Below are 114,227 nucleotides of genomic sequence, written 5' to 3'. Positions count from 1 at the left end.
GGCGAGACCTCGCCCGTCACTTCTGCCATCATCGGCGCGAGCTCGGTCGAGCAGCTCGAGCAGAATGTTGCTGCCCTCGCTGCGCCCGAGCTCGACACTGAGGAGATCGGAGCGGTAGGAGCGGCGCTCGCCGGCTGAGGAGGGGTAGCCGCTCCGAGGGCTGGAACTGCAGCGTGAGTCTTCTTTGGGCATGCGCCGTAATGGATTGACCTCTAGAGACTCTCTCTGGTGGAACGCATAGTGCGTCCGCCGTCGAAAGTCTGTGATGAAACCCGCTCCTTCCCCCAGTCACTCTCCTGCCCGAATACGACCTCTCGCTCGTGCCATCATCGGCACCGCGTTCGTTTGTTCAGCCATCGTCGCTTTCGCACCACTGGCATTCGCGAGCCCGCATTCGGACTATTACGTTCCTCGCAACGTCTGGGAGAACTCGGGCCCCTCGCTTGTCGAATCCGGCACTACGGTGTCTGTCTCGGGCGATGGCACGTTCACGGTGTTCGAATCCACCGCAAAGCTCACCCCGGACGCGGAGGGCGACGACCGACACGTCTACCGCAAGAACACCGTGACGGGCGCGGTCGATCTTGTGTCCACGCGCGCGCGCGATTCAACCCACACAGGTTCGTCGTTCTCTGCATCCATCTCTGGCGACGGCCGCTTCGTCACGTTCATGACCACCGATCGGGATGTTTTCGCAACCGACCCAGGTCCGACTGAAGGCGCACAGATCGCGTATCGCGACATGAACGAGACCGTTGCTCGACTTGTGACCTCGCGACATGCGCCGGAGGTCGAGACGCTGGCCGCACCGTCCAACGTCGAACCTGGCGAGAACGCGTCGCCTGTGATCACTGCAGACGGTCGCCATGTCGCATTCGTGTCCACCGTGCCGGGTGTCAACAACCGTGGGGCCGACTTCACCGGAGCGCCAACGATCGAGATCTACGACGCCGAATCTGGCGACGTAACCAGCGTGCACGAGGGCCGCCAGCCGTCGATTTCCGCAGACGGTCGGTACATCGCTTTCACCTCTGGTTCGGGTACGGCAACTGCCGAAAGTGGCAAGACCGGCGTCCCGGGAAGTGACAAGCCCAAGCCATCACAGGTCTTTCGATACGATCGCGTTGCCGCAACGGCAGCACTGGTCTCAAATGCAGCAGGCGCGGCGACACCCGCTGACGGCGACTCATCACGCCCAAGCATCTCGGCAGACGGCTCTCGGGTTGCGTTCATGTCAGGTGCGTTCGACCTGGTCGAGTCGGGAGATATTCCGAAGACCAGTCAGATGCTCGACGCCTACGTGCGCGACCTGACGTCCGGCCACACGCATCGCGTATCGCTCCTCCTCGATGACTCAGCGTCTCCGTCGGACGACGAGATAGCAGCTAAGGCTCAATCGACGCACCGAACGCGGCAATGGAAGGAGGCTTTCGGAGGGTCGATCGCGGCATCGATCGCTGGTAACGGCGCGAGTGTGGTTGTGACGTCGATCAACCCGCTCCTTTCCATCACGGGCGACTGCAGCGGGTGTCAGACCTTCGCGGATGACAATGACGCTCTCGATGTCTATTCGGTGGGGTTGTCGCCCGAGGGGCGGCCGCAGTCGGTCCAGCCCGTGTCGATGCGCAAGAACCTTGACGACTTCAGTACCGACGGTTTGGGCGTCGCTTATGCCTTGCATTCAGATACGGGGGCCGGCGATTCCATCGCCGACGGCACCACGCCTGTCACAGCAGACGGGCAGACTGTCGTCTTCGGCTCCATCGCGGATGATCTCCGTGGTTGGGATTCCACACGCAAAGTTCTCGCGGGTGATCTCGATTTCAACCCAGCACCAAAGCCTCGCTGGAAGGATGACGTTGCGGCCGCCGGAGCCATGTGGGTGCCACATTATCTCGACGGGGGATTCCCCGGTTCGACGCCGACCACGGTCCGCTTGTTCAAGACGGATATCAACAGCTTCGCCTCGCACCTCCACCCAGGCGCGGCTGCCACTGAGTCCCTGGCTGCCAGACAGACCGAACCGGTCGACTACAACACTCGTACCAAGCCATTGCCCTCGCTCAAGGAGAAGCCTTCACTCCTCTCAACGGCCGGTCGGTTCTCGACAGAGTCCGTTCGCGCAGGCACCAGCGGAACGACGTATCAGCTCACCGTCACTGCACACACTTCGGGGTCGGCCGTCGTCGAATTGGACGTGGATCACCTCTCGATCGATGCTGTGCCGAGCATCCCTTCCGGCTGGGCTCGCGCGAATGATGACGTTGCCGGCACGCTGACTTTCACGAATGCGCATGTGTCGGCTGGCGACGTTGCCGAGTTCGCGTTGACCACCACTGAAGTGGACACGGGCGCGCCGACAAAGGCGAGAGTCACAGCGGAGGCGAACGGTGCGACCGGGTTCACGAATCTCATCGTGCGGCCGAGTGCGCCCGTCTGCGCTGGCATCACCGATCAACCCCCTGTAGTCATCGCTGGCCTGGTAACCGCGCTCCGCGGAGTGCAATGCCTGTCGGAGTCGGCGACCATCAGCGCGGTCGCGCCTCACGGAGTCGTCTCTGCGACGGCAAGTGGCGTCCTGACCTACACTCCGGATTCCTCTTACCGTGGGCACGAGACGCTCGAAGTCACGGCAGCAGATGCCGCTGGGCGCGCAAGCCTTCCTACCTTCATCGCCGTCACTGTCGGCTCGCCTGCGCTCGCGCTCGACGATGCCTACGCTGCTCGGGCTGGCGAGGACTTCGTTGTGGATGCTGCGCACGGGCTTCTATCGAACGACATCTTCCCGACAAAGAACTCCGAATGGCACCTCGATGAGGGAAACCCACCGGACCACGGCACGGTGAAGATCGATGACCGAACGGGATCTTTCGTCTATTCACCGCCTCCGGGATTCACCGGGGATGCAATTTTCCGTTACAGGGCGTACGGGCCTGATGCCCATTCGGAGTCAAATATCGGAACGGTGACGATTCATGTTCAGTAGGAAAACTGTTGTGGCAGCTGACAATTCGCGTTGGTCACGGAGGCGGAGGCGTGCGGTGTCGCGGTGGTTGTGCTCTGCGGTATTGCTTGGGCGCAGCCTGCTTTCGCGGGCTTTCATGAAGACACCGAGTGTGATCCGAAGGCCTCACAGATGCTTCAGGGAGCCGGTACCGACACGCAAGTGATTGTGCAGGTCTGTACTGACAGCGGTCGGTGGGAGACCACAGCGACCTACTATTCCTATGCCGAACACACGGTCATCTCCGAGCCGCGGGTGGTCAGCTTCGACTATTCGGGCTACGGCTCGTTGAATCCTTATGCCGCTGACGGGTACGCGTATCGGAAGGCTCGCGAACTGTACACCGACCCGGTCAGCTGGAGGCCTTTGGTCGACTACGCCCAGAAATCGTTGAGTGCGAAACCCCGGGCCGTAGCGGCGAGGGATTCGGTCATTTCCACCGATGCCTGCCCGGTGCACCCGGTTCGTTGGACCGAAGACGACAACCGGAGTTCGACCTATTACTATTGGCTCCCTCCGATTCCCAAGCCTGACGGGGCGACGGGTACCATCACCTACTCGCTGAAAGAGGGATTGACGGCGGAACAGCGAACCACGGTCATCGGCGGTCTGCTTGCGTACGATGAGGCCAGGGTGGGCACCACTCTTCCGAAGATCGAGCTCGCCACCGGAACCGACAAGCCAACGATCTCCTTCGAAGATGGAACAGCACGGATGGGAGACACGCAAGCGGGAGAGGCGGTTCCGCGCGAATTCGATGTTACGCCCGACGGGCTAAGGCACTTCAAGTACGGCGAGGTTTGGGTGACGACGCGTCCGGGAGACTTGTCAGAGCGTCTTGTGGTACACGAGATCCTTCACGTTTTGGGCTTCGGGCACCTACCATTCGACGACCGGGAAAACTCGGTGATGTCCAGCACCTTGGACTTTCCTTGGGGAGTCAAGGATGTGAACTTGATCGATCTCAACCCAGGTGACCCACCGATCAAACCAGCAATCGATGCATGTACGAAACTTGGAATGCAGCTCGCCAAATAGCAGCTTCTAGCTGGCCTGCATAACGGCGAGCACGTTGCCTGCCGGGTCGCGGAACCACGCAATGTCGGGGCCGTAGCCGTTGCCGCGGGCGATGCCCTTGGAGTCGGTCGGGAACTCGTCGTCGGAATAGATCTTCGTTTCGACACCGCGAGAGATCAGGTCATCCACAGCGGAGTCGATGTCGTCGACGGGGAAGTTCAGGATCGTGAACGAGGCGGGGGAGTGATTCGGCTTTCCGTACGCGAGCACCTTGGCGCCGCTGGCGAGGTTCAATTCGAGGAATCCCATCGAGTTGAGACTCACGTCGAGCCCGAGCGTCTCGCCGTAGAAGGTGTGGGCGGCGGCGACGTCAGTGACGGAGAATCCGCTGAATGCGTGTGCTGCGGTGAACATGGGGGCTCCTGATCTTGGTGGTGCGGGGTGGTGCTGGTTGGTGCGTGAAGTACAGGGAGCTGGAGTGAGACCGCTCGGCTCCCGGCATTCAGCGGCGCGGAGACGTTCCCGCGGTAATGTGTACGATGTTCACATCAGCGCCACTCTTCACGATCACACGTGCGCGGCCTGAAGTCCAGAGGGAGCGTGCAGAAAGATGAGCCTGCCCCCTTCAGCTGCATCAGCGAGGTCGACCTACCGACATGGAGACCTCCGCGAGGCGCTCGTCGAAGCGGGGATCGCCATGGCACGCTCCGGTGGCCCCGATGCCGTCGTGCTGCGTGAGGCCACCCGGCGCGCCGGAGTCTCGCCGAACGCGGCGTACCGGCACTTCGCCGATCGCCAGGCACTGCTGCGAGTGGTCTCAGATGCCGCACAGGGCATGGCCGCCGACTGCATGGAGGCGGAGATCGCGGCAATGCAGCCCTCAACCGGCACGCGGGAGCCCGACGCGGTCGCGCCGGCGGCCCACGCCCAACCCGCCCAGCCCGCGCCCGATCCAGCCGCCGCACCTGCCGCAGCAGCCCGATTGCTGCTGCGCGCCGTCGGCACCGGCTACCTGCGGTTCGCCCGCGAGGAGCCAGGTCTCTTTCGCACGGCGTTCTCGGTGCCCGACCACCTCGCCAACAGTGGCGACCCCGCGAAAGCAGGTGCCGCCGGCCGCACTCCGTTCCAGATCCTCGGTGCGGCTCTCGATGCCTGGTCGGCCGCGGGCATCCTGCCACCGGAGCGCCGCGCATATGCCGAGCTGTACGCGTGGTCTGCCGTGCACGGGCTCGGGATGCTCGTGATCGACGGGCCGCTGCGCGGCCTTAGCGACGACCTCGTAGACCAGGCCTCCGTGCGCCTGCTCGACATGGTCGAACGCGGCCTCTGACGCGCCCGTCCAATCCGCGAGCTGACGAGACACGCCCTCTGCCCCGCTCGAACAGGGCGTGTCGCGTCAGTTCGAGCGGAGTCGAGCTCGCCTCAGGCGCGGGACCCGGCAACCCGCCCCTGCACGGGCCACCCGGGGCCGAGCGGTAGAATTATCGACAGTATGTCAACCTCAGAGCTCCCCCCGTTCTCCACCGCAACCGGCACCGACGTTCGTGTTCGTTTCTGTCCGTCGCCCACCGGCACGCCGCACGTCGGCCTCATCAGAACTGCGCTGTTCAACTGGGCGTACGCGCGCCATACCGGCGGCAAGCTGATCTTCCGCATCGAAGACACCGATGCCGCCCGCGACTCCGAAGAGAGCTACGAGCAGTTGCTCGACGCGCTCACGTGGCTCCGCATCGACTGGGACGAGGGTGTCGTCACGGGCGGCCCGCACGCGCCCTACCGGCAGTCGCAGCGCACCAGCATCTACGAGGAGATCATCGAGAAGCTGAAGGCCAGCGGTCACCTCTACGAGAGCTTCTCCACCGCCGAGGAGATCGACGCCCGCAACGAGGCGAACGGCCGCGCGAAGCAGCTCGGCTACGACAACTTCGACCGCACCCTGACAGAGGCCGATCGCGAGGCCTTCCGCGCCGAGGGCCGCGCGCCCGCGCTCCGCCTGCGCGTGCCAGACACCGACCTCAGCTTCGATGACCTCGTGCGCGGCGAGATCACCTTCCCCGCCGGCAGCTTCGTCGACTTTGTCGTCGTTCGTCCCAACGGTGCCCCGCTCTACACCTTCGTGAACCCTGTCGACGACGCGCTCATGGGCATCACCCACGTGCTGCGCGGCGAAGACCTGCTGAGCTCGACCCCGCGGCAGATCGCCCTGTACGACGCTCTCGTCGACATCGGCGTGACCACGTTCATCCCGCGCTTCGGTCACCTGCCCTACGTCATGGGCGAGGGCAACAAGAAGCTGAGCAAACGCGACCCCGAGGCGAACCTCTTTCACCACCGCGACCGCGGCTTCATTCCCGAGGGTCTCATCAACTACCTGGCCCTGCTCGGCTGGTCGCTCACGCACGACCGCGACGTGTTCTCGATCGAGGAGATGGTGGCCGCGTTCGACGTGGTCGACGTCAACCCGAACCCCGCGCGCTTCGACCTGAAGAAGGCCGAGTCGATCAACGGCGACCACATCCGCCTGCTCGCGGTCGACGACTTCGCCGCACGCACGGTTCCGTACCTGGTGGGTGCGGGCATCCTGACCGAACCGCTGAAGGATGCCCAGGCCACCGTTCTCGCCAAAGCAGCCCCCCTCGTGCAGGAGCGCATGGCCCTCCTCGGCGAGGCACCCGCCATGCTCGGCTTCCTGTTCCAGCAGGCCGCCGACCTCGAGTACCAGCCGGACGCCCTGGCCACCCTCCCCGAGAACACCGGCGTCATTCTGGCCGCTGCCGTCGGAGCTCTCGAACTCATTCCCCTCGAGGAGTTCACGCACGATCGCATCAAGGACGACCTCGCGATCGCCCTGATCGAGGGGCTCGGGCTCAAACCGCGAATCGCTTACGGGCCTCTTCGCGTCGCCCTGAGTGGGCGCAAGATCTCGCCGCCTCTCTTCGAGTCGATGCAGATCCTCGGAAAGCACGAGTCGATCGCGCGCCTCGTGCGCCTCTCCCGGGAGCGCTGACGTGACGGCATCGGCCGACGAGGTGTTCGACGTCATCATCATCGGCGCGGGCCCGGCTGGGCTCAGCGCCGGGCTCAACCTCGTGCGTGCACGGCGCCGCGTGCTGATGCTCGACAGCAATCGGCCGCGGCACTCGGCCACCCTCCTGTCGCACGGGTTCCTGACCCGCGACGGCGTGCCCCCGCTGATGCTTCGAAAGCTCGGCCGCGAAGAGTTCGAGAAATACCCCGAGGCCAGTTTTCACCAGGCCATGGTCACCTCGATCGAACGCATCGAGGAGCCCGGCCCTGATGGCGAGCCCGTCGGCGAGCTGATCGTGGTGCACTCGAAGGGCATCCGGGGTTCGGGCGACCGAACGGCGACGGCCCGCACCCTGCTCATTGCGACCGGGTTGCTCGAGACGCTACCTGCCCTGCCGAGCATCCGTGCCTACTACGGCACCAGCATGCACAGCTGCACCGAGTGCGACGGCTATGAGAAGTCGGATGCCCCGCTCGCCCTCATCGGTGAGACAGGCGACCTCGCCGAACGTGCGCTGCTGCTCTCGCAGTGGTCGAACGACCTCATCGTGTTCACCAATGGAGCCGACGTGCTCACTCCCGAAGAAGAGGCCTCCCTCGACGCGCGCGGCATCGGCATCGAACGCCGCCCGATCGCCGATATCGAAGGCGACCGCAGCGGGATGACCGGCATCTCCCTCACAGACGGCACCGTCATTGCGCGAAGCGGCGGTTTCGTGCGCCCCGCGTGGACAACCGCCCTCGACTACACGGCGATGCTGGGGCTCGAATCAGACGATGAGAACCTCATTGTGGTCGACGACATGGGCCGCACCTCGGCTCCCGGTGTGTTCGCGGCCGGTGACTCGACACCCCCGGGAGCCCAGCAGCTCATCGTGGCGGCCGGTGAGGGCGCGAACGTCGCGGCGGCGATCAACCGGCACCTGATCGGGTTGCTCTAGCAACCAACTGGGTGCGGCAGATCCTCGCGGCGTGACTCGGCTCGGTTTGGGACTATGGCCGCCATGAGCTAGAGTCGGTAGCTGGTGCCTGAGCTTCGGTTCTGGCCCTTGGGGTATGGTGTAATTGGCAACACGGAAGATTCTGATTCTTTTGTTCTTGGTTCGAGTCCAGGTACCCCAGCTTCACAGCCCCGGAATCCCGGGGCTTTTTGCTTGTAGCGCCGGATTCTTCCCAGGGGTCCCCGCGGCGCCCCGCAGGTCATCTCTGCTGCTGGCCAGGGGAGCCGAAAGAAGTCTTTCAACGGCGAGAAGCGCCGCACCGAGGGCCACGGCGTTCTGCCCTGTGCCCGCAGGCACGAGGTCGAATTGTTCCCCCGGTCTTACCAGGGCCGCGGACCGCGTCGCGGAGGCGACGTCGGCCAGGTGATCCTGCGCGAGACTGAGCCCGGCCCAGCCGCCAAGCACTATGCGCTCAGGGTTGAACATGTTGACCAGGTTCCCGAGGCCGATGCCCATGATCTCGATTGTCTCGTCGAGCACACGTTTTGCGACGGTGTCGCCGTGGGCCGCCGCGGCCACTAGCTCCCGCAGGGCCGTCTCGGCGTCAGCCGACGGCTCGGCTCCCGCTTCACGCCAGCGGCGTGCGATGGCACCGCCGCCCACGTAGGCCTCGAGACAGCCCCGATTACCACAATTGCACACCGGGCCACCGATCGAGATCTTGGTGTGTCCCCACTCGCTGGCGCTCGACGCTGTCCCTCTCAGGATGCGCCCGTCGTTGATGACTCCCAGGCCGACGCCCCGGCCGAAGAGTGCCACGACTCCGTTGGCGATATCGCGAACTGCTCCGAACCAGCTCTCTGCGGTGGCGAGGGTCTTTGCTCCGTTGTCGGCGAAGACCGGGATGTCGTCGCGCCCGTAGATCGATTCGAGGCTGGTGGGCGGCCAGTTGAGGCTCTGGGCGAAAAGGGTGATCGTGCGCCGGGCAGCCCCGACGGGCAGCTCGCGAGGAGCTTCGACGATACCCGGCAGGCCCAGGCCGATGCCGTAGATGTTGTTCGGGGACCCTGCGGCGATGATGGCCTCGTCGATGGCGGAGGCGAGGGCGGCCGACACACCAGCGGCGTCGATTGCGCGCGAGGAAACCTCGCGGAAGACCGCCGAACGGGGGGCCAGGGCGAGGTCGAAGACCTCGACGGTGACCCCGTCCTCTCCGACATCGGCCCCGATGAAATGCGCGCCATCCGGGCGAACTGACAGCAAGGTCACCGGTCGGCCAACCTCGGAGGGCAGGCTGCCCGTCTCGTGGATCAGTCCCTCTGTGACCAGATCGGTGACGATGTTGGCGACGGTGGCGGGCGACAGGTGCAGGAGCGGGGCGAGTTGGCCGCGTGTGGTCTCGCCGTCGCGCACGAGCGCCTTGAGCACGGCGGCGCGGTTGCGGCGGCGAAGGTGCCGCGTGGTGAGTTCAGGTGTCATGACCGTGTCCCGTTCCGGCTGATCAGCGGTCAGTTCCAACACGACTTACGTTAAGCCCTGGGCGGGGGGCGCACAAGCAATTAATGTCGTTCGGAACGATCAGTGGCCCCCGCGCATCTGCGCGAGGGCCACCGATTCATCCCGTCGTCAGTACGACGAGTACACCGTGACGTCGTCGACGGTCCACCACTGCGGCGCTACGCCGGTCTGGGTGACGCGAATGTAGCGCGCCGTGGTCGGCGTGATCGAGATCGGGCGTTTCCACCCGTACGCGATGCCGGTACTGACCGTCACCCAGGTCGTGCCGTTGGTCGACACGTCGAGGGTGTAGCCGCGGGGGTAGTCCCAGGTCGACGCAGCGGGAGTCTGGACGGTGACTATGGCCACTGTCTTCGACGTACCCATATCGATCTTGAACCACTCTCCTCCAGCCATCGCTTGGCCGCTGCTCCACGCTGTGGCGTTCGCGCCGTCGATCCCGCCTGCGGTCGTCGAGCCCGCTGCCGTCGTCGATGCTGTGGCGATCCAGCCCGTGTGGCTCACCGCCACCGGCGCGTAGCTCGCCAGGCCGGCTGTGGCGTACTTCTGAACCGTCGACACGAGCCCAGTGTTCTTGGTGAAGTTGGCTGTGCCGAACCTGCCCAGCTTCGCAAGATAGGTCGCTGAATCGTCACTGTTGATGATCGGAACAGGGTTCTGGTTGTTGAAGTACATTCCCCAATAGGCGAACCCGTCTGTCTGGGTTCCCCGTACCTTGTAGGCCCAGTTCGACCACGAGACGTTCTGCGCATTCAGTCCGGCCATGAAACGCGCCCAGACGTCATCGTTGTAGTACAGCGAATACTCGCCGAACAGGATCGGCACACCGAGGCTCGCGAACTTGGCCGGCACCGCCCCGAGTTCCGTACTCACGAGCTGGTTCTGGGAGGTCCAGTCCTTGGAGTTGGGCATGTCGTACGGGTGGTATTCGTAGACCACGTTCGTCCAGCCGTAGACCGACGGGGCCGCGAGGTTTCCAGAACCGAAGAACGCACCGAGGTAGATGACGTGGTTGGGGTCGATCGCTCTCACGGCGTCGTAGAGACGGTCGTAGTATGCACTCTTCTGGGTCACGTCGTCGGCATCCTCCCCGTAGTCGATCAGCGGCTCGTTGATGAGGTCATAGCCGGCCACAGCGGGGTTGCCCACGTATCGCGTCGCGATGGCCTTCCAGATATCCTCCGTCCAGTTCTGGTACGTCGCCGAACCCCAGAACCCGTTCGGGTTCGGGCCGATCCGGCCGCAGCTGCCCCAGGGGCAGCCACCCCCTGGAACTGTGTGGAGGTCGACGAGGACATAGATCCCCCGCGCAGCGGCCTCACTGATCACCCAGTCGATCTTGGTCCACGGGTTCGCCTTCCACGTGCCATCGAGGTTCAGGAAGGTGTTCCAGCCGATCGGGACTCTGATGAAATTGAGCCCGGCGGCCTGCATGTTGTCGAGATCTGTCGTCGTCAGCCAGGTGTCCTGGTGTTTGTTGATGACAGTCTGCGCTCCCGCGGCCCCGAATCGGGTGGTGAGGGTGTTGTTGAGCGAGTAGTCATCGTTGTACAAGCCTGCCGACAGCTCGCCGATCGACCACCACGCGGTCGAGGTTGCCGTCTGGTTGATTCTGAAGTACCGTGCGGCCTGCGCCGGGAACGGAATTGTGGACGCCTTGACAGTGCCGACACCGGTCGCCACTGTCGTCCACGTCGTGCCGTTCTTCGACAGTTGAACCTGGTAGCCGCGCGGGTAATCCTGCTCATCGGTCGTGTTCTTCGCGGTGTCGGTGGTCACGTTGTTCAGCGTTATCAGCGCGCCCATGTCGACCGTCAGGGACTGGCCGGGTGCCTGGGGTACGCCCGTCGTCCAGCGGGTGGCAGTGTCGGCGTCCTTCACGTTGGCAGGAGTGGCTCCCGTCGAGGCGGAGACATTCCAGCCGCCCCGGTCGAGGTTGTTGCCGCTGGAGATGGCGATCTCTGCGATCGACCACCATTGCGCAGCAGTCCCGTTGGATTCGATTCTCAGGTATCTGCCCGATTTACCGCCCTGGAAGTCGGCCACGACGACCCGGTTCGCACCGTAACCGCTGGCCGCCTTCACGAAGGTCACGTTGTCAGACGATGTGAAGACGTCCCAGGTGCGAGGGAAGTCGTTCGGGGCTGCTCCGCCCGAATCGAAGAGCACCTTGTCCATGTCGACGCTGTGACCCAGGTCGATCGTGTAGCTCTGCCCGGGAGTCTGCGGCACTCCGGACTGCCAGGCTGTGCTTGCGTTGCCGTCGAGCGCCATGCCAGGAAATGTGCCTCCAGCGGTGGAGGATGCCGTCGCAGTGTAGGTGCCGTTGAACAGCACGGGGTCGTTGAACAGGTTGATCTCGCCGACCGACCAGAGCGCTGCAGCGGTTGCCGTCTGACTGAGCCGCACATACCGGGCGACCTGGGGAGTGAATCTCGCGGTGGTGACACCGGCAACCCCGGGCAGGTTCGCCACGCTCGCCCAGGTGACGCCGTCGGTCGAGGTCGTCACGTCGATGTTCCGTGGGTAGGTGCCCGCGAAATTGGTGTTATCGACGGAGAGCCGGCTGAAGAGTGTGTTTGCCCCCAGGTCCAGCTGGAGCCACTCGGCTCCTGTCTGGTTCGCGCCCGTCGTCCACCGTGTGTTGGCAGAGCCGTCCAGTGCCCCGGCCGTCGCTCCCGACGAGGCGGTGGCCGTCCAGCCCGTTCGATCGGCCGCGAACTCGCCCAAGGGTGACATCCAGTCCTCCTGGGTCAACCATCCGCCGACGTTCGTGCCTCGCAGGTTGACCGTCGTGCCGGTGCCCGAATTCTTCTTCAGTACAGTGCCGCTGGCCTTCAGGAAATCGGCCGCGACGATGGCCGCGGCTTCGGCTTGCAGGGGAGGTGTCACAGTCGTGGCCACCACAGTGGCGGCAATGATCGCTGCCACCAATACCGATCTCTTCATGATCCTCCTCGATCACCGCACACGCGCTGGCGCCCAGCGCAGACTCGGGCCCACGCCCAGTGAGCCAAGCGTCGCACAGGCACCGGGCTTTGTATAGGCTTTATATTAAGTAATAGTATTAATCGAATCCGCCCTTCGATCCAGGCGAGGCCTGTCCGGAACCGAGCATGAGGAGCCACACTGTGAGCGTCGTCGTCACGCCCTTCGACCGATATCTCGACCCGGCTGCTCCTCTTGACGCCCGGGTGGCTGACCTTCTGGCCCGCATGAGTGTCGAAGAGAAGGTCGGCCAGATGATGCAACTGGATGCCCGTGACGACATCGATGACCATGTTCTGCACACGCACGTCGGCTCGATACTGCATGCCTCGCCCGAGCGGCTGGCCCAGGCTCAGGAACTCACTGCCAGAACCCGGCTGCGGATCCCGCTCATCGTGGGGGAGGACTGCATCCACGGACACTCATTCTGGCTGGGCGCCACGATCTTTCCCACCCAGCTCGGCATGGCTGCGTCCTGGGACCCCGCACTGGTGGAGAGGGTGGCACGAGCCACGGCGGTCGAGGTCGCCTCGACCGGCATCCATTGGACCTTCTCACCCGTGCTCTGCATCGCCCGAGACCTGCGTTGGGGGCGCACCGGCGAGACCTTCGGTGAAGATCCGTTCCTGATCGGAGAGCTGGCGTCGGCGATGGTGCGCGGCTACCAAGGGCGCGGCCTGGTCGACCCCACCGCCATCCTGGCCACCGCGAAGCATTTCGCGGGCTACTCCGAGACTCAGGGCGGGCGCGATGCCAGCGAAGCCGATCTCTCGGAGCGCAAGCTGCGGTCGTGGTTTCTTCCACCCTTCGAACGGGTGGCACGGGAGGGCTGCCGCACCTTCATGCTCGGCTACCAATCGATCGACGGGGTGCCGATCACCATGAACGACTGGTTGCTCAACGATGTGTTGCGGGGAGAGTGGGGGTACACCGGCACGCTGGTGACCGACTGGGACAATGTGGGCCGCATGGTGTGGGAGCAGCAGGTGCAGCCCGACTACGCGCACGCGGCAGCGGCGGCCGTACGGGCAGGTAATGACATGGTGATGACCACGCCTGGCTTCTTCGCCGGCACCCTCGAAGCCATCGACCTCGGCCTGCTGAAGGAGTCCGACCTCGACGCGGCGGTGTCGCGCATCCTCACCCTCAAGTTCGAACTCGGCCTGTTCGAAAACCCGCGCCTGCCCGACCGGGCTATACAGGAGGTGGTCATCGCCTCCGTCGAACACTCTGACCTGAACCTGGAAGTCGCACGGCGCTCGGTGGTGCTGCTCCAGAACAACGGCGTGCTGCCCCTACCCATCGACGTGCCTGTTGCGAGGAGTGTCGCCATCGTGGGGCCCCTGATCGACGACGCGCAGACCCAGCTCGGTGACTGGGCGGGGTCCTCCGGCCAGGCTGGCTGGCTGCCAGACGGCCATCCACGCCACCTGATCACGACGGTGCTCGACGGGATGAGCGAATTGCTCCCCCCTGCCTGGCAACTCCGTGACGCACTCGGCGCAGAGATCCTGCGCCTGGTACCCGATCCGGCAGGCGCCAACTTTCCCGACGGGCAGCCCCGGCCCCCTCTGGTGATCCCCAGCGACACGGATGATCGCCTGATCGCGGAGGCCGTCGAAGCCGCCCACGGCGCAGACTACGTCGTGGCCGTCGTCGGCGACCGCATCGAACTCGTCGGCGAGGGGCGCTCGACAGCCACGCTCGAGTTGATCGGCGGCCAGATCGCCCTGCTCGATGCCCTGGCGGCAACCGGCACGCCGTTGATCGTTGTGCTCCTGGCCTCCAAGCCCCTCGTGCTTCCCGAGTCAGCCATGAACGCTGCCGCGGTGCTCTGGGTGGCGAGCCCCGGAATGCAGGGAGGCCGCGCGATCGCCGAGATCCTCCTGGGCCTCGTCGAGCCCTCAGGGCGACTGCCCATCTCGTTCGCGCGGCACGTGGGCCAGCAGCCGACGTACTACAACCAGATCCGTGGCCAGCACGGCGACCGGTACGCCGACCTCACCCAGAGCCCTGCCTTCCAGTTCGGCGACGGCCTCTCATACACCCACGTCGAGTACTCGGAACTTCGGCTGCACCAGGCGGAGCTCACGAGTACCCAGACTCTGACCGCCGAGATCACCCTGCACAACACTGGCTCCAGGCCGGCGCTCGAGACTGTTCAGGCCTATGTGAGCGATCTGGTCACATCGGTGAGCTGGGCAGACAGGGAACTGAAGTCCTTCACCCAGGTGCCCCTCGACCCGGGTGAGAAGGCTACCGTCACCCTCTCTGTGCCCGTCGCCGAATGCAGCATTGTGGATGCCCGGGGGAGACGTCTGGTGGAGGCGGGGGAGTTCCTGCTGCACGTCGGCCCATCATCCCGTGCAGCGACGCTCTCGAGCGTGCCCTTCCGGGTCATCGACTGAGTAGGGATCGGCGCTGTGGAGGGTTCGGCACTCTGGAAGAATCGATGCTGGACGCCCGGCCCTGTTCTGGCAGGCGCGGTTCGACCCGGGCCGAACTTCACGGCACGGTAGCTGCTGAACGTTCTGATGCCGGGAGAACGGGACGTGTGCCGCGGGGTTCGTTCAGCAAGGAATCGAGCGGCATCATTGCGGCCCCGAGCGCTACGGTGTCACCGCCGAAGTGGCAGGCCACGAGTTCGAACTGGCTGCCCGGCCGGTCGAGCGCCTCGGCACGCGTGGCCGCGGAGATGCGTTCTGCCAGCGTCTCCATCAGCCGCAGGCCCACCCAGCCGCCGATGATGACCCGCTGCGGGTTCGTCAGGTTGACGAGGCCGCCAAGCGCAGATCCGAGTGTGCTGACCAGATCCTCCACAACGGCAGCCGCGATGGGGTCACCCGCTTGCTCGGCGTCGAGGAGTTCGCCAATCGCTCGCCATCCTGAACCCTCCACACTGGCACCGGCGCCCCGCCAGTCGTTCAGGATCGCGTCAGCACCGAGGTAGGCCTCGACGCAGCCATGGCCGCCGCAGCGGCAGGGGCGACCGTTGCGGGCGATCTTCAGGTGCCCCCATTCGCCGGCGCTGCTCATGAAGCCGTGTGCGAGTTCTCCTCCGCTGACGATCCCCAGCCCGACACCCCGGCCCAGGAGCACGACGAGGGCTTCGTCGATGCCGTTTGCCGCTCCATTCCACAGCTCGGCCATTGCCAGGGTCTTGGCCCCATTCTCGGCGAACACCGGGATGTCGTGCGAGATGAGTTGCTCGACGGGGACCGGTGGCCAGCCGAGGCTCTGGGCGTAGAGCACCTGGTGGCCTTGCGCATCTGTCTCGACGACTCCGGGAAGGCCGAGACCGATGCCGACCATATGATCCCAGGCGCCCGGGTTCCGCAGCTTGAGGGCGTCGAGGGCATCGTCGAGATCACGGGCGATCGCCTCCACCGGCTCGCCCGCTGTGCCGCCGGTGAACTCCCGGTCGATGCGGGTCATCGACAGGTCGAAGAGTTCCACGGCGACGCCGCGCTCGCCCACGTCGGCGCCGAGCATGAAGGCGCCGGCGGGGTTCGGGGCGATCAGGGTGACAGGGCGCCCGCCTGTCGACGCGATGAGGCCGGCTTCGATCACGAGCCCTTCGTTGATGAGTTCGGAGACCAGGTTCGTCACCGATGCCACAGACAACCCGCACTCCTGGGCGATCGCTGCTCGGGTCGTCTGACCCGAGAGGATGATGCTCCGCAAGGCGTGCCGACGGTTGCGTTGTCGCACATCGCCCACCGTCGCCGGTGCAGACCCGGCCATTCCGCCACGGGCGGAAGCGGGTCGCGTGGCCTTGTGTTCTGAACCTCTCACGTGGTGGGCTCCATTACGATCTGCGCGATGGTTGTCACAGCGGTGGCTGTGACCCGCAATCCGCGGCCGGTGATCTCCATCGTGACTGTGGCGTCGTTGCCGAATGCGTCAAGCACCCGGCACGATTCGGCACCGGCTGCAAGTTCGAACTCCAGCCAGTCGTCGGTTGCAAGGTGAACGACCAGTTGTTCGCTGGGGTGGTACTGGCGGCCATCCGATTGTTCGAAGGGATTCTGCGGATTTCCGCCGGGCCGCGCCCATACTAGCGTGACCCCGTCATCCTCGCGGATACCGGGGGTGGGCTGCGCATCGGCCACGCCGTACGACTCGCCGGGGCCACGATAGCCGAAGCCCCAGCCGGGAATGACTGCCGGCCGCTCGGCGAGCAGCGCGGCGACGACATCAGCTCGCCAGATACAGTTCTCCATCTTCATCGCGCTCAGCAGATTGTCGAAGATGAGCTGCGCCTGGGCCGGGTCGAGCACCGAAGAGTCATGGATGCTCGTGATGACCTTGTCCCAGCCGTTGGGCGCGACGATCGAGGCGGGCGAGGTGAGCGTCTCGATCTTCTTCCACGGCCAGAAGTTCCAGCCGATGTCGTGGGTCTCGTAGAGCCGGAAGGCGGCGTAGATCCACTCCAGGGTGTTCTCACCACCTTCGCCCATGTAGATCGGCAGGCCGAGCCGGTCCCTGACCGCCAGGAAGGGAGCGATGCTGGCGCGGTCGGGTGACGACCAGTACTTGTGGAACTGGAGGAGGGAATTGTCATCCCACACCTCGGTGAAGATCTCCCAGTTGGTCGCCCAGTGAGACCCTTCGTAGACGATGAGGTGATGACGGTCGACGAGACGGATCTCGGCGGTCAGGTCTCGGTACAGGGTGGCGAGGTCGTCGGCGTAGACGTGCTGCCACTCGTTCGGCAGCGGTTCGTTGAGCAGGTCGTAGCCCAGCACTACGGTCTCGTCGGCGTACCGCGTGGCCAGCTGTCTCCAGAGCTGGATGGTCCGCTCGCGGTAGACCGGTTCCATGAAGAGCTCAGGCAGGTTGTTGGGTGAATCGTCGATGTTCGTGCCCGTCTGGCCACCGGGGGCTCCGTGCAGGTCGAGGAGAACCCACAACTCGTGGGTGCGGCACCACGAGATCAACTCGTCGATCAACGCGTACCCCGCCTCGACCGGTGAACCGTCTTCGTTCTGGATCAGCCGTGAATTGATCGGTAGGCGCACATGATCGAAGCCGCTCCGGGCGATCTGCGCGATGTCCGCTTCGGTGATGAAGGAGGCCCTGAACGAGGTCCAGAACTCGGATGCCCGGGCCGGGCCGATGAGCCGATCGACGAGTGCCTCGATCTCTCTCGGCGATTCGGCTCCTGGGCCGAACTTCCACATGTAGCCCTCTGGCAGCATCCAGTTGCCGAGACCGACGCCCCGCAACAGCACCTCGCGGCCCAGCCCATCAACCAGGCGGGCATCCCTGGCGTGCACGAAGCCTTCGAACGTGGCTGGACGCGGTTCGAAGACGCGGCCGGGATCGAGAAAGGTGGTGTCAGTCACAGTGCACTCCATCGGTTATTTGAGGCCGGACAGCGCAAAGCCCTGGACGACATAGCGCTGGAAGATGATGAAGACGATCAGGATCGGCACGACCATGATCGACGCGGCGGCCATCTGCAGGGACGGGTTTCGGGCGATCTGCTCGTTGAGCAGGGCCAGCCCCACCGAGAGTGTGTAGCTCTGCTGGTCGCTCGCGATGACCAGGGGCCAGAGAAAGCTGTTCCACCCCGCGATGAAGGTCAGAACCACCTGCACGGCGAGGATCGGCCCGGACATCGGGAGCACGACCTGCCAGAAGGTGCGGAACTCGCCTGCGCCGTCGAGTCGCGCAGCTTCGAGCAGCTCGGTCGGAATAGTGCTCATGAACTGCCGGAACAGAAAGACACTGAAGCCGCTCACGAGGGTGGGTAGGGCGATGCCGACCAGAGTGTTGGTCAGTTTCATCCCGTTGAGCATGAGGTAGGTCGGGATCATCGTGACCTGGATGGGGATCATCATCGTGGCCAGCACAAAGAAGAACAGCACCTTGCGACCCCGGAAATCGAACTTCGCGAACGCATACCCGGCCATGGCCATCAGGAGCAGGCCGACGAACCCGATGAACACGACGATGATGGTGTTCACGAAATACCGGCCGAAATCCAGCTCGGTGAACAGGCGCACGAAGTACTCCATGGTGGGCGCCTGCGGAAGCAATGACGGCGGATACTGCACGGCTTCTCGTTGCGGCTTGAACGACGAGGCGATCATCCAGAAGAACGGGAAGGCCGTGATCAGGGCTCCAGCAGCAAGGGCGATGCCGATCGCCACGGGCAGCGTGCGCCCGCGCGACGCAGAGACGGAGCGGCGGGCGGTGCGGGGTCGTGCCGGCGGGGTGTTCCTGGTGCTCCCTGCGTCGGGTTCTGCTGGGAGCTGTGTGCGTGGAGCAATGCGCACCTCTGTGCGCCCGCTGAGCCGGCTAGTCATCGTCGTTTCCTTTCACACGGAGCTGCACCAGGGTGACCACCGCGATGATCGCGAACAGCACGATCGAACCGGCGCTGGCGTACCCGAACTGGTTGAGCCGGAAGCCCTCTTTGTAGAGGAAGATCGAGGCCGATGTCGTGGCGCCGAGAGGACCGCCGTCGGTGAGAACGAATGGTTCGTCGAAGAACTGCAACCAGGAGATCGTGGTGGTGACTCCGACGAAGAAGATCGCGAAGCGCAGAAGTGGAATGGTGATCGAGACGATCTTCTTCCACCCGGAGGCGCCATCCAGCGCCGCGGCCTCGAGATACTCCTTCGGCACTGCCTGGAGTGCGGCAAGGAAGATGATGATGTTCAGGCCCGTGCCTCGCCACACGGCGACGAGCCCGACCGAGAACTTTGCCAACGTGGGGTCAGAGAGCCACTGCACCGGCCCGATGCCAACAAACGAGAGCAGATAGTTGAACACGCCGAACTGGGTGTTGTACAGGTAGCCCCACACCAGGGACACGGCCACGATGGCGGTGATTGCGGGAATGAAGTAGAACGAGCGCAGAACCTGGAAGAACCGGTTCTGGCTGTGATTGAGCAGAAGCGCGACGGCCAGCGACAGCACGAGGATTGCGGGAACTCCCACGACGGCGAAGAGGGCCGTGTTGCCGATCGAGTTCCAGAAGGCCGGGTCGGCAAAGAGCTTTGTGTAGTTGTCGATGCCGATGAACTTGACGTTGCCCCAGTTCATGAAGGCCGAGATATTCATGTTTGTGGTGCTGATGACAGCGGCGATGAGAATGGGCACGATGCCGAACGCGATCAGCAGGATCATGGCCGGAGAAACGAAGAGGTAGGGGGTGAGGCGAGTTCGCACGAGAGCCTTTCCTCGGGCCGGATGGAAGTGGAGGGGTGAATGGGGTCGCTCCGCGCTGACGCGGGGCGACCCCATCCTGCTGGTGGATGCTCGGCTAATGGATGCTGAGGCTACCGGTCTTCTCGAAGAAGGTCTTCAGGCTCGAATCGCGGTCTGCGCCCTGCAACACGATCCCGTTGAGTGCTGTGAGCAGTTCGGTTCCGACCAGGCCGTCCCAGTTGGAGACGAGCGGGAGAACCTTGGCCGTGTCGAGCTGCTTCGTGTAGACCTTGACGTTCGGGTCTTCGTTGAGAGTGGGGTCGGTCAGTGCGGCCTTCACGCTTGGGAGTTCGCCAGAAGCGGCGTACCACGCGAGTTGCGTCTCCGGCTGGGCCAGGAAGTTGAGCAGCTTCAGCGAGCCGTCCTTGTTCGAGGTGTTGGCCCAGACGCCCAGATTCGATCCGGCGAACAACGATGTCGATGACGCAGATCCCGCGGGCAGGGGAGCGGCGGCCCACTTGCCGTCGAGCTCGGGCGCGGTGTCCGCGACGGCCTTGCCCAGGTACGGGCCACTGAAGACCATGGGTGCGGCCCCCGTGATGAACCCCTGGATCTCATCGAAGTCGCTGTTGGTAGGCACGCTCTTATCTGCATACAGGCCGGTGTAGGTGTCGACTGCTGCGGCGAACTCGGGGGTGTTGAAGTCCACGTTCCCGTCAGGCGTGATCACTTCACCACCGTTGCTCCACGTCATGACGACGGGGAGCGGTGCTGCCCACTGCGGCACGTAGAACCCGTACTGGCCTTCGCCGCGACCGGCCAGGATCTTCGCGTCGGCCCGGAGTTCATCCCACGTGGCCGGTGGAGTGGTGATGCCGCTTGCCGTCAGGATGTCGGAGCGGTAGAAGAGCACGCGCGTGTCACTCACCCACGGGATGCTCACAATATTCCCGTTGACCGCCGTGGCGTCGCCTGCAACACCGTCGGCGAAGTTCGACGCCGCCAGGGCCGGATAACCGGCGAGGGATGACTCATCCAGTGGCAGCAGCGCACCGGCATCTGCGAAGGCCCTCAACTTGGACAAGCCGATCTGCAGAACGTCGGGCCCCTTGCCCGAGGCCACAGCAGTGGTCAGTTTCTCGTCGATGCTGTCCCAGGGAATGGCCACCACCTTCACTTCCACGCCGGTTTCTGCAGTGAACGGCTTGACGAGGGTCTGGAACTTCTCGCCGGAGTCACCCATCACCCACACGGTGAGTGGGCCGGATGCAGCGGCCGTCGGGCTCGACGACGACGCTGCGCACGCGCCCAGACCCAGGGCCAACCCCGCTACGACGACGGGTGCAAGCACCCTGCTGACTATTTTCTTCATTGAAAATCCTTCGTTCTGAGAGACATTGAGGAACGGTATGCACACATTCCGCGTGCTGCCGGAGTGCGATGAACTACTGCGGTGAGTCGGGAAGACAGATCGACGCCTGGGCTCAATGCTCGCTGCTGGGTCGACCTTCCCCAGTGTAGGCATTTGTCATGAATTAATTCAAGTCTTATTTTTATCAATATTCAAAGCCGCTGTGCCTGCGCCGTGAGTCAGCGGTAGCGTACCTCCGATGACCACGTATGGGGTTCACTGCTCAACGACGCAGGCATCAACCGTCAACGATGTGGTTCCAGCTCTCCGTCTAGATGGAGGCCGTGCGTTGTCAGCTCACGACGAGGACCGCGCTGACGCTCGACGAGAGCGAGGGAGAACTGGCCGTCAGCGTATACGTGCCGGGCCGATCGATGGCGCAGCCGCTGAACTCAGCTACTCCTGCGTCGGTGAGCCGAGGGTTCACGATGCAGAAGAGGTGTGCTCCTCCCGCCGGAGAGGTTATCGACAGTGTGACCAGCGCCAGCGCCGTGACTGTGTTTCCGGCGGAGTCCTCAACGGTGACGACGGGGTCGATCGGGAAGAACGCCCCGTGAGTCGAACCCACCGGTGAGGTGGTGAACACCAACTGTGTGGCAGCGCCCGCGGTGATCGAAAAGCTGCTGCTCACTGCCGAGGCGAGCCCGTTCGAGGTCGCCGTCAGCGTGTATCTGCCCGCCCGATCGATGCGGCACCCGGAGAATGCCGCGAGGCCCGCGACCGAGGTCTTGGGGTTGGTGGTGCAGGTGAGCGTCGCGCTTGCTGGCGTCGTGATTACGACGGTGACGGGCGCTGTGCTGGCTGTGATGTTGCCGAAGGCGTCGATAACGGCGACAGTCGGTTGGGTCGAGAAGGCAGCAGAACTGACGGAATTGGAAGGCGACGACGCGAAGCTCAGTCGGCTGGCGGGGCCGGTGCTGATGGTGAAGCTGGCGCTCGTCGCCGAGGCCAGACCGCTGGACGTTGCGGTCAGGGTGTACGTGCCGGCCTTGCCGATCGCGCATCCGCCGAAAGTCGCCGCGCCACTCACCGCCGACTTCGGGTTCGAGGTGCAACTCAGCGTTGCACCTGCCGGAGTGGTGATCGTGGGGCTGACCGGATTGGTGCCGGACGTCGTGTTGCCGTTCCCATCCTGGATGGCGACGACTGGTTGACTCGCGAACGCAGCACCGCTGGTCGACGACGACGGGGGCGTCACGAAGGCCAGTTTGCTCGCTGTGGAGACGATGAAGAAGCTGGGGCTGACGCCGCTCATGGTGCCTGAAGTCGCTGTGAGAACGTAGCTGCCCGCCTGGTTGATTCGGCAGCCCGCGAAGGTAGCGACGCCGGCGACCGTGTTTCTCGGGTTGTTCGTGCAGGTCACGGTTGCGCCGGCGATCGACAGGGTGATCGGCAGCGAACTGGTCGTGACCGTATTGCCGCCGGCATCGACGACGGCCACCGTCGGCTGACTGGCGAAAGCCGCGTTGCGCGCGGTGTTACCTGGCGACCTGGTGAAGGCGAGTTTGTTGGGTGCGCCGACGGTTACCGTGAAGACCGCGCTGGTCGTTGATGTCAGGCCAGGGGATGTCGCGGTGAGAGTGTAGGTGCCGATTTTGTCGATCGTGCATCCAGCGAAGTGTGCAGTGCCAGCGACGGCAGCTTGTGGATTGGCGCTGCAGGTGAGGGTGGCGCCAGCGGGCGTGCTGATCGAGAGTGTCACCGGTTGAGTGCTGATGGTCTGACCCCCGCTCGCGGTCTGGATCGCGACCGCGGGTTGGCTGGCGAAGGCGATGCCTCCCGTCGAGTTCGAAGGGGCGGAGGTGAAGCCGAGTTTGGCCGGGGTCAACGCCGCGGCGGCGGCCCAGTTGTTCGCCACGTTGCTCGCTGTTCCGGTGAAGGCGGAACTGGCCGACGGCGTGATCGGTGCGAGGGCAACCATCGCAGCGCACAGGATGAGAGCCAGCACTGCCAGAGCACTCTCAGCCCCGATGCTGCCCACCGAAGCGCGGAGGCCGGGGCGCCGCGATCGCTCATGCTGCGCCCGAGGACCGCGTCTTTCTGAGGCTTCGTCCCGCGACGCAAGGAATTCGACGATGAGAGCGAGAAGAGTCACCGCGAGCCAGCCTGCGAGCGGGAGGATACGGCCGTGCTGCAGCCAGAACGAGGGAAGGCCGATCCACGGAATGAGGAGGCAGCCCACCGCAATGACGTCGGCGCGGGCGAGCGGCGCGCTGTCCACCTCCCGATTGGCGTCGCCAGCCGTGACCAGAGTGCCGTCAGGATTGGTTCCGACGATGCGGTGTAGCCGGATGCCGGGCTCCGCCGAGCCCGGAGGCGCCTCGAACGTCACCACGCGTCCCATTGGCGTCGGAGCGTCTGTCGGCAGGGGCCGGCTGAGCACCACATCGCCGACGCCGATGTGCGGCATCATCGAGCCGCTCTGCACCACCGTACCGGTGAGGCCGAACACCATCGGGAGAGTAGCGCACACGGCAAGAGCAACAAGGAACACGAGGTAGCCGCGTGCCAACAGGCGCAGTAGCAGGAGCCCCCAGCCTGCCGCAACAGCGCGGCGGGTCTGGGCCTCGGGCATCGGCTCCCCTGTCATCGATTGACCCTCGAAAGCCGTAACCGCTCTACTGGGTGGACTGCAGCTCCCACACGACGTCGGCACTGGCCGATTTCCCCTGCAGCGCGTCGACCTGGGCCTGGGTCAGGCCAGTCACATCGAAAGTCCAGGTGGCTTTGTAACTCTTGGTTTCGCCCACGGTTCCAGCGGTGATCCACGGCAGCACGCCGGTAGCGTAGTCGTGGTAGGTCGAGCTGATCGCTGAAAGAGACAATGTCGGCCCGGTGGCGTCGGCGACAAATCCAGTGCAATCCGAAAAATTGCCCCCGGTGCCGCTCTGCAGCGAGACGGTGATGTTGGTCTCAAGACCCTGTGCACCCAGCGTGTCGAGATAGACGCGCACTTCCCCCGGAACCGTCGATTCAGAGGTCACGAGTAGGCACTTCGACGCGGTCTGCCCGGGCACGACTCCCGTCACGCGGAAGGCCGCCGCTCCAAGGTCGTCATCCGAGAGCAGTACCGACCCCGTCTCCCAGTTGTTCCCCGTGTTCCGGGTGGTCGCCGTGAAGGCGGCGTTGGATCCCTGCCAGACGAGAAGTCCGGCAACCAGGATCGCGGTTGGTCCGACGATGAGCGTAGCGATACGCCGCGTACGAGCTGTGGGCTTGTGCATGTGAGTTTCTCCCCCGTGCGAAAGGCACCGACGTCGAAGGTGAAGACGATGCACATAGACCGTCCCTTTCCGGGTCGCAAGCCTTCACATGCACGAGCGTGCCAGACTCCTGGCCGCGGCCACAGTGCCGAAGGTCCCGTCGGCACTGGCTCGAGAATCGCACCAATTTCGATCAAACCTCGCTATCCCCCCTTTGGGGGCGTACGGTCGGGAACAGAGCCCGTCCAGCGAAGGAGGTGCAGTGCCGTGAACTCAGACCGAGAACACGCCTCACTCCCGTGGCTGCGCCTCGTCTTCGGAGCCGGTCTTGTTGTAGGCGGGTGGATGATCGTGGGCAGCGTCCTGGGCGGTACCAGCGCCTCGGCGGCAGAACCCGGCTCCACCTCTCCCGTTGCTGTCGTCGCCCCCCTGGTGCCCGCGATTCCCGTAGCAGCCGTCGGGCAGGCCGCGGTCTCCGCTGACGTGCTCGCGCCCCTGGTCGAGGTGCTAACACCCGTAACCGTCGAACTCGCGCCGGTGGCGGAGGTGCTCGCGCCGGTGGCGGAGGTGCTCACACCCGTCACGACCGTGTTGGCGTCGGTGGCAGAGGTGCTCACACCCGGCATTCCGCCCACAACCGCGCCGGCGCCCGCTCTGGGTGCAGTGCCGCCGCTGCCGGCCATCGACATCGTGCCATCCCCGTCTGCCGCTCCTGCGCCGGCCATCCCTCGTACGACCGGGGGAGGTGCCGCGCGGCAGCCCAGCGCTGTGGAGCTGGTGGGTGGCGCGAATCGGGCGGGAACGGGCATCCACCGCGCCGGTGCCGCATCGGCGACCACACGAGACTCTGCACCAGCTGCGGCGACCACAACGCTTCCTCTGCCCCTCGCGCCGGCCTCGCCGCGCGAACCAGGCGGGGAGACCACACTTCCGGCGGTACCGTCGAGCCCGACTGCCCAGGGGGCAGGCACGGGGGGCGGCTCGACGACAACCGTCGGAGGACACTCTGCACTCGTGGGGCCCGCCGTGTGCCGGGCCGCACGATGGGCTGTGAACGACGAGCTCCCGTCGTCGCCGACCTTCGACACAGACACCTCTCCCGACTGAATGGGCTCGCTCTGCCGCAAACGGCAGAACACGAGCAACGGTCTCCCGTCAGGGAGCATCCACACCATTCAATCGATTCAGGAGAAGACTCTCATGCGCAAAATAGTGACCAGGGGGCTGTATTTCGCCCTCTTCGTCGGTGGCCTCTCGGCCGTCGGCTGTGCGGCGGCAAACGCCGCAGACACCACGAGCGGCGATGATTCGGTCGCAGGCGGAAACCAGGCGATCGTCTCGGCCGTAGCGCCCCTCACGGTGGGCGGCACGGCCGTCTCGGTGATCGGCGATTCGACGAGCAGCGGTTCTGGCACGGCCGTCGGTTCACCCGCCTCCGGGCTGGTAGCGGCACCTGCCTCGGCGCCGGTTTCGGCACCGCTGGCGACCAGTGGCGACAGCTCGCTGCTCGGCGGCACCCAGGGCATCGTGAGCGTTGCCGTGCCGGTGACCGTTGCGGGCGATGCCATTTCGGTGGCCGGTGACTCAGACAGCTCCGATGCGTCGACGACGGTTGCCTCGGCTCCGGCCGCAACAGCCGCGCCGGTGTCGGCGAGCACCACGCCAGCGCCCGCAGCGGCGCCCGTGACGACAAGCGGCGACAACAGCGCTGCCGGTGGCAACCAGGTCGCCCCGGTGGCCAGCGTTCCGGTCACCGTCGGCGGCAACGCCATCAGTGGTGTTGGGGACTCGGCGACGTCTGCGCCCGTCACCACGGTGCAGCCCGGCTCGGGCCAGCTCGGCACGGGCGGCAGCGCTACCAGCGGCAACGGAAGCGTCGGGGGTGGCAACCAGATCGTGCCCGTCATCGCGGTGCCCGTCACCGTCGGCGGCAACGCCGTCAGCGTGATCGGCGATTCGACGACAACAGGCCCGACCGCGGTCGTGGTACCCACAACGCCGACGGTTCCGACCGTCCCCGTTGTGCCGACAGTTCCAACCGTCCCCGTTGTGCCGACAGTTCCAACCGTCCCCGTTGTGCCGACAGTGCCGACAACGCCCACGGTGCCGACAATCCCTGTCGACCCCGGTACGCCGACAGTGCCTTCGGCAGGCTCGAGCGGCGCTGGTCAGGCCGCGAGCTACCAGGCGAGCGCTGCGACGGGAGCACACAGCGACCCTACGGGCATCCTGGCCCTGACGGGATGCAACCTCGCTGGCATCATCGGCATTCTCGCTCTGCTGTTGGCCGCCGGTACAGCAATGATGGTCGCCGGCCGCGTCAAGCGGTGGTTCCCGGCCGGCCGCAAGAGCTGACACCATCGATGCCGCGGGCCGCGCAGACGTTTGCGCCGACCCGCGGCATCAACGACCGTACGAACGAGTCGACAATGCCGAAGTGAGGCGCCTCTGCCGGGCTCACTTCGGCGCGCACGCCTCACTTGAGCAGGCAGCGGCGCATCCGGCGCGCCTACGGCATCGCGGCGCCGAGGTACGAGTACTTCACGAAGACCTCCGCGGCGAGGCCCGCCTCCTCGAGAACGCCCTGCACGGCCGTGAGCATGTACCGCGAGTCCCAGCCCATGTAGAGGAAGTTCGACTCGTCGAGCTGGTCCCAGTGACCGTTCCACGCCTGCGCGTCGTAGATCGGGCCGCCGCGCCTGGCGCTGAAGGCGACCACGCTCTCGTGGGAGTCGTTCCAGAGCCGCTTGAAGATTCGGTTGAAGAGGTACTTGACGTCGTAGACCTCCCAGTGTTCGCCGCGGTATTCGACGTACTCGAATTCGCGCTGCCAGCCTCGGGGCCAGCCGCGGCGCCGCTTCGCGTCAAGGATGGGGGTGAGGTCGTCGTCGTCGATTCCGACCGCTGTCGGTCGGCCCCAGACGCGCAGGAAGGCTTCACTCAGCATCGCTGTGCGCGAGGCGATGGCGGCCGTGCCCCACGTTTCGATACCGGCGAGTTCCGTGGTCGTCGCGACTGCGCTCTGTGCGTAGAGGGCGCGCTTCTCGGCGAAGGAGGCGTCTGCGGCGCGCTCGGCAAGCGGCCGCTCGAGCAGGGTGAGGTTGCCGAGAGTGCCCGAGAGGGCCCGGTGGCTGTTCTGTTCGTCGTCACTGTAGTCGGCCCACTCGCGAACGCCGTCGCCGCTCCACGCGTCGGCGGGTGCCATCGGGAAGATGTGTTCGAGGTCGAGCGGGGGAGCATCCGCACCGGCAGCGCCCAAGCCACGACCAGCGCCCGCGCTCGCAGCGCCCAAGCCACGGTCAGCGTCCGTGCCCGCAGCACCCAGCCCCGCAGCGTCAAGCCCCCGAGCGCCAAAATCAGCGGCCGCAGCATCCACACCCACTGCAGCGGCCGCGGCCAGCCGGCCGAGCACATACGCGGCGTGCGGCAGCTCCGAGTACTTCAGCGCCACCCGCACCCGCTCGTTCGACGGCATGATCCGCGCGGCAGCAGCCACCAGCTCGTCGTAACCGAGGGCCCCCGCCCGGCAGAGCCTGGCCACCAGGCGATCGGTGTCGACACCCACGACGGTCCGTCGCAGCACCAGCGACTGCACAAGCTCGAGCGTTTCGATGAGGCGGGACTTCGTCACGACACCACGCTCGTAGTCACGATAGGCCCGCATGACCAGTGGGTACATTCCGCGCCCGAAGGTGTTGACGTACCCGAGCTGCTGCCCGATCTCCGCGTCGGGTGCCGAGGCCGGTTCGAGCAGCACGCGGTACGCAGACGAATACTCTCGCCACTCTGCCGCGTGCACCCGCAGCGCCTCGAGGTCGAGCCGCGGGAACTGCTGCCTGAACTCGTCGTATACGCCGCGCCCGCCCGCGACTGTGACTTCGCGCCCGGTCGTCATGACGAGGTAGTGCCGCCAGAAACCCGCGATCTGCTCCCCGGTGTTCTGTTCGATCGGCAGCCAGAACGAATCCTCGATCTCGTTCTGTTCCGCGTGAGACAGCCCCATCAGCACGTAGTTGTGAATAAGCTCGTGGTCGCGCAGCGGTTCGCCAGTCGAATTCAGGCTCTCGAAGATCTGCTGGGCGTTCGCGTCGGCGCCGAGCGTGATGGCCACGTGCTCCAGCTTCTGCAGCCCCCGCCAGATGCGCGCCACCTCGTCAGGGCGGATCTGGCTGCGAAAGAACGCGTAGTTGTCGTCGAACCGCGAGTCGCGCAGCTCGTCACCAGGCAGGCGGCGCCCCAGCACCACGCTCTCGAACACCTCGGCCCAGGCCTTGTGCGGTCGCAACTTCGTTCGAGACGCTCCGGATGCCCGGCCCCCCTCCCCGCGAACCAACACACTCTCGAGCTGCCCGGCGAGCCCGCCGCCCTCGCCCTCACGCCCGCTGCCGCCTGCCCCCACAGTGATGGCCGCCCCGGCGTCGAGATCCTCGCCCGCACCGGTGCCCGACACTGCCCCGCCACCCTGCAGCACCGTGTGGTGCAGCGCCGCGACGAGCAGCATCAGCGTGGTGATGCGCTGCTGCCCATCGATGAGTACCAGTTCAGCAGAGTCGTCGCCGTCGGCTTCGCCACTGCTGGAGGTGCTGGAGGTGCTGGCGGTGCACAGGATCGACCCGATGAAATGGGTGTGCCGATCATCCGAATCTGACACCGCCCGGATGTCGGCCAGCAGCTTCTCGCAGCCGCCGATGTCCCAGCGGTACTGGCGCTGGTAGACCGGCACGACGATCGTCGTCTGTGGAGACGACAGCCAGCTGATCGTATTGACCGCTGTCGCATCGATGTTCGTGGCCGTGGGAAGTGCGGCGGGCAGTGCAGTGACCATGGGTTTCGCTTCAGCCTCTCAGAACGACTCCGCCCCTCAGAACAAAAGGGTTTCGCAGCCGTCGAGTCTACGCGAGAGTGTTTGCCGGCAGGGTTGTGCGCGCCGATGGTCAGTTCGGCACGCACGCGAGTGACCTAAGTCCCTTCCCAGGAGGCCCAATGTAGGCTTACCTAAGTTGGGCCTGTTAAAACGTGCTGGCCCCCAACGAAAGGGCATGATTCACGTCATGGGATATATCAAGTCTGCCGCTCTCGAAGAGACCGGATACGTGGTCCTCGACCGCTACAACCAGGAGCTCGACCCCAAGGAATGGCTCGACATCGAGTACAACGACTGGAAGTCGTCGGGTGACACCCGTTTCGCTCCCCTCGCCAGCGCCTTCGGCGAGATCGAGTGCAACGGGTTCTGGAATCACACCCCGCCTCGCACCGACAAAGACGGTGTCTGGATCGACTCGCAGACCGCGAAGGCCCCGAACCTCACCCGTCGCGCGCAGGAGCCCGGGGCGAACGTGGGCCGCTGCCGCGTCATCGAGTTGCAGCCGAACACCTACGCCGACTGCCTCTACAACCTCCACCAGGACGACAACAACCGCCTGAACCCCGACGGCACCGGCTGGGTCGTGCGCGGCTTCTTCAACCTCACCGACGACAAAGACAGCTACTTCGTGCTGCGTGAGAACCGCACCGACCCGAGCGTCGAGTACCGCATCGCCCTTCCGGCGGGCGCCCAGCTCATCGTCGACACCCAGCGCCTCTGGCACGCGGCGACCCACCCGGGCCCCGACCCGCGCTACTGCCTCATCACCTCGTGGACCTCGGGCCCCGAGCTCGACGCGTACATCGAGAAGTACAACGGCAAGGCTCACGTGCCGAACGTCGAGGTTCCCCAGGAACTTCTCGACGCGGGCCAGGCCGAGCAGTCTCGCCGTCTCGCCGCCCGCGCCGCTGCGCTCGCCGCGCAGGGCAAGGCCGAGTGGCTCGTCATGAGCGAGGCGTAGCAGCAGTCGTCCCGAAGGGCCCCCAGGTTTCGAGACCCGTGGGCCCTTCGCTGTCTCCACCGATCATCCACTTTCCCGAAATCGTCGGTCGTAGGGCGCACCACCGACGCTTTCGGGCAACTCGATGTCGTCTCTCGCTGCGCGCAACTCGGCAACGGGCATCCACTTGCCCGAAGTTGTCGGTACTCGGGCGCGACACCGACGCTTTCGGGCAACTCGATTTCGCTACCGGCTACACGCCCACAGTGAGCGCCGCCGTGTAGCCCGACGCGACCGAGCCCGACATGCTCGCGATCTGGTAGATGCCGCCGTCGTTGCCGAACACGTTGTCTCGGGCGAGGCTCGTCGACGCGAGGTTGCTCACACTCTTCTCGTACCCCGTGGTCGCGTACACCAGGTCGCACGCCTCCTTCGGCAAAGCGATCTGCGAGGTCTTGACGATCGGCCCCGACGCGACGGCCGTGGCCACATCGCTGTACACCTCGAAGTGGATGTGCGGCCACCGCCCCGAGTAGCATGCCGGGAAGATCGACGTGAAGGTGACGGTGCCCGAGCTGTCGACCTCCTGCACCCCGCGCAGGTAGTTCTCATTCGTCACGCCCTGGCTGTAGAGCGAATAGTTGCCGTCGCGGTTGCAGTGCCAGAGGTACACGGCCGCGCCAGTGAGGGCGTTGCCGGTCGCGGCATCACGCACCGTGAGTTGGATGCTCAGCGGCACCCCGGCGGCGGTCGTCGTCGACGACCCGAAACTCGACCTGATGTCGCTGCGCACCACGCCGGAGTCGTCGAGCACGTTGGCCCCATTCGACCCGTCGCCGGGGTACGGGCCGGCGGTCTCGTCGGGCACCTCAGTGAGCGGCCCACTCGCCTCGGCCGTAGCGCTCGCTGATGCGGAGGGCGTGCTCGTTGCAGTCGCCGAAGCCGTGCCGGCGGCAGAACTCGCAACCGATGCGCTCGACGGCGTGCTCGAGCACGCCGCGAGAAGCGTTGTCGCCGCGATGCCCCCGAACAGCCCCAGCGCACGCCGGCGGTTGACGAGCGTGCGGATGTCGTAGACGAGTCCGCGGTCTTCTTCGTCGATCTCGGTACCGTCGGCTTCACGCCACTCGCCGACGGGTACAGTCGGTTCGACCTCGGGGGTCTCGCGGGGTTCGCGGGGCTCACGCATGATGTGGATCCTCTCAGAATGAATGTCTGAGTACACTCAACCCGATAGGCATCGCGGGAAGCTCTGAGCCCGCTATGCGAACCCTATGAGCCTTGTCTTAGTACCAGCCGCTGCTCTGGCTGTGCGCCCACGCTCCGCACGGCGTGCCGTAGCGGCCCGTGATGTAGCTGAGCCCCCACGCGATCTGGGTGGCGGGGTTCGTCTCCCAGTCGGAGCCGAACGAAGCCATCTTGTTGCCGGGGAGCGCCTGCGGAATACCCTGCGCACCAGAAGAGGCGTTGTACGCGTTGACACGCCAGCCCGACTCGCGGGCCCAGAGCGAGACCAGGCACGAGAACTGGTCGCTGCCCATTCCGCGGTCAGTGAGCATCTGTTGCGCGATGGCCTGGGCCGAACCGGGGTTCGGAGTTGCAGCAGCGGGAACGCTGTAGCCTGTCGAAGACGACGCTACCTGGGCCGTGGTCTTCGCGGCGGCAGCGGCTGCGGCGGCTGCCGCGGCCGCAGCTTCGGCAGCCTTCTTGGCTTTGAGAACGGCCGGGTCGGTGGCCTGGTAGTCGTCGCGCTCGGCGAGCATGACGCCCGTTCCCTGCACGACGAGGGTCTGGCCCGACGACATTGCGTGCTGAACCGGTGCGGCCTGCCCGAGCGTCGTCGCGTTCGCCAGGGGCAGCGCCACGGTACCGGCGAGGCCGATCGCGGCGGTCACTGCGAACGCCTGTGCCAGGCGTCGACGTACCGTGGTGTTCAGCACTGCCATACGGGATTCCGTTTCTCTCTGCCGGTTCGACTGGTCTTCAGGCTCTTCTTCTGCTGCCTGAGCCCGATTCGTTAGAGCCTGATACGGCCCTCATAGTCGACTCTCTGCGTTACACAAACGTGATCTTCTATTATGCACGACTCCCTGTGTGGAAGTACAGGCAAGCAGTCCCAGCCCACCACACCGCAGCAGCGTGCACTACGCCGCTCCATGGTAGGTCAGCGTGCCCAGCTGCCCGCCATAGGTCGAGCGGATCACCATGGTGGTTCCGTCGAGCACGGCGGATGCTGCACCGCTCAACCACGTCACAACACCTTCACACGTGCGGCCCGTGATGGCAAGTCTGCCGAACGACACCGTGCCGTCTTCGGCGAACCGCCAGGTACTGGTGAAGTCGTTGCATCCGTCGTTGCCGGCCACCGTGCCATCTTCGTCCATGCTGAGCTTCACCAGCCGGGATCGACCGTTCTCCACGCTCGTCCAGAGCCCCACCACGACCTGCGTACCGCCGGGTGCCGGGCTCTCGGTACTGCTCGGGCGCTTCAGCTTCACAAGTTCGTCGGTCTTGTGGCCCACCAGGGTGAGCGTCGTTCCGTCGAACTTCGCCGAGGTGGCGTCGATCAGGTAGAGAGGCAGCGGAGCGCCGTCGCAATAGATGCGGGTCACGGGCCCAGACGTCGTCGTCAGCGCTCCACTCGAGTCCATCGACCAGGTGCCCTTGGCGTTGTTGCAGCCGTCGGAGCCCTTCCAGGTTCCATCGTGCTCGAACGCCAGGTAGGGCTGGTCGGGTGAGCTGTAGGTGTCGGCCACGACCCATCGGCCGGGCAGAGTGCTGCTCGATGCGGGAGTGAACTGCGGGGCATCCGGAATCGGTACCACGACCGGGGAGGAGCAGGCCGCCAGCGCCAGAACCATCACGACGGTCACTCCGAGCGTCAGCCCGGCCGTGACCGCGCGGGTGGCGGCTGCGAGAGGCTTCAACGCTGACAAGGGGCTCCGAAGGAAGGGTTACGAGACGGTCGCGCGCCCAGGGCGCGGGGACACTGCTTACCCGAGCGTACTCACTACGGCTGCGAACGCGCTTGTGGTTGACAGGCTCGACCTCAGCGGAAGTACCCCGTCAGCGAACCCCACAGCAGGGCGACGAGCTGCAGCAGCGTCAGGGCGTAGGCCACCCAGAGTGCGGCGGTCGCCAGTCTTGCGCCTGCGACGCCGGTGCGGATGATCTGCCGCAGTGCCAGGTGCGCGAAGAGAATGCCGAGCGGCGAGGCCAGGAACGCGAAGAGAAAGGCCACTCCTGCCAGAAAGCTCGAGCCGATCTCGTCGTCACTGACGGCTCGCGCCCGCTTTGATTGGTGGTATCCCAGAATGGCCAGCGGGATGAGAATGGCGATGCACAGCACAAAGACCCCGAGCGCCGCGATCTCTGAGTTCACTGTGCCCGCGCTATTCACAGGCGAAGCCTAGCGGGGCCCTGTGAACAGTTCCCCGCCAGGAGTCCGCAGCTCTTACAGCTCGACCGAATCGCCCGGGGTCAGCGTGATGAACGAGCCGCCGTTCTGCTCGGTGGCCCAGGCGATGCGCTCGCCGCCCATGCCCTTGCCGGCGTCAGAGAGCACCATCTCGTGTGTAGCGAAGCTGCGACGCGGCTTCACCTCGAGCACGAAGTCGATCACCTCGGCGATCTTCAGCCAGGGCGCGCCGACCGGCACGGCGAGAACATCGACGTCGACACCCGTGGGAACGGTGAACGAGTCGCCCGGATAGTAGAGGGTACTTGCCGTCATCGGGCTGCTGACGAGCACACCGACGTTGTCGATCACCGGAATGCTCGAGTGGATGACTGCATGCTTCTCCCCGAAGAACGTCAGGGTGAACGGGCCGGCCGTGACCTCGTCGCCACCGTTCACGATGGTGACGTCGAAGTCGGGCCCAACGGCCTGTGCGACGCCGGAGGGGGCGAAGATCGGGATGCCCGGGGCCTTCGCGAGAATGCCGCTGAGTTGTTCCGGCGTCCAGTGGTCACCGTGCTCGTGCGTGAGTACGATCGCGACGGTCTTCTCGACCCCGGCGACCCCGTCGACCGAGTCGGCGAGCGGCCGGGTGAAGACCCCGGGGTCGACGATGAGCTTCGAGCCGTCGAGCTCGAGCACCAGCGCGGCGTGCTCGAGTTTCGTGAGCTGCAGGGGCGCGAGGCCGTCGGGGGAGGAAGAGGAGTCGGGCGCGGTCGTGGATTGTGTGTTGTCGCTCATACCTTCAGCTAATACCCGGCGATGCCGCTCTGCAAGTCGGCGGCGGCGGGGAGGGCGACGCGTGCCAGATGCGAGATAATCAGGGCATGACCGACTCCGGGGCACCGCGGCCCCAGCAGCCCCACCCCGGTGCTTCCCGGCAGCCTGAGCCCGACACACCGTTGCCGGGAGCAGCGCACCCCGACTCGCCCCGCATTGACGCGCCGCGTTCGGCCACGCCGGCCGCCGATGAATCCGCCACCGACGTGCAGCGCCGGGCCGATTCGCATCCCGCGGCGCTCAAGCTTGTCGTCGCGATCAACCCCTCGGCGTCCTTCGGGCGCACGGCCGGTGTCGGCGCGAAGGTGGTGGCCGCCCTGCGCGCAGACGGCCACACGGTCGAAGAACTCATTGCGACCGACTTCGAGACGCTGAAGATGGCGGCGCGCGCGGCTGTGGCCGAGCATCCGGATGCCCTGGTCGTCGTCGGCGGCGACGGAATGGTGAGCCTCGGCGTCAACCTCGTGGCCGAAACCCCGACCCCGCTCGGAATCATTCCCTCGGGCACCGGCAACGACGCCGCTCTCGGGCTCGGCATTCCCTTCGACCTCGACAAAGCAGTCGATGCATTGCGGGCTGCGCTCCGACGCCCCGCCCGAGTGATCGACCTCGGCAGGGTGACGCGCCTGGCTGGGGGCGCCACAGACTCCCTCTACTTCGCGTCGGCCCTCTCGGCCGGTTTCGACGCCCTGGTCAACGAGCGGGCAAACGCGATGCGGAGGCCGCGCGGGGCCTCCCGGTACACGATCGCGCTCTTGCTCGAGCTGCTCCGCCTGCGCGCCCGCAGCTACGAGCTCGTTGTCGACGGCACCCCACGCACGGTGAAGTCGGTGCTGCTGGCGGTGTCGAACAACCGCTCGATCGGCGGCGGCATGCTGATCACTCCGGATGCCCGGCTCGACGACGGCGCCCTCGACCTGCTGATCGTGGCGCCCGTGTCGCGGCTGAAGTTTCTGCGCCTCTTTCCGCGCGTGTTCAAGGGCACGCACGCCGGCCTGCCCATCGTGGAGCTGAGCCGGGTGAGGTCAGTGCGACTGGATGCGCCCGACATCGTCGCCTACGCCGACGGCGAGCGGGTCGGGCCCCTGCCCGTCGAGGTCACGATCGTGCCGGGCGCGCTGAGAGTGCTCGCGTAAAAACCTGCTTGAGCGTGATGGCTCGCGTAGAACCCTTCCCCCGTGCGGGGACTGTGTCGACTTGTTCGCATGTGCGTAAATCGATGGAACACGGGCGAGGGAGCGGGCGGCCGACCCAACCCGAAAGAGCAGGCCGCCCAGCGAAGCTGTGGGTCAATCAAGACCCAGACCGCGCAGAAGAGACAATACCAGTGAAGTGATGATTACTCAAAATCACGACTATTGCGTGAGTCATGCGTGCCTACTGCGTGACCACCAGGTCGAACGTCGTGCGAAAGCCGGTGATCCGGTTCGTTACCGTGACCGTCGAAGCGCCGACCGCGAGCGGCGTGATCCCCGGGTTGAAGGTCGCGCCGCCCTCGATGTGCCCCTCGACGAACTTCGCGATGGTCGGGTCGGCGACCTCGCCTCTCCAGTTCGTCACGATGGTGGCGCCGGTGTTCAGATCGACCACGTTGTTCAGGCCGACCGTGACGACCTGTCCGTTGACCGACGACAGGTTCACGATGATCGGCGCGATGAGGGTCGAGCCACTCGAGCTGGCCGACGGCGTGACCACGGGCGTGGCGGCCGTGCCGGCAGAATTGCCCGAGCATCCGGCGAGCCCGAGGCCCGCGATGCTGGCCAGAATGAGTGCAACGGCGGTGCGGGCAAGTCGGGTGTTCATCAATGCCTCTCAACGGTGAATGAGCCAATGTTGCCCCGGCCGCGGGGGCAACTTCGCTCACGATGAGGTATTCGTGTGGCGGTCTGCCCCGGGGCCCGGCGGCTTCAGCGTAGCGGAACGGCAATCGCCTCTGCGGACAAAGTCCCCCCGGCCTCGAATTGGCGTGCCCTCCACTCGTGTGGCATACTCGTTAAGTTGTCTAATCGGCCCCATCGTTTAGCGGCCTAGGACATCGCCCTCTCACGGCGGTAACACCGGTTCGAATCCGGTTGGGGTCACACTGTATTAGCTGAAGAGGCCCGGTTCCCTTACAAACAAAGGGAACCGGGCATTTTCTTTCCTTCATAACCGGGCCGTGCTCAGCGATTCGTTGCGCAGGATCGAGAAGACCTCCGTGTCGTATCGGTTGCCGTCGTAGACCCAGCTGCTGCGGAGAATGCCTTCGGATCTCATGCCCAGGCGGCGCGCGACAGCGACGCTGCGGTCGTTGTCGGTACGGCAACGCCATTCGATCCGCGACATTCCGCGCTCAAGGAAGGCCCAGTCCATCAACATCTGAACAGACCGGGTGATGAGACCCTTTCCGACAGCATCGGGTTCAAGCCAGCAGCCGATCTCGCAGATACCCCAGGCGGGGTCGAAGGCGACGAACATCACGCCGCCGACGATCTGGCCGTCATCCCAGAGGCCGTAGAGACGAGCCCCGTCAGTGGCGGCAGCGGTGGCGTAGCGCTGAAGGGTTGCCCGGGCATCCTCTACCGTGTCGGTCACGAACGCCGGGCCAACCCAGGGCCGGATGTGGTCTCGCGCGCGGTTCATGTGCTCGGCGAACACGTCTGCGTGCCAGGTTTCGAGGGGCTTCAGCACGATTCCGTCTCGAACAACCGCTTCAAACATGTCTCTCCAGAGGGCCAACGCATACGTTTTGAGCTCAACGTACAGGATGCGCGAAGAGGCCCCCGGGCATCCATCATTCGCGATCTATCGAACGCAGAACTCTCTCGCGCCTGCGCAGGCGGGACGTTCGACTCTGTCGCGGGTGATGCGAGAGATATTGACTCTTCACAAGGCAATCGACAAGGGTGGAAGGTGAGTGATGAGTCAATCAGTTGGTCGATCAGTGGGCCTGCACGCTGATTCAGGTGCGGATGCCCGTGGTGGCGCGCTGCGGCAATTCTCGTTCTGGGCGGTGGTCTCGATCAGTATGTTCAACGCCCTGTCGGCGATCGGCGGGGGCGTCGCGCTGCTGGCGACGAACGGTCTCGGGATGCCGCTCTCCATGCTCTCGGCGGGGCCATTCAGCTCTTTCGTGGGCCCTGCACTGATTCTGTTGTTTGTCGTCGGTGGCACCCAGACAATCGCGGCCGTGCTTCTGGTCAGGCGCCGTGAAACAGGACTCCTGTGGAGCGCAGTCGCCGGCCTCGGAATGATCATCTGGATCTTCACCGAAGTCGGCATCATCGCCGGGATGTCGTGGCTGCATATTCTGTATTTCGCAAGTGGCGCCGCACAGCTCGTGCTCGTCTGTGCGCTGCTCGGCATCGTCGGCTGGCTGCCGCGGAGGGCCCTGCGGAAGACGATTGACAACGCGCCTGTGGATGCCCGGGACGGTGCAAGATGATGCCTTCATTGGCCTGAATCACGATCCCTGCACAATCACGTGTGTCTGGCCATCCCTGACGGTGGAGGGCGCCGATCTGCTTGGCTTGAAGCATGGATGACAGTCGCAATTCTGAAGTGAAGGCCGTGCTCTTCGACATCGATGGAACCCTGGTCGACTCGAACTATCTGCATATCGACGCGTGGGATCGCGCATTCGCAGCGGTGGGGCACCCGGTTGACCTGTGGCGCATCCACCGAGCGATCGGCATGGACTCTGGCATGCTGCTCGACCGTCTTCTCGGCGACGATGCAGAAGCCCTGGGTGAAGACGCGAAGGCGGGGCACAGCACGTTCTACAGCGGTTCGACGGATCGGCTGCGGGCCATCGGCGGTAGCAGGGAACTGTTGGCGGAGCTCAATCGGCGTGGTCTGCGGGTAGTTCTTGCGACATCCGCACCGGAGGATGAATTAAGGATCCTGCTCGAGGTGCTTGGCGCCGACGACTCAGTGCAGGCCGTGACGTCGGCGGGCGACGTTGGCACGGCGAAACCCGATCCTGACATCATCCAGACGGCGCTCGACAGGGCGGGTGTCGCGCCCGACGAGGCCGTGATGGTGGGCGATTCTGTGTGGGACGTCGAAGCTGCCAACCGCGCTGGCGTGAGGAGCATCGGGGTGTTGAGCGGAGGCTTCGGGCGGGAGGAGCTGCTCTCAACCGGGGCCTCCGCTGTCTATGACGACGTCGCTGCGTTGCTCCGCGGCATCGACAAGAGCCTGCTCGGTCGACCGACGACCGACGACGCCTGACGCCAGTCGGGTGGCGAACCCGACTGGCCGGGCGGCCGCGTCAGGCTTCCGTCACGCCGCCTTCTCCGTAGCCGTCGCCTGACAACCTGCGGTACGTGTTGTCGTCGCTGGTTGGATCGAGTTCCCAGACGACATCGATGACGGTGCCATCGATTTCAGTGGGAAGCACGAAGGATTTCTGGGGGAGCCCGTCGATCGCCTCGATCTCCCGCGTCTGCGTGCCGGCGTCGTCGACAAGGTGTGCGGTGTACGTTTCTGCTTCAGTCATGCGGCAGTTGTCCTTTCTGCTGGGGGACGTGTCGACGGGTCGGGGATCCCCCTAGAGCTCGACCTTCTCGTTCTCTCCGCCGTCGTAGCTCGACCCGGTGAGCTTCGACTTGACCAGGCTGACGACGGTGGCGATGCGGCCGCCAGGGGTATCCCAATACTCAGCCGAGTCGCCGGTGACTTTGATAAGGGTGACATTGGGGTCGTCTGGCCCGGCCGGGAACCATGCCTCAACGAAGGAGTTCCAATACTCCTTCACGCGTGCCTTGTCGTCGACAGTCTCGGCACGCCCAGAAACCGAGACCCAGGTGTCGTTCGAGGAGAACGAGACGTTCACCCCGGGGTTCGCGACGATCTCACTGATCTCGTTGCCGTCTTTGGCGGCGATGAACCACAGGTCACCGTCGAACTCGACCTCCTGCACGGTCATCGGCCGCGACACGAGCTTGCCGCCCGCGTCGGTTGTGGTCATCATCGCGAACCGGAAACCCTTCACCAGTTCGGCGACCTTCGAAATCTCTGGGTTTGTCTCAGCCATGAGCCACTCCTTTGTTAGTCCGTCCCTCCACATTGCGCCTGGAAAGCGGAGGCACCAAACATCGGCGGGTGGATTGCGAACTCCCGCCCAGTCCGCTAGGGCAGCCGATCTGCCTCGACCTCACTGCCAGCGGCAAAGGCAGTACCGGCGACTAACCTGGAAAATGTCGCACGGATCGGCGTCTGAGATCTGACAACGCGTCGGCAATTTTGAGCGCCTCAAGTGGGCGCGCCCTCAGAAAGCCGCCGTACTTGCTCCCGATGGGGCCTACGGCAATGGATGCTTGCCCGAACTCCGACCGCACGACGAAGATCACCAGCGAGACATTGATTCGTCCTCGCCCGCTGCCAAAACGTTCGCTTCCAGGGTCGATAGACAGAACGTCTTCCCATCGGCTTGACCACAGCATTTCGGGCCGAGCTATCCCTCCCCATAGCTCGACGCCAATCGAGTCGGCAACCAGGGCCATCGACGCGGGAAGTCTGAGCTGGTTCACGTCGCCTCGCGACATCGCCATCCCTGTTGAGGTGGTGCGGGCTCGGATGACCGTGCTGACAATCGCCCCGGGCCGCCGACGAGCGAGCAGACCCAATCGCCAGTCCCACATGCCTTTCATTGTGCCGAAAGTGATCAATCCGAGTGGCAACACCGTCAGAGTCGCAAGGAAAAATCCCTTGGAGCGACCGGGGTGCGCCGTATCGTTCCACACTTCGACGACGTGGGGCGCCCCGAGAACTGCCGCGGCAAGCCCGAGAAGTATCACCAGTGCCGTCAGCCATGGCCTGATGACGGTCGATCCCGGCTTCCACATGACGGCCCTAGTATGACTCATTTCAGACTGCGAAATGCTCGCGGCGTTCCTGGAACGATCGTCGCGCCCAGCCGAGTATTCCCGGGGAGAATTTCGAATGGAGTGAGATCAAGAAGAAGCCGCCCAGAGTTCGTTTTCTCAGCGGCCGAGGATGGAGTCGACCAGAGTTTGGGCGTTGTCTTCCCGCGCGACGATGATCGAAACCTCACGGTCTTCGATGGGCTCCATCACGGCAGGGGTGCCGACGATCTTGCCGCCGACTTCCAGAATCAGACGCGCCCCGCTCCCGGCTTGCACTGCCTGCTTTGTGAGAGTGTTCAGCACGGTGGCGCCGTCGTCTGTGAAGGTGACGTGCACCGTGCTTTGCCCGCCGTCTTCGATGACAGTTGCGTCTTGAACGCCCGCATTTTCGTAGTTCGAGGGCGTCAGCACACCCTCGCCGCGCACCGAGACGCACTCTGTGCTCGAACCAGCTACGCATTCCTTTGAGACAGCCAAGCCGATTCTCGCGTGCCCAACCGATGAGGATGCCCGTGGTGAGGTGCCGCCAGCGCAGGCAGTCAGCAGCACTACGGCAAAGACGACGACGGAAAGTCGGCCGGTTCGAAAAGTCATGATTCCCCTCAATCGCCCTTCACATTGATGATCTGGCGGAGTGTGTGGCGTATCTCCACGAGGCTGCTGGCATCATCCATCACCACATCGATGTCTTTGTATGCAGCAGGAATCTCGTCGAGAAACGCGTCCGTCGGCCGCCATTCAATGCCCTCCATTGCGATGTCGAGTTCGGCGCGGGTGAACGTTCGACGCGCAGCCGAACGTGAGTATTCGCGCCCGGCACCGTGCGGCGACGAGTTGAGGGCGAGCGTATCACCTTTGCCCGCAACGACATATGACCTCGTTCCCATCGACCCGGGCACCAGACCCAGGGTGCCCGGGGTCGCATCGATGGCACCCTTTCGAGAGAGCCACACGTCGCGACCGAAGTGGCGTTCGGGCTCGGTGTAGTTGTGGTGACAGTTCACCCGCTCAGATTCGACAATCGGCTTGCCGACCCAGTCTTCGAACTGTCGGATGATCCGCTCCAGCATTTCTTCCCGGTTCAGTAGGGCGAACATCTGTGCCCACCGCAACTCGGCAACGTAGTGATCGAATTCGGCCGTGCCTTCCACCAGGTAGGCGAGATCCTGATCGGAATGACCGAACCAACGGTTGCGCCTTTGCCGAGGTGCGCGTCGGGCATCAATGCGATGTGCGGGAAGATGAACGGCATTGTTGACGCCAGGGTCGCCTGGGCGCGTGTCTGGTCATCGAGAATCGAAGCCCAGCTGATGAGTCGTTTGGAAATGTGTTCCACAGGGTGTCCCTCCGTCGCCGTGGCGGCTGGACTGGAGCCCAACCTTGCAGCATAGCCGATGGGACGAGCAACTGACCGGCGAATTCGAGGTGACGGCTGCCACCCCGAAGTGGGGGTAGACCCTCGTGACTGTCTACCCGGTGGCGAGTGCCGTCACCACTGTCTGGGCACTGGACCAGTAGCTCGTGTAGTAATTCGGGTCTGCATTCGCCTGCACGGCGTGCGCAGCCTGGGTCGGGGTGAGACTCGTCCACTCCGGGACTCTCATCCGGGCGTCGAAGAAGTTGGTGGCGGCTGTGTAGGGGTCCATTCGATCGGCCAGTGACCCCCACGCGCCGTTGTCTCGTTGTTGGAACAATCCGCGACTGTCGGCGCCCGCGGCGTCGCCGTAGTCGAGGTTGACAAGACCGGATTCGCCCATGGCCGTCATGACTCCGATGGTCTGCGTGTGCACGCCGACTCCGGCATCACAGCCGGCATTGATGATGTGGGCCGCGTTGACGAGCTCCGGCTGGCAGTACCCTCCGATCGAGCCTGCGGGAACCGCGATCGTGCCGAAACCCACCGGTAACGCTGTGAATCACGTGACCGATGGCCCAGTACTGACGCAGAAAACAAGGCGAGTGGCCCACACGCATGCGTGCAGGCCACTCGCCTTGTAGGTGGGTGTCAGACTCAGCCGGCTGTGGTGTCGGCCGCTGTGGTTGTCGGCGTGATGCCGAGCTGCTTGAGAGCGGCCTGCACATACTCCTGGGTGAAGGTCGATCCGAAGCTGACGTTGCTGACGTCGGTGCCGATGGCGTTCTCCATCTGGAAGATCGTCTTCGGGCCGCCGGCGGGCATCAGGCCGTCGGGCAGGAATTGCCCGTAGTCAGCCTTCAGGGCCGCGACGTACTGATCCTTGGAGACCGTGCTGTTCTGCACGAAGTCCTGCGGGAGTGCGTCGGCGACGTCCTGTGCGGTGTGGGTGTGCATCCAGTCCATCGTTGCGACGAGTGCCGTCACGACTTTCTGAGTCACATCCTTGTTCTTGTCGACCCAGTCGGCCTGGGCGAGCAGACCCGCAGCCGGCCACGCGCCGCCGAGGTTCTGTTGGGCACCCGCGGTGGTCGCGAGGTCGAGTGCCGACACCGCCAGGCCCTGCGATTCGAGTGCGGCCACGGTGGGCTGGGTCGTCATGACGCAGTCGGCCTCACCGCGCTGGATGGCGGCGATCGCGGTCGCGCCAGCGTGTACTGCGACGGTCGTGTAGTCGGTCTTCGCCACGCCACCCTTCGACGCGACGAACTGGGTGAGCTGGTCAGTGCCCGAGCCGAGGTCTGTCACGCCCATCTTCTTGCCTCGGATGTCGGCGGGCGTCTTGACGTTGGCCGCGGGGCTGCACATGAGCCGCTCGCCCGGTGCGCCTGAGAGCTGCACCAGGTTGATGACGTTCTTGCCCTTGGTCTGAAAATCGGGGGCGTGGATGTACCAGGCGCCGGAGAAGTTGACCTGGCCGGAGATCATGGCCTCTTCAGCGCCGACTCCGCCGTTCTGTTCGGTCGACAGCTGCATGTTGACGCCGTACTTCTTGTAGAACCCGAGGCTCTCGGCGAGTTGGTACGGCAGGTAGATCTGCTTGTCGATGCCGCCGACCATCATGGTGGCGGTCGGGAGGGCTGCTCCATCCGTCCCCGTTGCGCTCGGGCTTCCTGTGCCACTGCAACCCGCGAGTACCAGCGACAATGCTGCTACGGCGGAGGCGACAGCGACGATGCTGTGCTTTTTCATCGTGTGTGACTTTCCTTTCGGTGACGTCGCTCGCGGGCGCGCGCGACGGGTCTGGGTTGGCGCGCTGCAGAGTTGCTGTGACAGGCTCCGCCGTGGCCGGTATGGATGCTCGGACTGGCGCGTCAGATCGACTGGGACTCAGAGCGCACGGGTGGCCGCCACTTCAGAACGGATCGCTCGAGCAGGGTGATGAGGTACTCAGCGCCGAGCGTGATGATGGCCATGATCACCATGCAGGCGAACACGGTGTTCGGGTCGAAGCGGCCCTGGGATTGACTGATGATCAACCCGATGCCCTTCTGCGCCCCGAGAACCTCCGCTACGAGCGCGCCGATGATCGCGAATCCGAACGCCGTGTGCAGGCTGGCGATGATCCACGTCATGGCAGAAGGAATGGTCACGTGCCGGGCGATCTGCAGCGGCGAGGCGCCGAGTACGCGCACGTTCGCGATCAGGTTCTGGTCGACTTCCCTGACGCCCTGGTAGGCGTTGAAGAAGACGGCGAAGAACACCAGCACCGCGGCGAGAAGGATCTTCGGAAAGATGCCGAGGCCGAAAGCGACGATGAAGATCGATCCGAGCACGATGCGGGGGATCGAGTTGAGCACCTTGATATAGGGGCTGAACACGTTGGACAGGTACCTGTTCGAACCGAGCAGAATTCCGATGATGATTCCCGCGATCGTGCCGAACAGGAACCCGAAAAGCGCCTCCTGTACCGTCACCCAGAGTTGGTCCCAGATCGATCCAAATGCTGTGCCCTTGGTGAACAGGGTAACGAGCGCGTCCCAGATCTGGGTGGGCTGCCCGTAGAAGAACGGATCGACCCATTTGAGTTGCGTGAAGAGCTGCCAGCCGCCGATCACGAAGACTGCGACGGCAATTCGGCCCACCCAGACCCAGATCATGTTGCGAGTTCGGGCCCGACGGGCGGAGGCCTGTAGCTCCGATTCCGACTGAGGGGCAGCAGGGCCGCGGCGCCTCGGAGTGACCGAGGTGATTCCGGTTGTCGGCTGAACGATCGTGCTCATGCTGCAACTCCTGCCGAGAGCTCGTAGGCGCGGGTGACTTCGTCCCGCAGGGATTCCCAGATCTGGGTCTGGAGCTCGATGAATCGCCTCTCGTGCCTGAGCGTCTGCACGTCGCCGCGCGGTCGCGGCAGGTCGATGTCGAAGATGTCTTTGACCGTTCCTGGGCTGGAGGTCATGATCACGACTCGGTCTGACAACGCCACAGCCTCGTCGAGGTCGTGGGTGATGAACAGGACTGACGGGCGAAGCTCCTCCCACAGGCCGAGGAGTTCGGTCTGCATGATCGCCTTGGTCTGCACGTCCAGCGCGCCGAACGGCTCGTCCATGAGCAGGATGCGCGGATTGTTGATCAGGGCCGCGGCCATCGCGACCCGCTTTCGCATGCCACCGGAGAGTTGATGAGGGTATCGATCCTCGAAGCCTGCGAGACCGACTCGACGCAACCAGTCGATGGCGAGCACTGTCGCGTTCTTCTTCGATGTGCCGAGAAGAATCGGCCCGACCATCACGTTCTGGAGCACCGTCTTCCAGGGGAAGAGTGAATCCGCCTGGAACATGTAACTGACGCCTTCGGTAATGCCATCGACGAGGTGGCCGCCGACCTGCACCGAGCCGCCGCTGGGTCGTTCGAGGCCGGAGACCTGCGCGAGCGTTGTCGACTTGCCGCATCCGGTCGGCCCGACGATGGCGCAGAACTGGCCGGCCTCGACCGTGAGGGAGACATCCTTGATTGCGGTGAAGGGCGCCCCTTTCGGCGTGAGGAACCTCTTGGTCAGGTTGACGATGTCGATTCGTGCCGCGTCATCGGCTACCCCGGGGGCCACGGGTGTGCGCTTGGGGGTGCTGTTTGTGGTGCCCATGCGTTTGACCTCTCTGTCTGTGCACTGCCTCGTTGCGTGTGCATACCGAGGTTGCCAGCGAGCCGCATGCCCTGTCGCGCTTCTGCGCCATGCGCCGGTTGTGCTCATAAGAGGTGACTTCTGCGCATTACGCTCACGCGTTCGAGTGCAACAATCAAGTGATGCAATGGCGGATCAGAAAGCTCTCGACCCAGATGTTCCTGGCACATCTGGTGATTCTGACCGCCTCCACGGCGATCGGGTTCCTTCTTTTCGCCACCACCGCACGAAGTAACCTCGACGACGAATACCAGGCTCGCGCTGCTGTGATCGCCCAGACGTTCGCACAAAACGCGTCGGTGCAGTCGTGCCTGGCTTCACGGAACGCCTCCTGTGATGCAGAAGTGCAACAACTGGCGCTGGCAACTGCAGGCGCAACCGGTGCTGCCTATGTCGTCGTGATCGACGAGAACTCCATCCGGGTCTCCCACCCCAACAGGGCACTGATCGGCAAACCCGTCTCCGAGCCCCTGGTCGCGACCGACGGGCAGGTGCATCTGAGGGTAAACAACGGCTCGACGGGAACAACAGCCAACGCGATCGCCCCGCTGTACTCGTCAGATCACTCCTTCATCGGTGAGGTCTCCGTGGGCATAGAAGAAGACTCTGTCTCGAGCGCGTTGCTGACGCAGTTGCCCTCGTACGGAGTCTGGTTCGTCGTGATGCTGCTGCTGGGCGGCCTGGCTTCCTTCGGCCTGTCGAGGCTGCTGAAGAAGCGAACCTTCGGTCTCGAGCTCGATGAGATCGCGCGCCTGCTGCAGGAGAGGGAGGCCACCCTCCACGGCATCCGCGAGGGCGTCATCGCCATCGACCCTGCCGGGCGCATCAGCGTCAACAACGACGAAGCGCAGCGTCTGTTGAACCTTGCAGGCAACGTCGTCGGGCACCGCGTGGAAGACGTGCTTCCGCCCGGCCCGGTGCGAGACGCCCTCACGGGCACGAGTGTCGTGACCGACCAGATCATGTTGACTGACGACTTGTGGATTGTGCTGAACCGGATGCCGGTCACCCTTTCAGGGCAACCGCACGGTGTGGTCGTGACCCTTCAGGATCGAACCGTGGTGGAGGCCCTGAGCCGGGAACTCGACGGCGAGCGGAGCCTGACCGAGTCGATGCGGGCGCAACAGCACGAATTCAGCAACCGCATGCACGGCATCGCTGGGCTACTCGAGCTCGGGCGACCCGAGGAGGCCCTCGAATACGTCAACGAGATCCGCGGAACAGCAGCCGACCTCGACCAGAACCTTCGAAGCCGCATCGCAGCGCCGCAGATCATCGGCCTGATGCTCGGCAAAGCCGCAGAGGCGAACGAGCGGGGAATACAACTCACCCTCGATCCCGAGACCTTCGTCGGCGCTTCGCCCGACAGAGTGCAGGCGCTCACGACGATTCTCGGCAACCTGATCGACAACGCCTTCGACGCGGTGGCTGGAATTCCGGCGCCTCGGCGGGTTCAGGTCGGCATCGTGGAATCCGAAAACGAGGTCAGGGTGAGCGTCGGCGACAACGGGCCAGGCATTCCTACGAGTGTGATTCCGCAGATGTTCAGAAACGGCTACTCGACGAAACGCGGCCTGGCCATGCGCCACAGCGGCCTCGGCCTGTCTCTCGTTCAGCGCGCCGTAGCCGACCTCGGCGGAACCATCAGTGTCGCCGGCGACCCGGGCGCGAGCTTTCTGATCGTTCTTCCGCGTTCACCTGCACTCGCAGAATCAGCGGCGGTAACGTCATGACGGAAGCATCGATCGCAACCCTGATCGTCGACGACGACTTCCGGGTCGCCTCCGTGCACGAGGGATTCGTCGAAAAGCTGCCGGGCTTCCATGTCGTGGGAAAAGCACACACGGCCGCTGACGCGCTGGAGATGGCACAGCGACTCCGCCCCGACCTTGTTCTCATGGACATCTACCTGCCCGACGGTGACGGCCTCGATGTCGCCCGGGTCATCCTCGACAGCCCCGCACCGCCCGTCGTCCTGGTCATTTCAGCGGCCACCGATATCGATGCAGTGCGCACCGCAATTCAGCTGGGGGTCGTTCACTACCTCGTAAAGCCGTTCGGCTTCAGAGCCCTGGCCGAGCGACTCACTGCCGTGCGGTCGGCTCGTGCTGCTATTGCCGACTGGCCAGAAGACGCTGGTCAGTCAGACGTCGACCAGCTCTTCGAGATGCTGCGACTGCCACCTGCGGAAACTCCCGCGTCTGACATCGAACACCTCGCCCCGACGCTGCAGCTCGTCTACAAATCGATGAGTGCGAGGGGCTCCGGCCTCTCCGCCTCAGAAATCGCAGGCCAGGTCGGCATCAGCCGAGCCACAGCCCAGCGCTACCTGGCCCAGCTCGAGCAGATCGGCGCCGTCAAACTCGAACTCCGCTATGGCCAGACCGGGCGCCCCGAGCACCGGTATTCGATCACGCGGCACTGAGGCGTGCGGCCCGTGTAAGGGTTCGCCATTCTCGCCAGACGAGCCAGATGATGACGATGTCGAGTAGGGCGAGAACGATCAGGCCCAGGCTTGGCTTCTGGATGACCGTATAGATCTGGTAAGCGGCGAAAAGCCCGAGCACGGCCAGCGCATACGGGTAGACCCACCGGTATTCCTTGAGCAGGCAGTAGACGAGCACGAGTTTGACGACCCCATGGGTGAGCAGGAACACGATCACGAACGCGCTCGCGCCAGCGGCAAGCGTTGCGTCGAGGCGGCCGGCGTACTGGGCAATGAACAGCCGAAGGGTCTCGTCGTCGGAGTCGGTGCGTACCAGTGGTGCAAGCGCGGCGCGGAGAAGACCGGGCGCCACCCAGAGAAGGAGCCCGGCCACGAGCTCGATGAGCCCGTCGATGCCTTTGATGATGATGCCGACGCGGTAGACCAGCTCGAGGAGTCGCGCTCGCCGGCCCGCCACAGCAACCTCACCCGTGGGAGTGCTCGTTTCTTCGGTCATCCTGCAACGTTATGCGGTGGAACCAGGTGTGAACACGGGCTTGCGGTTGTCACGCATCGTGCGCGGCCCGTGCCCGCGCCTTGATGGCGAGGATGACCGTGGTCTTCGCGTCGGCGTAGTCGTTCATGTCTGCCCACCGCTTGGTGAGCAGGCTCCGCTTGGTGCTCTCGTAGAGCGCGCGGTCGTCGGCGTTGGAACGCAGATGATCGCGCAGCAGAAGGTACTCGTCGACGGCAGGATCACCGTGTTCGAGCAGGTGAACATGAACGTCGCGCGCGGGCGTGCGAACGAGGCGGTGCGCCGGCTCGCGAACGCGCAACACGTAGCCGGCCGCAAGGAGCGGGTCGAGGTAGTCCTCTTCGGCCGTGATATCTGGCACCATCACGACAATGTCGATGATCGGCTTCGCTGCGAGGCCGTCGACCGAGGTGGAGCCGATGTGCTCGATGGTGACGGCAACGTCTGTGAGGGCATCCACTATTCGTTGCCGGTGTTCGGCGTAAATGACGGGCCACTGTGGGTCGTAGCTCTGCAGTTCAACGTCGATCGCCTCGGGGCCGCCCACCAGTTCGACTGTCTGTGTATCTGGCGGGCGCGGTTTGTTGCTGTCACTCACTCCACGATCATCGCACTGCGGCCCAGACGGCAGCATGCAGCGGAGTCGTTTTCACCCCGACGTGGTGACGCGAACCTGGGCCCTTCGGTCGAAACGGTAGCCGAAGCCGCGCTGGGTGCGGATGACGTCGCCATACGGCTCCAGTTTTCTGCGCAGCCGCTTGATGTGCACGTCGATTGTTCGCGTTTTGACGCTACCGATGAACGCGTTGTCTGCGGACGCGATTTCGCTCCGGTGCAGGGTCACTCCTTCACGCTCGACCAGGAAGCAGAGCAGAGCGAACTCTCGAAACGTCAGGTGCACGGCCGAACCGTCGATGACGACACGCTGTCGCGAGACATCGATGAGCAGCCCTGTTTCTGACTCGCCATCCACGGTTAGCACACCCTCGAGTTCGCGTGCGGCGGGCCCTGGCGTTTCAGAGCTCCCGGGCAGAGGGCGGCTCATGTCCTTCTCACACCCCTGCACGCGATTCGGCGAACGCGCCCCGGTACTTCGCTGCGGGGTGTCGGTCGTTGAGTCGCGGTTGCCCGAAGAGTTTCTGGCGCAGGGGGCCTTCTGCGTAGTCGCTCTGGGCCAGGCCGCGCTCGCGAAGTACGGGAAGAACGCGTTCGGCGAACTCGGCGAATGACCCGGGAATCACCCAGTTGATCACGTTGATGCCGTCGACACCGGCTGCCTGCCAGAGTTCGAGCTGGTCGGCAATCTGCTCGGCCGTGCCGACCACGCGCGTGTTGCGGGCCTGGAGGTGGGCAAGATCGGCGACGACCGGTTCACGGTCGGTGATGTAGCGGGAGATCCATTCGAGGAACCCCTTTGCCGTATTCGTGTCGACGTCTTTCAAGGGCGTCTGCGGGTCATAGACGCGCCCGCTCTTGTCGACGATCGCCGCGTGGGCGGCGTAGCCGTCGACGCTGACGTACGTGTCGTATTCGGCCGCGAGGGCTTGGGCCTCTTCCGCGGTGTCACCGACGATGAAGCTGAGTCCCTGGAAGAATTTGATGTCGTCTGCCTGCCTTCCGAGAGCTACTGCCTGCGCACGCGTCTCGTCGATCTGCTGCTTGGCCACAGCTGGGCTCGGCGAGATGATGAAGACGGCCTCGGCGTTCTGTGCGGCGAAGGCTCGACCAGAAGCTGACGACCCTGCCTGGTACAGCACGGGGGTGCGTTGCAGTGACGGCGACGGCAGGTGGGGGCCTTCGACTTTGTACCGTTTGCCTTCGTGGTGGATCTTGTGGATCTTCGAGGGGTCGGCGTGCGTGCTGTTCTCGCGGTCCTGGATGAGCGCACCCTCGTCCCACGAGCCTTCCCACAGCTTGTAGGTCACGTCGACGTATTCAGCTGCCCATTCGTACCGTTCGGCGTGGTCCGTGAGCTGAGAGAGACCGAAGTTTCGGGCACCGTTGTCTTGAACGCCGGTGACGATGTTCCAGGCGATCCGCCCATTCGAGATGTGGTCGAGGGTGGAGATCTGCCGGGCGAAATGGAACGGGTGGCTCTGCACCACGTTCGACGTCAACGCGAGCCCGAGGTTGGTCGTATTGACAGCAAGCGCGCTCAGCAGAACGGTCGGGTCGTTGCTCGGGATCTGCAGACCCTCTGTGACGTAGACATCGAAGTCTGCGTCGGAGTCGCCGTAGAGCCCGCTGACGTCGGCGAAGAAGATGGCATCGAACTTGGCGTCTTCGAGGAGCTTGGCGAGATCGATCCAGGTCTGCACATCGTTGAACTGCGTCTGCCCGGCGTCCGGCCTGCGCCATTGCCCGTGATGGATGTGCGAGGTGGTGTTCATGACGAAGGCATTGAAGTGAAGCGGTTTGGGGGTTTCGAGCGAGTGGCTCATGACGGGCATCCGGTTTCTGAGTAGTGGGGGAGAGGAGCAAGGGTGTGAGGGAGGAGTGGGCCGGGAGAGTCAGCCCTTGGATTCGAGGGTGAGCAGCGACTGCACCAGCTTCTGCGTGTACGGGTGTTGGGGCCGAACGAAGATGTCGTCGGGGGTGCCGCGTTCGACCACGACGCCGTCTTTCATGACGAGCACCTGGTCGCTCATGTGGCTGATCACCCCGAGGTCGTGCGAAATGAAGAGGTAGCTCAACGCGAGTTGCTTCTGCAGTTCGACCAACAGATCGAGGATCTGGGCCTGGATCGAGACGTCGAGCGCCGAGACCGCCTCGTCGAGCACGATGACCGAGGGTGAGGGAGCGAGGGCACGGGCGATGGCGATGCGCTGGCGTTGCCCGCCCGAGAGGTTCAGCGGGAATCGGGAGAGAATCTCGGGGCTGAGCCCGACCCGCCGCGCGAGTTCGAGAACGCGTTCGCGTTTCTGCTGTGCGCTGAGGGGCTCCTGGTCGGGAAGGCTGTCGAGCAGGATGCGCTCCGCCGTCCAGCGCGGGTCGAACGAGCTGAGCGGGTCTTGATACACGACGGAGATGCGCTTTCTCAAACGCCGACGCTGCTTCTCAGGAATGGACGTCCACGGGCGCCCGAGCAGCGTCACCGAGCCGGAATCCGGTTCTGAGAGTGCAAGTGCAAGCCGCGCGGTCGTGCTCTTTCCCGACCCCGATTCACCCACGATACCGAGTGTCGTGCCCCTCTCGAGAGTGAACGAGACGCCGTCGACAACACGGCTCCGGGTGCCATCGGGCTTCCGAAAGCTCTTGACCAGCTCGGTCGCCTCCAGAACCGGGCCCTCGTAGTCCAGAAACTCCTCCCTCACAGCGGCCGGGTGGGGCAGAGCCACGATGTCGAGCGGCGGCCCGAGCGGGGTGTCCCTGGTGTGCGCGCCGGGAACCGCGTTGATGAGACTCTTCGTGTAATCGTGCGCCGGCGCGGTCAGCACCTGGGTGGCCTCGCCGCTTTCGACGACGAAGCCGCCCTTCATGACGAGAATGTGATCGGCGAGCTGGGCCACGACCGACAGATCATGGCTGATCAGGATGATCGAGGTTCCCTGTGCCTTCATCTCCTCGATCAGCGACAGCACCTGCGCCTGAACCGTCACGTCGAGCGCCGTGGTCGGCTCGTCGGCGATCACGATGTCTGGGCCGAGAGCGATCGCCGAGGCGATCAGCGCCCGCTGCCTGAGGCCGCCCGAAAGCTCGTCGGGCCGCTGGCGCGCCCGGTCTTCAGGCGCAGGCACACCGACCGAGTCGAGCAGGTCGATCACCTTCTTCTTGCGGGTCTTTCTGTTGCCCCAATTGTGCAGGCGCAGGGCTTCGTCGATCTCCTTCCCGACAGGGCGGAGGGGGTCGAGCGAAACGAGCGCATCCTGCAGGATGAAACCGATCCGTCGCCCGCGAATGCTCTTCCACTCACGCTCGGAGGTCTGTGCCAGGTCGGTGTCGTCGAGCAGCAACGCCTCAGACGTCACCGTGGCGTTCCGGCCGGTGAGCCCCACAATCGACAGGGCGGTCACGCTCTTACCCGAACCCGACTCCCCGACGATGGCGATGCATGACCCCGGCCCAAGATCGAACGAGACGTCGTGCACGACGTGGTGACTCCGGCCACCCCGCGTGAAGCTCACATTGAGCTTCGAGACGCGAAGGTGGCCCCCACGCGTGCCCAGGCTCACAGCGTTCGTAGTCGCCCCGGTTGCGCGCTCTGCCGTCTGCGTCATTTCTCGCCCTTCTCGATTGCGTTCTGCAGGTACTTGCCGAGCGTCGTCGCCGACAGTGCGACGGCCACGATCACGAGCCCGGGGATGACGGTCAGCCACCAGGCCTGCGTGATGTAGGTCTTGCCCGCGTCGAGCAGTGCTCCCCATTCGGGCGAGGGCGGCGCCACACCGAGCCCGAGGAACGAGAGCCCGGATGCCCAGACAATCGATTGCCCGACCGACAGCGTGATGATCGCCACGAGTGGCCGCAGTGCATTGGGGAGAATGTGCTGGCGCAGAATGAGCCCGCGGCTGTGGCCGTGCGCAGTGGCCGCTTCGACGTAGCCCGAGCCCTTCGCCGACAGGATCTGCCCGCGGATGATGCGTGCGTACCCTGGCGCCGTGCCGATCCCCACCGCGAGGATCTGCGCCATCACCGAGGGGCCGAGAATGGCCACGATGAGCAGCGCCAGCAACAGTGTCGGAAAGGCGAACAGGATCTCGATCATCCGGTTCACCGTGCCGGCAGCGAAGCGGCCCGCCAACGCCGCAATCGAACCCAGGATCACCGCGAGAGTGATACTCACCGCCGTGGCGCCGAGCCCGATCGAGAGCGACAACCCCGTGCCGTAGATGACGCGGCTGTAGAGGTCGCGGCCGGATTCGTCTGTGCCGAACAGGAACTCGAACGAGGGCGCGTGAAGGGCGTGCGTCAGGTTGAGCGCATAGGGGTCATGCGTGGCCAACACCGACGGCCAGATCAGCGCGACGGCGAAGAAGATCGCCGCCGCTGCCGACAGCAGGAGCCCGATGGGCACCCTGAACACTCTGCGGGGTGCAGTGGGCAGGGGAGTCGTGCTCTGGTCGAGTTGTGTCATGATTTCGCCAATCGGGGGTCGATCAGGCTGTACGCCACATCGACGAGGAGGTTCGCGACCACATAGAGCGCCGCGATGAGAACGACGATGCCCGTCACCACCGGCAGGTCCTGGGCATTGACGGCCGAGACGAGCACCTTGCCGATGCCGGCTCGGGTGAACACCGTTTCGACGATGACCGCGCCGGAGATGGTCGCGCCCAGCGCCCAGCCCGTCAGGGTGACCGCCGCCAGCGAGGAATGCCGCAGCACGTGGTGCAGTCTGATGCCCCAATCGCCCATGCCCCTCATCCGCGCGGTGATGATGAACGGCTGCTGCAGGGTGCGCTCGAACTCGGTTCGTGTCGCCTGGCCCATGAACCCGGCGAGGGGGATCGCCAGGGTCACCGCGGGGAGAAAGAGCCCGTTCGGGTTCGTACCGCCGATGACGGGAAACCAGCCCAGGCCGACCGAGAACACCAGCAGCAGGATGATGCCGAGCCAGTATGCGGGCAGCCCCGCTGTTGTCGTGTCGACCACTGAACCGAGCGCACTGACCCGCGGCCCGCGCCCTGCCGTCAGCGTGACCCAGACGATGAGAATCACCCACGAGAGCGCGATCGCCGTGAGCGTCAGCACGATGGTCGGGCCGATCTGCTCGAAGATCACGGCCGAGACGGGCTTGTACTGCTGGTACGAGATGCCGAGATTGCCGACGACCAGGCCCCGCATATAGTCGAGATACTGCACCAGGAGGGGGTGCAACAACCCGTACTGCTCGTTGATCTGCTGCAGCTCTTCGGGTGTTCTCTGGATCGCCTGGCCGGCGCGAATGTTCAGGATGACCGTGGCCCTGTCGCCCGGCAGTGACACCTGCGCGAAGAAGGCGACGGTGGCAGCACCGAAGAGCACGATTGCGGCACCGATCAGTTTGCCGCCGATGAATCGCAGCCGGGTGCCGACCCGAGAGCGCCGCTCTGGTTCGAACACGGCGGTGCCCGAACCAGAGTCGATGACGCTACTTGACGAAGTACGCGTCATAGAAGATCGGCCCTCCTTGCGCATTCTCCTGCCAGACGTCCTTGAGCGACGGAGACACAGCCAGGGAGCTCAGTCGGTCGTAGAGGCCGATCGAGAGCGCGTGATCGGCGATGTATTCCTGTGCCTGTTCGTACACCGCATTCTGCGCATCGACGTCGGAGATACCGTTGGCCTTCGTGATGAGGTCGGCCAGGGTCTGGTCGCTCACAAACGCGTCGTTGCTGTAGTTCGGGTTGTCTGCCGTGCTCGGGCGGTAGTTTATCCAGAGGATTCCGGAGGTCACCGCCGTCCAGTAGCCCACCGAGATGTCCTTCTGGTCGGGGGCGGAATACGCACCCGAGAACAGTTCGCTCTGCGGCACCGGGATCAGCTTCACCTTGAAGCCGGCCGACTTCGCCTGCTCCTGCACGCCTTGCAGAATGGAGGCACCGTCAGCGTTGATGATCGAGCCGGCCCCGTAGGGCAGCACCACCTCGAGCACCGTGCCATCCTTCTCGCGGTAGCCGTCGGAGTTCTTCGCGCTCCACCCGGCAGCGTCGAGAAGAGAGTTCGCCTTGTCGAGATCGAAGGTGTAGGTGTCGGCCGCCTTCTGGCTGTAGCCCGGGGTCGCCTTGCTCACGCCACCGTTGCCCTCGAAGGGAATCACTCCTTGGCCGATCGTGTCGACCAGGGTCTTTCGATCGAGACTGTACGCGAATGCCTGCCTGACCTGCTCGTCGACGAAGGGGCCCTGCTGGGTGTTGAACGTCAGCTGCTGCGGGCGGCCCGGGGTGACATATTTCTCGAGCTGGAACCCGGCGTCGCCCAGCTTCTTCCAATCGATGGCGGGAACGTCGTAGATGACGTTCGTCTCGCCCGAAGTGAGTGAGGCTGAGCGGGTGGTCGGGTCGGCAATGAATTTCCAGTCGATGCTGTCGACATACGCGGGCCCGGTGTGTTTCGCATTGGCTGGGGGAGAGGTGTAGTCCTTGTTGCGGTCGAGAATGATGTCTGTTCCGCGGTTCCAGGTCTTCACGACGAAGGCTCCCGAGCCGATCGGTGCCTCGCAGTTCTCCTCCTTGGTGCGGGTCTCGAGGGCGTGCTGGGACTGGATGCCGAAATAACCCTGGGTCAGATTGTCGATGAGGCGGGGGTACGGCTGCGAGAGGGTGATCTGCACGGTCTGGTCGTCGATGGCGGTTGCGGATTTGTAGTACCCATCGAGCCAGACCTTCGCTGTGCTGTTGCCTCCGCCCACCCAGTAGTCGAAGTTGTAGGCCACGACGCCCGCCGTGAGCGGGGTACCGTCGGTGAACTTCACACCGCTCTTGAGCCCCAGCGTCCAGGTCAGCTGGTCACTCGACACGCTCCAGGAGTCGGCGAGCCACGGAACCACCTTGTGGTCGCTGTCGAGAGAGACCAGGCCGTCGAGAACGTTCGACGAGAGATAGGCCTGCTCGATCCAGCCACCGAAGACGCAGGCCGGTTCCTGCTGGTGGCCGTAGACGATCGTGCCTCCGTCGACCTTGGTTGCGTTTGCCTGGGGCGCTGCCGAATTGCCGGCGCAGGCCGACAGCACGAAGGTGGCAATCAACCCGCTAGCGATCAGGGTGCTGTTCCGACGGGACTTTTTGGACATGACGATGCTCCTGTAGAGGCGGGCCGCGCTGCTGGATGCGCTGTGTGCCACCGAACCTAATCGACGCATTGGCGCTCGCGAAGGTCCCCTGACACGAGAGGACACGAGCTGTCACAGACCCGAAACACGCGGTAACAAGCGAGCGGAAACACCCGCTGGGTGATACCGGAAGGTCTCAGTTCCTGGTGCTGAGATGCACCATCGCGTCGTACAGTTGCTCGTCAGTCATCGGCGGCTCGGGCAGCGGATGCGCACGCTCGGCCCGGTAGGCATCGAGCATGAGGTAGAGATGACGGCGCCACGCGGTGGGGGCGGAGGAAATCTCTGCTTCCTGCTGCTCAGCTTGGAATACATCGGTTCCGGTCACGACATCGCCCCGATGCCGGGTTGTTCTTGAGCCTCCAGGTCGTCAGGCTGATTTCGGAATTGATTGCCGGTCTGATCGGCTGTGCGGTGAGCCACCGTATTTCTTCTCGTAGAAGGCACGGAGTTCGGCAACAATTGCACGTTCCTCATCGGTGATCGGGTCTGCCTTGCCCGCGGCGATAAGCCCGGCAAGTGCGCTTGGCCGCTTAGGTCTGTCCATGATCAGTTCCTCCTGAGTCAATTCTCTCCACTAGTCGACAGAAAGTCCACGTTCGCTTCGTCGCCGACGACGGACTCTGTGACGGCGATGATCATCTGAAGTTCGGTCGCAGTCGCTTCGTCCCTCAGGGCGGCAAGCGTACGGAGGCCAATGAATCGATCAGAACCGGCACGGGATCTCGCTAGGTTCAGGGCCCACTCGGCGCGGTCCCACCATTCTTCGCGCGCTGCATTTCTTCGAACCATTTGCGCACCGACGCGGGCCGCTGCAAATGCTACACACGCCCCCGCCAGTGCAAAGATTCCCGCTGCAGGTGGCCCGCTCCAAAATGCTCGCCAGAATGGCTCATCGAGGACAAACGGTGGAAGAAAGCCTCTGACCAGGATCCCGGCAATAAACGCGATTGAGGCAGCGACAGTGGGGAGAACGCCGCGTCGACGAAGTAGAGACATGATGAATAATCAGTTTACGCGCGGCATCGGCATTGAATTCGTCATTACTCGGCGCGCCTCAACTTCATAACGATGCGGCTAACGATCTTTTCGATGCCATACCGCTGTGGGGGAGCAGGTTGTGGTCTTGCGCAACCGAGCGCTGCGGCGCCCGGGTAGACGTAGACTCATCACTGCTCTGAGATGGTGAGGATGACCTGATGGAATCAGCGACCCGGCCGGCGAAGGTCGGCGCAGCCGGGCTCGCCGTTGCGGCCCTGGGTGTCGTGTTCGGCGACATCGGAACCAGCCCTCTTTATTCGCTGCAGACCGTGTTCAGCATCGACGATGGTGCCGTGCAGGCCACCGCCGACGATGTCTTCGGCGTGATCTCGCTCATGTTCTGGGCCATCACGATCGTGGTGTCGATCAAGTACGTCACGATCCTGATGCGCGCCGACAACGGCGGTGAGGGCGGGGTGATGGCGCTCGCGGCCCTCGCCCAGCGTCTCTACGCCGCGAAAGCGGGCAAAGCCGGCCTCCTGCTGGTCATCGGCATCGTCGGCGTCTCGCTGTTCTACGGCGACTCGCTCATCACTCCCGCGATCAGTGTGCGCTCAGCGGTCGAGGGTCTGCAGGTCGCGTTGCCCGCGCTCGGTCACCTCGTCGTTCCCATTGCAGCCGTGATCCTGACCGGGCTGTTCGCGTTCCAGCGGTTCGGAACCGCCCGGGTCGGCCGGCTGTTCGGGCCCATCATGGTGCTCTGGTTCATCGTCATCGCCGTCGCAGGCGTGCCGATGATCGTGCAGCACCCCAATGTTCTGCTCGGCCTGTCTCCGACCTATGCGGTCACGTTCATCGTCGCGCATCCGTTCGTGGCGTTCGTGGCAATGGGCGCCGTCGTGCTCGTCATCACCGGCGCCGAGGCGCTCTACGCAGACATGGGGCACTTCGGTCGCCCTCCCATTCGCCGGGCATGGTTCTTTCTCGTCTTCCCCTCTCTGGTGCTGAACTACCTTGGGCAGGCGGCGCTGATCCTGCAGAATCCGGATGCCCGCTCCAACCCCTTCTTCTTACTGTTCCCCGACTGGGCGCGGCTGCCGATGGTGATCCTCGCAACGGCCGCGACCGTGATCGCGAGCCAGGCCGTGATCTCCGGTGCCTTCTCGCTGACGCGGCAGGCCGTGCAGCTCGGGCTGCTTCCGCCGCTGACGGTGCGCCACACCTCAGAGCACGAGGGCGGCCAGGTGTACCTACCAGCCGTGAACACCCTGCTTTTTGTGGGGGTGATGACGGTGATGCTCGTGTTCCGATCATCCGCAGCCCTAGCCACCGCCTATGGGGTGTCGGTCACCGGCGCTCTCGTTGTGGACACTCTTCTGCTGTTGCTCGTCGCCCCGCGGCTGTGGGGCTGGGGCTGGTGGAAGATCGGGATCACTGCGCTCGTCTTCGGCGGCCTCGAACTGACGTTTCTCAGTGCAAACCTGTCGAAGATCCTGCACGGCGGCTGGGTGCCGCTGATCGTCGCGCTCGCAGTGATCGTCGTCATGACGACATGGAGGCGCGGGCGTCAACTGGTGATTCTCGGGCGGCTGAAAAAGGAAGGCTCGCTCCCCGACTTCGTGAAAGACGTGCGTGCCCGCAAGATTCAGCGAGTGCCCGGCGTGGCGATCTTCCTGCACCCGAACCGCGATTCGACCCCGCTGGCACTGAGGGCGAACGTCGAGCGCAACAACGTCATGCACAAGCGCGTCATCGTTGTCACGGTCGTCATCGAGAACGTGCCGCACATCGACCCGAAGGAGGCCTTCGAGTACCACGACCTCGGGTACTCCGACGATGACATCGACCACCTCAAGATCCGCTTCGGGTTCTCCGACACCCCGAACATCCCTCGGGCGCTTCGCAGGGCCTGCACGCTTGACGTGCTCGATCTGCGGCCCAAGCAGCTCGAAACTGCGTCATACTTCGTCTCGCGGGGGGCCATTCGCACGACTCGTGCCCCCGGCATGGTCGCCTGGCGCAAGAGCCTGTTCGCGGCTCTCGCGCAGAATGCGGCGAACCCTGCTGCGCGATTCGCGCTGCCGGCCAGCCGCACCGTGACCATGGGCAGCGACATCGACATCTGAGGCCTTTCGCCTGCACCCGCGGCTGGGCGAATCGATTGCGTTTCTGGTCGAACGTCGTCGATGCTGTTACCAGTCCTACTGAAGGCACCATCGGCCAAGGGCAGGGAAAGGCGATCATGAACCTGACGATCTCGATACAGGTCAGTGTCGACGGAGTGATGCAGGCCAACGGCGGCAACGACGACGAACTCGACCCGGGCTTCGCGCGGGGTGGCTGGGCCATCCCTACCGGCGATGCGGAGTCGTTCGCCTACATCGTGAGTACGTGGCAGCGCGCAGACGCATTTCTGCTCGGGCGCAAGACATACAGCCTGTTCGCGCAGTACTGGGGAGGGCAGGCCGACGACTCGAACCCGTTCTCCGCGGCGATGAACCCGCGGCCCAAGTACGTCGTGTCGAACTCTCTGACCGAACCGGAGTGGGCGAATACGACGGTGATCTCGGGTGACATCGCTGCGGGCATCCGGGAACTGAAGGCTCGACCGGGTGGCGAACTCGTCGTCGTGGGCAGCGGGATGCTCGCCCGGTGGCTGCTCGAAAACGAGCTCGTCGACGAGATCAACCTCATTGTGTGCCCTGTCATCGTCGGCGACGGGCTCCGGCTCTTCCCGCAGCAGGGCAGGGACTTCGCGCTCGAACTCGTCGAGTCGAAGGCCTTCCCGACTGGTGTGCTCGCGCAGACCTACCGAACCAAGGGTCGACCCACCTACGCCTGAGGTTCATTGCGAACCTGAGCAGCGCTGGAGTTCGGACGCAAGCCACGGTGCTGTTCTACGACCCGGCCGACCATGGCTCGGCGACGTGGGCGAGCCACACTTGGCGCGGGTTGAGCGAGCGGATGAGTCGCTGGCCCTCTGTGACCGGCTCGTCCAACTCGCCGAACCAGACCGCCGTGTCGCCCGCGATCACGACGGGGCCCTCCTCGGTCTCGACGACCACGATCTGCGAGCCGCGCGTGTGGCCGGGCGCCGGCAGCAGTCGAACCCCCGGCAGCAGCTCGAACTCACCCTCGACTTCGATGTAGGTCACCCCCGCAGCATCCACCCACTCACGGATCGTGTAGTCGTTGAGCGTGCGCGCATCCTGCAGCTCCTGGCGTTGCACGTACACCGGCTGCCCCGCGAACAAGTGGTTGCCGCCGCAGTGGTCGAAGTGAAGGTGCGTGTTGACGACCGCGGTGATGCTGTCGAGCTCGATGCTCTGCTCGGTCAGCGGCTCCAGGCGAGGGTCCATGTCGGCGACCGCGGGATGAAGTTCGGTCATTCCCGTGTCGACGAGCACCCGACCGTCTGGATGCTCGATGACGTGCACGTAGACGGGCATCCGCTCCTCCCCGGCGAGAAGCGTGGCGACGCGTACCGGCGTCACTGTGACCGACTTGCGACGTGTCATGCGGAAACCTCCCGTGCGAGAACCAACGAAGGCGCCACTGCCGAAGGTCTCATGTAAACACCGTACACTTTCAACGCCTGGCCGCAAGGCTCACGGCCTGTGGATGCTCGCGGCATAGGCATCGAGCACATCGAGTATCCCGTCGTGCTGCCAGACGCGGTTGCGGGCCTGACCCGTGCGTTCCCGGAGCACGCCGCGATCTGTCAGGGCGGTGAGTGCGCGGACGGCCGTGACGTCGTTGAGCCCCAGCGCCGCCCCGAGGTACCGTGTGTTTACCACGGGCTGACCAATCAAACGCGGAAGAATCTGCCAACCCGCAGATTGCGGGCGCAGCCCCCGCAACTTCTCCCGAGATTTCTCGACCTGGTCGTAGAGATCGTCGACCAGCTTTAGTCCCGTGACTGCGGCATAGCGTGAAGCGTCAGCAAAGTGCCTCACAATCGGTGCCGCATCGCCCCCGCGGTAGGCGGTGAGCGCGCTGAAGTACCGCTCGGTATCGGTCAAGAGCCCTGCAGAGATGGGAACGGTGACCTGGGTCGCGAGACCCTTGTTGCGCAACAGCGCCTGCGCCAGCGCCCGGCCCGTGCGACCATTGCCGTCGATGAACGGGTGAATCGTCTCGAATTGGGCGTGTGCCACGGCGATCTGCACCAGAGTGGGTACGTCGTCGCGACGCATGAAGTCGATAAGGTCTGCGATTGCATCGGGAATGAGTTCGTGTTGGGGCGCGATGAACTCAGCGCCTCGAGGCCCTGCCGTGTCACGGTTGCCGATCCAGACGAGCTGTGTTCGAAGTCTTCCCGCTTCGTGCTCCAGGCCCGTCTGGCGACTCAAAAGCTCGTGATGCATTGCGAGAATGCTGGTTTGATCGAGACTGTCGGAGAACCGCAACGCGGCTTCCATCGCGCGCACGTTGCCAATAACCGTGCCCGCGTTCGCCGTGTTTCCCTCATCGATTTCTGCCAGAGCAAGCTGCCTGGCAGACGTCGTCAGCTGCTCGATCTGCGAGCTCGACGCGCTCTCTGTTCTCAACAGGATTGCCGACATTGGCGCAAGTGCCGGATTCTCCCTCCCAAGGCGGCTCAGGGCGTAGTGGTCGAAGCTCGAGAGGGCCTGGGATGCCTCCAGAACGTTGGCTACATCGGCTGCAGACAACTCGGGAGACCACGCTGCGATTCTGGCCGGGATCGTCGACTCGTACGGTCCGGTCTGCCGTGCGACTTCGGCGTTCGAAAAGAGGTCTCGTGCTTGCGGTCGCCAGAGATGCGCTTCGGTCGCAGCGCGAGGAATAGTTATCGATGGCTGAGGCGAATCTGTCGACACGAATCCACCTTACCGACACTTCTGGCTTAAAGTGTCGGTAAGCGTCTTTACAAGCTGCAGTTCCGCCCGAGATCCTCGATCTACGGTCCCCGCTGCAGAACCTCGAACATCTTACGCCACCGCCCATTTTCTGCCGTAGTGCAGCGGAAGCCGTGTCACCATTCGAGCAACGCGGCTTGCGCGAGACGTCGGGCCCACTCGCTGAACAGAGTTTCAGTACCTGTTCCTCGCCTGCTGAATAGTTCGCCGGTTGCGGCCCAGGTCAGTACATCGGCAGTGTCTCTCACGCCGCTGTAGGCACGCGACCGACTGTACGAATTCGTGTGTTCGAAGTGCCACCCTGCGGCCATGGTCAACCAGTCGAGCTCGCTGAACAGCGTTGCCACTGCGGCAGGGCCTGCCGCAGCATCCAACAGCGTGCCTGAGGTTGACGACTCGTCGACCTCACTACCCTCGTGCCCTCCGACGAGCAAAAGCAACAGCATGCCGACGTCGCGAGACCACCCTGTCTTCTCGACGGGCAGACGCTTGGCGATGTGGTGCCAGAGCGCTCGGGGATCGTTCGCGACCTTCGCTCCGGCCGCAGTGAGCGCGAACTGCCCCTTTCGCACCCGCGTCAGCCCCAACGCCGAGACGACGGATCGCAGGGCGAGCAGCGGAGTTGTTGCGATCTCACGGTTGGCCTCACCTAACCACTGCTTGTGAGGGTCGAGCTGCGCCATCATTTCCATGACCACCGACGGTGGAAGGTAGCCTGCTGCCGTCAAAGAGATCCCTTCGGGTGGAATGAACGACAGAAACGTTCTGACAACGGCGGTCGCGCGGGCGGCGTCAGCCTCGCTGGGGGCCTGGAGATCGTCGATTCCGCAACCCGCGAGAAGTCGCATCGCGTACCGGCTGGCGTCGTCGTTGAGAGTTCCAAGTATCAGACCTGCCAATGGCGATGGATGCTCGGCCAACCACCCCCGAATCGTTCGTGCCGCGCTGATCGACTGAAGACGCACGTTGAGGTCCACGATATCGACCGGTCGCTCTGCCTGTTCGAGCAGATCGGTGCCATAGTGCTCGAGGTGCTCCCTGACCCATTCCTCCTGGTTTTCGCTGGGCTCCTGTGCTGCGGCGAGTAGTTCATCAAATGAGTGGATGCCCCCGATATCCTCGGGGGGACCGTTGCGACGTGCCGCAAGACAGCTGGCCGGTTGGGAATCCGGTGACTCGACTTCGATCGGCTCGACTTTCTCGACGACGATGCGATGTCTCCAGTCGTCGCCGAAATCGTAGGTGTATGTGAAGGCATCGCCGGGAGCACTGACGAGCTGATCAAGCGTGACGGTGGATTCGAGAATGCCACCGTCGCCCTCATCGATCTCGTATTGCATCACGATGCCCGGCAGGTCGCGCGAATACGCGGCGCCGAGATCAAATCGATGGAGGTGGCTGTTGGTCCAGCCGAAAGCCTCCTGCATCACATCGTGAACGTCGGCCATCGTGAAATCGCCCGGAATGACCAGCCGCCGCCAGATCGGTGGCTTCGAACCGACGAGGTCCGCACGAAGCTGAAATCGCACGGGGCTATCGGGTCGCGCTGGTAGCTCGAATGCTTTCGCTGCGGGAGTTCTGGCCTCCATGGCGAGACCGGAGAGCTGGTGAAGCAGCTCTCTCGGGTCGACACCCTCAGAGGCAGCCAAGAGTCGCGCGACGAAGTCCTCGGTCGATTTGTCGTCTTTCGACCCGCCGCTCTCTGCGCTGGCACCGTCGTGGTCTCGTGGCTTTCTGGTCATCGCGATCAGAATACTGCTTCCCGTGCGGGCAGTGCACGGCCGTTCCCAATGAGCTTGTCAGCATCATCGTTAGTCCGTGCGTCCTCACGGGCACCACGGGCCCTGCACGTTCGTTCTCGGAGCGCGCCGCACTCTGTCAGGGCGTACAGGGTATGGAAGCGCAAACCATTGCAGGCGCGCTCGCGTTCTAGCGGAACATCTCACCCCGTTCGTGCGTTGGCTCCCTCATGACACCTTCATGGACGAAGAGGCTCGGCTCCTACGGCATCTGGCGACAGGGCTCCGACCTCGACGGGCCGCTCGCCGCCCACCTCGAACACCTCGGCTTCGGGTCGATCTGGGTGGGTGGTTCTCCCTCTGGTGACCTCGTTCTGATCGAAGAACTGCTCGACGCGACCGAGCACATCACCGTCGCAACCGGCATCGTCAACATCTGGGCGACCGATCCGGTCGTCGTTGTTGCGTCGTATCGCCGCATTGCCGAGAAGCACCCCGGTCGCTTCCTGCTCGGCGTCGGCGTCGGGCATCCTGAAGCGTCCGGCCAAGACGCCGCCCGCCCCTTCGAGCCCCTCGTGCGTTACCTCGACGCTCTGGATGCCGCCGGCGTTCCCCGTGACGAGCTGGTACTCGCGGCCCTGGGCCCGCGCGTGCTGAGGCTCGCTGCCGAGCGTACGGCGGGCGCGCATCCCTATCTCGTCACGCCCGAATTCAATCGCGGCGCTCGCGAGCTTCTCGGCGACGCCCTGCTTGCAACCGAACAGCACGTCGTGCTGAGCCCCAACCCGCAGGTCGCCAGGGAAGTGGGACGCGCGTCGCTGCACAACTACCTGCGCATGCGTAACTACGTCACGAACTTCGGCCGCATGGGCTTCAGCGATGACGACGTGGCTGGCGCCGGCAGCGACCATTTCGTCGACGAGATCATCGTCTCGGGCGACGACGACACCATCCGCGCCCGCCTCGGCGCACACCTCGACAACGGCGCCGACACCGTGACGGTTCAGCTCATCCACGCGCCGGGCGAGGACGTCTACGAGGCGTTTCGCCGCTTGGCAGGGATTCTCGGGCTTTCGTAGCTGCGGGCGAGCGGGATTTGAGCCCCTGAACTACTCTGGGGGAGTCTCATGGCTAGAGCTTAGGGCGCGGGTCGATGTCCTGCAGCTGGTCGCTGTCTGAGTGAATCACGCTGCGGTGAGTGGAGCAAGCGTCTCGAAAGTGGGGGCATCCACGAGCGATCGTGCTTGAAGAAGATGGTCGGCTGCGACGAGCGCGAGGTGATCGATGCTTGCCGGATCCAGATTCGCGTAATTATTCGTATTGAGCCACTTCGACACGGCTGCCCAGGAATACAGCGACCATCCGTCAGACGAGAGCGACGGGGGGAAGCCGCCCGGCCCCCGCTTGCCTATTGCGAGCAACCGCAACGATTCGTAGCTTCGACCAAGGCGTGTAGCAATCGTCTTGAGCGAAACGAGGTCTTCGTCTTTCACACCTGTGACAACAAAACCGGCTTCGCGGGCATCTTCGACAACGCTCACGATTGCAGCAATGAGCGACTCGGCGCTGCGCGTCACCATGAGGATGCCGATACCCTGCTCGGTTGCAGGCGTAATGTCGTCAAGCCCGGAGTCGAACAGCTCGTCGTAGTCCTCATCGTCTATCGCCCGGTCAAGTGTCGCAACGAACTCATAGATCGGCACGATCAGATCAGTCGGTTTCGCTCGTGGGGGCGTGTGTTTCGCGGCTCAATGTCCATCAGTGATTCTTTCTCGCTGCTCGATGTACGTCATCACGACGGCGGCCGCGATGAGGGCGGCACCGAGTGGGGCCAATACGCTGGCGACCGTGCGCAGAACCACTTCGACGACAGCTTGCACGCTGCGCCAGTCTCCCGTCGCGCCGCTGAAGAACATCCAGTCGATCACCATCGGAGTGACTATCACGAACAGTGATCCTCCGACCGCGGTCGCAATTCCCCACCGTAAGACGACGCTCGGCCTCAATTGTTTCGTCAATCTGTGCCTCCGGAATGCTGCTCGGCTCGCTCGGCACCCTGGCAGGCGGCGACGATGGACTGCCCTGAAGTCGGAGCGAAAAGCAAGATGCATGGGATTCCGCCTACGACCAATAGCTCAGCGAGCGCTTCGGAGATGGTCCCGGGAATGAAGTCCATGTCCAAACCCTAGGCTATAGTTGATTAAACCTCGAGACTAGTTTGGAACATGCGCTTTCCCGCAAAGTCTCGACGGTTGACTACCCAGAACGGGCTTCAATCTCGCCGACAGGCATCTACCGAAGGGATGCGAAATGACCGAGTGTTCCGATTTCGAAGAGAAGTGTGACGAACAGCTCTGTACATGGGCCGAGCGCTTCGAAATCGCGTCTGACGTCGTCGTCGTTCGCGGCAATGGAGTCGACTCCGGACGCGCGCTACTCGAAGCTGCTCTTGGATCAGCTGAAGCAGTCGACGTCGCGCTGGGCCATGTTCCCGCCGACTTGAATGCATACCGAGTAACGGACGACGCTCAATTGGTACGCGGGTTGGCAAATCTCGACGCGGGCCTGCATGTCTGGGCGAATGGCGAGCGGATGACCGATCGAAACACCTTCGAATTCAGTGCCAGACGAAATTCGGCGGCGACCCCTGAGTGTTCAGGAGAGAATCAGTGAGTTCCGAAAGTGATTCTCGCGAAGACCGAGTGTCAGACCCGGCCGTCGCGCTGATCGATTGGCCAGAGCGACCCGAGGGCGTAATTGGGGACGCCGCCAAGCAACTGGGCAACATGCTCCTCAATCACGCCGTGCCCGCCTACGAAATCGTCGCTACGCTTCATATTGCCGCGTAGCTGCGGGCATGGGCTTCGCCGAGACCCATGATCGACTTTCTCGACGCGTCGATAGATGAACAGCACGAGATGCGCGTCATCAATCAGGTGCCCATCTCCTGCCCTAGTCGAATGAGCTCGTCTGCGTCGGCGTTCGCTCTCTCTTCTTCTTCTTCTTCTTCTTCTTCTTCTGAGTTGAAACGCGTCCGGTGGGTATCCGCACTGTGGCTTTTTCCGTGACCAAAACGCTTCTCGTACGACGCCCGAAGTTCGCCAACAATCGCGCGCTCTTCGGCGGTAATCGGGTCGGCTTTGCCCTCGGCGATGCGACCGGATAGAGCGCTTGTTTGAATTACTTTGTGCACATTCATTCTCTCCTCATCACTGAATAGTTGCCCATCGCGAGTTGAACACCCACGAGTCACCTTTACGTTCGTTCGCTCAGGTGCGTCCAACGAATTTTCGGCTGCCTCGGCCGCATCGCCCTCTGCTGCCAGCAAGACTCCTAGTTCGCTCATGACACGGACCCTTCTCGGTAAATCATCACTTCTGTGTAGTTGGAGACTTCATTGCTTCGACCTGTCGAGATAAGGTCAGAGCGTTTTTGAAAATGAGAAGAGTTGCTTTCTATCGATGTCCGCTTACAAGGAAAAGCCCGCCGGTCTTGGGGAAAGGTTGCGCTCTAGCCCTAGCGAGGTCTGTTATCACTAAGGATAACTCATCTTGCCACGAGAAATGACCTGGCGATTAGATGACCGAAAGCGCTCGCTCGTATGAGCCGTCTCTCGCCCGTTGACTGAGGCGCAGTGTGTTCGTCCGCGACCTATAGATGAGCCGAATGGATGCTCGGGGCCACGCCTCTAGCGAGACATCTCGTCATTGCGATCGACTCACCACAAACGGGCCGCGCTTTGCGTCTAGAGAACTTCGACCCCGACGATCTCAAGCAGCTCACTCACATCGCGACTCGAATCGGCGCGCTTCAGCGCCGCGTAGTACAGAGGGTCTTCACTCCACTCGAACACCCGGTCGCCAGTAAGCGCGAACAACAGCAGATCGGCGTAAAGGCGAGTAGACCTGCCGTTGCCGTCAACAAAGGGATGAATCCACACCATCGTGTGGTGAGCACCCATCGCGACGGCCTCCGGCGAAAGCCCGTGCATATCCATGTTGTCGACCCGCCACTGCAGGGTGTCGAGCTGCTGATACAGTTCCTGCCTGATCAGTCGCGGGTCGATCCCAATACTCAAACCCGTCTTCCGCAACATCCCCGCCCACTGCCAGATCGACTTATTGATCTCGCGGTGAAGGGTTTCGAGCGAGTTGGGCTGCGTCAAATCGTGGGCAGAGAGCTCGTCGTCCTGGATGGCTCGATAGAGTTCGAAACGCACCTCGTAGAGCGCAGTGGCCTCAGCTTCGTAGAGGTCAGCTTTGGTCTCGAAATGAACGCCCTGAACGAACGAATCCTCGTCCTCCGGTGAAATCGGAGTGTCGTAGTAAGGGTTGCGGTACTCAGCCAACCGAGTGGCGTGCCGCGGGCTTGAATGCGTCGACCACAGAGTGGTCGTGACGACTAGACGTGATTGCCTGAGGCGCGACGAGGGGCATTCGGCCCTCAATTCTCATCGTCTTCATAGTCGACTTCAGCGCAGAGTCACTCAGTCGCTGGGCGCTAATACTCTTCTTCAACTTGGCCATTCGTGCCACCTCCTCATCCTGATCTCGTTCCCATCATAAGCTCTCACCCCGGGCAAGGGTCGAGCATCTATCGATTCTTTGTCTGAGCGGATGTTCTCTCCACAAGCGTCTGCTTAGCGACCGGATGCCCCGCAGCACTGAGCGCAGCCTTGAACTTTCGGCGGTTCGCACTCCGCCGGGATCGTTGAACGCATACCGCATGACTGGCTCAATCGTCGAGACGATGGCGCCCACCTTCGGAATGAGCTCTCCCTCACCGCTCCACCCGCAGAAACTTCGCAACCCCGCGCCGCAGGTCGAGCCCCACGCTCTCCGCGCGCACCGACACCATCGCCGAGTCGCGCCCATCGTCAACCGGATACAACCGATGCACGCGCAGTTCCCCCTCAACAACCACATAGTCACCTTCAACCAGGCTGTCGAGAACGTTAGACGCCAGCTCCCCGTCGCAAACAACATCGCACCACGGCACAACTTGAGCCTTCCGCTGCCCCTTCTTGCCCGGCGCAGTCTGCTCGTTCCCGCGTGCAAGACCTAGGCGAATGGATGTCCGGAGCTGTGCGCGACGCAAACAATAGATTTGCGGCAGTGCTTGCGCTTGCTTCACAATCGAGCGTCGAGCCATCAGCAAGCTCGATTCAGGCGATTGTCAGAATGTCGGCGATGGTTGGCATTGGCAGGTTCCCAACTGGGTGGCGGAATTCTGCGCTATCAGCCTCGGTCCTATCAGATCTCTTGAAGGAGTGACCGAACATCGGCGAGCTGGTCTCCATAATCTCTCAGCCACAGCGCTGCTCGCCCAGGAATCACCTTCAACCAAGACGTTTCGCGAGCAGCGGCGCCAGTGTGCTGGCCAGAGATTCCGATCACGTGAGTGGCGAGTTCCTCTTTAGGAATGAGCCAGGCGTGTACGTCATTGGGTGACACGCCGAGGCATAGCAAGAAGTCAAATTCTTGATCCCGGATTTGCTGAAATTTGTACTCGCCGCTAGCCCATAGCGTCGACATCTTCACCTGAATCCGGGCCTCATTGACGACAACATAACGTTGGTAGTGGTCTGTGATCTGGTACGAATCCATACCGAATGACAGTGCCCAGTCCTGGACCAACTGTCGTGCGATCTTGCCCTGAGTGGCGGAAGGAACCCCAAGCAACCATTCGAATGGGCTCGCCCGCCACTCTTGCGACTCCAAGTACTCGGAATTGTAGACAAATGATCTGTCCACAAGAGTTTCGTAATCAGGCACCGATGCGTCGTTAACCATTGAGCCCCCAGCTCTCGTAACTATATGAAAGTAAATCAGGTGACAAGTGATTTTTCTACCTTGGGCCGCGAGTATCCTCCGCGATCGGGTTCGTTACGAAGTTTTCGAGGCAAATTTGCAAGCACAGCTCTGGCAATCTTCGTCAGGCCACCACCCGGCTGCCCGTTCGCCACGACTCGTTATCGAACGAATTCCGCACTATTCAGGAGGACGGACTTCGATGGGGAAGAAACTATTCCTTAACCCTCGGTCACGCGTGTTTCAATTGGGGCCAGATGCGAGCGTCATGTCAGGCGCGCTACACACGCTTACTTTGTGAGTGTCGGCGGATTTCGTATCCGCCACTCATCCTCATTCGCCACTCAGCCATTTCTAGACTGACCTGGTAACGGAGCGCGATGGCGGTTGCATCGATGCCACGCATTGCGGCACGCTTGGCACTTTCGTGGGGTATGAGGATTGCTCCTGCGAGCTCCGCGGCCTCTATCTCTTGCTCCTTCGTGGTCCCTCCGCAGCGCCCACTTTCGTCGGTCCAAGCTTCGGATGGATCGTGTTCCGCCTCAAAATGAGCTACCTCGTGTGTTAGATCGGATCGAATACGCTCCAAACTTCTCTCAGGTGTTAACGCCAACTCAATATGGGGCCACGGTTGCCAACTGAAAACAGGGCCACGTGGTTTGTTTAGTCTGTCGTACTTGTGATTGTTTTGTGGCCGCGGAGCCGGTAGCTTGTGCCTTTGAGGCTGAGTACGTCGGCGTGGTGCACGACGCGGTCGATCATCGCTGACGCGATGGTCGGGTCGCCGAATACTTCACCCCAGCGCCCGAATGGCAGGTTCGAGGTGAGGATCAGTGACGCGTGTTCGTACCGTGATGACACGAGTTGGAAGAACAGGTTCGCGGCGTCTTGATCGAACGGGACGTAGCCGACCTCGTCGATGACGAGCAGGCTGTATCTGCGAAGCCGGGTGAGTTCGGCGGCGAGCTTGCCGCGGGAGTGCGCCTCCTGCAGCCGGGTGACCCAGCCGTTCGCGGTATCGAAAAGCACTCGGTGGCCGGTCTTCGCAGCTTTGATGCCGAGCCCGATCGCAATGTGCGTCTTCCCAGTGCCAGGGGGTCCGAGGAGGATGACGTTCTTCGCTTCCTGAAGGTAAGTGCTCGTGCCCAAGTGTGCGATGAGGGTGCGGTCGGCGCCAGGCTGGTGGTCGTAGTTGAACTCTTCCAACGTCTTGAAACCGGGAAACCGGGCAGCCTTGATCCGAAGCGTCGCCCCTGATGCTTCCCGCTCGGAAACCTCGCGCGACAGCACGGCGGCGAGGTACTCCTCGTGTGACCACCCGTCCGCGCGGGCTTGCTCGCCGAGCCGGCGGAAACCCTCACCGACCCGAGGCGCTTTCAATGCACGGGCGTAGTACTCCAACTGGGATTCGAGCTCGGACATCAGGCCACCTGTCCGGTGCCGAAGAGGTCGTCGTAGGAAGCAAGATCGCGGGTTTCGACAGCTTCCAACGGCCGGTAGCCGCGGACTTGTTTGAACGCCTGCCGCAGCACTGCCGCCTCGGCAACATGGGCCGGATCGGTGACGATCAGCTGGCGGGCCCACTCCCGCTGATGCACCGCGATGACAGTGCCGTCATGGGTGACAGTGACCTGGTGCAGGTCAGCAGTAACATCAACGATCCGACCGATCATGCCCGGACTGACCGAGTAATCGTTCGTGAAAACCCGCACGTAGTAATCCCGAGGCAGCCTGACCGTGTTCCGGAACAGCACCTCCGGTGGCACCGGCGACAAGGCCCGCATCGCGGCCCGATCACGGCCGACAAGCTCGGCGGGTTTCCCGCGCCGTGAGCGCGAGTAGCGGGCATTCGCGACGGGCAACCAGTCAACGAGCTGGTTGTTGAAATCCGCTGGCGATGCGAAGCTGCGGCCGGGCATGAACCTCGAGCGGAAGAACTGATTCATCCGCTCGACCATGCCCTTGGACTCCGGATCCCGCGGTGGCAGCAGCACGATCTTCGTCCCCAACGTGCCAGCGAACGCGGCAGCGGGCTCGGTGAGCTTACGCCGGCCGATACCGGTCTCGTTATCCCAGACCAGCCGCTCCGGCACCGCGCCGGCCTGCTGCAACAGCTGCCACATCCCGCCGAGGAGGTCGGGGGTTGTCCGGGAGGGCAGCATCAACGCTTGGATGTTCCCCGAGAACGTCGACGTCATCACCAACACCGGCGGCATGCCGTGCTGATCATGACCCAGCGGGATCGCCTGGTGCGGGAACCACAGATCGCATTGCACCTGCACACCGGGCTGGTGATCGATCCGGTCAGCGGGATCCGGCGGCAGATATTCAGGCCGGATCGCTGCGACCCTCAACCGGAACAACGACGACGAACCCGACCACCCCACCCGCTCCGCCAGGGCTGGCGACGGCATCCGCGGCGAGTCGGTCAGCAGCTTCCGAACCGCCGGTGCGACCTCATCGAAACTCGACCCCGTCAACGCCCGCTCATACCGCGGCACCCGGTCAGCCTGCAACGCCCGATCGATCGTCCCTCGCGAAACGCCAAGCCGTTTCGCGAGTTCTCTTTTCGAGTGCCCGCCCGACGCATACAACCGACGAATTTCTGCCCAGTCATCCAAAGTGATCACCTTCCATAGTGGTTGGTGGCCCTGTTTTCAGTTGGCAGTACTGGCCCTGTTTTCAGTCGGCGTTAACACTCAGGGTTATAGATAACTAAATGCCTTCGCCCATCCCGGAGGAGGGCCGCTGACCAGACTCGGGGCTTCTCTTCCAGAAAGCGTCGCAAGGCAGCGGCATCCGCGGTGAAGTCACGAATTGAGATGAAGGGAATGCCGTTTTCCTTTGACCATTCCATTGGATCGAACGGCTCGTTCTGCGACACTTCAAAGTCTGCTCGAACCGCCATAGCGAGCCGACTGAGAGCGGCCTTGTTCATCGATTGCCGCCTAGTTTGTCTTCCTAGTTTGCCGAAAGTGCTCCAGCCCTGACGCGAGAATGCTCGTCAGATACTGCTTGTCTTGGTCGTCCAGATCACTTCGGGCGCGGAGCAGGGCGTTGATCGATGAGCTCAGTTCCGGCTCTTCGCGCGTTGCAAGCTCTTCCGGGTCAATCAGGAATTGGTCAGCCGGCAATCTCAGCCATCGAACAATAAGAGCGAAGGCGTCTAGGTCGGGACGTTGGTCGTTGCGAAGGCGCGTCAACAAGGATGGACTAACGCCTATTTGGCCCGCAGCTTGTCGCCAAGAGATCTTGTCGGCCTTCACTCGGCCTTCTGCCGCACTTGCAAGCGCGGCGACATCGATGACGGACTCGGGCATGATCTCTCCAATTGGCGAGCGTCAGGATGAGTGCTCATTATTTTCAAGCGTAACCCATTTACGGTTTATGTTGTGCTACTGAAACGGTGTGTTAGTATCGAGCTATTGTTTTGTTACTAGAACACTTGGAAGGGTGAAGTTTGTGGTGAAAACGACTGGCAACGGGTACAGCCTGGGTGCTCTTCGAGGGCGTTCGCAATCATCCGATTCGAGTACCGGTACTTCTACGAAGCTCGAGACTACGACTGGATGGTTCATGAAAAACAAGACGAACGGTGTGCCGTTCCAATGTGCGCGTAGGGAAATTTGAGCATGGAGATCGGGTTGAACGCATTCGTCAAATTCACGAATGCCTCGGCGAGCGCTCGGCCGCGGCTCGCTCGACAGATCGCTGAACAGGCCAGCAGTGAATACGATCCGGCCACCGACTTCTGGCGTCCGATGCGTCAAGCCATATCGCGAGACCGCAAAACCAGTCGCGATGGTTCTGCGCTTCGAGAAGTCGCTATATCGGCTCCGGCACTTCGTCGTCCAAGTTTTGAGGCGATTAGCGATCATTGGGGCGACGTTTCCAATCGCTGGAAAGAGGCTTCGTTCGCAACATTGGCCAGCAAACGCGTTGAGCTCGACGGGCTCTCTATTCGCGTGCACCCCCTGTTCACCGAACGCTGGGCCGATGGGCATGGGGAGGCGGTATGCGTTTGGTTAATAAGGAACAACTCAGTGCCGCGACAGTATCGGTGGTACGTCATCTGCTTTCTCGAGACAACGCCTTCTCAAGCGTTCAACAGGTATTCGTAGACATGCGCCGGAGCGAGGTCAGCCCCGCCGTTTCGTTTGCCGACGATGGGGCGGACGAATGGCTCGAAAGTCTTGCTCGAGATTTCCTTCGGTTAACTCACTGAGGGATCGATCCTATGGATGAAGCACTGAGCAAGACCCGAGGCGTTACGTTTTCGGCCAATACTTTCGCCCTCCTGCCGTCGGGGGAGCGCGGCGAACTCAGAGAGTCGCTCGTCTGTACCGCATGCGAGGCAGATGCGTACTTCATTCGGGAAGCCCGAAACGGTCGGCGAGCATGCTTCGGTGCCCGACCGCACCGCGAGAATTGCGAGCTTGCATCGTTGGTGACGGAAGACGGCGGGGGCGCTGCTCTCGACGACATTGATGAGCAAATCAATGCGGGCAATGTCTTCCGGATAGAACCAAACAGAGACCGCACGATCCGTCACGTTCGTCATGATGAGGAGGCGGAGGCGAGTATCAATGGCTCCGCCGTACGTTATATCCGCCGTGGAAGTGGCACGGCTCGAGTGTCGTCGATGAACTTCGCCCGGCTGCTTCGCCAGCTAGTGCTTCGTGAAGAGTTTCGACGAAGCCAAACCCTCTTAGTCATGTCGGATGACAGCCGGCAATCGGTGCGAGCGGGATGTGTTCACCTAAAGGACGTTGAAGGCAAGCACCGGAACCGCCTTCGTGTCTATTGGGGCACCATTAGATTCCCGCGAGCAAAGAATGGCGGCGGTGCTTGGCTGAATACCGGTCGCGGGTCGCCCACCATAGTTATCAGGGATGACGATGACCTCGAAGCATTGCTCGAAATGGTGGGTCATAGCGAACTTGAAGATCTAACGGGTAGTTTTTTTGCCTACATGGGAAAGCTTCGCAATGCACCAGACGGCGCACAGTATCTATTCGTTAACGACCTCGAGTGGTTCGCAGTGCGTACGTACTCTGACGACGCGGATTTGAACTAAAACGTTCTAATCTGACAGCCCACAGTTCTAACGTTTGTTCGCCGCGGGATGGCTGTGTGCTAACTGAAGTGTTTGTCGCTCTGGGTGTCAGCCCCGTGGTATGTCTATCTGCCAAGTCGAAAGCACAAGACAGTATTCTCATGCTTACTTATGAAATTTGAGTTGAAGTCGAGAATCGAGTTCGCGTGTTGACTTTTGACCCCGTTCGAGAAATCGCGAAATTGAGGGATCATTTGGCGTCCGGGGACAAGCTGATTTCATTCCTGTTTGGAGCCGGCACCTCAGGAGCAGTCGTTGGTCTTGATGGTGCTCCACTTATTCCGCTCGTAGCCGGTCTGACTTCAGGTTGCGAAGCTGCAGTCCGTGCACAAGGCGAAAAGTTCGCGCAGGCTTGGGAATCGATTTCCCAAGGTCTGCCCCCCGCTAAGCAGACGATTGAGGATTTCCTATCGTTCGTCCGCCAAATGCAGGGAGCGATTCTTGAGGGCGATACCCTCGCCGGTCTCGATAAGCATGAGATTGCGCAACTCGAGAAAGTGATCCGGACGACTATTTCCAGATTGGTTCGCCCGGCCGCCGAACGGTATCCGAGAAACCTCCCACATCACTCGTTCGCGCGATGGATTCAACGTATCGACCGATTGCACGCCGTCGAGCTGTTCACTACAAATTACGACACGCTTTTTGAGCGCGCGTTGGAAGACGAACGGGTTCCTACGTTCGATGGATTCGCAGGAGCATTCCAACCATTCTTTTATCCCGCCGGCCTGAGGTTTGACTCCCCTTCAGGTACGTCCGATTGGACAAAGATTTGGAAGGTTCATGGGTCTGTAACGTGGGCGTCAAGAGAGGTCGGCGAATCGGGAAGCTCGATTGTCAGAGGTCAGGAGATTGAATCCGGAGAGATGATCCTGCCGTCAGTTCTCAAATATGACGAGTCGCGAAAGCAGCCGTATGTCGCAATGCTCGATCGGCTTCGCGACGTCTTGGACAAACGCGAAGACGGAGTCTTGGTATCTGCAGGGTATTCCTTTGGCGATCAGCACATCAACGAGATCGTATTTGAGGCCCTCAGAAACAATCCCAGGCTTCATCTATTCGCCCTGTGCTTTGACGATGTTTCGCCGGAGAGCGCGTTGTACGCAACTGCAAAGTCCTCGTCAAACGTGCTTGTCTTTGGCCCGACCATGGCCATAATCGGGGGTCGGACCGGATCCTGGAAACCGCATGACGTAGTTGAGCTGGAGCTTCGGTTGCACGGACTATTCGAACTTCCTGAGGCGACCGACGGAGCCCCGAGGGACCTCGAGAACGGGCGGCTACTCATTGGAGATTTTGTGAAATTCTGTGCACTTCTTGATCAGCTAGCCGGTCAAGAATGAAGGCGCAACGTCTTGCCTCTGCGACCTTCATCGGCCAGGTGAGTTCTGTTCGAGGCTCAGAGGTCTTGGTTCGCCTTCGAGATGTCCCCACCACGCTCGTGATGGTGGATGGCGCCTCGCATCGAATAGGACAGATAGGTAATTTTGTTCGTATCCCGCTCGGTTACACGCAACTCTTTGGAGTATGTACCCAGGTTGGAGCCGACTTGTTGCGACCGGGCACGGATAACCAACATGGCTCGGCAATGTCCGACTCTGAGCTTTCCGGATACCGATGGATGACGATAGTGCTATTCGGCGAGTCTGTAGAGAGAAAATTCGAACGAGGGGTCGGCCAATATCCGACGGTCGGTGACGAAGTACACCTCGTCACGTCGGACGACATGCGAACTATCTATTCAGGCAAGCAATTGAGCGGGTCGAGCATATCAATCGGCCATATCGCTGGCGCGCCCGACATCCCAGCTGAAATTGACCTTGCTTCGTTAGTCACCAGACACGCGTGTGTGGTGGGTTCAACAGGGTCAGGCAAGTCAAATTTGATGGCTGTTTTGCTTCGAGGTATAACAAGCAGTCCATTGCTCTCGGCAAGAGTTCTCGTCATCGATCCTCACGGCGAATACTCCTCCGCGTTGTTGCCCGGGTCATTCACTAAGCTGTCAGCCCAGGTGGGAAGTGTTGGTGGGTTACGTGTTCCCTATTGGGCACTTGGCTTCGAGGAAATGAGTCGGCTGTCATTCGGGCCAATGAGTGAGTCGGTCTCAGAGTACATTCGAGACAAAGTACGAGGCTTGAAGTTGGAAGCTGCTGCCCTATTGGATGTGCCTCCTCCCGATGAAACAGTTAGCGCCGACTCGCCGATTCCCTTCAGCTTGCGAAGGTTATGGTTCGAGCTGAGACGCAACGAAGATGTGACATTTACCGATCCGAGTCAGACGCCTTCATCAGAATCCATCGCGTTACACGCTGGCGATGCCGAACGATTGCTGGCCGCAGAGTTTCCGGCTGCAGCTATCGGAAGTGGTTCGCCCTTTCTGAACAAGCAACGTCGTGGGATTGCACGACAACTCGAGTTTCTTCGGAACAGGCTTCTCGATCCACGCTTTTCCTTCATGTTTGGTAGCTCGGACGGCTATCACGCAAGCCTGGAGGGCCGGATAACCAACGACCTCGACGGTCTCATCGCAGCCTGGATTGGACATGACAATGCAGTTACCGTGCTGGATGTGTCTGGTCTCCCGCCGGAGGTCTTGGACACGGTCGTAGGAGCTATGCTGACGGTCATCTACGAGGCCCTCTTCTGGGGAATGAACCTCGACGTTGGCGGAAAGAACCAGCCGCTACTGGTCGTATTGGATGAGGCGCATAGGTTTGTGCCGATCGGGTCAGGCACAACGAGCTCTCGCATCTGCAACCGAATCGCCAGGGAAGGAAGAAAATACGGAGTCGGTCTGATGGTGGTGACGCAGAGGCCGTCTGACATCGACCCCACCATATTAAGTCAGTGCGGCTCGATGATCGCTCTCCGGTTGACAAACGCGGCAGACAGATCGGCAGTTTCCTCCACGGTACCCGATGATCTGGGCAACCTGACCGCCTTGCTGCCTTCGCTTCGAACCGGCGAGTGCCTAATTTTGGGCGAGGCGCTTCAGATACCTTCGCGTGTTCGCGTCTCGCGTGCACCGAACCGCCCTGTTGGCGACGATCCACAGTTACCCGAAAGTTGGCTCTTGCAGCGGCCGACCACCGCTGGCTATACCGAGGCTATAGTCGGCTGGCGCTCGCAAGAACTCGCGAAACGAATTGAAGGACAAGGTTAGACATGCCTGAGATGATCTCGACTCCCGAAAGCTCCAACGTAGAAGCTATTGGTTATGACCAACAGTATGAGGAAGTCTGGGTTGTTTTTCGGTCATCCGGCGCCTACAGATATCCAGGTGTCCCAGAGCATGTGTGGGAAGAGTTCGTCAGGTCTTCGTCGAAGGGGCAGTTCGTCAACCAGGTACTCAAGGTTGACTATGTTGGGTTCCGCTCCTGAATCACATCGAATTGTTTCAGGAACTTCCGGCACACAGGAATCGCTTTGTCGAATTTCAGTACGGAAGTTCTCGCAGCAAAAACGATGTGCCTAGCGTCGCGTCGTGGGTAGCGAAGGCGCGCGAGATCCTTTCCACTCATTTGCGCCGCCGGTGCGCCAACGCATGCCATCCAGCTCGACCACGAACGGATCATCTTCACTTGCGGGTACGAGCCGTATGCTGACGAATTCTCCTGGCTGTGGGACCTCGGCGCCCAAACGCCGAGCAATCATTCGGTGACTTTCAAAATCGCCGCCTGGAATGATGAAACCCTCGGGCGCGAGAGCGGAGCGGGCGCCGCCATTTTCTCGGACACGTTTCATGTAATCATCTTGTTGCGCTACCGTCGCGACTGTATTTCTCCCTATCCTGCGCCCTGACACGAGCCGAAATAGCTGGTTCACTCGTTGTTGCCCAGATGTCGGTCGAAAGATGGCATCTTGTACCTCAACCGGCACTTGGAGTAAGACGTTTGGCGGGAGCTCCGCGCCCCAATGCAGCCAATGAATATTTGTGGTGCCAAGCTTGCTGAGCCCACTTTTGCCGTCCCTATTTACGCCGCGTCGACGATGCGCCTCGGAAGCTCGCACAACCCCAAGCCCCCACTCAGATGTCTGATCGTTCGCGGTTGCTACCAGCAGGAGCTGGTCAAAACACTCTGGCGGTATCATCCAGCCGCCGAACCGAAACGAGTACTTGCAGTCCAGCTCGTAGTCAGAGACCCTAAAGTCGAGAACCTCGCCGTCATCGAGAATGTCGTCGAACTCCCGACGAAGGTTGATTTCAATCAATGTCCCATAGTGGGTCTTCTCAGTCTTGAACAATTGATCCCAGCGGTATCGGCCGGTCCGCTGCCCATCGTAAAGCTGATCGAAGGTGGCACGAAAAATGCGCCCAGCGCGTTCGCCAGTCGGATCGGCTCGTTTGAATGCGTCAATCACAAACTCAAGGCCAGGATCGCCTCCGAGATCGTCGAGCTGCACTGTAACGTCCTGCCGACCGCGGCTAGGCGACTATGCGCAATGCGCGTTCGGTCTTCAGCGCGGTAACTCCGAGAGCACGCCCGATGGATGTTCCCACCCCGCGTGCTACAGGAGGTGGAAATGCGTTTCCAATCTGGCGATACGTCGAAGTTTTCCTTCCAGCGAATGACCATTCAGGGTCAAAGCCTTGGACGAGCGCAACCATTGGGTTAGTCAAGCGAGGAATGTGGGTGGCGGGATGCTCAGCCGACGGAGCTTCATCCGCGATCCCCTTTCCGTCAATGCCTAGAGCGAGCCAAGCCTTTTTTGCCCGAGTCGGGCCTAGGTCCGCGCCACCGTGTTTTTTGGATCCGCCAACGACAGTGGGGGCAATGCTGGCAGCTCGTTTCGCCCACGCATTTGCGCCTTGCCATCCGTTGGCTTTCATCAAAGGGAGCAAAGTCTCTCCCACCAGCTTTGGACTTCCAACCGCACCGGGCCATTCGAATTCGTCAAATTTTGCGCCCTTTATAGCCACAAGAATGAATCTCGGGCGCAACTGCGGCACCCCAAACTCCGAACTATAAAGAAGTTGCCAGTCTGCCCGGTAACCAAGCTTGGACAACTGATCGAGGATCGATTCGCGGTACGGAGTGAACCGTGGAGATGCAAGTCCGCGTACGTTTTCAAGCATCACCGCGGCTGGCCTAGCTTCTCCAACTAAGCGGATGGCTTCAGGGAAGAGGTCTCGCTCGTCGTCTGCACCCAACTGTTTGCCGGCCATGCTGAACGGCGGGCAAGGAACGCCACCGGCGAGAAGATCAATTCCTCGATACTTCTTTCCGTCAACTTCGCGGACGTCGCCCTCGTGGACGTCCCATTCAGGGCGATTCAATCGGAGTGTGGCGGCAGCATCTTTGTCGATTTCGACCGCGAGCTCGTGACGAAATCCGGCTTTTTCGAGACCGGAAGACTGGCCGCCCGCTCCCGCGCAGATTTCTAGAACGCTGAGGCTCGAGTACGTCAATTCTTGCTCCGTAATTTTGATCACCAGCACACCATGCCAGGTACTTCTGACACTGTAACTTGGAATGGCAGACCGCCTTGGCAGGCGCTTCGGGCAAGCCCAAATTCGACCAATCTGGGCTCAGGCTTTTGACTCACTTGCAGATTCTTCTGGCCAGCCTTGAGCCCTCAAAATCTGAACGATTGCCTCGAGAGCGATGATTGCCGCCATGACATGGGCTACGACTTCGAGGGGGAATAGCCCGTCGATGAGCTCGAAATGATCTTTGCGAAGCTCGAATGCCAGCGTCTGAAGATCATCGACGGGTGGTAGCGCGAAGGTGCCGCTCGGCATCGCAGACATTTGTAGCTCCTCTTAGTTGATGCTATAACGATTATAGTGATAATTTCTCAGTCTGTATAGTGGCTTCATGGAAGAATCGGTTCGCCTACTCCGCGAGGCGGTTGAGGCTCTTCGAAAAGCAACTCAGGAGCGTGAGCGGCTCATGAGAATCCGAGATGAACGAATGCGTTCAGCGCTAGCCGACGGTGCGACGTGGGTTCAGGTTCAGGAATTGACTGGTCTCGGACCACACGGCGTCGCAATGGCTATAAAGAGGTCCGGGAACGAGTAGATGTATCGAGTCTTGCCTTGAGCCGTTGGTGAGTACGTCCCGCTAGCCGTTGCATTCACGGGCCAGGCCCAGGGTTAGGCGGGCGCGCTGCGCTGCTAGTGTGACGGCATGGTCGTTTGGTCGCTTCAGGACGAGCTCGCCGCGTTTGTCGCAGAACGGGACTGGGCGCAGTTCCACAGCCCGGAGAACCTCGCGAAGAGCATCGCGATCGAGGCAGGGGAGTTGCTGGAGTGCTTCCAATGGAGCGCTGAGGCTGACGTCGAGCGTGTGCGTGAAGAGCTGGCTGACGTTTTGACATATTGCATGCTTCTTGCGCAGCGGATCGGGGCGGATCCAGATCAGATAGTGCGCGACAAGCTGGCCATCACGCGCGAGAAGTATCCGGTCGAGAAGTCACGAGGGCGAAGCGCGAAGTATGACGCCCTTTGACATCACGTCGTTTGGGCTAACGAGCGAAGAGATCAGCGCCTGGGCACCGCTTGATCGCCGCAATAAGAACTGGCCTGTGGTTTATGTGCTCGACAATGCGGGTGCGGTTCGAGGGCGGCCGAGCATCCGGAATCAAAACGTCAGCGACGTGTATGTCGGCGAATCGCTGAACGCCGCTGCACGGATACGTCAGCACCTCGACTCTGACGCGAAGAAGCACTTGACGACGGTGAGGGTGATCATCGATGAGACGTTCAACAAGTCAGTGTGTCTTGATTTGGAGTCGTACCTGATCCGGATGCTCGCGGGCGATGGCGTGTATCAGGTGCTCAATCGCAACGACGGCATCACCGAGTCGGAGTATTACGAGCGGGAGCGGTACCGGGAGAGTTTCGAGCAGGTTTTTGAGCAGCTGAAGAGCGATGGTGTGTTCATCCGGAGCATTCCTGAGATCGAGAACAGTGACCTGTTCAAGCTGTCGCCGTTCAAGGCTTTGACGCAGGATCAGGCGGTCGCGGTCGAGGGGATTCTCGAGGGGCTGTTCGCTGATCTGGAGTCGACGGCGACGAGTACGTCGGTGATTCAGGGGGAGCCGGGCACCGGCAAGACCGTGATTGCGATCTACATGCTGAAGTTGCTGGTCGATATTCAGCAGGCACCGCCGGCGCAGGAGTTCGACAGTGATTCGTTGTTCGCGGAGTTCTTCGTTGGGGGGTATCCGGAGCTTTTGGCGGGGCTGTCGTTCGGGCTGGTGGTGCCGCAGCAGTCGTTGCGGGAGTCGATCAAGAAGGTGTTTCGAAAGACGCCGGGGTTGCATCCTGACATGGTGATGACGGCGTTCGAGGTCGGGGAGAGCGAGAGGGTCTTCGATCTGCTGCTCGTTGAATAGCGGATGACAGATGATGCGAAGCCATGCGATCCTTTCGCTAGGACGACGGCATTGACTGGCGTCTCCGAACGCAAGATCTTCAACACTACGACCAAGGTCGGGGAGCGCGTCAGCGAGCGCCGGCACGTTGGGATCAAGCACCTCGATGACCTCGTTCCCCACGTTGTGGAGATCGCCGGACTAGTCGCTGGCGGTGCCCCTGCCTGATCGAAATGTTGGGGAAAGTCCCGCTGTCGGGGAGACTGGGTGAGCGAACTCACACAATAAGGGTTGATCGCGTTACGCGTAAATGATGCGGCGATAGTCGTCCGATGCTGGATGCGCGCAATACAGGGGGAATAACAGTGTCTGATATCGACAGCGATGATGTCGTGTTTGAAGCGGAACTCGTCGAAGACGACGCGGTTCGCGAGATCGCGAAGGCGATCGGTGCCAGACACTCGATCGCACGAAAGTACGTCATGCGGCTACGCCGACGGAATCCGGAAGCAACCCCTGCCGAGATCATCCGGATACTCGAACGCCACTACACCACCTCGATCAGCACAGCTGGCGCTGTCATCGCTGCCGGAGCAATTGCCGCAAATATCGATATCAGCCTCATTCCTTTAGGTGGGGCCGCGGCGAGCGGTGCAAAAGCAGCAGGCCAGCATGCTGCCAAACAGGCAGGCAAGCAGGTTGCGAAAAGCGCGGCGAAAGAGGCGGCGAAGGCGGCAGCCAAAGGCATGGCGCTGGGTGTCGCGACAACCGGGGCTCAGCGAGTAGTGGCGCTCATCCCCGCGGGAGACCAGCAATTGCAGTTCGAGATTACAGCGGTCTTCGCGCTTGCCATCGCCGACATCCACGGAATGAACCTGGATCACGATCAGGCCTTCACCCTCGTCTACGGGCTGTCAAACGAACGAGTCGGTCAGGAGCAGATTGCCATCATGGCTGCGGACGTCGCGACTGTCTCGACGGACAATACAGTCAGCCTGAGCAAGAGCATCGCCGATGGCCGCGAAGACTGGTCGCATTGGGCAAATACGCTGGCCGACACCTTGCCGGCGGGGGCTGCGCAGAGTCTCGTTCGCACCATTCAGACAGGTCAACTGGACACGGTGCGCGCTGGCCTTTCAGGAAAACAACAGGCGGCCGTCGAATATGGGGTTGGCGCTGTCGTGGGGGGCGTTGCGCGATTTGTGTTCGGCCGAGACGTTGTCGCAGCTTCGCGGGCGGCATTCACTCCTGCGCCCGATGTATTCCCTGCGCACCTGATTGTGCCTGAGAAGGAAGTGCTTGAGGACGACGTCGACAGCGAGCCGAATCGTGCAATCGCGGCTTTGGAGGAGGCTGCAAAGTCCACTGGAACCTGGATCACTGGCACTGCCACCAGTATCGGAGGAGGCGTCGCCAACACTGCCGTTGCGGCTAGCACCGGAGTCGCAACTGCGGCTGGCACTGTTGGGCGTTCCTTTCAGAGCATCGATATCGACGGAGACGGCATACCCGATGAGCCTCGAGCCCTCACTGCCGTCAAGGGTGCCGGCAGCGCGATCGCCGGTGCCGCTGGCTCAGTCGGCGGAGGTGTTGCGGGGCTGTTCAAATCGAAGAAGAAGCCGGCGAACACCATGGAACTGACCGAGCAGAATGACTCGAGCGGCGAACATTAGGGAGCGGCTCTTTCGTCGCCTAGCGTCCCCTGATTCGTCTGCTTGCCCTAGTCACCCGAAGTACGAACAGGTGAGTCGGTTCGTGCCTCCGACGAAGATATCGAGCTCGTCACGCCACTGGCAGTAATGCAGATTCGTCGTTCGTGAGTGAACAATCGTGGCGCCGCTGCCGGACGTCACGGTGCCGTAGCCCGACGTGGTGACATTCGAGTAGAGGAGCGTTGCGTACTCGGTGCCGGTTCCTCCCGTGATGCTTGGATGCCCAGGGGACTTGATCTCGTTCTCGATGGTGTAACCGCTCCAATACTGAGATGAAGCGTAGGCGGCCATAGGGACCGCGCCGACTACCGAGGCAATAACAACTAGAGACGCTGCAAGGGACGTGATTGTGCGTTGGCGGTCTGTCGAAGTGCTGGCGTTTTTTGGCATAAGAGTCTCCTAGTTCTTGTATTCGCAGTCGAGAGTGGCAGAGCCAGCGATGTAGCCGCCGAGGGTCCACATGCAGTACTGACGCGTGTTCGAGACGCGCGAATGAGTCGCCTCCACGAAGCCGACCCCGCTTGCGGAGCCCCATCCCTGCGTGGTGAAGCGGGCGATCAGGCCTCCGCCGTCGACGCCCACGATTCCACCGGTCGTTGCTACCCGATTAGTGAAGTGCGTCTCGTTGTAGAAGCTCGAGCCCGAATAGTAGTTCGATCTGCCGCTCGCAGCAGCAGAGAGCGACGAGCCGGCGCCGAAGAGCGCTGCCGTTATTGCCAACGCTGCAATGCAGGAAGCGGGAACGATTGAGCTTGTGTGTCGTCGAGTCATTGATCTAGAACGCCTCCGGAGCCGGAAACGCCAGGAGCGTGATGGGCGCGCTGGCTGGCGCGGAATTCTGGCCAGGGCTGAGTGTCAGTTTGTTGGCTTGGCCGGCATAGGGGTCGGCGACTACGACATTCGTGCCGACAGGAATCAGTTCTGGATGAGAGGAATTCACGTAGCCGTCGGGGAGGAGGTATGCCTGCACCGCCTTTGAACGATCGGCGACCTGTATGCCCAGGCCCGCTGTCGCGAACTCTTCAGGAGTGCTGCAACTCAGACCAGCAAGTTGCACCGAGTCATTCATGTCAACAATCACGCAGAGTCTGCCGTCAGGGCTGAGTGCCGCCCAGAGCTTCGTGCCGTTTGTCGAGCCGAGCGCGTGAGTCGTCGAGAAATCGACACTCTCGAACGCCTGCTCGCCCGAGACGAGGTAACTCGGCAGATGATCCAGCTGACCCTGAGATGTCGCAATGAGACCAAGAACAGGCTTCCAGGTCTCGACCGGGTCTGGCGAGGATGCCGAAACGGCTGAAGGTGCCAACGAGACTACCGCGGTGAGCGCTACTCCACACAGCGAAGCGGCAATGGCGGCCTTTCGTCTGCTGAAGGTGTTCCTGGCGGGTGTTTGCTCGAGGGATTCTGGATTCATCGTTGAACCTTTCCATTGTGCTGGCGGGCGCTGAGTTGACCCGGATGAACCCTAAACCCTAAGCTGAGAATTAATCAACGAAGTGACGAAGTTTTTCTGATGTGGGTGATGAGAGGGCGGGTAGGTGCTGCGGTTGACTGGTCGGGCTCCGCTGGCACTGCGTTTGGGAACTGCGGTACTCCTGGCCGGGTTGACGGGATGTGCTTCATCACAAACCGATGCTCAGCGAGCGCTCCCGCTGTTCAGTGAACCCGCGGATGACCAAGACGCTCTGCCGGGTCTGGTCGGATTTGAGGCGCGGGCAGATCTGTCGAGTTCGAGATTCGTTGGCGACTCGGGTGAGGCTCGTTATTGGGCGGCCGTCGACTCGAGCGGCAATATCTGTCTCGTTGCGATTAGAGCTGCCGATCATCCATCTGCGGCGGCAGCATGCGTGTCACCGGCCGCGTTTGCGAACGGGGGCGTGAGTATCGAACTCGACCTTTCGGGAGAGTCGGCGACGCTCGCGCCAGAGACGATCGTCAGTGGCGTCTCGTCGCCCACTCGAGTAGTTAGTCGCTACCTCTATGTTCGACCGGCGTGACTCTTGCGGTAGCAGTCGTTGCGGGAGTCGATCAAGAAAGTGTTTCGAAAGACGCCGGGGTTGCATCCTGACATGGTGATGACGGCGTTCGAGGTCGGGGAGAGCGAGAAGGTCTTCGATCTGCTGCTCGTCGATGAGGCGCATCGGCTCAATCAGCGGGCGAATGAGTCGTCGGGGGTGCAGAACCGCAAGTTTCGTGAGATCACGGAGACGCTGTTCGGCAGCGATGACACGTCGAAGACCCAGCTCGACTGGATCAAGGCGCGCAGTCGGCATCAGATCGTTCTGGTGGATGCTGCGCAGAGCGTTCGGCCGGCGGATGTTCCTTCGGAGTTGCTCGAGGAGTTGGTGGGGTCGGCTCGGGCTGGTGGGCGGTTGTATCCGCTGATGTCGCAAATGCGGGTTGCTGCTGGCGACGACTACGTCGGGTATGTGAGGCGGATGCTCGGCGGGGGTCACACGTCGGCGTTCGTGTTGGGTGAGGCTGTGCATCCACAGGACTTCGAGGGGTACGACTTTCGCATGTTCGACAGCGTTGCGGCGATGCAGGCGGCGGTCAGGGCGCGGGATGTTGAGGTGGGCCTTTCGCGTCTTCTTGCCGGGCATGCGTGGGAGTGGAAGAGCCGCGGCGATCGCGCCGCGTTCGACATCGAGATCGATGGGGTGCAGCTGCGGTGGAACAGCACGCAGACCGACTGGATCGCGTCGCCGGGGTCGCTTGAGGAGGTCGGGTCGATTCACACGGTGCAGGGGTACGACCTGAACTATGCCGGGGTGATCATCGGGCGGGATCTGCGGTACGACCCGGTCGCTGGGCAGCTGTTCGTCGATCGGGGGTCGTACTTCGATACGAAGGGTAAGGAGAACAACCGCCAGCTCGGGGTGGTGTACAGCGACGAGGACCTGCTGCGTTTTGTTCGCAATGTGTATGCGGTGCTGCTGACGCGCGGGATTCGGGGGACGTACGTGTTCGTGCAGGATGAGGGGCTGGGGGAGTACCTGGGGCGGTTCATTCCACGTTTCGGTTTCTAAGGACGCTCCGCCATCGAAGCCGAGACTTTTACGCGGGAAAGTAGTCGCTGCCCCTACTTTTATGCAGACAAGTGACCGAAGGGCGGTAGTATTTATGCAGAGAAGTAACCGATCCGACTTCTCGGGGCCCTAATTACGCAGAGTACTGACCGGAGTAAAGCGTGGCTATCTTATTCGCAGATGCGTTCAGCTCTGCGAGCGCGCGTGCTCGTCGGATCGCCAGCGGGAACATCGTCCCCGTAGCTCGAGGGGTATGGACCGACGAAATTCGGGACAGTCTGGAGAAGGTCGTCGAGCGGCACTGGCGAGAGATCGTCGGGCGGATGTTGCCTACCGCTGTCATTGCAGACCGGAGCGCCTTCGATCTGCGACCGATCGCCGGTCGACTGTTCGTATCGCATCCGAGCCGATCCCCGCTTGTACTGCCCGGGTTGACGGTCTATCCAGACGGCCGAACGGAGAACCGTCGGTCTGATGACGTGCCACTTGACAGGTCTGGTCAACTGTTCGGATCGAGTCGAACCCGTGCGCTCATCGACAACGCCGAGCAGAGGGGCCGCCCTGCCGCCATCAACCGTCGGCTGACGATGGACGAACTACACGACAAGGTTGCCCAGATCGTCACAACCTCTACTCCTCGCCAGATCGACAACATGCTCGATGAGATCTCACGTGACGCGAATACCATCGCCGTGGCGGCGATTCGCAGGTACGTCGACGCAGCCCGCGGGCTTGGGCCAACCGTAGCGACCGGATCGCGAGCATTGAGTGCAGCGCAACGAGGTGAAAGCTTCGATTCTGCTCGTGTTGCGCTCTTTCGCCAGGTCGCCGCCGATCTGCAGCGCATGCCGCTAGTGCAACGATTTGTCGACGATGTCGCTCGCTCGTCGTACGTGCCCTTTTACGAGGCGTACTTTTCGAACTACATCGAAGGGTCAACCTTGACCGTCGATGAGGCGAAACGTGTCGTATTCGACGATGCCGATGTGGGAAAACCTGAAGATGCCCACGACATTCGCTCCACGTGGGAGATCGTCTCGTCTCACGCAGAGATGTCTCAGGAATTCACGATTGCAGACGAGTTTATGGATGCTCTGCGAGACCGCCACCGCGTGATGATGGCCGCCCACCCAGACAAGCTCCCGGGCCAGTGGAAAGTCCAAGCCAATCAGGCCGGCATGACGAGGTTCGTTGAACCGGCGCAGGTTCCCGGCACCCTGCGCGCGGGATGGGAGGAAGGGCAGGCGCTGACTGACCCCTTTCAGCGCGCGGCGTACGTGATGTTCATGGTCAGTGAAGTGCATCCGTTCGTCGACGGTAACGGTCGCTCGGCTCGGGTTGCGATGAACGGTGAACTCGTGCCGCACAACATGCATCGGATCATCATTCCCACAGTTCTTCGCAATGAGTACCTGTCTGGGTTGACCAGGGCGACGGCGGGAAACGGCGTAGAGACGCTGTATCGCGTACTGGAGCGTGCTCAACATTGGGTTGCCACTGGTGAGTTCAGCAGTCTGGAGTCGGCAGATAGGTACCTTCGTGCGACAAATGCGATAGTCGATTCGGGGGTCGCCGCGATCGAAGGCATACACCTACGCATTCTCCGGGTCGGCGAAGTGTGGGAGCTTCCCGACCCACCGTTTCCGGGCCCTCCATTGGCATCGGGCGATCAGCCGTCGTTTCTTGACGTCGCGGCGAAGGTTGCTGCCGCCGCGGAATAGTTCGGCGAACATTCGTATCCGCCAGGGCAGTTGTCGAGCATCCGGAGCTAGATGCTCGGTGATACCGAGGCGGCAGAGCTGCGCGACGCGGGCGCCCCGCTACCTTAGAACCATGGGCTCCACCGACGATTACAGCTTCCGAACCTTCCCCGCCGCGGCCGCCGACCCGGGGACGAATACCTGGATCCAGGCCGAACGCCGCGGTTTTCACGACACGCGAGCGACCGACGAGCAGCTTGCGCGGACGGCCGACCATCTCGTCACAGACCGACGCCAACTCACCGGCGCTTACCGCGGCGACGAGCTGGTGGCGACGTTCTCCGCCTTCGAAAGCACCCTGAACGTCGGGCCGAACACGCTTCTGCCGGTCAGCCTCGTCTCCAACGTCACCGTGCGGCCCACCCACCGCCGCAACGGCATTCTGCGCCGCATGATGACCGACCATTTGCGTGGGGCTGCCGCCGCGGGCATGGCGATTGCTGCCCTCACGGTGTCGGAGGCCACGATCTACCGGCGGTTCGGCTTCGGCGTTGCGACCTGGGTCAGCCACGTCGCCCTCACCACTGACACGCGGTTCCGGATGCTCGGCGAACCCCGCGGCCGGTGCGAGTTGATCGAGGCCGCCGACCTCACCACCCTGGGCCCGAAGGTGTTCGCGGCCTTCCACGCGGCGCATCCCGGCTCGGTCGATCGCCACGCAGCGACCTGGAACCGTGTCATGGGCGCGGCCACCGAGAAAGACGACGCGAACCCGGGCGTCTATGCGGCTGCGCACTACGACGAGGCCGGGCAGGTCGACGGTTACGTGTCGTACCTGTTCAAGGGATGGGACACAGCGCCGCACACACTCGAGGTGATCGATCTCGTGGCAGCAGACGACAACGCGTATCTGGGCCTGTGGGAGTTTCTCGCATCCGTCGACCTGGTCGAACGCATCGAGTGGGAGGCCGCACCTGCCGACGATCCGCTGCGCTGGGCGGTTGCCGACTGGCGTTCGCTCGCGCTGACGGGGCTCGAAGATTGGCTGTGGATTCGCGTACTCGACGTCGTGGCGGCATTCGAGGCGCGGGCATATGTCGGTTCAGGGTCGATGGTTCTGCAGGTCACGGATGCTCTGGGTTACGCCGACGGAACGTACCGGCTCGCCGTGGCGGACGGTCGGGCGACGGTGACTCGCGACGATTCGGCCGCACCCGACGTCTCTGTCGAGGCGCCAACGCTCGGCTCGCTCTACCTTGGCGGTGTCGACGCGGTGACGCTTGCCGCGGCAGGGCAGCTCGTGCAACACACTCCGAACGCGGCCCTTCGCGTTCGCGTTCTGCTTGCGCCGGTCGCGTCGGTCTACGGGTCCACTCACTTCTGACAGAGCGAGACTAGCGAGCTTCGGGCATCGGCTGGCGCGCAAGTGAGCAACGAGCATCCGGGGGCTCGCCACCGACGGGAAGCTCGAGGGCTTACCGTCGCTTGCCGCCAACCCCAGGCACTGAGGTGATCTGTCGCATCCATTCGGCGACCTGGGCCTCGTCGAGGTCGCCCAGACTTTTGAGTTCGACGCCGCGCGTCGCTTTGCCCATACCGACCGGAGTCACGGGCGGCATCGGGTCGAGCAGGGTCGCCCCGTTGAAGAACATGAGCTTGACGTGAGTGGCGAAGGCGCCGGAGCTGAGGCACCAGCCGTCGCCGACCCCGTAGTAGGCCATGCCCCACTTCACGGATCTTTGAAGGTCGGGGAGTGTCTGGGCGGCAATGGTGTCGATCGACTCGGCGATGCTTCGTTGTGGTTGGGGGAGCGTGGCGATGTAGGCAAAGACAGGTTTGTCTCCGACGGCGGCTACACATTCAATCTGAACTGCGCTACCGGATGACCGTTCCCAAGCTGATGGCGGGGGCATGGGCTTGCGCGCTCGGCGGCCGCTTGTGGCAGTGCGCCAGCCTAACCTGAGCGGTTTGAGTCTGAAGCACGCCTCGTGCCCCAGCGATCTATCGCGAGCACGTAGATGGCGAGCCCCGTGACGAGGCCAACGATCACCCAGAGCACGACGAGGTAGTCGATCCAGGAGCCAACCGGAGGCGACCCGGGCAGGAAGGTGCGCAGCGGGATGATGGCGAAGAGCATGGCGCCGATCCAGCTGGTGAGCGTGGCCTCGACCTTGCGGCGGCCGGTGTTGGCCCTCAGCGCAAGAAACAGCACCAGCACGGGGAGCACCGCCATCAACACGAGCAGCACGATTCCGAACGCGACGATGCTCGCGGAACGCCTGGCTGTGATCTCCACTGTCGGCAGCGAGTGCTTGCCTGTCTCCGTGGTCACGCTGGTGCGGGACCTTCATGACGACCCCGGCTGGGATGCCTGGTCAGATGCCGTGACCGGTACGCTGCGGCAATCGGTGCCGCCGTCGTTACCGGGCTTCGGCAGCTGCTGCACTGAGCGGCCGAACGGCGTTGGATGCACTGACGCGCGGCTTGAAGTAATGGTGCCGCTCATGGCACCGATATTCGTGTGACGTCGCTCGACCGGATCATCAGCAGGATGAGGCATCAACCTCAGAACATCACTTTCGCCGACCTCGAAAAAGTGTGTCGGGCCAATTTTGGCGAGCCGCGCCAAGCAGCGACCAGCCATTAGGTATTCCGTATGCGACTGGCCTCGTAGCAATCGACGCACCCTCCTCGCGATGTGTGCCGTCGCACCCCACGGTGCGACGGCACACGTCAGTGCCTACGCGGCGTCGAGGTAGCCGTTCGGGTTGAGGACGTACTTCGTTGCGGCACCGGCATCGAATTCGGCGTACCCCCGCGGAGCATCCTCAAGGGAGATCGCCTTCGCATTCACGTTCTTGCCGATGTGCACCCTTTCGTAGAGGATCGCCATCATGAGCCCTCGGTTGTACTTCATGACGGGGCACTGGCCGGTCGTGAACGACAGGGACTTCGCCCATCCGGTGCCGAGGCTGAGCGACAGTGAGCCCTTCTTGGCCGCCTCGTCGATGCCGCCCGGGTCTCCGGTCACATATAGGCCCGGGATGCCCATGGCCCCGCCAGCCGCAGTGATATCCATCAGCGAATTGAGCACGGTTGCGGGCGCCTCTTCTCCGCCGTGGTGCCCCTTGGCCTCGAAGCCGACGGCGTCGATGCCGCAGTCGACTTCGGGAACCCCGAGGATCTGCTCGATCTGGTCGGCGATCTCGCCGGATGACAGGTCGATCGTCTCGCATCCGAAACTCTTGGCCTGCGCGAGTCGATCGGCGTTCATGTCGCCGACGATGACGGCCGCCGCGCCGAGGAGCATCGCAGAAGTTGCCGCGGCGAGCCCGACGGGGCCCGCGCCAGCGACGTAGACGGTGGAGCCGACACCGACGCCGGCGGTCACGGCACCGTGGAATCCCGTCGGAAAGATGTCGGAGAGCATTGTGAGGTCCATGATCTTCTCGAGGGCCTGGTCGCGGTCGGGAAAGACGAGGAGGTTCCAGTCGGCGTAGGGCACGAGCACGTATTCGGCTTGGCCGCCCACCCAGCCGCCCATGTCGACGTAGCCATACGCGCTGCCCGGCCGGTCGGGATTCACGTTCAGGCAGATGCCCGTCTTTCGCTCCTTGCAGTTGCGACAGCGACCGCACGCGATGTTGAAGGGAACCGAGACGATGTCGCCGACCTTGACGAACTCGACGCCGGGCCCGACTTCGACCACCTCGCCCGTGATCTCGTGCCCCAGCACGAGGTTCGCAGGAGCCGTGGTGCGGCCTCGAACCATGTGCTGGTCCGACCCGCAGATGTTCGTGGCGACGGTACGGATGATCGCCCCATGCGGCACCTTACGACCGATGTTCGCCGGGTTCACTCCCGGCCCGTCTTTCAGCTCGAAGGTGGGGTAGTCGGTATCGATGACCTCGACCTTGCCGGGTTCTTTGTACGCAACTGCTCTGTTCGCTGACACGTGAATCCTCCTTGATTCCAAGGCCCCCGTTGTGGGGGGCCTCCTTCCCCACGGTATGCCTGCCTCTCGCCGATGTCCACGAACAGCGTCAGGAAGCACGGGGCCTCGCTAGGGGCGGTCTTCGCCGTTAGCATGCGGTGACGTTCCCCGACCCCGGTGCACCCCGACCCCGGTGTTATGCACGCCGGGCGCTGGCAAACATGCCGCGTGATCTGACTCGGTGAGCCGCTTGCGCGAACGCTGCAACGCGGCTAACATACAACCAAATGGTTGTAGATACTGAACTCACAGACGAAGAGGTGAACCGCATCTTCCGGGCCCTCGCCGACGCGACGCGGCGCGACATTGTTCGCCGAACGCTCGTCGACGAGGTCTCGGTGTCGCAGCTCGCAGAATCGTACGACATGTCATTTGCGGCCGTGCAGAAGCACGTGGCCGTGCTGGAGGAGGCGAGTCTCGTGACGAAAGAAGCGCGCGGGCGGGAACGGATGGTGCGGGGCGCGCCCGACCGCATCCGCCAGGCGCAGCGCCTGCTCGACCAGTTCGAGCAACTCTGGCGCTCGAGGATCGACCGCCTCGATGCCCTGCTCGGCGAACCTGCCCAGAACGAAGAACCCGTGCGCGAGCATCCGAAGCTCGAAAACAAGAAATCCAATGAGAATGAGAAAGGCTGATCATGCCCGTAACAACCGTCGAGAAAGACCTCGACCAGCTCACCATCACCATCGTCGCCGACTTTGCAGCCCCGCTGCGTCGGCTGTGGGAAGCGTATCTCGACCCTCGCCAGATCGAGCGCTTCTGGGGGCCGCCAACCTACCCCGCCACCTTCCTCCGTCACGACGCCGTGCCGGGCGGCCGCAGCGTCTACAAGATGACCGGGCCGACCGGCGACGAGCACTACGGGTGCTGGGAGTGGGAAGCGCTCACGCCCGACACGTCATTCGAGGTCATCGACTGGTTCGCCGATGCGACCGGCGCTCCGAACACTGAGCTCCCTTCCACCCGCATGACGCTGACCTTCGAGGCGACAGACACCGGCTCGCGAATGACGAGCGTCGCGAGATTCGCCTCAATTGAACAACTCGAACAGCTTGTCGAGATGGGCATGCTCGAGGGCATGCGAGAGGCGATGTCGCAGATCGATGCCGTGCTCGCCGACCTTGCGGCCTTCGCCGCTGAACGGGCTGTGGATGCCCAGCTCCTCAGTGACACGCAGGTGCGCGTTGCCCGGGTCATTCGGGGCCCGATCGACGAGGTCTGGCGCGCGCACACCGACGCCGAGCTGATGAAGCAGTGGCTTCTCGGCCCAGACGGGTGGACCATGCCGGTCTGCGAGATCGCTACGAACGTGGGGGACACATACCGCTATGAGTGGGAGCCCGACGGCGGCGGCCAGGGCTTCGGGTTCACGGGCGAGCTGCTCGAATCCGAAGCGCCGAACCGTGCGGTGACGACCGAGGCGATGATCGGCACCGACTTCCCGGCGACACGCAACGAGCTCACGCTCACGCCCGTGGAGACGGGCACGCTGCTCACGCTCGTCATCACGTACGCGAACCTTGAACAGCGTGACGCCGTTCTCGCGACAGGCATGACCGACGGAATGGAGACGAGTTACGCGCGACTGGAAGGGCTGATCGGCCGCAGCGTGCCCGCCTGACGCAGCGGCCGCGGGGCCCGGCAAGATCGCGAACCCGAACGACATCGTTCGCACCGGCCCCGTGAATGCGCGCGCAGAAAGGGCATTGTCCGCGCAGAGAGTCCGTTGTCACGGAATATCGTCTTTAGCCGGATGAAATCGGGCGTTGAACGTGCGCAGGGCCCAGGGCTACCGTGTGCATGGACCCACTGGAGGAAATGCCGATGCTCACTGCCATCCAGGCCCGCAATCTGGCCACCGTGCAACGCTTCTACCAGGCGGAGCGCGACCGCGACCTGCCTACCTGGGTGAGTCTGTGGCACGAAGACGGGCTTCAGACGTTTCCGACGATCGGGGTCGAGGCGACCGTCTCGGGTATTGCTGATCTCGAGGGTGTGACCCGTGAGAAGTTCGAGACCCGCCCGCCGTATGGAATACGTGCGGAGATAGAGGCACTGGCTGATTCGGACAGGGTTCTTGCTCTGCTCGACCTCGACTTTGCCGGCAGGCCACCGATCACGATCTGGTGCCTCTTCACCTTCGACGAAGCCGGGCGCGTCGTCGAAGTCCAGGAGATGCTTGACCGCGGCTCGATCGAAATCAGTCAAGAGCTCTAACGAGACGCTGTCGAATCCCCGGGCCCGCTCCCTGGGGTTACCAGAATCAGCGCGTTGTGGGGAACCAATTTGCATGTGACGTTCGTCATGCCTCTTGCAGCGGACTTCTGTGCTCGAAAAGCACATTACATGCGTTGAACGGCCCGAGAAGCCCAGTTAGGTTCAGTACGTCGCCGACCACCGGCCTCCACACAAGCACCAGCACGCAACGAAGCGAACGGGAGATCATGCAGTCAGCTCATGCGTTGCTCAACGATCGGAACATCTCATGACCGAATCACAGCAATCGTCCGGCCCCGTGCGTATCGGAGTCATCGGAGCGGGCTCCGTCAGTGACATGTACCTGTCTTCGCTCAGCGCGTATCCCGACGTCGACGTGCAGATCGTGACAGACAGGCACCCCGACCGAGCGGCAGCGCAGGCGGGTAAGTACGGTATTGCACGTCACGGCGTGCCTGAAGAAGCTCTCGATGATCCTGACATCGAAGTGATTCTCAACCTCACGCCTCCGGCGGCGCACACAGCTGTATCGCTGGCTGCCATCTCGAGATCAAAGCACGTCTACAGTGAGAAACCACTCTCGGCAGATGTCGACGGCGGAAGGGCCATCCTTGCGGCCGCTGCTGCGAACAGTGTCGTAATCGGCAGCGCGCCTGACATCACTCTCGGGAGTGAATTCCAGTCTGCTCTCCGGCTCGTTGCTGATGGCGGAATCGGCGACATTGTCTTCGCCCGATGTGAAGCTGTCTTGGCGGGCCCCGAGATCTGGCACCCTCGCCCACAGTTCCTCTATGCTCCCGGCGGCGGTCCGCTGTTCGACATCGGCCCGTACTACCTGACTGCGCTTGTCGCAGCGCTCGGCCCGATCACTGACGTCGTCGGTCGCGGAACACGAAAATCACTCGAGCGCACCATCGGCAGCGGGCCGCTTTCGGGGCAGACATTCCCGGTCGAAGTTCCCTCGCTCACGACCGCGATCCTGGGATTCGCCTCAGGAATCACCGCCCAGCTCCTGCTCACGTTCGACTCTGCCTCCCACCGGGGTGGCCAGATGGAGATCTTCGGTACGACGGCCACCCTGCGCACCCCTGACCCCAATGGCGTCAGTCTGGCCTCTGCACTGCTCGACGCGGGCAGCACGCAATGGCAGGAATTTCCGATCGGCGACGTTCCCGTGGTCATCGGTCCAGGCGTGGTCAACTTCGCCCGCCATCTTCGGGGCGTCGAACCGCTCGTGGTCGACGGCCGTCGAGCTCTTCACGTTCTCGACGTCATGGCTGCTATCGCTACGTCTTCGCACGACGAGGGGCGAGTCGTCACCATCGAGAGCACCTTCCCCCCGTCTCCAGTCCTACCTGCTGGCTGGAGTCCCACCGAAGCGCGGCTCTGACCCGCTGAACCATCCCCCGAAAGTCACTCAAAGGAGAGAGAAATGAAACATCGAATTGCCCGTATTGCCGCAGCTGTGGCGACGCTTGGCGTCGTCGCAGGTGCACTGACCGGATGCACAGGCCAATCCACCTCGAACGAACCGGTCACGCTCAAATGGTGGGCCCCGAACCTGAGCGCCAGCATTGCTGACGACGTCGACTACTACAAGACGCTTGTTGCGCCGTTCACCAAAGACACCGGAATTTCGGTCGATGTGGAGGTGAACGCATGGGGTGACTACTACAACAAGATCCTCGGTGCGATCACCGCAGGAGAAGGCCCCGACCTCATCAGCACGGGGACGACGTGGGTCAGCCCGCTGACCGACTCCGGCGCCTTCGTACAGTTCGACAACTCGACTATGGACAGCATCGGAGGCAGCAGCCAGTTCGTTCCGACCGCGCTCAAGGCCGCTGGCGGAGACAACACAGGCGGCCCGTCCATGATCCCGTGGGTCACCGGAGTCACCCAGATGTGGTACAACAAGAAGCTCTTTGCTGCTGCCGGAATCACCGCTCCGCCGGCATCGTGGAGCGAATTCGTCAGCGACGCGAAGAAGCTGACGCTCGATACGAACGGCGATGGACAGATCGACCAGTGGGGCTTCGGCTACCCGGCGGGATTCGCCCAGGAGTGGGCCCACACCATGTTCGCATTCGGCGAACAGAACAATGCTCCCTTCTTCACCGATGCGGGCAAGGCCAACCTGAATGCTCCGGGGATGGTCGATGCTGCGCAGCAGTTCGTCGACTTGATGAATGTCGACAAGGTGATGTCACCGTCCAACGTGGAAGACGTCTCCTTCAGTCCGACATACCAGAACGTCATCGATGGCAAGGCGGCAATGATCTTCGCTCCGGGCGCCAATGGCGCGTTCGACCAGGCCAAATTCGCTGACTATGGGGTCGCCCAGATTCCGCTGGTCGACAATCTTCCCGGAAAACCGATCACCACGCACATCGCCGGGGTGAACATCGGAGTCTTCGGTGCTACGAAGCACCGTGACGAATCGCTTCAGCTTCTCAAGTTCCTCTCGAGCGAGTCGACCCAGGTAGACGTGGCCGTCAAACTTCCGAACATCCTGCCAGCCAACAGTGCAGCTTTCGGCTCAGACAAGGTCGACAAGAGTGAGGTGTTCACGACGTCTGAGTCCATCCTCAAGAACACCGCCGCGGGCTACCCGCTCAACACGCTCGCCGGGCAAGCGGAAACAGTGATCGGCGACGCGATGAAACAGATCATGAGTAAGGCCGCAACGTCGGGATCCGCATCCCGTGCCGACATCCAGGCGATTCTCGATGCGGCCAACGGACAGCTGGCCGCCTCTCAGTAGGCCCCTTCGTCACTTTCCACTGCGTTCAGAAGGAAGATCATGTCTGTAGCCACATCTCCAAAGCCTCCGGTGGTACGCAAGCCCGACGCGATCGAGCCACCAGCTCCTCCTCGTCGCCGGTCGCGCAGGAACCTCCTGCCCTACCTGCTCGTACTGCCAGCGCTGATCGCGGAGCTGAGCATTCATATCATCCCGATGTTCCTGGGGATCTACACGAGCTTCATCCGGTTGAACCAAGTCTCGATCAGGAACTGGATCGCGGCACCGTTCGTCGGGCTCGAGAACTACATGCGAGGTCTCGACCCGGCGGGCGCAATCGGTTCTCAGTTCTTCGAGACGCTGCTTCGAACGATTGTGTACACGATTCTGGTGGTAGGCCTGTCATGGATGCTGGGCACCGCGGCGGCCTACTACCTGTCGACAAACTTTCGCGGCCGGGCGTTCTTTCGGACGTTCTTTCTCATTCCCTACGCGATTCCCGCTTTCGTCGGTGTGATCGCGTGGGCGTTCATCTTCAACCAACGAGATGGACTCGTCAACTCGGTTCTGGTCGATCAACTGCATATTGTGTCTGACCGCCCGTTCTGGCTCGTCGGGCCGGGAGCGTTCTTCGTCATTGTCGTCGTGTCGGTGTGGAGCCTCTGGCCCTTCGCCTTCCTGCTGCAACTCGCTGCCCTGCAATCGGTTCCCGCAGAGGTACATGAAGCAGCATCGCTCGACGGCGCAGGACGCATGAAGACGTTCTTCCGGGTCACTCTTCCGATGATCCGCGCCTCCAACGTCGTGCTGATTCTCTTGATGTTCCTGGCGTCGTTCAACCAGTTCAATGTGCCGTTCGTGTTGTTCGGCATCTCGTCACCGAAAGAGGCCCAGCTGATTTCGCCTCTGATCTACCAGTTCTCGTTCGGCACGTGGAACTTCGGCCTCGGTGCCGCAGTGAGCACGTTGCTCCTCGTGTTCCTGGTGATCGTCACCATCATCTACGTACGGCTGGTCATGCCGAAGGAGAAAGCCACTCATGCGTGAAACAACGTCATTCCGGGTCGTGCGCTCGATAGTGCTCGCCGTGCTCTTCCTGTTCGCCGCCCTCCCGATCTATGTGATCGTCACGTCGTCGTTCAAGCCATTGCGGGATGTGTCGGGACCGTGGACCTGGCTGCCAGAGCACTTCACGATCGACCCGTACATCACGATGTGGCGCACGATCCCACTGGCGAAATACTTCGCGAACAGCCTCATCGTGTCGGTGACTGCAACGGTTCTGTCTCTGCTCATCGCCATCATCGCGGCCTACGCATTGACCCGACTGAAGTGGCGGGGCCAGCGGTCGTTCAGCCTGCTCGTGCTGTCGACGCAGATGTTCCCGGGAATTCTGTTTCTTCTGCCCCTTTATCTGCTGTTCATCCAGATCCAACGTACGATCGGGCTGCAACTCAATGGCAGTTACCTCGGGCTCATCATCACCTACCTCACGTTCTCGCTTCCCTTTGCCATCTGGATGCTCATGGGATTCTTTGCGGCCATGCCCGAAGAGCTGGAGGAGGCCGCGATGATCGATGGCACGTCGAGGCTCGGTGGCTTCATCCGTGTCATCCTCCCGATCGCGCGCCCCGGAATCGTGGCAGTGGGTGTGTTCGCCTTCATGAATTCCTGGGGCGAGGTGCTCTTCGCATCGGTCCTGACCACCACCGACACCCGAACACTAGCGGTCGGAATGCAAGCCTTCGCCACGAACGTTGAGGTGCGCTGGAACGAGGCCATGGCAGCGTCAATCATCATTTCCCTGCCCGTGTTGATCGCCTTCCTGCTTGTGCAACGCAACATCGTGCAGGGACTTTCGGCCGGAGCTGTGAAATAGAGTGCATTGAGGAGACTCCGGCCAGGGCGGTGACGTCGTGCCGAGCGGCGAAGCCTGTATCTCGAACAAGCCCAATGTCACCAGCTCGACATAACGTCACGGTATGACAAATGGTGCATTGGTTCTTGCTGGCGGCGGTCTCTCGGGGATCGCCTGGGAGACGGGGTTGTTGCTTGGCATCCAGGATGTCGAACCCGAGGCGGCGGCGCGCATCATCGGCGCACCGACGACGCTGATCGGCACCTCGGCCGGCTCGAATGTCGCGGCTCACCTGGCTGCGGGAACATCCCTTCAGTATCTTTTCGACCGGCAACTCGAGGAGAAGAACGCTGAGGTCTTCGTCGAAGTGGACTTCGTCTCGTTCATGGCGAGCATGGCAGATGCTCGGAGCGAGGCGAGCTCGGCCGATGACGCACGCAGGAGAATCGGAGCAATCGCGGTCAACACCGAGACGATCGACCGTGACATTCGGCGTGATGTGATCGAGGCGCGGCTCTCTGGTCTGGCCTGGGCAGACCGAGATCTCCGGATCACTGCTGTCGATGCCGACACAGGGGTCCCGGTCGTCTTCGATCGCACCTCTGGGGTCTCGCTCATCGACGCGGTCGAGGCGAGCTCGGCGGTGCCGGGAGTCTGGCCCGTTGTTCCACTGGCTGGACACCGCTATATCGACGGTGGCGTGCGCGCAATGGCCAACGCTGACCTAGCGGCCGGTTTCGACCCGGTGCTGGTGCTCATCCCGCAGGCTGAGCGTACCCCTGCCGGGTTCTCGATCAGCCCGGCCGAACTCGACGCTCTTACGCCGTCCCGAGCGCACGTTGTCTATGCCGACGTTGCCTCGCTCGCTGCATTTGGTGCCAATCCGCTCGACCCGGGCGTGCGCAGGCCGTCGGCGCTTGCCGGTCGCGATCTCGGTCAGAGCATCGCGGCGGAGATAGCATCGTTCTGGCTCGGGTGACCGGGTGCACGCGCGAATCGCGTATGGCAGCTACTGAGCCGACGACGATAACTGAGCAATACTATGGGTGAATACTTCTATCGCTCAGAATGCGTGCCCATGAACAAGCTTCCGCTCGCCATTGCTTTGGCACTTCTGGCCATTTCGCTCACGGGTTGTGCGGGGAGCACCCCACCGTCTGGCCCTTCGAGCGCAGCTGGAACCATAGTTCCGAGTGTCACGCCGACCGCGCCGAGCGTCTCGGCGAGCGCGGTGCCGGCCGCTTCGACCGTGTCGATCCCGACGGATTGCTCGGTACTGATTGCCTCGACGCCGTTCGTCGACTCCTTTGGGGCCTGGCCACTGAACGACCCCGCAGTTGTCGGCACGCCCGGCGCCCAGTACTCGTTCCCGGCAGGGTCTATTACTCCGACTCCGGCAGCAAGCGGAGCGACCCTCGCCCAGACGTTGTATGCGGCAACGCAGTTGCGGTGTGTCTGGCGCGACCCGACGGCCGACATCACGAATATGGCGATCGAAGTCGCAACGGTCGACCCGACGGTTGCGAACGCGTACCTGAGCAGCTTGCCTGGCAAGGGATATGCCTGCACGTCTGAGGCCTCGGGGGCGTCGTGCCAACTCGTGAGCTCCGACCCGAAGTACAACGTCGAAGTTGTCGACACGGCGTTTCTTCGCGACGACGTCTACATTCACGTGAGCCAGGCGAACGTTGCAACGCCCGGGCTGCTCGCTGCGCTCACGGCGAAGATCTGGGGCTGAGTGTCACGCTGGCAGTTCCCGATTACGCACTCAGGTGGGGTGGACGCGCACGACAGATTGGTTTTGCAGGAGGGCTGCGAGTACATCACCCAGCGGATCGCTGAGTTCATTCACTCTTGCTGACGACAGGGGTTCCAGCCCTGACGATGATCGCAGCAGCACGACGCCCAGACTCGTTGCGAGCGCGATCTGCGCGCGCAACAGAAGGTGTTCGCGGCTTGCGTCATCGGCCCCGACCGGCCAGACGAGGCCGATGAGGTGCTCCTGAAGCACAGTGACAGCGCTGAGGATGCCCGTTAGGGGTCGATTCCGATTGCACCTGTGACCGGAGAACGCCTTATATTCGGCTGAGTACGTGCCGAGCAGACCTGCTGTGGCTCACGATCGATCACGAGGCCGAACAGATGATTCCTTCCGTGTTTCCCGAACCTGCGGCCTTTCTCCCCGGGTCTGGTGAGCCGACACTTCGTTGGGGCATCATCGCACCGGGTGGAATTGCGGCCGCTTTCGCCCAATCTGTGCAGCAGCACTCGAACCAGACGATCGCGGGAGTCGCCTCGCGTTCGCGCAGCAGAGCCGATGAATTCGCGGCCAAGTTCGGCATCGATCGCGTCTACGCGTCGTACGAGGAGCTGGTGGATTCTCCGGAGATCGACGTCGTGTATGTGGCTGCACCGGTGGCCATGCATGTGGAGCTCGGTCTCCTCGCCATTGCGGCGGGAAAGCATGTGCTGGTCGAGAAGCCCCTGGCTCCGAGTGCCGCAGACGCACGTAGGCTCGTGGCGGCTGCGCGGCAGCAGGGCATCCTGCTCATGGAAGGTATGTGGAGCCGGTACCTGCCGCAGGCGTCAGTCATCAGGATGCTCGTCGACGATGGTGTGCTCGGGGAACCACGCGGGGTGTTGGCGGAGTCCTGCCAGGCGATCCCGTACGATTCCGAGCATCGCCTCTATCGCCCCGAACTGGGCGGAGGAGCGCTGCTCGATCTCGGGATCTACCCGATTCAGCTGGATTCGATGATCCTCGGGGCTCCCACTTCTGTGCGGGCAATCGGTGGATTGACGCAGAGTGGGGTCGACGCGTATTCGACGGTTGTGCTCGGCCACGGGGCCGACGCACAATCGACTCTGATCAGTTCGATCATCGCCCGCACCGACTCGTCGGCCTCGATTCGAGGGTCGGAGGCCCGGATCGAGATGGCTGGCCCGCACCACACGCCGACGTCGTTGACGCTGCGAGACAACGAGGTGCATGGGCCGCGACTGACCTGGACCGACAGCTCGGGCCTGACGTTCTACCAAGCGCTCTCGTGGGAGGCGACAGCGCTTGCGACCTTCGTGGGGGAGGGCCGCACCGAGTCGCCGCTTCACTCCTTGGACGAGACCGTGCAGATCTTGGAGACCCTCGATGAGGCCCGCTCGCAGCTCCATTTCGCCAGCGGATCAACCCGCTAGAAACGACACCCATTCGGGCTACAACCGGAATCATTCCCAATCTGTATAGATCGCGTCCTCCAAAACCTACAGTCATGCTTGTTTTCGTGTTAGCGTGGCGAATCGACGCAGTGAAGCGTCCTGAAGGAGGACAAAGAATGTTCCGTAGGAAGGTCACAGCAGCCCTCGCCTTGGCAGCTGTTCTAGCGCTCAGTGCGTGCTCTGGGTCACCAACAACAAGCGACAGCAGCGGCGCCACCGGAGGCACCCTCACGCTCGTCGCAACGGTCGCGCCGAAGACGCTGGATGCATCCGGTGCCGAGTGGGCGAACCAGACCCCGTATTTCCAGGCGGCATACGACACGCTTCTGCTGGCCGATGCAGACGGCACGATCAAGCCGTTCCTTGCCAGCGCCTGGCAGTACAACGATGCGAACACCGCGCTGACGCTCACTCTGCGCAACGACGTGAAGTTCTCCGACGGCTCGGCCCTCACGTCTGAGGTCGTGAAGACGAATCTCGAACGATTCAAGGCCGGCACATCATCCACTGCTTCGGCACTGCGGAACGTCGCCTCTATCGACACTCCTGATGCTCAGACCGTCGTGATCAATCTCACCGACCCGGACCCGGCCCTGGTGACGTACCTCACGAGGGAGGCCGGCCTCATCGCGAGCGGACAGGCGATCGCGGCCGATGCGGCAGCACTTGCCACAGACCCGATCGGATCAGGGCCTTACATCATGGACACCGCATCCACGGTGATCGGCACGAGCTACGTGTACACGAAGAACCCGAACTACTGGGATCCCGCCATCCAGCATTATGACAAGGTAGTCGTCAACACAGTGGCCGACCAGACCGCTGCGCTGAACATCATCAAATCCGGCGAGGCGAACGGTGTGCGCCTGGCGTCGAACCTCAACCTCGCCGAGGTGCAGGCGTCAGGCTGGACCGTCAACGCTGGAGAGATCAACGTCGGGGGTCTTCTGCTCTTCGATCGTGCCGGAACGATGGTTCCTGCGCTCGGAGACGTTCGGGTCCGCCAGGCGATCAACTACGCTCTCGACCGGCCAGGTCTTCTGCAGGCATTGCAGAAGGGTGCCGGCACGGTCACCGAGCAGGTGTTCCCCTCGCGATCAACCGCCTTCGATTCCGCGCTAGACAGCACGTATTCCTACGACCCGGCTAAGGCGAAGCAGCTTCTCTCTACAGCGGGCTACGCCAGCGGGTTCACGCTCAACCTGCCCACCAGCCCCTCTATTCCGCCAGCGGCATACACCCTGCTCCAGCAGTTGTTCAGTGATGTCGGCATCACCGTCAACTACACCGATGCCGGGAACAACTACATCGCTGATCTGGTCGCGGCGAAGTACCCGGCCGGGTACATCAATCTCGAGCAGGGCGGAGACTGGCAGGTCGCACAGTTCATGATCTCGCCGACCGCGACCTGGAATCCGTTCCACTACCAGGATGCGACGGTCGATGGGTACCTGAAGTCCATGCAGTTCGGCACGCAGACCGAGAGAGACCAAGCCGCAACCGAACTCAACAAGTACATCGTCGACCAGGCCTGGTTCGCGCCGTTCTTCCGGCCGCAGAACAGCATCGCCACCGATGCCCACACCACCGTGAAGATGCTCCCAACGAACGTCTATCCGAACCTGTACGACTTCCAGCAGAAGTAGGCAGAAACACATATTGTCCGGTCCGCCCTACAGGCGGACCGGACCCCTGAAAGTCGGACGGATCGATGCTCACATTTCTCATCAGACGTATCGCGGCCGGAATCGTGCTCCTGTTCGCGGTCTCGTTCGTTGCCTTCTCCCTGCTCTATCTCGGTGCCGGAGACATCGCGCGTCGGATTCTAGGGGAGAATGCCGCCGCAGACACGGTCGCACTGAAGGCCCACCAGCTGGGGCTGGACAGGCCGTTCATCGTGCAGTACTTCGACTGGCTCGGCGGTGCGCTGACCGGCCAGCTGGGTAAGTCGTGGTTCACCAGCCAATCCGTGTCGATCGACATCGCAACCCGCCTCCCGGTGACCTTGTCCATCGTCATCGGCGCCGTCCTGCTCGCGGCAATCGTCTCGGTGCTTCTCGGAGTCCTTGCGGCCAGGAAGGGCGGGTGGATCGACTCGGTCGTGCAGGTTGTCTCAGTGATCGGCTACGCGATCCCGAACTTCGTCGTGGCGCTCGTTCTCGTTCTGGTCTTCGCGATCAACCTCGGTTGGTTCAAAGCCACCGGGTTCGTGCCGTTGACGGTGTCGTTCCCGGCGTGGATCGCCTCGGTGACGCTACCGATGATCGCTCTGTCGCTCGGTGCGATCGCCACGGTCTCCCAGCAGATCCGTGGCTCGGTCATCGACGCCCTGTCCCGTGATTACGTTCGTACCCTTCGAAGCCGCGGTCTCTCGTCGAATCGCGTCGTCTACCGCCACGTTCTGAGAAATGCCGGAGGACCTGCTTTGGCCGTGCTCTCTGTGCAATTCGTCGGGATGCTCGGCGGCGCTGTGGTCATCGAGCAGATCTTCGCCCTGCCAGGGATCGGCCAGCTCACCGTTCAGGCGGCCATGCAGAGCGACACCCCAGTCGTCATGGGAGTCGTGATCGTCACCGCCATCATCGTGATCATCGTGAACCTGCTCATCGACATCGCCCAGGCAGGCCTCAACCCGAAGGTGAGACTCTCATGACCGCCGTTCCGCTCCCCACAGTCGCTCCGAGCCAGGTCGCCAACGCCACACTGCTTCGTCGCGTCGTCCGTCGCCCCGTCGGAATTGCGACGATCGCGTTTCTCTCGCTCATCGGCCTCGTCGCGATCTTCGGCCGCTTCATTGCTCCGCTCGACGCCAACAAGGCCTCCTTACAGCTCATCCTCGCTCCACCGAGTGCAGACCACCTGCTCGGCGCTGACAGTTCTGGCCGGGACGTCTTCTCGCGCTTGCTCGTCGCCACCCAGACCAGCATCGCTGCGGCGCTCGTGGCACTGATCACCGCCCTGCTGATCGGAGTGATCGCGGGTCTGCTCGCCAGCTACTACCGTGGTTGGTTCGACCTTGTGGCTTCGTGGCTGACGTCCCTGGTCATGGCGCTCCCCGGCATCATGGTGCTCCTCGCGGCACGGGCAGTCTTCGGCCCGACGATCTGGCTCGCGATGGTCATCTTCGGAATTCTGCTCGCGCCGGCATTCTTCCGGCTCGTCTACGCTGCGGTGGGTGCGGTTCGCGGGGAACTCTACGTCGACGCCGCCCGAGTGGCCGGCCTGTCCGACCTGCGCATCATCGGGCGGCACATCCTGTCGGTGGTGCGCGCTCCCATCCTGATTCAATCGGCAGTCGTCATGAGCATCGCGATCGCCATCCAGTCGGGGCTGGAGTTCCTCGGTCTGGGCGATCTGAGTGTGCCGACCTGGGGTGGCATGCTCAACGACGCCTTCTCGAACATGTACAGCGCGCCGTGGCTGATGGTCTGGCCGATCGCGGCAATCGCACTCACGTGCATCGCTCTGACCCTGTTTTCCAACTTGCTGCGTGACGAGTTGCAGAGAGTGCCTATTGTGCGACGCCTCCGCAAGCGTGCCGTGCTCACTGCGACCGGGTCCATCGCTGCTGTCACGACGAGCATGTCGACGCGGGGCACCGACGACGATTTCGAACAGTTCGGTGTCGTGCCGCGTGTTGCCCCCGCCATCGTCCACGACGACGACGCTCATTCCCGACGAGAAGCGTCACAGCCTATTCTCTCGGTCAGCAAGCTCACGGTGTCGTACGACCAACCGGCCGGCGGATCGGTGGAGGTCGTGCACGGTGTCAGTCTCGACATCCGTCCCGGTGAAGTCCACGGACTCGTTGGCGAATCCGGATCGGGGAAGACCCAGACGGCCTTCGCCGTGCTTGGACTGCTGCCTCCGGGTGGCCATATCTCCGGGGGGACTGTGATCTTCGACGGCGCAGAAGTGCAGTCCGCGTCGGAACGCACCCTCCAGCGACTCCGGGGCAAGCGTATCGGCTACGTTCCCCAGGAACCCATGTCGAATCTCGATGCTTCGGTGACCATCGGGTCCCAACTGGTCGAACCGCTCAGGAAGACGCTCGGGCTGAGCCGGTCTGCGGCAACCGCCCGGTCGCTCGATCTTCTTTCGCGTGTCGGCATCCCCGACCCGCGGAAGACCTTCGACTCCTATCCCTTCGAGATTTCAGGCGGGATGGCCCAGCGCGTACTTATCGCCGGGGCAGTCTCGCTCGAACCCGACCTCATCATCGCTGACGAACCGACGACGGCGCTGGATGTGACGGTGCAGGCGGAGGTACTGGATCTACTGCGTGATCTTCAACGAGAACAAGGCATGGCGATGCTTCTCGTCACCCACAACTTCGGTGTCGTGGCGGATCTCTGCGACAGGGTCACCGTCATGAAGGAGGGATACTTCGTGGAGCAGGGCCCTGTGCGTGTGATCCTCAAGAGCCCCGCGCATCCGTACACCCAATCCCTTCTGAACGCGATTCTGGAGGATGGCCCAGCCCGCCCTCCGTATGCGGAACCTCGCAAAGGTGTCACACGATGAATACACTCCTCGCCGTCAACGACCTGCACGTCAGCTATCCCGGCAAAGGGTTCCGTGCGAAGCCCTTCCACGCCCTGAAGGGGGTCTCCCTCGACATTCGACCCGGGGAGACGCTGGGTGTGGTCGGCGAATCCGGCTCAGGAAAGAGCACCCTGGGACGAGCGGTGCTCGGCCTGGCTCCCGTCTCGGGAGGAAGCATCGCGTTCGAAGGCAGAGACATCAGCCACCTCGGCAAGAAGGCGCGTCGCTCGCTTGCCGCGGACATCCAGGTCGTCTTCCAGGACCCGTACTCGTCGCTGAATCCGTCGATGAACATCGAGGCGATCCTCGGCGAACCTCTGTCGGCGCGCGGCGCCACGCGACGCGAGGCATCGGCCAGGGTCAAGGACTTGCTCGATCGTGTGGGGCTGCCCTCCGACGCGCGAACGAGGCTTCCCCGGGAATTCTCCGGCGGCCAACGACAGAGAATAGCCATCGCTCGCGCGTTGGCACTCGAACCGAAGCTCATCGTCTGCGACGAGCCAGTCTCGGCGCTCGATCTCTCGACCCAGGCGCGCGTACTCGATCTCTTCATCGAAATCCAGGAACGCACGGGAGTCGCCTACCTCTTCATCTCGCACGACCTCTCGGTGGTAAGGCACGTCAGCCACCGCGTGGCCGTCGTCTACCGGGGCGAGATCGTCGAGAACGGCGAAGGCGACCAGGTGACCTCGCATCCACATCACCCGTACACCCAACGCCTCTTCCTCGCCGCTCCTGTTCCAGACCCTGATGCCCAGCTCGAACGTCGCCAAGCGCGGGTGCAACTGATGCGCGAACAGAGCGATGCGCAGGGTGCCACACGCCCAGGCGGGGGTGCCTGAATGTCGAAGGGTGAACCTGCACACCGACCCCTCCCGTCGGTGGAACAACTGACGAGTCTCACGACGGGGGTCGACTACTGGACCTCAGCCGCTCTGCCCTCGCACCGGGTGCGGTCGCTCCGCATGGCCGACGGCCCGCATGGCCTGCGGGTGCAGGACGACGCGAACCCTGATCATCTCGGGCTGGAGCGGAGCGCCCCAGCAACGTGCTTCCCTCCCGCGGTCACGGTCGCCTCCTCCTGGGACACCGGCCTGATCCGCGAGATCGGGCGTGCGCTGGGGCGCGAGGCCAAAGCCGCGGGCGTCGACGTGGTGCTCGGCCCGGGTCTCAACATCAAGCGGAGCCCCTTGTGCGGCAGGAACTTCGAGTATTACTCCGAAGACCCTCTCCTGGCTGGGGTCCTCGCGGCTGCAGCGGTGAACGGGCTGCAGTCGGCCGCTGTGGCGGCCTGTGCGAAGCACTTCGCTGCGAACAACCAGGAGACTGACCGCATGCGCGTCAGCGCGGAGATCGACCAGAGCGCAATCAGGGAGATCTACCTCCGCGCATTCCAGATCATGCTCCGGGAGTCGACACCGTGGAGCATCATGTCTGCCTACAACAAGATCAACGGCGTCTACGCTTCGGAGAACCACTGGCTCCTCACCGAGGTCCTGCGCTCCGAGTGGGGCTACGAGGGCGTCGTCATCTCGGATTGGGGTGCCGTTCACGACCCCGTCGAGGCCGTGAATGCCGGGCTCGACCTCCGGATGCCGGGCCAGCCCTCCGACGCCAGAGTCCCCGAAGCTGCTGCATCCGGAACCGTGAGCAGAAGTCGTCTCGACGACGTTGCCGCGAGGCTCCGACGACTCGGCGAACTGACGGCACCCCCAGTCGACGGGCCCGGGATCGACTACGACGAACATCACCGGCTCGTTCACCGTGCCGCGATCGATTCTGCTGTGCTGCTGAAGAACGACGGCATCCTGCCGTTGGACGACAGCGTGGTCCAGAATGTCGCCGTCATCGGTGAGCTGGCCCGGTCACCCCGTTATCAAGGCGCGGGCAGCTCGCGTGTGAATGCCATCAGCGTGACAACCGGCCTCCAGGCGCTGGCATCGCGCATCGAGGCCGCTGGTGGCACTGTGACGTTCGCAGCTGGCTACCCGCTTGATTCCGATGAGCCGGATGCCCGGCTCATCGCCGATGCCGTCGAAACCGCGCGCCAGGCCGACGTAACCCTGGTGTTTCTCGGGCTTCCGGATGCGCACGAATCCGAAGGGCAGGACCGAACGTCCATCGAGCTCCCGATTGTTCAGCTGGAGCTCCTGGATGCGCTGGCAGGTCTCGAGCTGCCCCTGGTCGTGATTCTCAGCAATGGGGCCGTCGTGACGACCGCTTCGTGGAAGGGTGACGTCTCGGCGATCCTCGAAATGTGGCTCACTGGCCAGGCTCACGGCGAAGCAGTTGCAGATGTGCTCTTCGGGGCAGAGCCGGGTGGGCGCCTGGCCGAGACCATTCCTGTACGGCTCTCGGACACACCCGCGTACCTGAGTTTCCCGGGCGAAGAGAGTGTCGTCGTCTACGGCGAGAGCACGTTTGTGGGCTATCGCTATTACGACGCGCGTTCGATTCCGGTCGATCATCCGTTCGGTTTTGGCCTCTCGTACACGACGTTCCGGCACGACGCACACGACATTCGGGTGCATCCAGTCGACGACCCGATCGCCTTCACGGTCGACGTGACGGTGACGAACCTGGGCAAGCGGATCGGGTCGGAAGTTGTCCAGGTCTACGCGGGCGGTCGTGGCGTCGCAGGCGCTGCTTCGCACGAGCTCAAAGGTTGGGCCAAGGTGCAGCTGCAGCCTGGAGCGCAGGAGGTCGTGCACATCCAGGTGCAACGTGATGACGTCTCCCGGTGGAGCAGGGCCCTGCAGCGACGGGTCCCGCTCGTGGGGCAGCTGGCGATCTTCGTCGGATCGAATTCGAGAGACCTGCCGTTCTCTGCTCGTGTCGACTTGCCGGGGGTGGCCGAACGAATTCCCCTGAACGGACTCTCGACACTCGGCGAGTTCACCAGTCACCCGAGTGTGGGCCCCCTGTTGGACGAACTCGTTCAGTCACGGGGCGGCTACGGTTCCCGCATCGGGGACTTGCTCACAGAGGAGGCCGGGCGGGTGAACGTTCTCGCCATTCCCATTTCGACGCTGGTCGATCTGCCCGGAGTTCCCTACGCGGCCGACGACGTGGAGCAGCTCCTCAGCGCGCAGTGATGCCTGGAAAGGCCGTCGTCACGGAATCTGTACGGTGACGATGGCCTGCAGGAACGCCCGCAGCCGCTGGGGCATATCGACGGTAGACGGATCCAGGAGCCACTGGACCTGAAGCCCGTCGGCCAGCGCGATGATGTCGATCTCGATCCCCCGGGGGTCGATGCCCTCACGAATAAGGTCACGTTCGGCGAGATTCGTTATCGCGTCGCGAACGCGCGAAAGAGCTCGTTCGTAGCGCGCTTTGAAGTAGGCGTTTGCGGGATGAGCGGGGTCGGTGGCTTCGGTAGACAGGACGGCGAACAGACTCACGATGCCGGGATTGCGTGAGTTGTGTTCGATGACCTGGAGAAGGCGGCGAAAGTATTCCACGCCGTCTTCCAACTCGGGCGGCCCATCTTTGTAGAACATCTGGTCGGCGAGGTATTCACGTTCATCGAGCACAGCCTCCAGGAGGGATTCCTTCGTGGGGAAGTGGTGCAGCAGTCCTGCCCGCGTGACGCCGCAGTCGTCGGCGATCTGTTGCATACTGGCGTTCCTGTATCCGACTGTGCCGAACGCCTTGAACGCGGCGGCGATGATCCGGTGGCGCCGCGCTTGACCCTTGGCGTACGGGCCACGCGACCCCGGGCCGGTGGCCGTCAGCCCGATCACTTCACGCGGCGACGACTCTGGTGTGGGAATCATCATTCCTCTCCGACGACTCGCTCAGAAGCACGGTGTTCTCAGGTGAACCGAACGTGTTCGTCGAGACTATCGCCTCGCAGCAATGCCGTGTGACACCGTGTGAACTGCCTGCTACGCAGAGCTCGCAACCAGCCGAAAGTGCTCCACTGAGGGGGGCTCTGCGAAGTGCGGTCTGACGATGGCGCTCCACTGCTCGTAGAGCGGTGAGGTACGGAATCCGACCGTGTGGTCTTCGAGTGCATTCCACGTGATCATCAGGAGGTAGCGGTCGGGCGATTCCACGCCGGCCCTCAACTCGTAGCTGACGAATCCCGGAGACGTCGAGAGAACCGTGTCGAGTCCCAGCCGCACGGCGGCCTCGAACTCGTCGTGGTGTCCTTCGCGGGCGCGGATGTCTGCAACCTCAAGAATCATGCGTGTTCACTCCCTTATCTTTCGGGATCTCTTCCCGAATCCACTGCAGAACCGAACCATACCTCGGGTTCCAGCCCAATTCTCGCCGTGCACGCAGGGCGCGCACACGGCTGTTGCTTCCAAACGTGAAGTAGGCGCGCGCGGCGCCCCACTGCGCTGCTGCCTCATCGGGGTCCCATGACCGTACTCCCGGAAGGCCCAGGCTGTCAGCGATGGCTTCGCCGATCTCTGCGTATGACGATTCGCCGTTCTCTGCAAAGTAGAACGAACCGGCTGGCGCGGCCTCGATGGCCAGCCGGTAGAGGTCGGTCAGATCGTCGATGTGCACGGTCGACCAGCGGTTGAGGCCCCTGCCGACCACTCTGACGACTCCGCTGGCCCGGGCCTGGTCGACGAGAAAGGGGACCTGGATGCTGCGTGGATTGACGCCTCTGCCGTACCCATAGACGAGACTCGGGCACACGACGGCCGCCCTGACCCCGTGTTTGGCGGAGTCGAGCACCATGGTGTCGATCGCATGTCTGGCTCGCTTCTTCGGCTGCACATCCAAGGGCGTCTCTTCGTCGTAGACCATTCCCGAGCCGGGTTCTCCGCGGGCGTCGTCCCCGACGATGCTGGCACCACTGGTATGAATCAGGGCTCTACCCGACCCGCTGAGCCCGTCGATCATTGCACGCACGGATGCCCGGTGGTCAGCGTCTGCGGCACTGATCACGACCTGGGCATCAGTCGATTCGCGTCTGATCAGGTCGATGTCGTCGAGCGACCCGATCACCGGGTCGATTCCTCGGTCGCTCAGGATCATCGCCTTGTCGGCAGTGCGAGTCAGTCCTCTGACGTCATGCCCGCTTGCGGTCAGCACTGCGGCCACCGACCCGCCGATGTACCCGCCTGCGCCGGTGATGAAGAACCTCATCGGGCTTCAGAGGGGGAGATCGACGATGCAGGAGTCGTCTTCCGAGGCCCAGCCCAGTGTGACGACCTCTGCGAACTGCGATTTCACAACGTCGAGCAGGGGCACCGAGGTGCGTTGTTCCGTGGCGACTTCGGCGATCAGCGCGGTGTCTTTGGCGAAGATGGCCGCGAAGGTGTCGAAGTCCCGTTCTTCGCGCGGCACGGCCATTCGGGGCCCGCGTTCTGAGAGCATCCAGGATGCCGCTGCACCATTTCGAACAAGGTTCACGACGTTCTTCGGGTCGAGCCCCATGCCTTTGGCAAATCTGATCGCCTCGGCGACGGCCGCCAGATTGACGGCGGCAAGGAGATTGTTGACGAGTTTGACGGCCTGACCGTCGCCCGGATTCTGGCCGCAGACGGTGATGCGCCCGAGGTTTTCGAGCACGCTGCGCACGCGTTCGATCGTCGGGGTGGGCGCCCCGGTGAGCAGCGTGAGGGTACCGTTCGCCGCCCCTGCCACCCCGCCGGTCACTGCGAGATCGATGACGTCGACTCCGTAGCCCGCGGCCCGCTCTGCGAACTGCCGAACGGCCGTCGGGCCGACCGTCGAGGTGACGACAGCGGTACGGAGGCGGGGGGCGTCGCCGAAGAGCGAGCTTTCGTCGAGCAGGCCGAGGAGTTGGCTGGGGCTCGCAACCATGATGATGAGCAGGGTGCTCTCGCTCAGCGCTGAAACGCTGCTTGCCGTCGCGATTCCCAGCGCCGCTGCGAGCTCGCGTTGCTTTTCAGAAGGGTCGACCGCTGTCACGTGGAACCCCGCTGCGTGCAGGTTCCGTGCCATCGGCAGACCCATGGCGCCTATCCCGATGAAGCCGATGCGAACGTCGTCGTCTGCAGCCGTAGCACTCAAGAATCTACTCATTTCCGTTTCAATCGACTCCGAAGTCAGAGGACATTCGGTTCCTGCACCCTACGGGCCGTCCTGCAGCCTGGTCCAAGACGTATCGCTTCTCAGTGTGCAACCAAAAAGCTCTAGGTCCGCCTGATCGACAGTCCTCGTGAAACTGGATGAGCCCTACTGAGCAAGGAGCCGCAGCTGCTGAGCGACGCAAGCCGGGCGATCCTGCCCCTCGATCTCCACGGTGTGTGTGACGGTCAGAAGGATGCCCTTGTCGGTGTCTCTCGCGCCGTCCAGCGCCAGGCTGTTACGAATCCGCGCCGAAACGAGCACCGGCGCTGGGAACCGGACCTTCTCGAGCCCGTAGTTGATGATCGCCGAAAAGCCCTCCGTGGCCAGAACTTCCGCGGTCATCGCGGGCAGCAATGACAGAACCAGAAAGCCATGAGCGATCGTTCTCCCGTAGGGGCCGTCGGCCGCTCGCTTCGGATCGACATGCAGCCACTGGTGGTCGCCGGTTGCCGCGGCGAAGGCGTCGATCCGTTCCTGGTCGATCGCCCACCAGGAACCACGGTGTGGTGGTGCCCCGATCAGTTCGTCGAACTGTGTCGCTGGCGTGATCGTCATCATCTGGTTCCCCTCCGATTCATATGCAAAAAGTTATGAATTGAGTGCCGATTGCATATAGTTTTCAACCTAATCTGATGAAAATATACGAGATATGGACATCCAAGAAACAAGTGACTTTTACGACGTGGCTTCGCTCCTCACGGAAGACGAGCGTGATATCGGGGATCGCGTGCGCGAATTCGTTGCTTCGCGCGTCATTCCCTCGATCAATGACCATTGGGAAGCGGCGACCATGCCGATGTCGTTGCTTGACGGCCTGAGGGAACTCGGGATCGTCGGCACCACCATCACCGGGTACGGCTGCCCGGGAATGTCGAGAACCGCGGCCGGTATCGTCGCGCAGGAACTCTCCCGGGGCGACGGCTCGGTGAACACGATCAACGCCGTGCAGAGCGGCCTCGTGATGGGCTCGATTGATCGCTTCGGAAGCGAGGGACAGAAGGAGAAATGGCTACCCGCTCTGGCTCGCCTGGAGTCGCTGGGCGCATTCGCGCTGACCGAGCCCGACCATGGGTCGGACTCCGTCGGTCTCGAGACCACGGCCCGACTCGATGGCGACGAATGGGTCATCAACGGCCACAAGCGATGGATCGGTCTGGGCAGTGTCGCCGACATCGTCATCATCTGGGCGCGAGACGTTGCCGACGACAAGGTGAAGGGGTTCGTATTGGATCGGGCATCAGGCGAGTATCCAGACGGCTACCGGCCGACCGTCATTGAAGGCAAGATCGCCAAGCGGGCCGTCTGGCAGGCTGACATCGTGATCGAGGATCTCCGCATCCCGGTTGAGAATCGGCTTCCCCACGCGAATTCATTCCGCGACGTGTCGGCGCTCCTGTCGTCGAC

Annotated in this window: 110 protein-coding genes, 2 tRNA genes and 2 pseudogenes (2 of these 114 only partly in view); 49 read left to right on the top strand and 65 right to left on the bottom strand. The window is 62.8% G+C overall.

Going from position 1 to position 114,227, the window contains the following annotated elements:
* From mgrA to JOE66_RS14245, 3 genes are all read left to right on the top strand, one after another.
* Positions 1–138 carry the final stretch of an L-glyceraldehyde 3-phosphate reductase gene (gene mgrA / locus JOE66_RS14255; protein ID WP_205110486.1) on the top strand. It extends 867 nt beyond the left edge of the window, so 138 of the gene's 1,005 nt are visible here — the last part of the coding sequence; its start codon lies beyond the left edge, outside the window; the stop codon is at positions 136–138.
* Positions 139–265: 127 nt separating this feature from the next.
* Positions 266–2,986, top strand: a complete 2,721-nt coding sequence (locus JOE66_RS14250; RefSeq protein ID WP_205110484.1) for a TolB family protein — start codon at positions 266–268, stop codon at positions 2,984–2,986.
* Between the two features lie 150 nt (positions 2,987–3,136).
* Positions 3,137–4,042, top strand: a complete 906-nt coding sequence (locus tag JOE66_RS14245; protein WP_205110482.1) for a zinc metalloprotease — start codon at positions 3,137–3,139, stop codon at positions 4,040–4,042.
* Between the two features lie 6 nt (positions 4,043–4,048).
* On the opposite strand, the gene JOE66_RS14240 is transcribed toward JOE66_RS14245, so the two are convergent.
* On the bottom strand, positions 4,049–4,435 hold the full coding sequence (locus tag JOE66_RS14240) for a VOC family protein (RefSeq protein WP_205110480.1): 387 nt from the start codon (positions 4,433–4,435) through the stop codon (positions 4,049–4,051).
* Between the two features lie 196 nt (positions 4,436–4,631).
* Between JOE66_RS14240 and JOE66_RS14235 the strand changes: the two genes are divergently transcribed.
* From JOE66_RS14235 to JOE66_RS14220, 4 genes are all read left to right on the top strand, one after another.
* Positions 4,632–5,351, top strand: a complete 720-nt coding sequence (locus JOE66_RS14235; RefSeq protein ID WP_205110478.1) for a TetR/AcrR family transcriptional regulator — start codon at positions 4,632–4,634, stop codon at positions 5,349–5,351.
* Positions 5,352–5,513: 162 nt separating this feature from the next.
* A complete protein-coding gene (gene gltX, locus JOE66_RS14230; RefSeq protein WP_205110475.1) occupies positions 5,514–7,028 on the top strand; it encodes a glutamate--tRNA ligase in 1,515 nt (504 codons plus the stop codon).
* Position 7,029: 1 nt separating this feature from the next.
* The gene (locus JOE66_RS14225) at positions 7,030–7,989 is read left to right on the top strand and encodes an NAD(P)/FAD-dependent oxidoreductase (RefSeq protein WP_205110473.1); all 960 of its coding nucleotides are present in this window, start codon (positions 7,030–7,032) and stop codon (positions 7,987–7,989) included.
* A 109-nt stretch (positions 7,990–8,098) separates the two neighbouring features.
* Positions 8,099–8,170, top strand: a tRNA-Gln gene (locus JOE66_RS14220).
* A gap of 2 nt (positions 8,171–8,172) precedes the next feature.
* Here JOE66_RS14220 and JOE66_RS14215 read toward each other — a convergent pair.
* Together JOE66_RS14215 and JOE66_RS14210 are read right to left on the bottom strand one after the other, a co-directional pair.
* Positions 8,173–9,468: an ROK family transcriptional regulator gene (locus JOE66_RS14215; RefSeq protein ID WP_205110470.1), complete on the bottom strand. Its 1,296-nt coding sequence runs from the start codon at positions 9,466–9,468 to the stop codon at positions 8,173–8,175.
* Positions 9,469–9,615: 147 nt separating this feature from the next.
* Positions 9,616–12,456 carry a discoidin domain-containing protein gene (locus JOE66_RS14210; protein ID WP_239518321.1) on the bottom strand — a complete coding sequence of 947 codons (2,841 nt, stop codon included), beginning with the start codon at positions 12,454–12,456 and terminating at the stop codon, positions 9,616–9,618.
* Positions 12,457–12,638: 182 nt separating this feature from the next.
* On the opposite strand from JOE66_RS14210, the gene JOE66_RS14205 reads away from it, so the two are divergent.
* The gene (locus JOE66_RS14205) at positions 12,639–14,903 is read left to right on the top strand and encodes an exo-beta-d-1,3/1,6-glucosidase (RefSeq protein ID WP_372435495.1); all 2,265 of its coding nucleotides are present in this window, start codon (positions 12,639–12,641) and stop codon (positions 14,901–14,903) included.
* 97 nt (positions 14,904–15,000) lie between these two features.
* On the opposite strand, the gene JOE66_RS14200 is transcribed toward JOE66_RS14205, so the two are convergent.
* From JOE66_RS14200 to JOE66_RS14170, 7 genes are all read right to left on the bottom strand, one after another.
* On the bottom strand, positions 15,001–16,290 hold the full coding sequence (locus tag JOE66_RS14200; protein WP_307827220.1) for an ROK family transcriptional regulator: 1,290 nt from the start codon (positions 16,288–16,290) through the stop codon (positions 15,001–15,003).
* Positions 16,287–17,843: a cellulase family glycosylhydrolase gene (locus tag JOE66_RS14195; protein ID WP_307827219.1), complete on the bottom strand. Its 1,557-nt coding sequence runs from the start codon at positions 17,841–17,843 to the stop codon at positions 16,287–16,289. The genes JOE66_RS14200 and JOE66_RS14195 overlap by 4 nt, the downstream gene beginning before the upstream one ends.
* A gap of 15 nt (positions 17,844–17,858) precedes the next feature.
* Positions 17,859–18,809 (bottom strand): carbohydrate ABC transporter permease, encoded by a 951-nt coding sequence (locus JOE66_RS14190; protein WP_205110465.1) that lies wholly within the window; start codon positions 18,807–18,809, stop codon positions 17,859–17,861.
* Positions 18,802–19,677, bottom strand: a complete 876-nt coding sequence (locus tag JOE66_RS14185; protein WP_307827218.1) for a carbohydrate ABC transporter permease — start codon at positions 19,675–19,677, stop codon at positions 18,802–18,804. Before JOE66_RS14185 ends, JOE66_RS14190 begins: the two co-directional genes overlap by 8 nt.
* A 94-nt stretch (positions 19,678–19,771) precedes the next feature.
* The gene (locus JOE66_RS14180) at positions 19,772–21,028 is read right to left on the bottom strand and encodes an extracellular solute-binding protein (protein WP_205110461.1); all 1,257 of its coding nucleotides are present in this window, start codon (positions 21,026–21,028) and stop codon (positions 19,772–19,774) included.
* A 331-nt stretch (positions 21,029–21,359) separates the two neighbouring features.
* On the bottom strand, positions 21,360–23,657 hold the full coding sequence (locus JOE66_RS14175; protein ID WP_205110459.1) for a hypothetical protein: 2,298 nt from the start codon (positions 23,655–23,657) through the stop codon (positions 21,360–21,362).
* Positions 23,658–23,685: 28 nt separating this feature from the next.
* The gene (locus tag JOE66_RS14170; protein WP_205110457.1) at positions 23,686–24,291 is read right to left on the bottom strand and encodes a hypothetical protein; all 606 of its coding nucleotides are present in this window, start codon (positions 24,289–24,291) and stop codon (positions 23,686–23,688) included.
* Between the two features lie 246 nt (positions 24,292–24,537).
* Here JOE66_RS14170 and JOE66_RS14165 point away from each other — a divergent pair, with 246 nt between their 5' ends.
* Together JOE66_RS14165 and JOE66_RS17335 are read left to right on the top strand one after the other, a co-directional pair.
* The gene (locus JOE66_RS14165) at positions 24,538–25,377 is read left to right on the top strand and encodes a hypothetical protein (protein ID WP_205110455.1); all 840 of its coding nucleotides are present in this window, start codon (positions 24,538–24,540) and stop codon (positions 25,375–25,377) included.
* Positions 25,378–25,470: 93 nt separating this feature from the next.
* Positions 25,471–26,625, top strand: a complete 1,155-nt coding sequence (locus JOE66_RS17335) for a hypothetical protein (protein WP_239518320.1) — start codon at positions 25,471–25,473, stop codon at positions 26,623–26,625.
* A gap of 154 nt (positions 26,626–26,779) precedes the next feature.
* On the opposite strand, the gene JOE66_RS17330 is transcribed toward JOE66_RS17335, so the two are convergent.
* Positions 26,780–29,095 carry a DUF262 domain-containing protein gene (locus JOE66_RS17330; RefSeq protein WP_239518319.1) on the bottom strand — a complete coding sequence of 772 codons (2,316 nt, stop codon included), beginning with the start codon at positions 29,093–29,095 and terminating at the stop codon, positions 26,780–26,782.
* A gap of 226 nt (positions 29,096–29,321) precedes the next feature.
* Here JOE66_RS17330 and JOE66_RS14145 point away from each other — a divergent pair, with 226 nt between their 5' ends.
* Positions 29,322–30,095 (top strand): hypothetical protein, encoded by a 774-nt coding sequence (locus JOE66_RS14145; protein WP_205110453.1) that lies wholly within the window; start codon positions 29,322–29,324, stop codon positions 30,093–30,095.
* A 232-nt stretch (positions 30,096–30,327) separates the two neighbouring features.
* Here JOE66_RS14145 and JOE66_RS14140 read toward each other — a convergent pair whose 3' ends face one another.
* The 5 genes and pseudogenes from JOE66_RS14140 to JOE66_RS14120 form a co-directional block, all read right to left on the bottom strand.
* On the bottom strand, positions 30,328–31,263 hold the full coding sequence (locus tag JOE66_RS14140) for an intradiol ring-cleavage dioxygenase (protein WP_205110451.1): 936 nt from the start codon (positions 31,261–31,263) through the stop codon (positions 30,328–30,330).
* A gap of 97 nt (positions 31,264–31,360) precedes the next feature.
* Positions 31,361–31,663 (bottom strand): annotated as a pseudogene (locus tag JOE66_RS17910) (aggregation-promoting factor C-terminal-like domain-containing protein); the annotation flags it as partial.
* 555 nt (positions 31,664–32,218) lie between these two features.
* Positions 32,219–33,010, bottom strand: a complete 792-nt coding sequence (locus tag JOE66_RS14130) for an META domain-containing protein (RefSeq protein WP_205110449.1) — start codon at positions 33,008–33,010, stop codon at positions 32,219–32,221.
* Between the two features lie 113 nt (positions 33,011–33,123).
* A complete protein-coding gene (locus JOE66_RS14125) occupies positions 33,124–33,456 on the bottom strand; it encodes a DUF4190 domain-containing protein (protein WP_205110447.1) in 333 nt (110 codons plus the stop codon).
* Positions 33,457–33,528: 72 nt separating this feature from the next.
* Entirely contained in the window at positions 33,529–34,206 is a 678-nt protein-coding gene (locus JOE66_RS14120; RefSeq protein ID WP_205112020.1) for an MBL fold metallo-hydrolase, read from the bottom strand.
* A gap of 152 nt (positions 34,207–34,358) precedes the next feature.
* On the opposite strand from JOE66_RS14120, the gene JOE66_RS14115 reads away from it, so the two are divergent.
* Positions 34,359–35,447 carry a diacylglycerol/lipid kinase family protein gene (locus JOE66_RS14115; protein ID WP_205110445.1) on the top strand — a complete coding sequence of 363 codons (1,089 nt, stop codon included), beginning with the start codon at positions 34,359–34,361 and terminating at the stop codon, positions 35,445–35,447.
* A gap of 241 nt (positions 35,448–35,688) precedes the next feature.
* On the opposite strand, the gene JOE66_RS14110 is transcribed toward JOE66_RS14115, so the two are convergent.
* Positions 35,689–36,114 (bottom strand): hypothetical protein, encoded by a 426-nt coding sequence (locus tag JOE66_RS14110; protein WP_205110443.1) that lies wholly within the window; start codon positions 36,112–36,114, stop codon positions 35,689–35,691.
* Between the two features lie 205 nt (positions 36,115–36,319).
* Between JOE66_RS14110 and JOE66_RS14105 the strand changes: the two genes are divergently transcribed.
* Positions 36,320–36,392: transfer RNA gene (locus JOE66_RS14105), tRNA-Glu, on the top strand.
* 64 nt (positions 36,393–36,456) lie between these two features.
* On the opposite strand, the gene JOE66_RS14100 is transcribed toward JOE66_RS14105, so the two are convergent.
* The gene (locus JOE66_RS14100; RefSeq protein ID WP_205110441.1) at positions 36,457–37,011 is read right to left on the bottom strand and encodes a GNAT family N-acetyltransferase; all 555 of its coding nucleotides are present in this window, start codon (positions 37,009–37,011) and stop codon (positions 36,457–36,459) included.
* 199 nt (positions 37,012–37,210) lie between these two features.
* On the opposite strand from JOE66_RS14100, the gene JOE66_RS14095 reads away from it, so the two are divergent.
* On the top strand, positions 37,211–37,735 hold the full coding sequence (locus tag JOE66_RS14095; protein ID WP_205110439.1) for a hypothetical protein: 525 nt from the start codon (positions 37,211–37,213) through the stop codon (positions 37,733–37,735).
* Between the two features lie 92 nt (positions 37,736–37,827).
* On the top strand, positions 37,828–38,523 hold the full coding sequence (locus JOE66_RS14090; protein ID WP_205110437.1) for an HAD family hydrolase: 696 nt from the start codon (positions 37,828–37,830) through the stop codon (positions 38,521–38,523).
* A gap of 40 nt (positions 38,524–38,563) precedes the next feature.
* Here the strand turns inward: JOE66_RS14090 and JOE66_RS14085 are convergent, their stop codons facing one another.
* The 8 genes and pseudogenes from JOE66_RS14085 to JOE66_RS14050 all read right to left on the bottom strand — a co-directional run bounded on the left by JOE66_RS14085 (position 38,564) and on the right by JOE66_RS14050 (position 45,157).
* Entirely contained in the window at positions 38,564–38,791 is a 228-nt protein-coding gene (locus JOE66_RS14085) for a hypothetical protein (protein ID WP_205110434.1), read from the bottom strand.
* Positions 38,792–38,842: 51 nt separating this feature from the next.
* A complete protein-coding gene (locus JOE66_RS14080; RefSeq protein ID WP_205110432.1) occupies positions 38,843–39,328 on the bottom strand; it encodes a pyridoxamine 5'-phosphate oxidase family protein in 486 nt (161 codons plus the stop codon).
* Between the two features lie 949 nt (positions 39,329–40,277).
* The gene (locus JOE66_RS14075) at positions 40,278–40,754 is read right to left on the bottom strand and encodes a hypothetical protein (RefSeq protein ID WP_205110430.1); all 477 of its coding nucleotides are present in this window, start codon (positions 40,752–40,754) and stop codon (positions 40,278–40,280) included.
* A gap of 8 nt (positions 40,755–40,762) precedes the next feature.
* Positions 40,763–41,496: pseudogene (locus JOE66_RS14070) on the bottom strand (RtcB family protein).
* A gap of 133 nt (positions 41,497–41,629) precedes the next feature.
* A complete protein-coding gene (locus tag JOE66_RS14065) occupies positions 41,630–42,061 on the bottom strand; it encodes a hypothetical protein (RefSeq protein ID WP_205110428.1) in 432 nt (143 codons plus the stop codon).
* 110 nt (positions 42,062–42,171) lie between these two features.
* Positions 42,172–43,266, bottom strand: coding sequence for an ABC transporter substrate-binding protein (locus JOE66_RS14060; protein WP_205110426.1), 1,095 nt, complete (start codon positions 43,264–43,266; stop codon positions 42,172–42,174).
* Positions 43,267–43,388: 122 nt separating this feature from the next.
* Positions 43,389–44,297, bottom strand: a complete 909-nt coding sequence (locus tag JOE66_RS14055; RefSeq protein ID WP_205110424.1) for an ABC transporter permease — start codon at positions 44,295–44,297, stop codon at positions 43,389–43,391.
* On the bottom strand, positions 44,294–45,157 hold the full coding sequence (locus JOE66_RS14050) for an ABC transporter ATP-binding protein (protein WP_205110422.1): 864 nt from the start codon (positions 45,155–45,157) through the stop codon (positions 44,294–44,296). Before JOE66_RS14050 ends, JOE66_RS14055 begins: the two co-directional genes overlap by 4 nt.
* 161 nt (positions 45,158–45,318) lie before the next feature.
* Here JOE66_RS14050 and JOE66_RS14045 point away from each other — a divergent pair, with 161 nt between their 5' ends.
* Together JOE66_RS14045 and JOE66_RS14040 are read left to right on the top strand one after the other, a co-directional pair.
* The gene (locus JOE66_RS14045; RefSeq protein ID WP_205110420.1) at positions 45,319–46,929 is read left to right on the top strand and encodes a sensor histidine kinase; all 1,611 of its coding nucleotides are present in this window, start codon (positions 45,319–45,321) and stop codon (positions 46,927–46,929) included.
* Positions 46,926–47,621, top strand: a complete 696-nt coding sequence (locus JOE66_RS14040) for a response regulator (protein WP_205110418.1) — start codon at positions 46,926–46,928, stop codon at positions 47,619–47,621. The genes JOE66_RS14045 and JOE66_RS14040 overlap by 4 nt, the downstream gene beginning before the upstream one ends.
* Here JOE66_RS14040 and JOE66_RS14035 read toward each other — a convergent pair.
* From JOE66_RS14035 to JOE66_RS13990, 10 genes are all read right to left on the bottom strand, one after another.
* The gene (locus JOE66_RS14035; RefSeq protein ID WP_205110416.1) at positions 47,608–48,138 is read right to left on the bottom strand and encodes a DUF2127 domain-containing protein; all 531 of its coding nucleotides are present in this window, start codon (positions 48,136–48,138) and stop codon (positions 47,608–47,610) included. The two genes, JOE66_RS14040 and JOE66_RS14035, sit on opposite strands and share 14 nt — an antisense overlap.
* A gap of 49 nt (positions 48,139–48,187) precedes the next feature.
* Positions 48,188–48,754, bottom strand: coding sequence for a GrpB family protein (locus tag JOE66_RS14030; protein ID WP_307827217.1), 567 nt, complete (start codon positions 48,752–48,754; stop codon positions 48,188–48,190).
* Positions 48,755–48,805: 51 nt separating this feature from the next.
* A complete protein-coding gene (locus JOE66_RS14025) occupies positions 48,806–49,129 on the bottom strand; it encodes a winged helix-turn-helix domain-containing protein (RefSeq protein ID WP_205110412.1) in 324 nt (107 codons plus the stop codon).
* Positions 49,130–49,208: 79 nt separating this feature from the next.
* Positions 49,209–50,597 (bottom strand): NtaA/DmoA family FMN-dependent monooxygenase, encoded by a 1,389-nt coding sequence (locus JOE66_RS14020; RefSeq protein WP_205110410.1) that lies wholly within the window; start codon positions 50,595–50,597, stop codon positions 49,209–49,211.
* 69 nt (positions 50,598–50,666) lie between these two features.
* Complete coding sequence (locus JOE66_RS14015; protein WP_205110408.1) at positions 50,667–52,373, bottom strand: dipeptide ABC transporter ATP-binding protein; 1,707 nt, start codon at positions 52,371–52,373, stop codon at positions 50,667–50,669.
* Positions 52,370–53,230: an ABC transporter permease gene (locus tag JOE66_RS14010; RefSeq protein WP_205110406.1), complete on the bottom strand. Its 861-nt coding sequence runs from the start codon at positions 53,228–53,230 to the stop codon at positions 52,370–52,372. The genes JOE66_RS14015 and JOE66_RS14010 overlap by 4 nt, the downstream gene beginning before the upstream one ends.
* Complete coding sequence (locus tag JOE66_RS14005) at positions 53,227–54,249, bottom strand: ABC transporter permease (protein WP_205110404.1); 1,023 nt, start codon at positions 54,247–54,249, stop codon at positions 53,227–53,229. Before JOE66_RS14005 ends, JOE66_RS14010 begins: the two co-directional genes overlap by 4 nt.
* Entirely contained in the window at positions 54,227–55,867 is a 1,641-nt protein-coding gene (locus JOE66_RS14000; protein WP_205110402.1) for an ABC transporter substrate-binding protein, read from the bottom strand. Before JOE66_RS14000 ends, JOE66_RS14005 begins: the two co-directional genes overlap by 23 nt.
* A gap of 175 nt (positions 55,868–56,042) precedes the next feature.
* Positions 56,043–56,234 (bottom strand): hypothetical protein, encoded by a 192-nt coding sequence (locus JOE66_RS13995; RefSeq protein ID WP_205110400.1) that lies wholly within the window; start codon positions 56,232–56,234, stop codon positions 56,043–56,045.
* Positions 56,235–56,276: 42 nt separating this feature from the next.
* A complete protein-coding gene (locus JOE66_RS13990; RefSeq protein WP_205110398.1) occupies positions 56,277–56,453 on the bottom strand; it encodes a hypothetical protein in 177 nt (58 codons plus the stop codon).
* A 652-nt stretch (positions 56,454–57,105) separates the two neighbouring features.
* On the opposite strand from JOE66_RS13990, the gene JOE66_RS13985 reads away from it, so the two are divergent.
* Positions 57,106–59,013 carry a potassium transporter Kup gene (locus JOE66_RS13985; RefSeq protein WP_205110396.1) on the top strand — a complete coding sequence of 636 codons (1,908 nt, stop codon included), beginning with the start codon at positions 57,106–57,108 and terminating at the stop codon, positions 59,011–59,013.
* 116 nt (positions 59,014–59,129) lie between these two features.
* Positions 59,130–59,729 carry a dihydrofolate reductase family protein gene (locus JOE66_RS13980; protein WP_205110394.1) on the top strand — a complete coding sequence of 200 codons (600 nt, stop codon included), beginning with the start codon at positions 59,130–59,132 and terminating at the stop codon, positions 59,727–59,729.
* Between the two features lie 55 nt (positions 59,730–59,784).
* Here JOE66_RS13980 and JOE66_RS13975 read toward each other — a convergent pair whose 3' ends face one another.
* From JOE66_RS13975 to JOE66_RS13965, 3 genes are all read right to left on the bottom strand, one after another.
* Complete coding sequence (locus JOE66_RS13975; protein ID WP_205110392.1) at positions 59,785–60,405, bottom strand: N-acyl homoserine lactonase family protein; 621 nt, start codon at positions 60,403–60,405, stop codon at positions 59,785–59,787.
* 90 nt (positions 60,406–60,495) lie between these two features.
* The gene (locus JOE66_RS13970; protein ID WP_307827216.1) at positions 60,496–61,728 is read right to left on the bottom strand and encodes a Fic family protein; all 1,233 of its coding nucleotides are present in this window, start codon (positions 61,726–61,728) and stop codon (positions 60,496–60,498) included.
* Positions 61,729–61,883: 155 nt separating this feature from the next.
* Entirely contained in the window at positions 61,884–63,509 is a 1,626-nt protein-coding gene (locus JOE66_RS13965; protein WP_205110390.1) for a plasmid pRiA4b ORF-3 family protein, read from the bottom strand.
* A 227-nt stretch (positions 63,510–63,736) separates the two neighbouring features.
* On the opposite strand from JOE66_RS13965, the gene JOE66_RS13960 reads away from it, so the two are divergent.
* Complete coding sequence (locus JOE66_RS13960; protein WP_205110388.1) at positions 63,737–64,585, top strand: TIGR03620 family F420-dependent LLM class oxidoreductase; 849 nt, start codon at positions 63,737–63,739, stop codon at positions 64,583–64,585.
* 105 nt (positions 64,586–64,690) lie between these two features.
* Here the strand turns inward: JOE66_RS13960 and JOE66_RS13955 are convergent, their stop codons facing one another.
* Positions 64,691–65,209 carry a hypothetical protein gene (locus JOE66_RS13955; RefSeq protein WP_205110386.1) on the bottom strand — a complete coding sequence of 173 codons (519 nt, stop codon included), beginning with the start codon at positions 65,207–65,209 and terminating at the stop codon, positions 64,691–64,693.
* A 45-nt stretch (positions 65,210–65,254) separates the two neighbouring features.
* The gene (locus tag JOE66_RS13950) at positions 65,255–65,452 is read right to left on the bottom strand and encodes a hypothetical protein (RefSeq protein ID WP_205110384.1); all 198 of its coding nucleotides are present in this window, start codon (positions 65,450–65,452) and stop codon (positions 65,255–65,257) included.
* A gap of 723 nt (positions 65,453–66,175) precedes the next feature.
* Here JOE66_RS13950 and JOE66_RS13945 point away from each other — a divergent pair.
* On the top strand, positions 66,176–66,355 hold the full coding sequence (locus JOE66_RS13945; RefSeq protein WP_205110382.1) for a hypothetical protein: 180 nt from the start codon (positions 66,176–66,178) through the stop codon (positions 66,353–66,355).
* An 83-nt stretch (positions 66,356–66,438) separates the two neighbouring features.
* Here JOE66_RS13945 and JOE66_RS13940 read toward each other — a convergent pair whose 3' ends face one another.
* The 8 genes from JOE66_RS13940 to JOE66_RS13905 form a co-directional block, all read right to left on the bottom strand.
* Positions 66,439–66,852, bottom strand: a complete 414-nt coding sequence (locus JOE66_RS13940) for a hypothetical protein (RefSeq protein WP_205110380.1) — start codon at positions 66,850–66,852, stop codon at positions 66,439–66,441.
* 399 nt (positions 66,853–67,251) lie between these two features.
* On the bottom strand, positions 67,252–67,725 hold the full coding sequence (locus tag JOE66_RS13935) for a Fic family protein (protein ID WP_205110378.1): 474 nt from the start codon (positions 67,723–67,725) through the stop codon (positions 67,252–67,254).
* Between the two features lie 560 nt (positions 67,726–68,285).
* Positions 68,286–68,657, bottom strand: a complete 372-nt coding sequence (locus JOE66_RS13930) for a single-stranded DNA-binding protein (protein WP_205110376.1) — start codon at positions 68,655–68,657, stop codon at positions 68,286–68,288.
* A 101-nt stretch (positions 68,658–68,758) separates the two neighbouring features.
* Positions 68,759–69,280 carry a hypothetical protein gene (locus JOE66_RS13925; RefSeq protein ID WP_205110374.1) on the bottom strand — a complete coding sequence of 174 codons (522 nt, stop codon included), beginning with the start codon at positions 69,278–69,280 and terminating at the stop codon, positions 68,759–68,761.
* A 316-nt stretch (positions 69,281–69,596) separates the two neighbouring features.
* Positions 69,597–69,929: an ImmA/IrrE family metallo-endopeptidase gene (locus JOE66_RS17855; RefSeq protein WP_205110372.1), complete on the bottom strand. Its 333-nt coding sequence runs from the start codon at positions 69,927–69,929 to the stop codon at positions 69,597–69,599.
* Between the two features lie 50 nt (positions 69,930–69,979).
* Positions 69,980–70,738 carry an IS21-like element helper ATPase IstB gene (gene istB, locus JOE66_RS13915; protein WP_205107004.1) on the bottom strand — a complete coding sequence of 253 codons (759 nt, stop codon included), beginning with the start codon at positions 70,736–70,738 and terminating at the stop codon, positions 69,980–69,982.
* Entirely contained in the window at positions 70,738–71,946 is a 1,209-nt protein-coding gene (gene istA, locus JOE66_RS13910; protein ID WP_205106297.1) for an IS21 family transposase, read from the bottom strand. The genes istB and istA overlap by 1 nt, the downstream gene beginning before the upstream one ends.
* A gap of 318 nt (positions 71,947–72,264) precedes the next feature.
* Positions 72,265–72,636 carry a transcriptional regulator gene (locus JOE66_RS13905; protein WP_205110370.1) on the bottom strand — a complete coding sequence of 124 codons (372 nt, stop codon included), beginning with the start codon at positions 72,634–72,636 and terminating at the stop codon, positions 72,265–72,267.
* Positions 72,637–72,948: 312 nt separating this feature from the next.
* Between JOE66_RS13905 and JOE66_RS13900 the strand changes: the two genes are divergently transcribed.
* From JOE66_RS13900 to JOE66_RS17850, 5 genes are all read left to right on the top strand, one after another.
* A complete protein-coding gene (locus tag JOE66_RS13900; protein ID WP_205110368.1) occupies positions 72,949–73,437 on the top strand; it encodes a hypothetical protein in 489 nt (162 codons plus the stop codon).
* Positions 73,438–73,553: 116 nt separating this feature from the next.
* Positions 73,554–74,393, top strand: a complete 840-nt coding sequence (locus JOE66_RS13895; protein ID WP_205110366.1) for a hypothetical protein — start codon at positions 73,554–73,556, stop codon at positions 74,391–74,393.
* A gap of 185 nt (positions 74,394–74,578) precedes the next feature.
* Positions 74,579–75,775 carry an SIR2 family protein gene (locus tag JOE66_RS13890; RefSeq protein WP_205110364.1) on the top strand — a complete coding sequence of 399 codons (1,197 nt, stop codon included), beginning with the start codon at positions 74,579–74,581 and terminating at the stop codon, positions 75,773–75,775.
* The gene (locus JOE66_RS13885) at positions 75,772–77,595 is read left to right on the top strand and encodes an ATP-binding protein (RefSeq protein ID WP_205110362.1); all 1,824 of its coding nucleotides are present in this window, start codon (positions 75,772–75,774) and stop codon (positions 77,593–77,595) included. Before JOE66_RS13890 ends, JOE66_RS13885 begins: the two co-directional genes overlap by 4 nt.
* Before the next feature lie 2 nt (positions 77,596–77,597).
* A complete protein-coding gene (locus JOE66_RS17850; RefSeq protein WP_205110360.1) occupies positions 77,598–77,813 on the top strand; it encodes a KTSC domain-containing protein in 216 nt (71 codons plus the stop codon).
* Between the two features lie 90 nt (positions 77,814–77,903).
* On the opposite strand, the gene JOE66_RS13875 is transcribed toward JOE66_RS17850, so the two are convergent.
* From JOE66_RS13875 to JOE66_RS13865, 3 genes are all read right to left on the bottom strand, one after another.
* Positions 77,904–78,836, bottom strand: coding sequence for a NaeI family type II restriction endonuclease (locus tag JOE66_RS13875; protein WP_205110358.1), 933 nt, complete (start codon positions 78,834–78,836; stop codon positions 77,904–77,906).
* Between the two features lie 22 nt (positions 78,837–78,858).
* Entirely contained in the window at positions 78,859–79,866 is a 1,008-nt protein-coding gene (locus tag JOE66_RS13870) for a DNA cytosine methyltransferase (protein ID WP_307827215.1), read from the bottom strand.
* 96 nt (positions 79,867–79,962) lie between these two features.
* A complete protein-coding gene (locus JOE66_RS13865) occupies positions 79,963–80,184 on the bottom strand; it encodes a hypothetical protein (protein ID WP_205110356.1) in 222 nt (73 codons plus the stop codon).
* 379 nt (positions 80,185–80,563) lie between these two features.
* Here JOE66_RS13865 and JOE66_RS13860 point away from each other — a divergent pair, with 379 nt between their 5' ends.
* The 4 genes from JOE66_RS13860 (at position 80,564) to JOE66_RS13845 (ending at position 83,425) form a co-directional block, all read left to right on the top strand.
* Positions 80,564–80,884 (top strand): nucleotide pyrophosphohydrolase, encoded by a 321-nt coding sequence (locus tag JOE66_RS13860; RefSeq protein WP_205110354.1) that lies wholly within the window; start codon positions 80,564–80,566, stop codon positions 80,882–80,884.
* Positions 80,871–81,773, top strand: a complete 903-nt coding sequence (locus JOE66_RS13855; RefSeq protein ID WP_205110352.1) for a GIY-YIG nuclease family protein — start codon at positions 80,871–80,873, stop codon at positions 81,771–81,773. The genes JOE66_RS13860 and JOE66_RS13855 overlap by 14 nt, the downstream gene beginning before the upstream one ends.
* Positions 81,774–81,824: 51 nt before the next feature.
* Positions 81,825–81,980 carry a hypothetical protein gene (locus JOE66_RS13850; RefSeq protein ID WP_205110350.1) on the top strand — a complete coding sequence of 52 codons (156 nt, stop codon included), beginning with the start codon at positions 81,825–81,827 and terminating at the stop codon, positions 81,978–81,980.
* Between the two features lie 137 nt (positions 81,981–82,117).
* A complete protein-coding gene (locus JOE66_RS13845; RefSeq protein ID WP_205110348.1) occupies positions 82,118–83,425 on the top strand; it encodes a hypothetical protein in 1,308 nt (435 codons plus the stop codon).
* Positions 83,426–83,476: 51 nt separating this feature from the next.
* On the opposite strand, the gene JOE66_RS13840 is transcribed toward JOE66_RS13845, so the two are convergent.
* The 3 genes from JOE66_RS13840 to JOE66_RS13830 all read right to left on the bottom strand — a co-directional run bounded on the left by JOE66_RS13840 (position 83,477) and on the right by JOE66_RS13830 (position 84,878).
* Positions 83,477–83,755: a hypothetical protein gene (locus JOE66_RS13840; protein WP_205110346.1), complete on the bottom strand. Its 279-nt coding sequence runs from the start codon at positions 83,753–83,755 to the stop codon at positions 83,477–83,479.
* A gap of 108 nt (positions 83,756–83,863) precedes the next feature.
* The gene (locus JOE66_RS13835) at positions 83,864–84,184 is read right to left on the bottom strand and encodes a hypothetical protein (RefSeq protein ID WP_205110344.1); all 321 of its coding nucleotides are present in this window, start codon (positions 84,182–84,184) and stop codon (positions 83,864–83,866) included.
* Between the two features lie 55 nt (positions 84,185–84,239).
* Positions 84,240–84,878, bottom strand: coding sequence for a hypothetical protein (locus JOE66_RS13830; protein WP_205110342.1), 639 nt, complete (start codon positions 84,876–84,878; stop codon positions 84,240–84,242).
* 622 nt (positions 84,879–85,500) lie between these two features.
* Here JOE66_RS13830 and JOE66_RS13825 point away from each other — a divergent pair.
* From JOE66_RS13825 to JOE66_RS13815, 3 genes are all read left to right on the top strand, one after another.
* Positions 85,501–86,493 carry a DNA/RNA helicase domain-containing protein gene (locus tag JOE66_RS13825; protein ID WP_307827214.1) on the top strand — a complete coding sequence of 331 codons (993 nt, stop codon included), beginning with the start codon at positions 85,501–85,503 and terminating at the stop codon, positions 86,491–86,493.
* A 161-nt stretch (positions 86,494–86,654) separates the two neighbouring features.
* Positions 86,655–88,214 carry a Fic family protein gene (locus JOE66_RS17685; protein ID WP_205110340.1) on the top strand — a complete coding sequence of 520 codons (1,560 nt, stop codon included), beginning with the start codon at positions 86,655–86,657 and terminating at the stop codon, positions 88,212–88,214.
* A gap of 112 nt (positions 88,215–88,326) precedes the next feature.
* Entirely contained in the window at positions 88,327–89,577 is a 1,251-nt protein-coding gene (locus JOE66_RS13815; RefSeq protein WP_205110337.1) for a GNAT family N-acetyltransferase, read from the top strand.
* 91 nt (positions 89,578–89,668) lie between these two features.
* On the opposite strand, the gene JOE66_RS13810 is transcribed toward JOE66_RS13815, so the two are convergent.
* From JOE66_RS13810 to fdhA, 4 genes are all read right to left on the bottom strand, one after another.
* Positions 89,669–90,106 (bottom strand): DUF1801 domain-containing protein, encoded by a 438-nt coding sequence (locus tag JOE66_RS13810; RefSeq protein WP_205110335.1) that lies wholly within the window; start codon positions 90,104–90,106, stop codon positions 89,669–89,671.
* A gap of 41 nt (positions 90,107–90,147) precedes the next feature.
* Positions 90,148–90,525, bottom strand: coding sequence for a DUF8686 domain-containing protein (locus JOE66_RS13805; RefSeq protein WP_205110333.1), 378 nt, complete (start codon positions 90,523–90,525; stop codon positions 90,148–90,150).
* 15 nt (positions 90,526–90,540) lie between these two features.
* A complete protein-coding gene (locus JOE66_RS13800) occupies positions 90,541–90,699 on the bottom strand; it encodes a hypothetical protein (protein WP_205110331.1) in 159 nt (52 codons plus the stop codon).
* Positions 90,700–90,933: 234 nt separating this feature from the next.
* Positions 90,934–92,148: a formaldehyde dehydrogenase, glutathione-independent gene (gene fdhA, locus JOE66_RS13795; protein ID WP_205110329.1), complete on the bottom strand. Its 1,215-nt coding sequence runs from the start codon at positions 92,146–92,148 to the stop codon at positions 90,934–90,936.
* 266 nt (positions 92,149–92,414) lie between these two features.
* Between fdhA and JOE66_RS13790 the strand changes: the two genes are divergently transcribed.
* The 9 genes from JOE66_RS13790 (at position 92,415) to JOE66_RS13750 (ending at position 100,743) form a co-directional block, all read left to right on the top strand.
* Complete coding sequence (locus JOE66_RS13790; protein WP_205110327.1) at positions 92,415–92,822, top strand: ArsR/SmtB family transcription factor; 408 nt, start codon at positions 92,415–92,417, stop codon at positions 92,820–92,822.
* A 2-nt stretch (positions 92,823–92,824) separates the two neighbouring features.
* Complete coding sequence (locus JOE66_RS13785; protein WP_205110325.1) at positions 92,825–93,808, top strand: SRPBCC family protein; 984 nt, start codon at positions 92,825–92,827, stop codon at positions 93,806–93,808.
* A 203-nt stretch (positions 93,809–94,011) separates the two neighbouring features.
* Complete coding sequence (locus tag JOE66_RS13780) at positions 94,012–94,404, top strand: nuclear transport factor 2 family protein (protein WP_205110323.1); 393 nt, start codon at positions 94,012–94,014, stop codon at positions 94,402–94,404.
* Positions 94,405–94,672: 268 nt separating this feature from the next.
* Complete coding sequence (locus tag JOE66_RS13775; protein ID WP_205110321.1) at positions 94,673–95,794, top strand: Gfo/Idh/MocA family protein; 1,122 nt, start codon at positions 94,673–94,675, stop codon at positions 95,792–95,794.
* A 42-nt stretch (positions 95,795–95,836) separates the two neighbouring features.
* Positions 95,837–97,168, top strand: a complete 1,332-nt coding sequence (locus JOE66_RS13770; protein ID WP_205110319.1) for an ABC transporter substrate-binding protein — start codon at positions 95,837–95,839, stop codon at positions 97,166–97,168.
* Between the two features lie 39 nt (positions 97,169–97,207).
* Positions 97,208–98,194 carry a carbohydrate ABC transporter permease gene (locus JOE66_RS13765; RefSeq protein ID WP_205110317.1) on the top strand — a complete coding sequence of 329 codons (987 nt, stop codon included), beginning with the start codon at positions 97,208–97,210 and terminating at the stop codon, positions 98,192–98,194.
* On the top strand, positions 98,187–99,026 hold the full coding sequence (locus tag JOE66_RS13760) for a carbohydrate ABC transporter permease (RefSeq protein WP_205110315.1): 840 nt from the start codon (positions 98,187–98,189) through the stop codon (positions 99,024–99,026). Before JOE66_RS13765 ends, JOE66_RS13760 begins: the two co-directional genes overlap by 8 nt.
* Before the next feature lie 103 nt (positions 99,027–99,129).
* Positions 99,130–99,984, top strand: coding sequence for a patatin-like phospholipase family protein (locus JOE66_RS13755; protein ID WP_205110313.1), 855 nt, complete (start codon positions 99,130–99,132; stop codon positions 99,982–99,984).
* A gap of 99 nt (positions 99,985–100,083) precedes the next feature.
* Positions 100,084–100,743 carry a hypothetical protein gene (locus JOE66_RS13750; RefSeq protein WP_205110311.1) on the top strand — a complete coding sequence of 220 codons (660 nt, stop codon included), beginning with the start codon at positions 100,084–100,086 and terminating at the stop codon, positions 100,741–100,743.
* A 30-nt stretch (positions 100,744–100,773) separates the two neighbouring features.
* Here the strand turns inward: JOE66_RS13750 and JOE66_RS13745 are convergent, their stop codons facing one another.
* The gene (locus JOE66_RS13745; RefSeq protein WP_205110309.1) at positions 100,774–101,016 is read right to left on the bottom strand and encodes a hypothetical protein; all 243 of its coding nucleotides are present in this window, start codon (positions 101,014–101,016) and stop codon (positions 100,774–100,776) included.
* A gap of 143 nt (positions 101,017–101,159) precedes the next feature.
* Here JOE66_RS13745 and JOE66_RS13740 point away from each other — a divergent pair, with 143 nt between their 5' ends.
* The 6 genes from JOE66_RS13740 (at position 101,160) to JOE66_RS13715 (ending at position 109,858) form a co-directional block, all read left to right on the top strand.
* Positions 101,160–102,197: a Gfo/Idh/MocA family protein gene (locus JOE66_RS13740; protein WP_307827213.1), complete on the top strand. Its 1,038-nt coding sequence runs from the start codon at positions 101,160–101,162 to the stop codon at positions 102,195–102,197.
* A gap of 137 nt (positions 102,198–102,334) precedes the next feature.
* Complete coding sequence (locus JOE66_RS13735; RefSeq protein WP_205110305.1) at positions 102,335–103,864, top strand: ABC transporter substrate-binding protein; 1,530 nt, start codon at positions 102,335–102,337, stop codon at positions 103,862–103,864.
* Positions 103,865–103,929: 65 nt separating this feature from the next.
* Positions 103,930–104,871 (top strand): ABC transporter permease, encoded by a 942-nt coding sequence (locus JOE66_RS13730; RefSeq protein ID WP_205110303.1) that lies wholly within the window; start codon positions 103,930–103,932, stop codon positions 104,869–104,871.
* On the top strand, positions 104,868–106,742 hold the full coding sequence (locus JOE66_RS13725) for a dipeptide/oligopeptide/nickel ABC transporter permease/ATP-binding protein (RefSeq protein ID WP_205110301.1): 1,875 nt from the start codon (positions 104,868–104,870) through the stop codon (positions 106,740–106,742). The genes JOE66_RS13730 and JOE66_RS13725 overlap by 4 nt, the downstream gene beginning before the upstream one ends.
* Complete coding sequence (locus JOE66_RS13720; RefSeq protein WP_205110299.1) at positions 106,739–107,605, top strand: ATP-binding cassette domain-containing protein; 867 nt, start codon at positions 106,739–106,741, stop codon at positions 107,603–107,605. The genes JOE66_RS13725 and JOE66_RS13720 overlap by 4 nt, the downstream gene beginning before the upstream one ends.
* A complete protein-coding gene (locus JOE66_RS13715) occupies positions 107,606–109,858 on the top strand; it encodes a beta-glucosidase family protein (protein WP_205110297.1) in 2,253 nt (750 codons plus the stop codon). It abuts the gene before it with no gap.
* An 18-nt stretch (positions 109,859–109,876) separates the two neighbouring features.
* Here JOE66_RS13715 and JOE66_RS13710 read toward each other — a convergent pair whose 3' ends face one another.
* The 5 genes from JOE66_RS13710 to JOE66_RS13690 all read right to left on the bottom strand — a co-directional run bounded on the left by JOE66_RS13710 (position 109,877) and on the right by JOE66_RS13690 (position 113,381).
* A complete protein-coding gene (locus JOE66_RS13710) occupies positions 109,877–110,545 on the bottom strand; it encodes a TetR/AcrR family transcriptional regulator (protein ID WP_205110295.1) in 669 nt (222 codons plus the stop codon).
* Between the two features lie 108 nt (positions 110,546–110,653).
* The gene (locus tag JOE66_RS13705) at positions 110,654–110,956 is read right to left on the bottom strand and encodes an antibiotic biosynthesis monooxygenase family protein (protein ID WP_205110293.1); all 303 of its coding nucleotides are present in this window, start codon (positions 110,954–110,956) and stop codon (positions 110,654–110,656) included.
* Positions 110,946–111,872, bottom strand: a complete 927-nt coding sequence (locus JOE66_RS13700; protein ID WP_205110291.1) for an NAD-dependent epimerase/dehydratase family protein — start codon at positions 111,870–111,872, stop codon at positions 110,946–110,948. Before JOE66_RS13700 ends, JOE66_RS13705 begins: the two co-directional genes overlap by 11 nt.
* Before the next feature lie 6 nt (positions 111,873–111,878).
* Positions 111,879–112,775 (bottom strand): NAD(P)-dependent oxidoreductase, encoded by an 897-nt coding sequence (locus JOE66_RS13695; protein WP_205110289.1) that lies wholly within the window; start codon positions 112,773–112,775, stop codon positions 111,879–111,881.
* 153 nt (positions 112,776–112,928) lie between these two features.
* Entirely contained in the window at positions 112,929–113,381 is a 453-nt protein-coding gene (locus tag JOE66_RS13690) for a MaoC family dehydratase (RefSeq protein ID WP_205110287.1), read from the bottom strand.
* Between the two features lie 91 nt (positions 113,382–113,472).
* Between JOE66_RS13690 and JOE66_RS13685 the strand changes: the two genes are divergently transcribed.
* A protein-coding gene (locus tag JOE66_RS13685) for an acyl-CoA dehydrogenase family protein (RefSeq protein ID WP_205110285.1) crosses the window boundary here: on the top strand, positions 113,473–114,227 show its 5' portion. It continues 430 nt past the right edge of the window; the window shows 755 of its 1,185 coding nt (coding positions 1–755); it begins with the start codon at positions 113,473–113,475; its stop codon lies beyond the right edge, outside the window.

The sequence above is a fragment of the Subtercola frigoramans genome, from assembly GCF_016907385.1.
Taxonomy (GTDB): domain Bacteria; phylum Actinomycetota; class Actinomycetes; order Actinomycetales; family Microbacteriaceae; genus Subtercola; species Subtercola frigoramans.
Note: the sequence above shows the minus strand (reverse complement) of the source record. Positions and strands in the feature narration are given on the sequence as shown.

What these genes read in the sequence shown, in the direction of transcription:
- JOE66_RS14250 (WP_205110484.1), top strand. Translation starts at nt 266, where the DNA reads ATGAAACCCGCTCCTTCCCCCAGTCACTCTCCTGCCCGAATACGACCT.
- JOE66_RS14245 (WP_205110482.1), top strand. Translation starts at nt 3,137, where the DNA reads ATGCTTCAGGGAGCCGGTACCGACACGCAAGTGATTGTGCAGGTCTGT.
- JOE66_RS14240 (WP_205110480.1), bottom strand. Translation starts at nt 4,435, where the DNA reads ATGTTCACCGCAGCACACGCATTCAGCGGATTCTCCGTCACTGACGTC.
- JOE66_RS14235 (WP_205110478.1), top strand. Translation starts at nt 4,632, where the DNA reads ATGAGCCTGCCCCCTTCAGCTGCATCAGCGAGGTCGACCTACCGACAT.
- gltX (WP_205110475.1), top strand. Translation starts at nt 5,514, where the DNA reads ATGTCAACCTCAGAGCTCCCCCCGTTCTCCACCGCAACCGGCACCGAC.
- JOE66_RS14215 (WP_205110470.1), bottom strand. Translation starts at nt 9,468, where the DNA reads ATGACACCTGAACTCACCACGCGGCACCTTCGCCGCCGCAACCGCGCC.
- JOE66_RS14210 (WP_239518321.1), bottom strand. Translation starts at nt 12,456, where the DNA reads ATGAAGAGATCGGTATTGGTGGCAGCGATCATTGCCGCCACTGTGGTG.
- JOE66_RS14190 (WP_205110465.1), bottom strand. Translation starts at nt 18,809, where the DNA reads ATGACTAGCCGGCTCAGCGGGCGCACAGAGGTGCGCATTGCTCCACGC.
- JOE66_RS14180 (WP_205110461.1), bottom strand. Translation starts at nt 21,028, where the DNA reads ATGAAGAAAATAGTCAGCAGGGTGCTTGCACCCGTCGTCGTAGCGGGG.
- JOE66_RS14175 (WP_205110459.1), bottom strand. Translation starts at nt 23,657, where the DNA reads ATGACAGGGGAGCCGATGCCCGAGGCCCAGACCCGCCGCGCTGTTGCG.
- JOE66_RS14170 (WP_205110457.1), bottom strand. Translation starts at nt 24,291, where the DNA reads ATGCACAAGCCCACAGCTCGTACGCGGCGTATCGCTACGCTCATCGTC.
- JOE66_RS17335 (WP_239518320.1), top strand. Translation starts at nt 25,471, where the DNA reads ATGCGCAAAATAGTGACCAGGGGGCTGTATTTCGCCCTCTTCGTCGGT.
- JOE66_RS17330 (WP_239518319.1), bottom strand. Translation starts at nt 29,095, where the DNA reads ATGGTCACTGCACTGCCCGCCGCACTTCCCACGGCCACGAACATCGAT.
- JOE66_RS14145 (WP_205110453.1), top strand. Translation starts at nt 29,322, where the DNA reads ATGGGATATATCAAGTCTGCCGCTCTCGAAGAGACCGGATACGTGGTC.
- JOE66_RS14140 (WP_205110451.1), bottom strand. Translation starts at nt 31,263, where the DNA reads ATGCGTGAGCCCCGCGAACCCCGCGAGACCCCCGAGGTCGAACCGACT.
- JOE66_RS14115 (WP_205110445.1), top strand. Translation starts at nt 34,359, where the DNA reads ATGACCGACTCCGGGGCACCGCGGCCCCAGCAGCCCCACCCCGGTGCT.
- JOE66_RS14110 (WP_205110443.1), bottom strand. Translation starts at nt 36,114, where the DNA reads ATGAACACCCGACTTGCCCGCACCGCCGTTGCACTCATTCTGGCCAGC.
- JOE66_RS14100 (WP_205110441.1), bottom strand. Translation starts at nt 37,011, where the DNA reads ATGTTTGAAGCGGTTGTTCGAGACGGAATCGTGCTGAAGCCCCTCGAA.
- JOE66_RS14095 (WP_205110439.1), top strand. Translation starts at nt 37,211, where the DNA reads ATGAGTCAATCAGTTGGTCGATCAGTGGGCCTGCACGCTGATTCAGGT.
- JOE66_RS14090 (WP_205110437.1), top strand. Translation starts at nt 37,828, where the DNA reads ATGGATGACAGTCGCAATTCTGAAGTGAAGGCCGTGCTCTTCGACATC.
- JOE66_RS14085 (WP_205110434.1), bottom strand. Translation starts at nt 38,791, where the DNA reads ATGACTGAAGCAGAAACGTACACCGCACACCTTGTCGACGACGCCGGC.
- JOE66_RS14080 (WP_205110432.1), bottom strand. Translation starts at nt 39,328, where the DNA reads ATGGCTGAGACAAACCCAGAGATTTCGAAGGTCGCCGAACTGGTGAAG.
- JOE66_RS14075 (WP_205110430.1), bottom strand. Translation starts at nt 40,754, where the DNA reads ATGACTTTTCGAACCGGCCGACTTTCCGTCGTCGTCTTTGCCGTAGTG.
- JOE66_RS14060 (WP_205110426.1), bottom strand. Translation starts at nt 43,266, where the DNA reads ATGAAAAAGCACAGCATCGTCGCTGTCGCCTCCGCCGTAGCAGCATTG.
- JOE66_RS14055 (WP_205110424.1), bottom strand. Translation starts at nt 44,297, where the DNA reads ATGAGCACGATCGTTCAGCCGACAACCGGAATCACCTCGGTCACTCCG.
- JOE66_RS14050 (WP_205110422.1), bottom strand. Translation starts at nt 45,157, where the DNA reads ATGGGCACCACAAACAGCACCCCCAAGCGCACACCCGTGGCCCCCGGG.
- JOE66_RS14045 (WP_205110420.1), top strand. Translation starts at nt 45,319, where the DNA reads ATGCAATGGCGGATCAGAAAGCTCTCGACCCAGATGTTCCTGGCACAT.
- JOE66_RS14040 (WP_205110418.1), top strand. Translation starts at nt 46,926, where the DNA reads ATGACGGAAGCATCGATCGCAACCCTGATCGTCGACGACGACTTCCGG.
- JOE66_RS14035 (WP_205110416.1), bottom strand. Translation starts at nt 48,138, where the DNA reads ATGACCGAAGAAACGAGCACTCCCACGGGTGAGGTTGCTGTGGCGGGC.
- JOE66_RS14020 (WP_205110410.1), bottom strand. Translation starts at nt 50,597, where the DNA reads ATGAGCCACTCGCTCGAAACCCCCAAACCGCTTCACTTCAATGCCTTC.
- JOE66_RS14015 (WP_205110408.1), bottom strand. Translation starts at nt 52,373, where the DNA reads ATGACGCAGACGGCAGAGCGCGCAACCGGGGCGACTACGAACGCTGTG.
- JOE66_RS14010 (WP_205110406.1), bottom strand. Translation starts at nt 53,230, where the DNA reads ATGACACAACTCGACCAGAGCACGACTCCCCTGCCCACTGCACCCCGC.
- JOE66_RS14005 (WP_205110404.1), bottom strand. Translation starts at nt 54,249, where the DNA reads ATGACGCGTACTTCGTCAAGTAGCGTCATCGACTCTGGTTCGGGCACC.
- JOE66_RS14000 (WP_205110402.1), bottom strand. Translation starts at nt 55,867, where the DNA reads ATGTCCAAAAAGTCCCGTCGGAACAGCACCCTGATCGCTAGCGGGTTG.
- JOE66_RS13990 (WP_205110398.1), bottom strand. Translation starts at nt 56,453, where the DNA reads ATGGACAGACCTAAGCGGCCAAGCGCACTTGCCGGGCTTATCGCCGCG.
- JOE66_RS13985 (WP_205110396.1), top strand. Translation starts at nt 57,106, where the DNA reads ATGGAATCAGCGACCCGGCCGGCGAAGGTCGGCGCAGCCGGGCTCGCC.
- JOE66_RS13980 (WP_205110394.1), top strand. Translation starts at nt 59,130, where the DNA reads ATGAACCTGACGATCTCGATACAGGTCAGTGTCGACGGAGTGATGCAG.
- JOE66_RS13975 (WP_205110392.1), bottom strand. Translation starts at nt 60,405, where the DNA reads ATGACACGTCGCAAGTCGGTCACAGTGACGCCGGTACGCGTCGCCACG.
- JOE66_RS13965 (WP_205110390.1), bottom strand. Translation starts at nt 63,509, where the DNA reads ATGACCAGAAAGCCACGAGACCACGACGGTGCCAGCGCAGAGAGCGGC.
- JOE66_RS13960 (WP_205110388.1), top strand. Translation starts at nt 63,737, where the DNA reads ATGACACCTTCATGGACGAAGAGGCTCGGCTCCTACGGCATCTGGCGA.
- JOE66_RS13940 (WP_205110380.1), bottom strand. Translation starts at nt 66,852, where the DNA reads ATGAGCGAACTAGGAGTCTTGCTGGCAGCAGAGGGCGATGCGGCCGAG.
- JOE66_RS13930 (WP_205110376.1), bottom strand. Translation starts at nt 68,657, where the DNA reads ATGGCTCGACGCTCGATTGTGAAGCAAGCGCAAGCACTGCCGCAAATC.
- istB (WP_205107004.1), bottom strand. Translation starts at nt 70,738, where the DNA reads ATGTCCGAGCTCGAATCCCAGTTGGAGTACTACGCCCGTGCATTGAAA.
- JOE66_RS13905 (WP_205110370.1), bottom strand. Translation starts at nt 72,636, where the DNA reads ATGCCCGAGTCCGTCATCGATGTCGCCGCGCTTGCAAGTGCGGCAGAA.
- JOE66_RS13900 (WP_205110368.1), top strand. Translation starts at nt 72,949, where the DNA reads ATGGAGATCGGGTTGAACGCATTCGTCAAATTCACGAATGCCTCGGCG.
- JOE66_RS13895 (WP_205110366.1), top strand. Translation starts at nt 73,554, where the DNA reads ATGGATGAAGCACTGAGCAAGACCCGAGGCGTTACGTTTTCGGCCAAT.
- JOE66_RS13885 (WP_205110362.1), top strand. Translation starts at nt 75,772, where the DNA reads ATGAAGGCGCAACGTCTTGCCTCTGCGACCTTCATCGGCCAGGTGAGT.
- JOE66_RS17850 (WP_205110360.1), top strand. Translation starts at nt 77,598, where the DNA reads ATGCCTGAGATGATCTCGACTCCCGAAAGCTCCAACGTAGAAGCTATT.
- JOE66_RS13865 (WP_205110356.1), bottom strand. Translation starts at nt 80,184, where the DNA reads ATGTCTGCGATGCCGAGCGGCACCTTCGCGCTACCACCCGTCGATGAT.
- JOE66_RS13860 (WP_205110354.1), top strand. Translation starts at nt 80,564, where the DNA reads ATGGTCGTTTGGTCGCTTCAGGACGAGCTCGCCGCGTTTGTCGCAGAA.
- JOE66_RS13855 (WP_205110352.1), top strand. Translation starts at nt 80,871, where the DNA reads ATGACGCCCTTTGACATCACGTCGTTTGGGCTAACGAGCGAAGAGATC.
- JOE66_RS13840 (WP_205110346.1), bottom strand. Translation starts at nt 83,755, where the DNA reads ATGGCCGCCTACGCTTCATCTCAGTATTGGAGCGGTTACACCATCGAG.
- JOE66_RS13830 (WP_205110342.1), bottom strand. Translation starts at nt 84,878, where the DNA reads ATGAATCCAGAATCCCTCGAGCAAACACCCGCCAGGAACACCTTCAGC.
- JOE66_RS13815 (WP_205110337.1), top strand. Translation starts at nt 88,327, where the DNA reads ATGGGCTCCACCGACGATTACAGCTTCCGAACCTTCCCCGCCGCGGCC.
- JOE66_RS13810 (WP_205110335.1), bottom strand. Translation starts at nt 90,106, where the DNA reads ATGCCCCCGCCATCAGCTTGGGAACGGTCATCCGGTAGCGCAGTTCAG.
- JOE66_RS13800 (WP_205110331.1), bottom strand. Translation starts at nt 90,699, where the DNA reads ATGAGCGGCACCATTACTTCAAGCCGCGCGTCAGTGCATCCAACGCCG.
- JOE66_RS13790 (WP_205110327.1), top strand. Translation starts at nt 92,415, where the DNA reads ATGGTTGTAGATACTGAACTCACAGACGAAGAGGTGAACCGCATCTTC.
- JOE66_RS13785 (WP_205110325.1), top strand. Translation starts at nt 92,825, where the DNA reads ATGCCCGTAACAACCGTCGAGAAAGACCTCGACCAGCTCACCATCACC.
- JOE66_RS13780 (WP_205110323.1), top strand. Translation starts at nt 94,012, where the DNA reads ATGCTCACTGCCATCCAGGCCCGCAATCTGGCCACCGTGCAACGCTTC.
- JOE66_RS13775 (WP_205110321.1), top strand. Translation starts at nt 94,673, where the DNA reads ATGACCGAATCACAGCAATCGTCCGGCCCCGTGCGTATCGGAGTCATC.
- JOE66_RS13770 (WP_205110319.1), top strand. Translation starts at nt 95,837, where the DNA reads ATGAAACATCGAATTGCCCGTATTGCCGCAGCTGTGGCGACGCTTGGC.
- JOE66_RS13765 (WP_205110317.1), top strand. Translation starts at nt 97,208, where the DNA reads ATGTCTGTAGCCACATCTCCAAAGCCTCCGGTGGTACGCAAGCCCGAC.
- JOE66_RS13760 (WP_205110315.1), top strand. Translation starts at nt 98,187, where the DNA reads ATGCGTGAAACAACGTCATTCCGGGTCGTGCGCTCGATAGTGCTCGCC.
- JOE66_RS13755 (WP_205110313.1), top strand. Translation starts at nt 99,130, where the DNA reads ATGACAAATGGTGCATTGGTTCTTGCTGGCGGCGGTCTCTCGGGGATC.
- JOE66_RS13750 (WP_205110311.1), top strand. Translation starts at nt 100,084, where the DNA reads ATGAACAAGCTTCCGCTCGCCATTGCTTTGGCACTTCTGGCCATTTCG.
- JOE66_RS13735 (WP_205110305.1), top strand. Translation starts at nt 102,335, where the DNA reads ATGTTCCGTAGGAAGGTCACAGCAGCCCTCGCCTTGGCAGCTGTTCTA.
- JOE66_RS13730 (WP_205110303.1), top strand. Translation starts at nt 103,930, where the DNA reads ATGCTCACATTTCTCATCAGACGTATCGCGGCCGGAATCGTGCTCCTG.
- JOE66_RS13725 (WP_205110301.1), top strand. Translation starts at nt 104,868, where the DNA reads ATGACCGCCGTTCCGCTCCCCACAGTCGCTCCGAGCCAGGTCGCCAAC.
- JOE66_RS13720 (WP_205110299.1), top strand. Translation starts at nt 106,739, where the DNA reads ATGAATACACTCCTCGCCGTCAACGACCTGCACGTCAGCTATCCCGGC.
- JOE66_RS13715 (WP_205110297.1), top strand. Translation starts at nt 107,606, where the DNA reads ATGTCGAAGGGTGAACCTGCACACCGACCCCTCCCGTCGGTGGAACAA.
- JOE66_RS13710 (WP_205110295.1), bottom strand. Translation starts at nt 110,545, where the DNA reads ATGATGATTCCCACACCAGAGTCGTCGCCGCGTGAAGTGATCGGGCTG.
- JOE66_RS13705 (WP_205110293.1), bottom strand. Translation starts at nt 110,956, where the DNA reads ATGATTCTTGAGGTTGCAGACATCCGCGCCCGCGAAGGACACCACGAC.
- JOE66_RS13700 (WP_205110291.1), bottom strand. Translation starts at nt 111,872, where the DNA reads ATGAGGTTCTTCATCACCGGCGCAGGCGGGTACATCGGCGGGTCGGTG.
- JOE66_RS13695 (WP_205110289.1), bottom strand. Translation starts at nt 112,775, where the DNA reads ATGAGTAGATTCTTGAGTGCTACGGCTGCAGACGACGACGTTCGCATC.
- JOE66_RS13690 (WP_205110287.1), bottom strand. Translation starts at nt 113,381, where the DNA reads ATGATGACGATCACGCCAGCGACACAGTTCGACGAACTGATCGGGGCA.